The sequence below is a fragment of the Nonomuraea sediminis genome, assembly GCF_018531495.1.
GTDB lineage: Bacteria > Actinomycetota > Actinomycetes > Streptosporangiales > Streptosporangiaceae > Nonomuraea > Nonomuraea sediminis.
In genome coordinates this window covers 392,235-506,367 of record NZ_JAHDTI010000009.1, presented here as the reverse complement: position 1 = coordinate 506,367, position 114,133 = coordinate 392,235, and the positions used below count along the sequence as shown (strand labels likewise).

Genomic DNA, 114,133 nt, shown 5'->3' with positions numbered 1-114,133 from the left:
AGGCCGTGGTGTGCACGCTGACCGAGCGCATCGACGAGGAGTTCCTCGACGCGGCGGGCCCAGGGCTGAAGGTCGTGGCGAACGTGGCGGTCGGCTACGACAACATCGACGTCGAGGCCGCCACCAGGCGCGGGGTGTGGGTGACGAACACGCCGGGCGTGCTCGACGGCGCGACCGCCGACCTGACGATGGCGTTGATCCTGGCGGCCTCGCGGCGCGTGCTCGAGGGCGACCGGTTGCTGCGCGAGCGCACGCCCTGGGTGTGGGGGCCGCGCATGCTGGTGGGCCTGGACCTGAGCGCGGGCGCCACGCTCGGCGTCGTCGGCTACGGCCGGATCGGGCGGGCGGTGGCCAGGCGGGCCCGCGCCTTCGACATGAAGATCCTCGCCACGCCCACCTCGAGGCCGGACGACAGGGACGAGGTGGAGTTCGCCGAGCTGCCCGAGCTGCTCGAGCGCAGCGACGTGGTCACCCTGCACGTCCCGCTGACCCCGGACACCCGCCACCTCATCGACGCCGGCGCGCTGCGCCGCATGAAGTCCACCGCGGTCCTGGTCAACACCGCCCGCGGCGGCATCGTGGACGAGAGCGCCCTCATCGAGGCGCTGCGCACCGGCGAGATCGCCTCGGCGGGCCTCGACGTCTTCGAGGGGGAGCCGCAGGTCAACCCCGAGCTGCTGGAGCTGGACAACCTGGTGCTGACCCCGCACATCGGCAGCGCCGGCACCGCGACCAGGGAGCGCATGTGCGGCCTGGCCGTCGCCAACGCGGCCGCCGTCCTGTCCGGCGCGGCCCCGCTCACCCCCGTGAAGTGAAGCGGGGATCTTGGGGCGTGCTCGCGGCGCTGTTCGCCACGGCCTGAGCGGTGACGCCGCTGGTCAGCCGTCGGTTGCTCGCAGCCGCGACAGCGACTTCGGGGTGAGGCGGCGGGCCAGGCGCTCCAGCTCGGCCACCAGGTCTGCCACCTCGGCCTCGTCGTCGGTGCCGAGCGCGGCGGCCAGCGCGGAGTCGATCGGCGTGGCACGCACCTCGGTCACCCGTTCGGGGAGCGCCGGGGCGTGCCGGATGAGCTGCCGCCTGCGGTCGCGCGGATCGGGCTCGGTCACGACGGCGCCCACCTCGCGCAGCCGCGCCACGGCGGCCGACACCGCGCTCTGCGGCAGCCCGGTGCGGGTGGCGATCTCGCCGACCGAGGTCACCTCGTGCGCGCGCAGGTCGGCCACGACGATCAGCACCGGCCTGACACCGCCGGTCTCGGTGGGCATGGCCTCCTCGCCGATCTTCATCAGCGTCCGGCCCAGCAGGAACAACTCGATCCCGTCCATGCATCAAGTTTGATGCATCAGGGCGGAGGCCATGCCCATCGCGGCTAGTCCATCAGCACGATCTGGCGCAGCACCTCGCCGCTCTTGAGCGCCGACACCGCGTCGTTGAGGTCGGTCAGCTTGATCCTGGAGCTGATCATGGACTCCAGGTCCAGCTTGCCCGCCTTGTAGAGGTCGGCGAAGTACGGGAAGTCGTGCCGCACGTCGGCCTCGCCGTACAGGCTGGACAGCAGGTTCTTGCCCTCGAAGAGCAGGCTGAAGGCGGAGATCGACACCATGTCGTCCATCGCGCCCGCGCCCACCACGATGACGTCGCCGCCCGCCCTGGTGACCTGCCAGGCGCTCTGGATCGTGGCCGACTTGCCGACCACCTCGAAGCCGTAGTCGAAGCCGTTGCCGCCGGTCAGCTCGTTCAGCGCGCCGGGCACCTCGTCGGGCGTGATCGCGTGCGTGGCGCCGACCTTCTTGGCCAGCTCGTGCTTGGACGTCAGCGGGTCGATCGCCAGGATCGTCCTGGCGCCCGAGACGCGCGCGCCCTGGATGACCGACAGGCCGACGCCGCCGCAGCCGATCACCGCGACCGTCGAGCCCGGGCGGACGCGCGCGGTGTTGATCGCCGCGCCCACGCCGGTCGTGATGCCGCAGCCGATGAGCGCCGCCGCCTCCCACGGCACCTCAGGGTCGATCTTGATCGCGCCCTGCCACGGGACGATGATCTCCTCGGCCCAGGTGCCGCAGCCGGCCATCCCGAAGGCCGTGGTGTCGCCGCCGAAGCGGAAGTTGCCCTTGGTGAAGGACTCGATCACGTACTTCATGCACAGGTACGGCTGGCCGCCCAGGCACAGGTTGCACTCCTGGCAGGACGGGCGCCAGCTGATCACCACGTGGTCGCCGGGCGAGACCGACGTGACGTGGTCGCCCACCTCGACCACCTCGCCCGCACCCTCGTGGCCGGGGATCAGCGGCACGGGTTGCGGCAGCACGCCGGTCATGGCCGACAGGTCCGAGTGGCAGACGCCGGTCGCCCTGATCCGGACCCGCACCTCGGCGGGGCCGACGGGGGTCAGGGTGACGTCGTCGCGGATCTCGAGCTTGTCGTCGCCAACGGCATGCAGAACTGCGGCGCGCATGGGGGGTTCCTCCTCGGCTATTCCTCTTCGAGCGAGAGGGCGGCTTTCGGGCAGGAGCGGACGGCGTGCCGTACCTTGTCCAGCAGCTCCGGCGGCACGTCGGGCTGCAGGATGTGCAGGTTGTCGTCGTCGTCCACTTCGAAAACCTCGGGTACGAGTCCCATGCAGACGGCATTGGCCTCGCAGACGAGATAGTCAACTTTGATCTTCATGTGAGCCTCCTGTGGTCCCATGAGACCACCTTGGTGGGCTCGACGACGTAAGCGACCCGCTTCCTTCCGGTCTGCTCCACGTAGGGCCGCAGGAGCTCGTCGTCCACCCCCGGCGTCATCCTGCGCGCGATCCCCAGCCCGATGGCCAGCACGCGGTCACGGTCCTCGACCAGCTCCGCCTTGCCGTACACCAGGACGCCGCGCAGCTCAGCGTAGTCGTCGCCCGCCTCGACCAGGCAGCTCACACGCGGGTCGCGCTCGAGGTTGCGCGTCTTCTGCGCCTTGCCATAGGTCCAGAAGGCGATCCGCCCCTCGTCCAGGCCGTAGAACATGGTCACCAGGTGCGGGGTGCCGTCGGGGTTGATCGTGGCCAGCTGCAGCTTCTTCGCCTCCTCCAGGAAGGCGGTGACGTCGTCGTCGGACATCGCGATGCGAGCGCGCTGATTCACGCTGCCAGTAGAACAGGTTCCAGATTCCGGTTTCAAGAGCTGGACGGAATGTTGTTCGGTTCTACTAGGGTGCTGCCCTATGACGATGCCGCCTGAGCTGCTTTACGCAGCCGAGCACGCCAAGGGTTTCATGCCGACGGAGGAGGGGCTGGCGCTCTTCGAGACTGCGCTGCGGTACGGCGGGCGGGGTCCGATCTGCGAGATCGGCACCTACTGCGGCAAGTCCGCGATCTACCTCGGCGCGGCCGCCCGGCAGGCGGGCACGGTGGTGGTCACCGTCGACCACCACCGCGGCTCGGAGGAGATCCAGCCCGGCTGGGCCCACCACGACCCGACGCTGGTCGACCCGCGCTTCGGCAAGATGGACTCGCTGCCCGCCTTCCGCGCCACGATCGCCGCGGCCGGGCTCGAGGACGAGGTCATCGCGATCGTCGGCCGCTCGGAGCGGGTCGCCGCGCTGTGGAACACGCCGCTGTCGATGCTGTTCATCGACGGCGGGCACTCAGAGGAGCCCGTGACCCGCGACTACGAGGGCTGGTCCCCGCACGTCATGCCCGGCGGCGCGCTGGCCTTCCACGACATCTACCCCGACCCCGCCGACGGCGGCCAGGCCCCCTACCGCGTCTACCTGCGCGCCCTGGAGTCGGGCGTGTTCAAGGAGGTGCTCGTGGAAGGCTCGCTGCGGGTGCTCGAGCGGATCTAGCGGTTGCGCCTGGCCCAGGCCCGCCTGACGCCGGCGTGCCAGGTCTGGTAGTCCTCGTGGGTGTGCGGGTCGTGCCCGAGCGCGATCAGCGCCGCGTCCGCCCACGACGCCGCCTCCTCCGGTACGGCTCCCGCCAGCACGTCGGCCGCCTCAGCGGTGTGCTCCGGCACCGGGCCCGCCTGCGCCCTGGCCGTGACCGCGAACGCGCAGCCCTGCGCCAGGTGGCCGCGGAAACCGTCGGCTCCTGCGTGCGCGGCCAGCCGCTGGAGCTCCTCGAGGTCGGCGCCGCCCGTGTAGGCCGCGGCGAACCCGGCCCCGCTCCACAGATCGCCCCTGCGGCCCACCGGGTAGCCGGCGATCCTGGCCGCCACCTCGTCGGGCTGGGCGCAGTCGTGGTACCACAGCAGGCGCCCCAGGCCCTGGTCGAAGATGGCGCAGTGGCTGCGGGTGAGCAGGTCGGGCATGCTCCGCTCGCCCACCATCCTGTCGGCCCGCGTCAGCCCCTGCTGGAAGCCGAACCCGTCCACGACGAGCCAGCGCAGCAGCGGATGCGCGCGCCGCAGGCCCCGCATCGGGTGCAGCCGCAGCAGCGCGTAACCCCGGCCGGCTCCCAGGTAGACCGAGTGCCGGTGATGTTTGGCGGGGCCGGCTAGTAGCTCGTGAAGGCGCCGGCCCCTGGTCAGTGTGAGCAGATCGAGAACGGTGCACGCGGCTCCAGCGCCCTCGTAGGCGAAGCCTCGCCGTGCCTGCTCGATCAGCTCGATCTTGTCGGTTTCGCGCGCCAGCGTGGCGTTGAAGCCGAAAATGTATGACTCCTCGGCGCTTTCGAGGATCCGGCGGGAGTGTCCCTCCCTGAGCCGGAACCTGCGCCTGCTGAGGTCCGCCTCGCGCGGATCCTTCGTCAGGAACCTCCGCAGGCCACGGGATGGGGCCACTGTCGGCTCGATCCCGACCTGTTCAAGGAATGCTGTTGTGCCCGTGTCGCCCACGCTTCCCCCGAAGACGCCTCGTACGGCCACTCCCGACGCTAGTAACCCCAATGCCCGCCCTCAGGGAGCCGCTCCGGCCTTGATCGGCAAACACTCGGCAAAACCCCTTGCGCCCGACCGCCGGGTTCCGAGTTTCCTGGTGTCGGGGTTCCTTGCGTCGTAGCGGCGCTCAGCCCCGCATCACCGGAGGAGCGTCTCCCTGGACAGGGGCCCGCCGGAGTGCGGCGGGTGGCGGTGGGGCGGCCTGCCGTACGGCCGCCAAAAGGTGGTCAGGCGCGTGCGGGGGTGCAGCCGCACTGGTCGGGGTTGGCGGGGGAGACGGACCCCGCGGAGATGTCCCGAAATATGCCTGCACCGCCTGAGAACCCGTAGAACGCGTCGGCGGCGAGGATGGCGGCGGCGGCCGTGTAGCCCGAGCGTTCGTGGGGGAAGTGCTTGCGGTTGGCGAACTGCCAGCCCGTCCAGTAGGAGCCGTCCTCGTGGCGCAGGTGCTGCACGTCGGTGAACAGCCTCAGCGCGCGGGCGCGGTCGCCGAGCGCGTCGAGCGCGAGGGCCAGTTCGCAGGTCTCCGCGCCCGTGACCCAGGGCTGGTCGGAGACGCAGCGGATGCCCAGGCCCGGCACCACGAACGTGGCCCAGTCGCGGTTCAGCAGCTCGAAGGCGTCGGGGCCGCGCACGGCGCCGCCGAGCACCGGGTAGTACCAGTCCATCGAGTAGCGGCTCTTGTCGGCGAAGGCCTCGGGGTGGGCGGCCAGCGCGTGGGCCAGCCGGTCGGCCGCCAGTTCCCAGTGCGGCTGCGGGTCGCCGAGGTGGTCGGCGAGCAGGACGCCGCTGCGCAGGCCCTGGTGGATGGACGAGCAGCCGGTGAGCAGGGCGTATCCGGCGGCCCGGCCCTGGGCGTCGCGCTCCCAGACGATCTCGCCGCGCTCGGCCTGCAGGCCGACGACGTAGTCGAGGGCGCGCTTGACCATCGCCCAGTCTTCGATGACCCCCGTGACCAGGTAGCGGTGCCAGACGCCCACCGCGATGTAGGCGGCGTGGTTGGACTCGCCGCCGCGCTCGACGGGGGTTCCGTCGACGATCTTCATCGCCCACGAGCCGTCCTCGCGCTGGTTCCTGGCCAGCCACTCGTAGCCCTTGTCCACGGGCAGGCCCGCGACCGTCATGGCCATCAGGCACTCGATGTGGTTCCACGCGTCGACATGGCCCTCGGGCCAGGGGATACCCCCGTCGTCCTGCTGGATGGCCGCGATGCTCATGGCCGTCTGGACGACGTCCTCGCGCGACCTCATGGCTTCCTGACGTACAGCACGACGCTCTTGCCGATCAGCGGGTTCAGCAGCGCCTCGGCGACCCTGGTGGCCGCGGGGCGCTTCATGATGTCCCAGACCAGCAGCTCGTGGTAGGCCTTCGCGATCGGGTGGTCGTCGTTGTTCACGCCGACCGCGCACTTGATCCACCAGTACGGCGCGTGCAGCCCGTGCGCGTGGTGGTGGGGGCCGATCTCGAACCCGGTGGACTTCAGCTTCGCGCTCAGCTCCGCCAGGGTGTAGATCCGGACATGTCCCCCGGGGGCCGTGTGGTAGTCCTCGTCCAGCGCCCAGCAGATCCGCTCCGGCAGGAAGCTCGGCACGGTGATCGCGGCGGTGCCGCCGGGCTTGAGCACCCGGAAGATCTCCCGCATCGCGGCCATGTCGTCGGGGATGTGCTCGAGCACCTCGGCCGCGATGACCCGGTCGAAGCTCGCGTCCTCGAAGGGCATGTCGAGCGCCGTGCCCTGGACCGTCTCGCCGGTGGCGCCGATCGGCACCTCGCCGGCCTTGTCCATGGCCACGAACATGGCGGCCACGTTGTCCAGCTCCGCCTGGTCCATGTCGAACGCGACCACGTCCGAACCCCTGCGCAGCACTTCGAAGGCGTGCCTTCCGCCTCCGCACCCCAGGTCGAGCACCCGTACTCCAGGCCCGACGGGCAGCCGGGCGAAGTCCACGGTCAGCACTTGCCGTACTCCTCAATGGCCTCTCGATAGGCCTCGACGGTCCGCTTTGCAACCACGTGCCAGGTGAAGCGCTCCATGACCCGGTCGTATCCGGCCTTGCCGACCCGCTCCCGCTCCTCGGGCGAGTCGTGCAGCCTGCGCAGCACGGCCGCCAGCTCCTCCGGGTCGCCGGGCGCGACCTGGACGGCGGCGTCCCCGACCACCTCGGGCAGCGCGCCGGTACGGCTGGCCACCAGCGGAGTGCCGCAGGCCATGTGCTCGACGGCGGGCAGCGAGAAGCCCTCGTACAGGGACGGCACCACCGAGATCTCGGACGTGGCGATGAGCTCGCCCAGCTCGTCGTCGGAGATCCCGTGCACGAAGCGCACCTTGTCCTGGAGGCTGAGCTCCTGGACGAGCTGCTCCGTCGGGCCGCCCGGGGTGGGCTTGCTGACCACGGTGAGGTTGACGTCGCGCTCGGTGGCCAGCTTGGCGACCGCTCTGAGGAGCGTGGCGACGCCCTTCATGGGGGAGTCGGCACTCGCGACCGCCACGATGGAGCCCTTTTTCCGCGGTTTCTCGGGGCGGGGGTGGAAGTACCGGGTGTCGACGCCCAGGGGGATCAGGCGCATGTTGGCCTGCGGGACGTTGAAGTCGCGGTGGATGTCGGCCAGCGACGACTCGCTGACGGTCAGGATCGGGCTCAGCTGCGGGGCGACCTTGGCCTGCATCTTCACGAAGCCGTACCAGCGGCGCAGGCTCAGCCGCTTGGCGCCCTCGGCGGCCTCCAGCTCGATGCGGCGGTCGACGCTGATCGGGTGGTGGATGGTGCCGACCACGGGGAACAGCTTCTTGATGCCGAGCAGGCCGTAGCCGAGGGTCTGGTTGTCCTGGACGACGTCGAAGTCGCCCCTGCGCTTCTTCAGCTCGCGGAAGGCCCTGAGCGTGAACGTCAGCGGCTCGGGGAACCCGGCGGTCCACATCGTGCCGACCTCGAGCCAGTCGATCCAGTCGCGGTACTCGTGCAGCTTCGGGGTCCTGAACGGGTCCTCGTCGCGGTAGAGGTCCAGGCTCGGCACCTTGTTGAGGATGACGCCCTCGTCGAGTTCGGGGTAGGGCTGGCCGGAGAACACCTCGACGTGGTGTCCGAGTGCGACCAGTTCCCTGCTCAGGTGCCGGAGGTAGACGCCCTGCCCTCCACAGGTCGGCTTGCTGCGGTAGGACAGCAGCGCGATCCGCAGCGAGTCGCTCACGGACACCCCTTTCTCCGCCGGTAGGCACCCTGAGACGGGCGTGTACCGTGAAAGATGACCTTAGTCGGAAAAGGCTACCATCCGGTAGGTCATCTGGAATTGTTCCTACCTACCGCTACAGGGCATGCGAACTGCGACGTTGGCTTGACCGAGCGGGATTCGGTAGAACACGTTCTACGTATCCTGGTGCTTACCAGGGGACATGGCGGTACATTCCCGTCCCAACGGACGCGGTTGCAATAGTTGGAGGACCCGTTGGCCAGGCGCGCGCTGATCACCGGTATCACCGGCCAGGACGGTTCCTACCTGGCGGAGCACTTGCTCTCAGAGGGGTACGAGGTGTGGGGGCTGGCCCGCGGCCAGGCCAACCCGCGCGTGTCGCGGATGCGGAAGCTGCTGTCCGACGTCCAGGTGGTGCGCGGAGACCTGCTCGACCAGGGGTCGCTGATCTCGGCGGTGGAGCGGGTCCAGCCCGACGAGGTGTACAACCTGGGGGCCATCTCGTTCGTGCCCATGTCGTGGGAGCAGGCCGAGCTCACGGCCGAGGTGACCGGGATGGGCGTGCTGCGGATGCTCGAGGCGATCCGGGTGTGTTCCGGGGTGTCGCGGGGGGTTTCCTCGGCTGTCGGAAACATCCGCTTCTACCAGGCTTCGTCGTCCGAGATGTTCGGCCAGGTCACGGAGACGCCGCAGAACGAGTCCACCGGGTTCCACCCTCGCTCGCCGTACGGCGTGGCCAAGGCGTACGGGCACTTCCTCACGCAGAACTACCGCGAGTCGTACGGGATGTTCGCGGTCTCGGGGATCCTGTTCAACCACGAGTCGCCCCGGCGCGGCGCGGAGTTCGTCACCCGCAAGGTCACGCTCGGGGTGGCCCGCATCAAGCTCGGCCTGGCCACCGAGCTGCGCCTGGGCAACCTGGAGGCGCGCCGCGACTGGGGCTTCGCCGGCGACTACGTCCGCGCCATGCACCTCATGCTGCGGGCCTCGAAACCCGAGGACTACGTGATCGGGACGGGCCGCATGAAATCGGTCCGCGAGCTCGTCCAGGCGGCCTTCACCGCGGCGGGGCTGGACTGGGAGCAGTACGTGATCGTCGACCAGGCGCTGCACCGGCCGGCGGAGGTCGACCTGCTCTGCGCGGACCCGAAGAAGGCCAGGGTGCAGCTGGGCTGGGAGCCGACGGTGTCGTTCGACGATCTCATCGCCATGATGGTCGAGTCGGACCTGCGCCTGCTGACCGACGGCGGCGACCCCGACCAGGACAGCTCCTGGCCCTGATCCGGCCTGTGGATATCGGCCGGGTATCCACAGAATCGGGTTCTGGCGGCCTGCCGTACGGGGGCGCGAGAGATCCTCGGGCGCGTGACCTCCACCCTTCTGGAGCGCGCCCGGCGCGTCACCAGGGCCGTGCCGCCGGCCGTGGCGTGCCGCAGGACCGCCGCCCACGTCTGGGGCCTGCGCGCCCTGCCCTGCGACACCCCCGAGGACGACTGGCCCGTGGAGGTCGTGGCGCCCGCCTGCCTGGCCAGACCCGACTGTGTGACCCACCTCGGCCACCTGCCCGACCGCGACGTCACCCACCACAGAGGCGTCCGCGTCACCACGCCCGGCCGCACGGCCCTCGACTGCGCCCGCTGGCTGCCGAAGCTCGACGCGGTCGCCGCGCTCGACCAGTTCCTGCGCCGCGGCGTCGACCTCGACGAGCTGCTGCGGCAGGCCACCGGCTTGGGTCACCTGCGCGACACCCTCCGCCTGGCCGACCCGGGCGCCGCCTCGCCCAGGGAGAGCTGGCTGCGCGTCATCCTCGTCGACGGCGGCCTCCCGCGCCCGGCGACCCAGATCCGCGTCTCTCTCACCGGCGGCAGGGTTGCCTACCTCGACCTGGGCTGGGAGCGATACAGGCTGGCGGTCGAGTACGACGGCCGCGCCCACCACACCTCGGCCACCGACCGTGGCCGCGACGAGTTCCGCCGCCAGGAGCTGCGCTGCCACGGCTGGCGGGTCATCGCGGTGGGCCGCGACGTCGTCCCCGCCCACGCGTCCCGCCTGCTGGAGACGGTCGCCAACGCGCTCATCGAGTGCGGCTGGCGGCCCACGTCCCAGGAAACCGTCCGCATCCTCCGCCGGATCCGCGCCACCCGCCGCCGTCCGGGCTCGTCATGGCTGCCGAGCTAGGAGGCGCCGGCGCGAAGGACCGGGAGGACCTCCTGCGCGAGGAGGGCCGCCTGCTCCCGGGGGTCGGGTCCGGCGGGCATGAAGTTCATCGAGGTGAAGCCGAGCGCCTGCAGTTCCAGCAGCCGCTCGGCCACCTCGGCGGCCGACCCCGCCACTGTGTGGGGGTCGGCCTGCTCGGCGCCGACCCGGAACGCGACGTTGTACACGCAGGCGACGTCCTCGGCGGACCGCCCGGCCTCGGCGGCCGCCTCGAGGATGCGCGCCCGCATGGCCACCGCCTCGGCGGGCGGTGCGAACCCGAGCGACGGGATCCAGCCGTCCGCGAGCCGGCCCGTGGCGGCGAGGGCGCGCTTGCCGTACGTCCCCAGCCAGATCGGGATCGGCGTGTCCGGCTTGGGCGACATCTCGGCCTCCTCGGTGCCGTACCTCGGCCCCTTGTAGGTGAAGGAGTCCTCCGACCACAGCCCGCGGATGATGTGGATCGCGTCGACCATCCCGTCGACCTTCTCGCGCGCCGTCGGCACCCCCAGCCCGAACCCGCGGAACTCCTCGTCGGAGTAGCCCCCGCCCAGCCCGAGAATGAGCCGCCCGCCCGACAGCCGGTGCAGCGACTCGGCCATCTTGGCCACCATCGCCGGCGACCGGTACGGCACGCCCAGCACCCGCGTCGCCAATCGGATCCGCGAGGTGGCCGCCGCCACCCACGTCAACATCGTCCACACCTCGTACGTCGGCGAGGCGCCGGAGGGGTGGTCGGAGCACGACACGAAGTCGAACCCCAGCTCCTCGGCCTCCCGAGCGTCCCGCACCGGATCGGCCCCCGCCTGCGCGGATGGCGAAATCCCGAGCCCGAACATCGCACTCACCTCTCCCTGGTCCGATTAAGTGGTTTACATGTAACCCAAAACTTGGTTACACGTCAACGACTAGGGTGGAGAGCATGGACGGCGAGGCGAGATGGCTGGACGACGAGCAGCAGCGGGCCTGGATCGGATACCGGCGGATGCGCCTGCTGCTGGAAGCGCAGATCACGCGGGACCTGGCTCATGACTCGGGCCTGTCAGCTCCCGACTACGACGTGCTGTCGGCGCTGTCGTCCACGGAGGGGCGTCGATGGCGGCTGACCAGCCTCGCGCAGCGCATGCTCTGGTCCAAGAGCCGCCTGTCACGGCACATCAGCCGGATGGAGCAGCGTGGCCTGGTCACCCGCGAGGAATGCGAGACCGACGGCCGCGGAGCGGTGGTGGTCCTGACGGAGGCCGGACTGCGCGCCATCGAGGCCGCCGCTCCGGATCACGTCGAGTCGGTGCGCCGCCACTTCATCGACCTGCTCACCCCGGAGCAACTCCAGGTCCTGGCCACGATCTCGGAGACGGTCCTGGACCGCCTGGTGGAACACAGCCCGGAGATCCGGGCGGCCCAGTCCGGTCCCTAGGGGTGCAGGGAGAGGCCTTTGAGGGTCTTGTCGAGGGCGTTCTTGGGGCCGTGGACGGCCAGGCCGGCCAGGCGCAGGTCCGCGGACTCCACGGCCTGGACGGTTTCCCGGTTGGCCATGTCGTGCCCGGTCTTGAACATCTCGTCGATGTAGACCGCCACGTCCAGGCCGCGCGACTTGGCCTTTTCCCTGATCTGGGCGAGCTCGTCGTAGGAGGCGCCGTAGACCAGGACCGGCTGGCGGAACATCGACAGGTACTCGACGCCGGAGCCGTCCAGGTAGGGCGCGCCGATCGTCTCGGGGTGGGAGCCGGCCACGGCACTGGCCAGGAACGCCGTGACGTTGAGCTTCTGCCAGACCGCGAGGTCGGAACGCACCACAATGGCGATCTTCGTATCGAAACGCATGCACAAGACCCTCCCCCGGACACCGGGGAAGGGTCTTGAACGCTGGTGCGGTCAGGCCATGGGGGAGTGGCGCCAGATGGGCTCCCAGTCGGGGATCTCGTGGTAGCGGCGGAATTCCGCGAGCCCCGACAGGTTGCCGCCCCAGGCGGCGTAGGGCGGGCGGCCGTCGAAGCCGCTCTGGATGATCGTGAGGCGGGTCTTGCCGTCCGAATCCGCCAGTTCCCAGGTCGTCAGGCCGGTGGAGCCCCAGTCGATGGTGAGCTTGGCGCCGGGCTCCAGCTCGAGGATCTTGGCGGTGCCCTCGCCGCCCATGGCGACCCTGCCGCCGACGACGGGGTCGATCTCGACCGGATACCCGAACCAGCGGGTGACCGTCTCCGAGTCGACGAGCGAGTCGAACACCGCCTGCGGCGTGGCCGCGATCAGGACCGAGGCCCGCAGGTCGGGCGAGGTGAAGTCGATCTTGGGCGTGAGCGGCCGCCCGTCCATGTACTCGGCCAGGTTGGCCAGCGCCAGGCACCAGTAGGTCATCAGCACGCCCCGGACCGTCGACTCCGCCAGCGCCTCCTCGAAGGAGAAGTGGGTCTGCGACACCGACACGATCGTGGCGTCGGGCCCGTCCTCCTCCAGCGAGAACTCGGTCGTGGTCCGCTCGCCGTCCAGGTCCCAGGCGAAGCGCACCGTGCGCTCGTCCAGGTGCAGCAGGTGCTGGTGCGGTGCGGAGCCTTCGGGCGTGTGGCGGCCCCAGAACTCGTAGCGGTCCGGCGGATCGACCTCGGCGTGTTCGGCCAGCCACACGCGCAGCGCCGCGGGGTCGGTCAGGGCCTCGTGCACCTTCTTGACGGGCGCGGCGACGCGGGCGCGGACAATCATCGGATCACTCATGGTCTTCTTCTCCCTTGGGGTAGCAGGCGACGGCGAGCTTGAAGGGGTCCCCTTCCGCTCCGCCGTACCGGGTGAAAAGGTCCTGCATCGCGCTCTGCACCTCTTCCAGGAACTGTTTGCGCAGCTCCGGCCGGACCCGGATCTCCCCGGACAGGCCGAACGACGGCAGCTCCGGCGCCGACCGGTCCAGCCCGGCGATGTCGCGCTGGACCTCCTCCATGAGGTCCACCAGGTAGCCGAGGCTGAGCTCGTCCTGGGCGCGGTGCAGCCCGATGCGGCCGACCAGGCGCGGCGACAGCCAGTAGGCACGGGCGCCCGCCTGATAGATCCCCTCGTGGATCCCGCGCACCTTGCGCTCGGAGACCTGCTCCACCAGGCCCGCCTCCACCAGGCGCTTGACGTGGTAGTAGACGCGCTGCGGACTCTGCCCGAGCCGCTCGGCGACCTCGCCGCAGGTCCGTGGCTCGGCCAGTTGCCGCAGCACTTCGACGCGCTGCGGTTTGAGCAGGGCCTCGGCCTGCTCGATCTGCTCCAGGTACAGGACATCTCTCATCGCAAAAACAATCCTTTATGTAAAAATCCTCTTTGTCAATGGGGCTGCCAGACCGCAAAGGGGTGCGGCCGGGTCTGCGCGGGTTGGGTGGAGGATGGAGGCATGAGCGGGGCCGGGGACTGGGCTCGGTACTGGCGGGAGCGGGAGCGCCCGCTCGAAGCCATGCACGCCCACTTCGAGCGGCACGTGTACCACCGCCACAGCCACGACGCCTACTCCTTCGGCGTCACGGAGGACGGCGCGCAGACCTTCAGCTGCCGCGGGTCGCGCCACACCAGCGCCGCGGGCATGGTCATGGCCTTCAACCCCGACGACCCGCACGACGGCCACGCCACCGACGCGCTCGGATTCACCTACCGGATCGTCCACATAGGCCCAGAGCTGGTCTCCAGCGTGCTCACCGACATCACCGGCCGCCCCACCGGCCTCCCGCTCTTCGCCGACCCGGTAGTGAACGACCCCCTCCTGGCAGGGGCACTACGCGACCTGCACGCCGCGCTCCTGGGCGGCGCCGGAGAACTCCGCCGCGACGAACTCCTCACCGCCACGATCGCCGCGATCGTAGGCCGCGCCGCCGTCACGCCCCTATGCCCCACCTCCACCCGCGGCCTCATCTCGGCGGGTGCGGGCGGTCGTGGGGCCGAGGTCGCGTGGCGGGTTCGTGAGCTCATCCATGACCGTTTCCTGGACGAGCCGGCACCGGAGGAGCTGGCCACCGTGGCGGGCGCCAGCCGATTCGCCGTCTACAGGGCCTTTCGCGCCCAGTACGGCATGGCCCCCAGCGACTACCAGCGCCAGCTCCGCCTCCGCGAGGCACGCCGCCTGATCGCGGCGGGCATCCCGCTCGGCCAGGTGGCCGCCGAGACCGGCTTCGCCGACCAGAGCCACCTGACCCGCTGGTTCACCCGCTACTTCGGCCTGACCCCCGGCGCCTACCGCGAGGCCTCCTGAGGCGTCAGGAGGCGGCGCCTACCGCGAGGCCTCCTGAAGGGTCAGGAGAGGGAGACGGGGAGTTCTTTGATCCCGTTGATGAAGTTCGAGCGGAGGCGTCGGGCCTCGCCTGTCTGGCGGAGGCGGGGGTAGCGGCGGGCCAGCTGTTCGAAGAGGATGCGGAGTTCGAGTTTGGCCAGGTGGTTGCCGAGGCAGAAGTGGGCACCCCCGCCGCCGAAGCCGATGTGCGGGTTGGGGTCCCGGCCGATGTCGAAGACCTCCGCGTCCGGGAAGACCGAGGTGTCCCGGTTGGCCGAGGAGTAGAAGACGACGACCTTGTCGTCCGCCTTGATCTCCTGGCCGCCGAGCGTGAGGTCCGCCGTGGCCGTACGGCGGAAGAGGTTCACCGGTGAGACCCAGCGCACGATCTCGTCGGCGGCGGTGTGGGCCAGTGAGGGGTCGGCGACCAGGCGCTCCCACTGCTCGGGATGCTCGAAGAGGGCGAGCATCCCGCCGGAGGCGGCGTTGCGGGTGGTCTCGTTGCCGGCGACGACCAGGAGCAGCACGAACAGGTCGAACTCGCTCTCGTCCAGCGTCTCGCCCGATTCCGAGGGCTGCAGGAGCTTGGTGACGATGTCGTCGCGCGGCGCGGCGCGGCGCTGGGCGGCCAGCTGGTTGGCGTAGGCGTAGACCTCGGCGGCCGCGGCGCCGCCCTCCTCGGGTGAGGCCGCGTAGTCGGGGTCCTGGGCGCCGATCATCCGGTTCGACCAGTTGAAGATCTTGTCGCGGTCCTCGACGGGCGCGCCGAGCAGCTCGCAGATCACGTAGAGCGGCAGCGGCGCGGCCACCTCGGTGACGAAGTCGACCTCCCCGGAGGACTTGTCGAGCAGGTCGTCGCAGATGTCGCGGATGTGCTGTTCGAGGGCGCCGATCGTGCGAGGCGTGAACCCGCGGTTGACCAGGGACCGCCGCCGCGAGTGCTCGGGCGGGTCCTGGTTGAGCATCATCAGCCGCTGCAGCTCCACCTGCTCCTGGGGCACCTCGTCGAACAGGGCGAGGCGGCGGTGGGAGGAGAACAGCTCCGAGTGCCGCGAGACGTGCACCACGTCCTCGTACCTGGTGACGGCCCAGAACGCGGGCTCGCCCTCGTGCCGGTAGACGGGTTCGTTCGCCCGCAACCAGCGCAGCTGCTCGTGGGGTGGCCCCGAGGTCGCGTACTGGTCCCGGTCTACGAGGTTGATGTGCACTCCAACCACCCTTGATCAAGCGCTTGGTTAAGACCGTATTGAAACGTGTTCTATTACGCCTTCCGGCCTGAGTCAACCTTGGCTAGAACAGGATCTTGCTTTGAGTGACCATAATCACGCCGAAAACCCAGTCATCGGGTCTTTGGTCTGACCGGATGCCGGTAGCGCCAGGCAGTCCAAAGATCGGAGCTGATGGTCAAAAAACCCTCTTTGCAACCGTTTGCCGTGCGCGTCGGACGAATGCGATCTTCACAGATCGGATGTTTCGCCCCGCGAAGCCTTGACAGCCCCCACCCCCTGAGACCAGCATCGGGAGCTAGAGACATCCGATGTATAGGCGAAGGATGCGGTGTGAAGCTGCTGCGAGTAGGACCTGTCGGCCAGGAGCGTCCGGTGGTGATGGACGACGCCGGCGACCTGCGTGACATCGGGGAGCCCGAGATTGACGGGGCTTTCCTCGCTTCCGGGGGAGTGGCGCGCGTCCGTGACGCGCTTGAGCGTGACGCCCTGCCTGTGGTCGACGCCGGGGGGCTGCGCATCGGCGCTCCGATCGCGCGCCCGGGCAAGATCGTGTGCATCGGCCTGAACTACAGCGACCACGCCGCCGAGTCCGGCGCCGCCGTACCGAGTGAGCCTGTGGTGTTCATGAAGGCGCCCAACACCATGATCGGCCCCGATGACCAAGTGCTCGTGCCCAGGGGGAGCGTGAAGACCGACTGGGAGATCGAGCTGGCCGTGGTGATCGGTGAGACGTGCCGCTATCTGGAGTCCAGGCAGGAGGCGCTGAGCAGGATCGCCGGGTACGCGATCTGCAACGACGTGTCCGAGCGCGAGTTCCAACTGGAGCGCGGCGGGCAATGGGACAAGGGTAAGTCCTGCGAGACGTTCAACCCGTTCGGCCCGTGGCTGGTGACCGCGGACGACGTGCCCGATCCGCAGGACCTGGGCATGCGGCTGTGGGTGAACGGCGAGCAGCGCCAGAACGGCGCCACCAAGAACATGATCTTCGACGTGGCCGAGATCGTCCGGTACCTGAGCCGGTTCATGGTGCTCGAACCCGGCGACGTCATCAACACCGGCACACCCGCCGGCGTGGCCATGGGCACGCCCGGCCAGCCGTACCTGCGTGCGGGGGACGTGGTGGAGCTGGAGATCGACGGCCTGGGGCGCCAGCGTCAGACAGTGGGGCAAGCATGAGTTATCGGATCGTGGGGATGGAGACCCACGACATCCGCTTCCCGACCTCGAGGGAACTCGACGGGTCCGACGCCATGAACCCCGATCCCGACTACTCGGCCGCCTACGTGATCCTGCGCACCGACGACGGGTACTCGGGACACGGGTTCGCCTTCACCATCGGGCGCGGCAACGACGTGCAGACCGCGGCGATCAGCGCGCTGGAGCCGCACGTCATCGGCAAGGACGCCGAGGACCTGGGCGCCCTGTACAAGGAGATGATCAACGACTCGCAGCTGCGCTGGCTGGGGCCCGAGAAGGGCGTCATGCACATGGCGATCTCCGCCGTGGTGAACGCGCTGTGGGACCTGAAGGCCAAGCGCGCGGGCAAGCCGGTGTGGCTGCTGCTGGCGGAGATGACGCCGGAGGAGATCGTCGACCTGGTCGACTTCCGCTACCTCAGCGACGCGCTGACCCCCGAGCAGGCCCTCCAGATCCTGAAAAATGCTGAACCAGGCAAGCAAAAGCGCATAAATCACCTCAAAGCGCATGGGTACCCGGCCTACACCACGTCACCGGGCTGGCTCGGCTACGAGGACGACAAGCTGCGCAGGCTCTGCAAGGAGGCCCTGGACCAGGGGTTCAAGCAGATCAAGCTCAAGGTAGGCGCCGACCTCCAGGACGACCTGCGCCGCTTCGCCACCGCCCGCGAGGTGTGCGGCCCCGACTTCCCCATCGCGATCGACGCCAACCAGCGCTGGGACGTCTCCTCGGCCATCGAGTGGGTGAACGAGCTGCGCCGCTTCAACCCGCACTGGGTCGAGGAGCCCACCAGCCCGGACGACGTGCTCGGCCACGCCGCCATCGCCGAGGGCATCAAGCCCATCCCGGTGGCCACCGGCGAGCACGTGCAGAACCGGATCGTCTTCAAGCAGCTACTGCAGGCAGGAGCCATCTCCTATCTGCAGCTCGACTCCGCCAGGGTCGGCGGCGTCAACGAGAACATCGCGATCCTGCTGCTCGCGGCCCGCTTCGGCATCCCGGTCTGCCCGCACGCGGGCGGCGTCGGGCTGTGCGAGCTGGTGCAGCACCTGTCGATGTTCGACTACGTGGCAATCAGCGGATCCATGGACGACCGGGTGATCGAGTACGTCGACCACCTGCACGAGCACTTCGTCGACCCGGTCGTCATCACCAACGGACGCTACGCCGCCCCGGAACGTCCCGGGTTCAGCGCGGAGATGCGCGAGGAATCGATCGTCGCCTACGGCTTCCCCGGCGGCGAGGTCTGGAGGGACCAATGAGAGCCATCGTGACCGGTGGAGGATCCGGGATCGGCCTGGCCACCGCGACGCTGTTCGTCGAGCGCGGGTGGCAGGTCGCATGCCTGGACGTGAACCCCCCTGGCGACCCCTTCATCGGCATCAAGGTGGACGTGACCGACGACGCCCAGGTCCGCGCCGCGGTCGCGGAGGCGGCCGAGCGGCTCGGCGGCCTCGACGTCGTCGTCAACAACGCGGGCATCGGTGCCCAGGGCACGATCGAGGACAACCCGGACTCCGAATGGCAGCGGGCCTTCGACGTCAACGTGTTCGGCATGGTTCGGGTGGCCAGGGCGGCCCTGCCGTACCTGCGCAGGTCGGAGCACGCCTCGATCGTCAACACCTGCTCGATCGCGGCGACGGCCGGGCTGCCGAACCGGGCGCTGTACAGCGCGACCAAGGGCGCGGTGCTGTCGCTGACGTTGGCGATGGCGGCGGACCACGTCCGCGAAGGAATCCGGGTCAACTGCGTCAACCCGGGCACCGCGGACACGCCGTGGGTCGGCCGGCTGCTCGAGGCGGCCGACGATCCCGAGGCCGAGCGCAAGGCGCTCAACGCCAGGCAGCCGATGGGCCGCCTGGTCAGCGCGGAGGAGGTCGCCATGGCGATCGCCTACCTGGCCGGACCGGACGCGGGCGCCACCACGGGCACCTCGCTGGCGGTGGACGGCGGGATGCAGGGATTGCGGCTCCGGCCGACGAATTAAGGAAGGTACCTCCCATGAAGCTCGCACCAGTCCTCGCGACAGCGGCGGCCGCCGCGCTGCTCGCGGCCTGTTCCAATGGCACCGCCACCACTTCGGGAGGCGGCGGTGGCGGCAAGGTGGGCATCGACCACCCGCGCGCCGACTCGGACTTCTGGAACTCCTACATCAAGTACGTCCCGCAGATGGCCGGCGAGCTCAAGGTCGACCTGATGCCGCCGACCAACTCGCAGAACGACGTCACCAAGCTGGTCAGCAACGTCCAGGCGCTGACCGGCCAGGGCGCCAAGGCGATCATCATGGCCCCGCAGGACACCGGCGCCATCGCCACGACCCTGCAGCAGTTGGAGAACAAGAAGATCCCGGTCGTCTCCGTGGACACCCGCCCGGACAAGGGCAAGGTCTTCATGGTGGTACGCGCCGACAACCGCGCCTACGGCACCAAGGCCTGCGAGTTCCTGGGCCAGAAGCTGGGCGGCAAGGGCAAGGTCGTCCAGTTGCAGGGCGCGCTGTCGTCGGTCAACGGGCGTGACCGCTCCGAGGCGTTCCTGGACTGCATGAAGACCAAGTTCCCCGGCATCACCGTCTTCAGCGAGCCGACGGAGTGGGAGGGCAGCAAGGCCGCGTCCATGCTGCAGACCCGGCTGGAGCAGAACCCGGACATCAAGGGGATCTACATGCACGCCGGCGGCGTCCACCTGGCGCCGACGCTGCAGGTGCTCAAGCAGAAGGGCCTGCTGGTCCCGCCGAGCGACCCCAAGCACGTCTTCGTCGTCTCCAACGACGGCATCCCGCAGGAGTACGACGCGATCCGCAAGGGCGAGATCGACGCGACCGTCTCCCAGCCCGCCGACCTCTACGCCAAGTACGCGCTCTTCTACGCCAAGGCCGCCATCGAGGGTAAGACATTCACACCGGGCCCGACGGACCACGCCAGCACGATCATCCAGCTGCCCAACGGCCTGGAGGACCAGCTCCCTGCCCCGCTGGTCACCAAGGACAACGTGGACGACAAGAGCCTTTGGGGCAACCAGGTCAAGTAATGAAAAATCACGTTGAAGCCCTAAATGTCACGAAGCGCTTTGGTCCGACGACCGCGCTGAACGGCGCGGGCATCGAGATCGCCGAGGGCGAGACCCGCGCGCTCGTCGGCAGGAACGGCGCGGGGAAGTCCACCCTGGTGTCGATCCTCACCGGGCTCCAGCGACCTGACGAGGGCGAGGTGCTGTACTCGGGAGAGGCGGCGCCCGCCCTCGCCGACAGGGACGCATGGCGGCAGCGCGTGGCCTGCGTCTACCAGAAGTCCACGATCATCCCCGCGCTGACCGTCGCGGAGAACCTCTTCCTCAACCGGCAGGGCACCTACGTCAACTGGCGCGACCTGCGCGCCAGGGCCCGCGAGGTGCTGGCCACCTACGAGGTCGACGTCGACGCCGAGGCGCTGGCCGGCTCGCTGAGCGTGGAGCAGCGCCAGCTGCTGGAGATCGCCCGCGCGCTGTCGTTCGGCGCGAAGTTCATCATCCTCGACGAGCCGACGGCCAGACTGGACGGCCCGGCCATCGAGCGCCTGTTCACCCGCATGCGGGCGCTGCGCGAGCAGGGCGTGACGATGATGTACATCTCGCACCACCTGGACGAGGTGTATGAGATCTGCCAGAGCGTCACGGTCTTCCGCGACGCCCGCCACGTGCTCACCAAACCGGTCGCGGACCTGCCGCACGACGAGCTCGTCGCGGCCATGACCGGCGAGGCCACCCAGGCCTACGAGTCCCGCCCCCGTACGGCGGGCACGAACGTGGTCCTGGCGGGGGAGCGCCTGTCGCTGGCAGGCCGCTACACCGATGTTGATATTTCCGTTAAATCGGGAGAGGTCGTAGGCCTGGCCGGTTCCGGCAGCAGCGGCAAGGTCAGCGTCGCGGAAACCCTGGTAGGCCTCCGCAAGCCGGACGCGGGCACGGTGACGATCAACGGCAAGAGTGTGAAGCCAGGCGACGTTCCCGCCGCCCTGCAGGCCGGGCTCGGCTTCGTCCCCGAGGACCGCCACCACGAGGGCTTCGTCCCCCTGCTGTCGGTGGGCGAGAACGCCACGATCCCGATCGCCCGCAAGCTCGGCCGGTTCGGCCTGGTGCTCCCCGCCAGGCGCCGGGCGAAAGCCGTACAGCTGATCAGGGATCTGGACATCAAGACCGAGGGGCCCGACCAGCCGGTCGCCGACCTGTCCGGCGGTAACGCGCAGAAGGTGGTGTTCGCCAGGGCGCTGGTCGACGACCCGTCCGCGCTGGTCGTGATCAACCCGACCGCCGGCGTCGACGTGAAGGCCAAGCAGGCGCTGCTCGGCGCCGTGGAGGACGCGGTCGAGCGCGGGGCGGGGGCCGTGGTGGTCTCCGACGAGCTGGACGACCTGCGGATCTGCGACCGGGTGCTGGTGATGTTCCACGGCAGGGTCGTCAAGGACGTGCCACGTGGCTGGACCGACCACGAGCTCGTGGCCGTGATGGAAGGCATCGAAGAGTGACCACATTGACTGCGCCCACCCCCCGCGTGCGGATCGCCAGGTTCAGGGACCTGACGCTGGTCCCGGTGATCGCGCTGCTGCTCGTGGTGGGCGCGATCCTGGACCCGACGTTCCTGACGCCGGGCAACCTGACCAACGTGCTGCAGCAGCAGGCCTCGATCTCGCTGCTGGTGCTGGCCGAGGCGATGATCCTGATCGCGGGCAAGTTCGATCTGTCACTGGAGTCGACGGTCGGCACCGCCCCCGGACTCGCCGTGATGCTGGTGATCCCCGCCGCGGCCGGCGGATTCGGCCTCAACCTGCCCGGCGCGCTGGTGATCCCGCTGGCCCTGCTGATCGGGGCGGCCGTCGGTGCGTTCAACGGGTTCCTGATCATCAGGTTCCAGCTGTCGGCCTTCATCGTCACGCTGGCCATGCTGATCATCGTGCACGGCCTCCTGCAGGGGCCGACCCAGGGCAAGACGCTCTTCCAACTGCCCGACTCGATCCTGTACCTGGGCAGCGCGGTCTGGTTCGGCCTGCCCGCCTCCATCTGGATCGCGGCCGTGCTGTTCGCGCTCGGCATCTTCGGCATGGGCTACCTGCGGATCGGCCGCGCGCTGTACGCCATCGGCGGCAACATCGACGCCGCCAGGGCCGCCGGTATCCGGGTTGACCGGGTGCTGTGGGGCGTGTTCATCCTCGGCGGTGTGCTGGCCGCGCTCGCCGGCGTGCTGGAGACCGGCCGTCTGGGCGCCATCGGCAACGGGCAGGGCGTCGGCTGGATCTTCATGGTGTTCGCGGCAGCCGTCATCGGCGGCGTCAGCATGGACGGCGGCAAGGGCACGATCCTCGGCGCACTCACCGGCGTGCTGGTGATCGGACTGGTGCAGAACATCCTCACGCTGAAGGGTGTCTCCGGCTTCTGGCAGCCTGTCGTCTACGGCTGCATCATCCTGATCGCGCTGATGATCAGCCGGATCGCGGGCGGAAAGGCGCAGGACTGATGGAACGGCTGGCTCTGCACACCCGGCTCAAGCCCGGCATGGAGGACACCTACGACAGGGAGCACGCCACGATCCCGGCCGAGCTCGAGGCGGCCATGCGCGAGCACGGCGTGCGCTCGTGGCGCATCTTCCGCGACGGCCTGGACCTGTTCCACGTCGTCGAGGTCGACGACTACGCCGCCCTGCAGGAGGCGCTGCGCGACAACCCGGCCGACCAGGCCTGGCAGAAGCAGATGAACCGCCTCCTGGACGGCGACTTCGACAAGGGCTCCGCGGGGCTGAAGCTGGTCTGGGAGATGACGTGATCGAGCTGCCGCCGTACGGGTTCGGTGCCGCGCCGATCGCCGGGCTGTACCGGGCGGTCAGCCCCGAGCAGGCCCGCGCGACCGTGGACGCCGCGTGGGAGGCCGGGGTGCGGCTGTTCGACACGGCGCCGCACTACGGGCTCGGCCTGTCCGAGCGGCGCCTGGGCGAGGCGCTGCGCGACCGCTCGGGATACGTGCTGTCAACCAAGGTCGGACGGCTGCTCGTGCCCGGGGAGGCCGGCCCGGACCCCGACGGGTTCGACATCGTGTCTGACCTGCGGCGCACCTGGGACTTCTCGCGCGACGGGGTCCTGCGGTCGCTGGAGGAGTCTCTCGAACGGCTGGCCGTACCGAGGATCGACATCGCGCTCATCCACGACCCCGACGACCACGTGGAGCAGGCGCTCGACGAGGCCTACCCGGCGCTGGCCGAGCTGCGGGACCAGGGCGTCATCGGCGCGGTCGGCGTGGGGATGAACCAGTGGCGGATCCCGGCGCGCTTCGTCAGGGAGACCGACCTCGACGTGATCATGCTGGCCGGGCGGTACACGCTGCTCGACAGGTCGGGACTGCCGCTGCTCGACCTGTGCGCCGAGCGCGGCGTGCGGGTGCTGGCGGCGGGGGTGTTCAACAGCGGCATGCTGGCCACGTCCACGCCCGGCACGACCTTCGACTACGTGCCCGCGCCTGAGCCCATCGTGGACCTGGCCAGGAAGATCGCGAAGATCTGCGAGTCGTACGGCGTCAGCCTGCCGCAGGCCGCGATGGCCTTCCCGCTGCGGCACCCGGCGGTGGCCTCGATCGTGCTCGGCGCCCGCTCGCCCGAGGAGGTCAGGACCAACGCCGCGCTGTGGGAGCGGGAGATCCCCGAGGAGCTTTGGGCAGAGCTGGAAACAGTCGGTAGTTGACGACATCCAGAAACGGGGAACGCCCCTCGGCATGGCTCTGCACAAAGAGTCCGCGAAGTCCGCCTTGAGCGTCGAGCGGCTGACCAGGGGGACGCCGCCCGACCACCTCAGGAAGGGGTTCCACCACTGACGGGCTCGAGGGCCGCCGAGCCCGATCGGCTGCTGGTGCTCACGGACGGCGTCTACGCCATCGCGGCCACGCTCCTGGCGCTGGACATCTCCGTCGGCGCCGACCTGTCCCCGGCGGAGTTCGCGGCCGCGCTGCACGCCGTACTGCCGAAGATCGGCGCCTACGCGCTGAGCTTCCTGGTCATCGCGGCCCTGTGGCGTGCCAACCGCCGCATCTTCCTCCACACCGTGCGCGTGGACGACGTCACGATCAACGTCTCGCTGCTCGGGCTCGGCCTGGTGGCGCTCCTGCCCTTCCCCACCTCGCTCCTGGCCGAGTACGGTGACCAGCCCCAAGCCGTGGCGATCTACTCGGCCGCCGTCGCCCTCGCCACCGGAGCCCAGCTCGCCCTCCTTCTCGCCGTCTGGAAGCGCCCCGGCCACACCCACCGGCAGATGCCGCCTGCGCTCATCCGCAGCTGGGCCCTGGACCTCGGCGGCACGGTCGCGGTCTTCGCCGTCACGATCCCGCTGGCCTTCGTCCTGTCCGGCTACGCCGAGCTCGTCTGGCTCGTCCTCATCCCGCTGAAGATCTCCCTCGGGCGCCGCTCCCAACGGCTCGAACGCGGGCTCTCCTAGGTGGGGATGTAGAGCCAGGACTTGGAAGCGCCGGGTTCGTAGGGGGAGGACAGACGCTTGGCGAGGATGCCGGGCAGGTGCTGGTCGCGGGCCGTGCGCAGGACGGGCTGCGGATCGCCGGGCCAGGAGGGCGCCGTCTGCCAGCGAGGCCCCGTGAGGCCCAGCGCGTCCAGTGCCTCGCGTCGCGCGGTGTACGGCTCGGCGGTCAGCGAGCGGCCGTCGTCGTAGAGCAGGTCGTAGGCCACGAAGACCTGCGTCCCCGAGAGGGTGACGATCTCGCCGTCCAGGATCGAGGTGCGCGTGCCGAAGGAGGCCGCCAGGGGGCGGAGCCAGGGATGGTCGCGGGCCGCCTCCGTGCGGCCGCCCTCGATGGGGACCAGCAGGCGCTGCCCGCCCCAGGCGAACTCGAAGGCGTAGGCGCCGGCGTCCTTGGGCGGCTTGGCGCGCTCGACCGGCAGCATGGGCTCCAGCGGCGGCAGCGGATCGCGCGTGGCGGCGCCCATCAGGTGGATCATCCAGTCCTTGCCCCTGGTCTGGAACAGCGCGAACCGGCCCGAGACGCGCTCGCCGTGCAGGACCACCTTCACCTCGCGGTCGGACCACTTCTCCGCCTCGTAGACGCCGCGGTCCCAGACGGTCATGGCGCCGCCGCCGTACTCGCCCTCGGGGATCTCGCCGGAGAAGTCCAGGTACTCGATCGGGTGGTCCTCCGTGTGCACGGCCAGGTGGTTGGTGCCGGGGTCCTGCGGCAGGCCCTTGGGGATCGCCCAGCAGGCCAGCACGCCGTCGCGCTCCAGCCGCAGGTCCCAGTGGAGGGCACGCGCGTGGTGCTCGTGGATCACGTAGGCGTTGCCGTCGCCGGGATGCTCGGCCTCGGGGATCGGTTCGGGGGTGCGTGCCGGGTCACGCTTGCTGCGGTACTTCTCCAGTTTGTCGCCCACGAAGGGCCTATACCCGTCAGGCGAGCGCGTGGCGGAGCCAGGATTCGACTCCGGCTATGTGGACGGTGGCCCAGGAGCGGGCGACGTCCGCTTGGCGGGTGGCCATGGCCTCGTAGATCGCGGTGTGCTGCTCCATCGTCTTCTCCAGCGCGCCCTCCTGCGTGAGGCCGCGCCAGATCCTGGCCCGGGTGGTCGGACCCGACAGGCTCTCGATGAACGAGCACAGCACGCTGTTGCCCGAGCCTTGCGCGATGCGCTGGTGGAAGCGCAGGTCGTTGGCCACGAGCTCCTCGATCGTGGGCTCGGCGGGCAGCGACTCCAGGATGACGCGCAGCTCGTCGATCTCCTCGTCCGTCATCAGCTTGGTCGCCATCGCCGTCGCGGCGGGCTCCAGGATCCTGCGCACCTCGAAGAACTGCAGCACCGTGTCGTCGCGGTGCAGGTCGAGCACGAACGACATGGTGTCGAGCAGCAGGTGCGGCTCCAGGCTGGTGACATAGGTGCCGTCGCCCTGCCGTACGTCGAGCACGTTGATGAGCGCGAGCGCGCGCACCGCCTCGCGCAGCGAGTTGCGCGACAGGCCGAGCCGCTCGGCGAGGTCGGCTTCCTTGGGCAGCCGGTCGCCCGGGGCGAGCTCGCCCGAGAGGATCATTTGCTTGATCTTGTCGATCGCCGCGTCGGTGACCGCCACGCTCTTCTCCCTAGACATCGGATGTCTATGAGTCTAGAGCCTGGAAGCGCACGGGATCGACACCGGCCAGGCGCCCGACCGCGCCGCGCACCTCGAGGGCGCGCAGATGGGCGGCGGCCTCCCCGGCCGCCATGCCGCGCAGCATGGGGGACAGCTGGTCCCACGGCCTGTTCCACGTCATCATCGCGGCGGTCTCCCAGATGGTCAGCGGCTCCGCCCGCTCGGCCAGCAGGGCCGCCAGCCGCACGAGCTTGTCCTCGTGATGGTGGCGGATCTCGGCCGCGCGCGCGGCCACATCCGGAAATATCCACTCATGTGCGGGGAGCGCGTCGAGTGGGCCCAGTGCGCGGACCCGCTCAAGAGACTCCAGGAAATCCCCCAAAGGATCGATGTCATCCCGGTCGTAGGGATAGATCCCGATGTGGGGGGTGATGTCGGGGAGGACGTGGTCGCCGGTGAACAGGCGGTCGGCGTCCTCCAGGTGCAGGCACACGTGTCCTGGCGTGTGCCCGGGGGTGTGCACGGCGCGCAGCTTCCTGCCCTGCAGCTCCACCAGGTCGCCGTCGCGCAGCTCCCGGTCGGGCAGCGCGGGCGGGGAGAGCCTGCTTTCGGTGGCCGCCTCGGCGTCCTCGCCGGCGCCCGCCCGCCGCAGCATGTCGGCCTGGAAGCTGCGGTGCTCGCCGTCGGCGAAGGAGTGCATCAGCCTGACCAGTGCCGCGTCGGCCTCGTGCATGGTGATCCAGGCGCCGGAGGCCTCCCTGACCTGCCCGGCGAGGCCCGCGTGGTCGGGATGGAAATGGGTGACGACCACCCCGCTCACGTCCGAGACGTCCAGGCCGAGCGCGGCCAGCCCGTCGCGCAGGGCGGCCCAGGCGTCCGGATGGTTCCACCCTGCGTCGATCAGCACCGGCCCTCTGGGCGACTCGATCGCGTAGACGAGCGTGTAGCCGAGCGGATTGCCGGGAATGGGCACCGGCACGCTCCACACGCCGTCCCCGAGGTCCTGCGGTCTCTGCTGTGAGTACGGCTGCCGCCGCGACGTCTTCATCGTGCTCCGAGTCTGGCTGAGAGGGCGGTGCGGCGGCCAGCGGATTTCACGCCACCCGCTCCAGGATCGCCGCCGTGGCCAGCGCCCCTCCCGCGCACATCGTGACCAGCGCCGTGGATGACTCCGAGCGCTCCAGCTCGTGCAGGGCCGTGGTGATCAGCCTGGCCCCGGTGGCCCCGACGGGATGGCCGAGCGCGATCGCGCCGCCGTTGACGTTGACCCGGTCGAAGTCCGGCTCGTGGACGCTCGCCCACGACAGCACCACCGAGGCGAAGGCCTCGTTCACCTCGAACCTGTCGATGTCCGCCATCGTCATGCCCGCCGCCGTCAGGACCTTGGCCGTGGCGTCCACCGGCCCGTCGAGGTGGTAGTACGGCTCCGCGCCGACGAGGGCCTGGGCCAGGATGCGGGCCCGGGGCCGCAGGCCGTACTCGCGGGCCTTCTGTGAGCTCATCAGCAGGACGGCGGCGGCGCCGTCGGAGATCTGCGAGGAGGTGCCGGCGGTGTGCAGGGCGTCGGGCATGACCGGCTTGAGCGCGGCCAGGCTCTCGGCCGTGGTCTCGCGCAGGCCCTGGTCCCTGCGGACGTCGCCGATCGGGATGATCTCGCGCTCGAAGCGGCCGTCGGCCCACGCCTTGGCGGCCAGTTGCTGCGAGCGCGCGCCGAACCAGTCGAGCCGCTCCCTGGTGAGTCCCCGCCTCGCGGCGATCCGCTCCGCCGCGGTGAACTGGTCGGGCATGTCGATGCTCCAGTCGTCGGGTCGCGGCTTGGCGGGCAGCACGTTGCTGCCGAGCGGCGCCCGGCTCATCACCTCGACCCCGCAGCCGATCGCCACGTCGATCACGCCCGCCTGGATCATCGCCGCGGCCAGGTGGACGGCCTGCTGCGACGAGCCGCACTGGGCGTCGAGCGTCGTCACCCCGGTCTGGTAGGGCAGCCCGGCATACAGCCACGAGTAGCGCCCGACGTGGCCGCCCTGCTCGCCCGCCTGGGTCACGCACCCGGCGAACACCTGGCCGACGACGGCCGGGTCGATGCCGGCCCGCTCGACCACGCCGTTCATCGCCGCGGCGAGCACCTGCTGGGGCTTGAGCCCCGACAGCCAGCCGTTGCGCTTGCCGATCGGAGTACGGACGGCCTCGACGATCACCGGTGTGCCCACAGTCGCCTCCAGAACGATGCTCTGGTGGAGACTGTAACGCGTTCTACTTTGCTTCGATAGAGCTCGGCAGGCCGAACGTCTCGAACAGGCTCAGGTCGAAGAACATCCCGACGTGGCTGACCTTGTCGCCCTCGAAGGTGATGACCGGGATCCCGAACGGCCGGTAGACGTCGCCGTCGCGCAGGTACATCCCGAACGCCGGCTGCCCGTTCGCCCAGGTGGGAACCAGGTGCAGGTCGCCGGGGCCCTTGGCGGGGCACTGTGTGGTGATGAGCCTGCCGATGGTGTCCGGGCCCTGGTACCAGCCGATGAAGGGCGGCATCTCCCAGACCGCGTCCTTGGTGAACAGCTGGACGATGGCCGACACGTCGTAGCTCTCGAACGCGGCCACGTAGCGGTCGAGCTGCTCCTTCTGCTCGGGCGTGAGCGGCTCGTAGGCGTCGTCCTCGCTGGGGGCGACGTCGGCCAGCTGGGCGCGCGCCCGCTGCAGGCCGCTGTTGACCGCGGCCACCGTGGTGTCGAGCGCCTCGGCCACCTCGGTCGCCTTCCAGCGCAGCACGTCGCGCAGGACCAGGATCGCCCGCTGCCGCGGCGGCAGGTGCTGCAGCGCGGCGATGAGCGCGAGCCGGATGCTCTCTCTGGCGCCCACGATCGTGGCGGGGTCGTCGGCGCCCGCGGCGATCATGGAGTCGGGAATCGGCTCCAGCCACGGCACCTCCGGCTGCTGCACCAGCTCGGCGGTCGGCTCGGAGCTCGGCGCCCCGAGCCCGGTCGGCAGCGGCCGCCTGTTACGGCTGTCGAGCGCCGTCAGGCAGGTCGTGGTCGCGATGCGGTAGAGCCAGGTCCGCAGCGACGAGCGGCCCTCGAACCCGTCGTAGGCCTTCCACGCGCGCAGGTACGTCTCCTGGACGAGGTCCTCGGCGTCGTGCACCGAGCCCATCATCCGGTAGCAGTGCGCCAGCAGCTCGCGCCGCAGCGGGTCCGCCTGCCGGAGGAACTCCTCGTTCGATGTCATGACCCCTGTATACAATCCCGCACCGACAAGTCCGAGGAGTTCCCGCCGGCCGGTCAGTCGCAGATCAGAACGATCTTGCCGGCCGTCCTGTTGGTCTCGCCCAGCTCGTGCGCCTTGGCCGCTTCCTCCAGGGGCAGGGCGGCGGCCACCTCGACGCGCAGGCGGCCCGCGTCGACCAGGGCGGCGATCGCCTTCAGCCCCGCCTGGTCCGCCTCGACCAGGATGCTCTCGTCGCGGATGTCCAGGGCGGCGGCCTGCTCGTGGAGGGTCGGGTCCAGGCGCGACAGGGCCAGGGAGACGATCGTCCCGCCCGGGCGCAGCGTCCGGAGCGAGCGGAGGCCGTAGTCGCCGCCGATCAGGTCGATCACCAGGTCGACGTCCCTGACGGTCCCGGAGAAGTCGGTGGTGGTGTAGTCGACCAGTTCGTCGGCTCCCAGGCCGCGCAGGAACTCGTGCTTGGCCGCGCTCGCCGTGCCTATCACGTAGGCGCCGCGGGCCTTGGCCATCTGGACAGCCAGGTGGCCCACCCCGCCGGCGGCGGCGTGGATGAGGACGCGTTCGCCGCCCTTCAGCCCGCCGGTGTCGACCAGCGCCTGCCAGGCGGTCAGCGCGGCCAAAGGGATCGCGGCGGCCTGGACGTGGTCGATGCTCTCCGGCTTCTTACGGAAATGCCGGGAGGGCGCGGTGACGTACTCCGCGTACGCCCCCGCCCCTTCCGGATATTTCAGCATCCCGAACACTTCGTCGCCCGGCTTCCACAGCGCCGCGCCGAAGCCCACCTGCTCGACCACGCCCGACACGTCCCAGCCCAGCCGGAAGGGCGGCGGCCCGAGCAGCCCGCCGGACGCCCTGGTCTTCCAGTCGGTCGGGTTCACCCCCGCGGCCTTCACTCGGACCAGCACCTCGGTCGGGCCGGGCTCCGGCTTGTCGATCTCCGCCAGCTTCAGCACCTCGGGGCCGCCCAGCGCGTCCTGGACGATCGCACGCATCCTCATGCCTTCCAGCATGCTCACGCCCGCGTGCGCGCCCAAGTGGCCCGATGGCCAAGATATGGAAGGATTGGGCCATGCACCGCGTCGCCGTACTCGCCCTGGACGGTGTGATCCCCTTCGAGCTGAGCGTTCCGGCGAAGATCTTCGGCGCCGCGCTGAGCCCCGACGGCGGGTCACTGTACGAGGTCCTCACCTGCACGCTCGACGGGCAGCCCGTCACCACCTCGGACGACTACTCGATCGCGGTCGCGCACGACGCCGGGATCCTGGCCACCGCCGACACCGTCGTCCTGGCGCCCTCGGTCTGGATGCCGGGGGTCACGGGGCCCTCGTCGCTGCCGGCCGGGCTCGCGCAGGCGCTGTCGTCCCTGCGGCCCGGCGCCCGGCTCGTGTCGATCTGCCTCGCCTCGTACGTGCTCGCGGCCGCCGGGCTGCTCGACGACCGGCCCGCGACCACGCACTGGCGGCACGCGCCCGACCACGCCCGGCTCTTCCCCCGCGTGCGGATGGACGCCGACGTGCTGTTCGTCGACGACGGCGACGTCCTCACCTCCGCGGGCGCGTCCGCCGGCATCGACCTGTGCCTGCACCTCGTCCGCGCCGACCACGGCAGCCAGGTCGCCAACCAGGTCGCCAGGAGGTGCATCGTCCCGCCCTGGCGCGACGGCGGCCAGGCCCAGTACGTCGAGCGCCCTGTGCCCGAACCCCTCACCGCGGGCACGGCGCCCACCCGCGCCTGGGCCCTCGAACGCCTCCACGAGCCCCTCCAGCTCGCCGACCTCGCCGGCCACGCGCGCATGAGCCGCCGCACGTTCACCCGCCGCTTCCGGCTCGAGGTCGGACTCAGCCCCGGGCAGTGGCTCACCGGGCAACGCGTCGCCCTCGCCCGGCACCTCCTGGAATCCACCGACCTGACCGTCGACCAGATCGCCGCGCGCGCCGGCTTCGGCACCGCGGCCTCCCTCCGCCAGCACCTCAACGCCGCCCTCGGCATCTCCCCCCACACCTACCGCCGCACCTTCCGCACCGCCTGACGCGCCGCCCCTTCTCGCCTTCCTCTCCTGACGGCCGGGCGGGCTCTGTCGTAAGTGCGGCGGCTCTGCTGTGAGTGCTGCGGCTCTTTCGCCTGGTACGGCCAGCCGCCGCCACCACCACCCACCGCACTCCGGCCGGGCCCTGTCCAGGGAGACGCTCCTCGGGCGACGAGGTCCACCCGCCGCAACGCCCCGTCGTAACCCACGTCCCGCAGCTAGTCCCCTCCACCTTCCCCAGGCTTCCCCCTGCCCGCCGTCCAGGCCTCCAACGTCGCCCGCCGTATGGGGCGCCTGCCTTTCGCGCCGGGGTCGGTGAGGAGGTGTGTGGTGGTTGTCCGGCGCAATGTACGGCGGGGCAGGGGGACCGTGGTGCCTGGCCTGCGAAGTGGCGTGGCGGCGGGTAAGTGTCGCCGACTCGCCGGAAGCGCCGGGCGCGGGCCCTCAGCGCATGACGGCGGGCGGCCGGTGGCGGCGGCCTGCCGTACACAACAGAAGCTGTCGTACACAACAGAAGGCTGAGCTCGGACGCGCAACAGATGGCTGAGCTCGGACGTGCAACAGATGGCTGAGCTCGGACGCACAACAGGCGGCTGAGCTCGGGCACACGACAGGAGGCTGAGCTTGGACGATGCCCGAGGTCAGATGTCGGTGAGGAGGCGGTCGGCGGCTATTTCTATGCGGCGTTGGATCTGGTCGTAGGTGCGGCGGCCGCGGAGCATCTCCAGGAGTTCCTGGACCCAGATGCTGGACAGGGAGCCTGCCAGGGCCAGCTGTTCCTCCGAGGCCTGCTCGCGGGTCAGGCCGTTGGCGGAGACGCGGAGGAGGAGGCCGGTCATGCGGTCGCCGAAGGGCGTCTCGACCTCGGCCATGATGAGCGAGCGGATGAGCGCGTCGGCGAGTTCGGGCTCGCGCATGAGGCCGCGGGTGGCGCGCATGAGGACGTCGACCGCGCGGCCCGCGGGGGTGGCGGCGCCGGGCGGGCGGCGCTCGATGCTGTTCTCCAGCAGGTCGATCTCCTCGCCGACGACCGCGACCACGAGGTCCATCTTGGAGGGGAAGTAGCGGTAGAGCGTTCCTAGGGCGACGCCCGCGCGCTCGGCGACCGTGCGCATCTGCATGGCCTCGACGCCGCCGCGTGAGGCGAGGGCGGCCGCGGCCTGGACGATGCGCTTGCGGCGCTGGTGCTGGCTGCGCGTACGGACGCTGTGCCCGCCGTGCGGCTGCTGGGGCACCGTGGCCCCCTCGGTGTCGCTGGTGGGCGCGGCGATGCTCGCCTGCGTGGTGCGCATAAGAACACGTTATCTGATTTCTCGATTTCCCGGCTTGTTACTCGCGGGTCACAAAGAAACCGCATAGACGCATGTCTGGCGTGCTTCTCTCATATTTCGGGATTTGTCGGCATGCGGGGTGACTGGACAGAGATTAGAATCTGTTCTAGTTTTCGGAACGGCTGAACGAGCGCTTGCTGGGAGGCGCGATGACCGCGGACACCCTCGCCGCCCTGTTGGCGGCGCGCGCCACCGACGACCGTCCCGGGCTGCGCTTCGAGGACCGGACGTGGACCTGGCGGGAGTACGTCGCGCGCTGCCGCGCCGTCGCCGACTGGCTCTCCCGTACGGCGGGCGTCACGGGATCCGGTACGGCGGGCGGGGTGCACGTGGGTGTGCTGTGCGACAACGTGCCGGAGTTCGCCTTCCTGCTGGGAGCCGCGGCGATCAGCCCGCACGTGGTCGTGGCGCTGAACCCGACGCGATCGGTGGTGGAGCTCGAGCGGGACGCCCGGGCCACGGACGTCGACCTGGTCGTGTGGGGTGCCCCGTATCGGGACCAGGCTCAGCACGTGGGCGAGGCCCTGGGCGTTCCCGTGGTCCCGGCCGAGGGCTTGGGCGCCGTGGGCCTGGGTGTTCCCGGGGTTTCAGGCGGTCCCAGGGTTCCGGGTCCGGGGGAAGGCGTTTCCGGGGTTCCGGGCCCGGGGCAAAGCGTTCCCCGGGTGTCGGGTGAGGGGCCGGGCGCCGACCGCGTTGCGCCGGGCTCCGCCGTACCACCGCTCGCCGTACCGGCGCAGAGAGTGCGGCCGGGAGAGCCCGAGGCGCAGGGGGCGCCGCGAGACCCCGAGGCGCCGGGGGCGTCGGGTGACGCCGAGGCGCAGGGGGAGGCGGGGAGCCCGGGGGAGCTGGTGATGCTGATCTTTACGTCGGGGACGGCGGGGCGGGCCAGGGCCGTGAGGGTGACGCAGCGGAAGGTGGCCGTACCGGGGGTCTCGCTGGGGCAGCTGCTGAGCGGTGACGACGTCGTGTACTGCCCGATGCCGCTGTTCCACTCGGGGGCCGTGATGGCGGCGTACGCGCCGGCCGTGGCGTCGGGGGCAGCGCTGGTGCTGCGGCGGAGGTTCTCCGCGTCGGGGCTGCTGCCGGACATCCGGCGATACAGGGTCACCTACCTGCACTACGTCGGGAAGGCGCTGTCGTACGTGCTGGCCACGCCGGAGCGGCCCGACGACGCAAGCAACACGTTGAAGCTCGCCTTCGGCAACGAGGGGAGCGCGAGCGCGACCAGGCGGTTCGGCGAGCGGTTCGGGTGCCACGTGGTCGACGCCTTCGGCTCGACGGAGACCGCGATCTCCATCTCGCCCGACCCCACCGGCCCGAAGGGGTCGCTGGGCAGGCTGCCGGAGGGGATCGAGATCAGGGACCCGTTCACCGGGAAGGCGTGCCCGCCCGCCGAGCTCGTGGACGGGCGCCTGGCGAACCCGGACGAGGCGATCGGGGAGCTGGTCAACGTCACGGGCCTGGGCCTGTTCGAGGGGTACTACAACGACCCGGAGGCCGACGCGGAGCGGATCCGCCAGGGCGCCTTCTGGTCCGGCGACCTGGCCTATGCCGACAAAAGTGGCTACGTCTTCTTCGCCGGGCGGGGCACCGAGCGGCTGCGCGTGGACGGGGAGAACCTGGCGGTGGCGCCCATCGAGGCCGCCCTGCGGGAGTACCCGGGCGTGGTCGAGGCCGCCGTCTACCCGGTGCCCGACGCCGCGGCGGGCGACCAGGTGATGGCCGCGCTCATCCTGGACGGGCCGTTCGACGGCGGAAGCTTCGCCGCGTTCCTGGCGGACCGCGCGGATCTCGGAACCAAGGCGTTACCCCGATATATCCGGGTCTGTCGGGAGTTTCCGTTGACGGCTTCGCAGAAGATCATCAAGCGCCTCCTGGCCAAGGAGGGGTGGCGCACCACCGACCCGGTCTGGTGGCGGCCCGCCGTACGGGAGGAGTTCCGCCTGATGGGCGAGAGGGACCTGGCGGACATCGAGGAAGCGTTCGTGAGGCACGGGCGGCACGACCTGCTGGAGGGCTAGTGGATTTCAACCTGGACGAGACGCAGAAGGACCTGCGGGACCTGGCCGCCGAGGTGCTGGCCAAGGAGGCCACGCAGGAGCGCCTGGAGGCCCACGAGCGTGGCGGCGCGCCGTACGACGAGAAGCTGTGGCAGGTCCTCGACCAGGCGGGACTGCTGTCGCTGTGCCTGCCTGAGCGGGCCGGAGGCGCAGGGCTGGGGCCCGTGGAGCTGGCCGTGGTGCTGCGCGAGGTCGGCGCCCGGGCGGCGCCGGGCCCGATGCTCGCCAGGCTGGTGAGCACGCTGGCCGTCGCCAGGTACGGCACGGCCGAGCAGCAGGACCTGGTCGCGTCGGCCACGGTCAGCACGGTCGCCACGGGCGCGGAGACCATGGCGCAGCGGTGGCAGGGCGTGCCGTACGCCGAACAGGCCGAGGTGATCCTGCTGGCCGCCGACGACGGGCTCTACCTGGCGCGGGGTCCGGTGGCGGCGATCACGGAGTTCACCTCGACCGGCGAGCCCGCCGCGACGATCACCGCGGAGGGCGAGCGCATCGCCGGCGCGCAGGCCGCCGCGGAGACCAGGAGCCTCTACACCGCCGCCATCGCCGCGCAGGCGAGCGGCGTCCTGGCCGGCGCGCTCAAGCTGACCACCGACTACATCAGGACCAGGAAGCAGTTCGACCGGGCGCTGGCCGAGTTCCAGGCCGTGACCATGCAGATCGCCGACGTCTACATCGCCGGGCGGGCGCTGGACGTGGCGATGTGGTCGGGCGCCTGGCGGCTGGCCGAGGGCCTGCCCGCCGAGGAGGACCTGGGGATCGCCGCCTTCCACGTGTCGGAGGCGTTCAAGGCGCTCTACACCTGCCAGCACCTGCACGGCGGGCTCGGCCTCGACGTGACCTACCCGCTGCACCGCTACTTCGCGCACGCCAAGCACCTGACCCACCTGCTCGGCGGCGCGGACGCCCAGCTCGACCGGATTGGAGCCCTCGCCTGATGCTGATCGACCTGACCCCCGACCAGCGCCGGCTCCGCGACGAGCTGCGCGAGTACTTCCGCGGCTGCCTCACCGACGAGGACCGCAAGAAGATCGCCGAGGACCCGTTCGGCGACGCCTACATGGAGCACTGCCGCCGCCTCGGCCGCGACGGCAAGCTCGGCCTCGGCTGGCCGAAGGAGTACGGCGGCGGCGGATACGGGCCGCTGGAGCAGCAGATCTTCGCCAACGAGATCGCCAGGGCGAGCGTCCCCTACCCGATCATCACGCTGCAGACGGTCGGCCCGACGCTGATGCAGTACGGCACGCCCGAGCAGAAGGAGTACTTCCTGCCGCGCATCCTGGCCGGCGAGTGCCACTTCGCGATCGGCTACAGCGAACCCGAGGCGGGCACGGACCTGGCCTCGCTGAAGACGACCGCGGTGCTCGACGGCGACCACTACGTCGTCAACGGCCAGAAGATCTTCACGAGCGGCGCGCACTACGCCCAGTACATCTGGCTGGCCGCCCGCACCAACCCCGCGGCCAAGAAGCACAAGGGCATCACCATGATGATCGCCTCCACCGACGACCCCGGCTTCTCCTGGACGCCGATCGTCACCATGGACGGCCGCCATCACACCAACTCCACGTACTACCAGGACGTGCGCGTGCCCGTCAGCATGGTCGTCGGTGAAGTGGACAAGGGCTGGGACCTGATTGTGAACCAGCTCAACCACGAACGCGTCACCCTCGGACCCGCGGGGAACCTCGGCCAGACCTACGACCGCTTCCTGGCCTGGGCCACCCGGGCAGGCCTGAAGGACAATCCAGACGTAAGGCGCGCCCTGGGAAGGGTCCGCGCCTACTTCCGCACCAACGAGCTGCTCAACTGGCAGGTCGCGGCGAACATGGACCTGGGCTGGCTGGGCGCCCCCGACGCCTCCGCCACCAAGATCTACGGCTCGGAGCGCATGCAGGAGATCGGCCGGATCGTCTGCGACGTCCTGGCCAGGTACGGCGACCCCGCCGATCCCGAGACCAGGGAGCTCATGGAGCGGATGGACCACGGGGTCAAGGGCGCCGTGGTGCTGACGTTCGGCGGCGGCGTCAACGAGGTGCAGCGGGAGCTGATCGCCATGCTGGGCCTGAGCCTGCCGAGGCCGCCGCGATGACGGACCTGCACGAGCTGGCCGCCAGGCAGGTGGCCATGGGGGAGCTGCGGGGCGACCCGGCGGCCGACCCCGTCAACGAGCCCATGATCCGCCACTGGCTGGATGCCATGGGCGACGCCAACCCCGCCTACCTGGAGAAGGGGCTGGCACCGCCCGCCATGTCCCAGGTGTGGACGATGCCGGGGGTGCGCCGCGGTGCCAAGGAACGCTCGCCGGTCGACGACCTGATGGCCGAGCTGGACGCCCAGGGGTACACGGGCGTGGTGGCCACCAACTGCGAGCAGACCTACCACCGCTACGCCCGGGTCGGCGAGCGCCTGACCCCCGGCACCAGCTTCACCGACCTGGCGGGGCCCAAGAAGACCGCGCTCGGCGTCGGGTTCTTCGCGACCTGGACCGTCACCTGGTACGACGAGTTCGACGAGCCCGTGAGCGAGATGATGTTCCGGGTACTGAAATTTCGCCCACCGCCACCGGCCGCCGAACCGCGGAAGCCGTACCCGCTCCAGCCGGCGATCAACCGGGACACGGCGTTCTTCTGGGAGGGCGTGAAGCAGGGTGAGCTGCGCATCCAGAGTTGCGCCGACTGCGGTGAGCTGCGGCATCCGCCGGGTCCCGTCTGTCCCTCCTGCCGCTCCACGAATCGCGCGCACGTCGTGGCGAGCGGCGAGGGCACCGTCTACAGCTACGTCGTGCACCACCACCCGCCCGTCCCGGGACGGGAGACGCCCTTTGTGGTGGCCGTGGTGGAACTGCCGGAAGGGGTGAGGATTGTGGGCAACGTTGTGGACTGCCCCGTCGACGCGGTGGGTATCGGTATGTCGTTGCGCGTCACCTACCGCGCGATGGATGACGAACTGATCCTCCCCATGTGGGCGCCACGGGAGCCGTGATGCGTACGCTGACCGAAGATCAGGTCGAGGTCGGTTCGGTCCTCCCCGAACTGTCCCTCGATCTCACCCCCACGCTGGTCGTCTCCACGGCGCTCGCGACCATGGACTTCACCCCCGTGCACCACGACGTCGAACTGGCCAGGGCCCAGGGGTCCAAGGACATCTTCCTCAACATCCTGACCACGATGGGGCTGGTGGAGCGGTACGTGACCGACTGGGCAGGGCCCGAGGCGGTCATCCGGCGCATCAACGTCAAGCTGGGCGTCCCGGCCTACGCGGGCGACCGCCTCACCTTCAACGGCACGGTGGTCTCGTGCGCGGACGGCGAGGTGACGGTCGAGGTCCGCGGCAAGGTGTCCCTCGGCGACCACGCCACAGGCACGATCGTGCTCGCTCTCCCGCACTGAGATCGCCGCTGTACGGCGTGCGGCCCCACCCGCCGCCCGCCGTACTCCGGCTGAGGACCCGCGACCGGCGCTCGCGGCGAGTCGAGGACGCTGACTCGCCGCCACGGCGAGACGCCGGCGTGGCCCGGTGTTGTCGCACGAAGAACCCCAGGAATCAGGAGTCGCACGTGTTGAAGGGCAAGGCCGCGATCGCCGGCATCGGTGCGACCGAGTTCAGCAAGAACTCGGGACGCTCGGAGTTGCAGCTGGCCGCGGAGGCGGTGTTCGCGGCGCTCGACGACGCCGGGCTGACGCCGCAGGACGTCGACGGCATGGTCACCTACACCCAGGACGCCAACCAGGAGATCGCCGTCGCCCGCGAGATCGGCGCCGGCGACCTGACGTACTTCGCCCGCGTGCACTACGGCGGGGGAGCCGCCTGCGGGACCGTGATGCAGGCCGCGATGGCCGTCGCCACCGGCGCCGCCCGCACCGTGGTGTGCTACCGGGCCTTCAACGAGCGCTCCGGCCGCAGGTTCGGCCAGCCGGACGCCGGGCTCGGCGCGGAGCCGTCGTCGCAGGGGCTGGAGATGAGCTGGCACGTGCCCTACGGCCTGATGACCCCGGCCGCGTGGGTGGCCATGTTCGCCCAGCGCTACCTGCACACCTACGGCGCGACCTCCGAGGACTTCGGGCGGGTGGCGGTGGCCATGCGCAGGCACGCCGCCACGAACCCGGCCGCCTGGTTCTACCAGCGGCCCATCACGCTGGCCGAGCACCAGGCGTCCCGGTGGGTGGTCGAGCCGCTGCACCTGCTCGACTGCTGCCAGGAGAGCGACGGCGCGGTCGCCCTCGTCGTCACCTCCGCCGAGCGCGCTCGCGACCTGCGCAGATCACCTGCCGTGATCACGGCGGCCGCGCAGGGCTCCGGCGCGGGTCAGATGATGATGACGAGCTACTACCGCGACGACATGAGCGGCCTTCCGGAGATGTCGGTGGTCGGCAGGGGCCTGTGGGAGATGTCGGGGCTGTCGCCGGCCGACATCCAGACGGCCATCCTCTACGACCACTTCACCCCGTTCGTCCTGGCCCAACTGGAGGAGCTGGGGTTCTGCGGGCGGGGCGAGGCCAAGGACTACCTCCGCGACGGCGGGATCGAGCTCGACGGCCGCTTGCCGGTCAACCCGCACGGGGGCCAGCTGGGCGAGGCGTACATCCACGGCATGAACGGCATCGCCGAGGCCGTCCGACAGATCAGGGGCACCTCGGTCAACCAGGTGTCCGGTGTCCGCAACGTGCTCGTCACCGCGGGCACGGGCGTCCCCACGAGCGGTCTGATTCTGAGCGGTAACGCAGGGTAACAACCCTGGGTGAAGATCGACTGGGCGCGGATGCCCACGTACAACACGATCATGGCCGTAGCGGCGGGCGTGGCGCTGCTGCTGATCGTGGCGTTCGGCCGCCGGCTGCTGCGCGGCGGCTTCATGGAACGGGTGGACGGCTGGGCGCTCGCCTTCGGCGCGCTCGGCGCGATCCTGGCGGTCACCGGGCTGCACATGACGCTGACGTGGCCGCTGGCCGGGCAGGGGTTCCCGTTCGACAACATCGTCTTCGGCGAGCCGTGCCTGGCCTTCGGCGTGCTGCTGCTGACCGCCGCGTTCTTTCTCTGGAGGCGCGGCGAGTCCCTGGTCGGGACCAACGACCGGCTGCAGGTGGTCGCCCGCGCCGCCGCGCCGATCTCGCTGTTCGTGCTGGCGATGGGGCTGGCCTGCTTCGGCATCGCGGCGGCCGGCTGGACCTACACGCTGTTCGCCGCGCCGCCGCAGGAGCCGATCTCCGGCGCCTTCGCCGGCGTGCCGCTGCTCGAGGCCACCTTCATCTCCGGGCTGTACGTGCTGGTCGGCGTGGGCTCGGTGCTGTTCCCGTTCGCGGTGCGGGCCAAGGGCGGCTGGGCGGCCGCGGTCTGCGGGGTGTGCTGGGGGCTGGCGGGGGTGGCGTTCACGCTGTTCGGGGCGCTGAACTACTTCACCCACATCGGGCTGATCATCAACACGATGTGATCACGGGCTGACGATCGACGGGATCGAGAAGAACACGATCATCGCGATCGCCACGCAGATCAGGAACCCGACCAGCTCCCACAGCCAGTCGTAGTGCCGCTCCCGCCGCACCTTCCGCTTCTTCACGGACCCTTCCGGCCTGCCGGCCGCCGCTGTCGCGGCGTCCTTGACACGCTCCGTCTCCGCGTCGCGTACGGCGGGTGCCTCGTCCACGGCGGACGCGTCTTGTACGGCGAGCGCGTCGTGTGCCTCGTCCACGGCGGGCTGGGTGGGCGCCTCCGGCATCAGGTAGACGGGTTCCCTGCCCCGCGGGGGAGGCGTGAAGAGGCTTGCCTTGGAGCTGGCCACCAGCACGTCGCCCACGGCAGGCAACTCCTGGGTGACGGGATCGTCGTCCAGCACGTCGGCGGGGATCGGCGCCGACAGCATCATCGGCCGCGCGATCGGGTGCCTGAGCCTGGGCATGGGAGCGGTGGTCGCCTCGTGGACCCGCTCGGACTCGTCAGGCGGGGAGTAGTCGTCCACCTCGGGCGCCGTGCGCAGCAGGTGGGTGGGGAAGATGCCGGTGCTGGTCGTGGGATCGGCCTCGCCTAGGGGAAGCGGCCAGCGCGGCGGCACGGGCCACAGCGGCTTGACGAACAGCGGCGCGGCGGGAGCCGTACGGGATCCCGCGAAGTGCACGCGGAGAGAGGCGGGCGGCGCGGGCCACGGCAGGCGGCTGAGGATGTGGCGCAGCGGCGCCACCCCGAGCGCGCCGTACACGTCGGCCACCGGCTTGGGGACGCGGGCGCCCGTGCTCGCCAGCGCGGTGGCCAGCGTCTGCTGGAAGCGGTGCGCGGCGCTGATCGCCAGCTCCTCCGCGGTGTCGGGGGCGACGTCCAGCACCCAGGCCAGCTCGGCCCTGTCCAGGCCGCACACCTCGCACAGCAGCAGCACCTCGCGCTGGTGCGGGCGCAGCTCGCGCAGGGTCCGCTCGACCAGCGCGGAGGCCGGGTCGATGAGCGGGTCGACGACGGGCGGCGAGTACACGATGTCGCGGCGGTGGATCTCGCGGCGGGCGCAGGCGTACAGCGCGGCGCGCGGCGGCGGCACGGCGGGAACGCCGGCCAGCACGGCCACCAGCGCATCGGCCGCCGAGCCCGGGTCGCCGAGCTGGTCGGCGCAGTACGCGAACAGCCCGGTGGCGTGACGGTCGTAGAGCTCGGCGATCAGGCGGGCACGCGAGCGCTGATCGGTGAGCGAAGTGGTCACGGAGCCGATCCTCTGGCAGTTATTCGGGACGCAGGGGGGGTGAGGGGGCGGCGTCAAAGATTGCGAAGCCAATCATGCCAACTCCCCCATCTCCCCCGCACTATTAGATCCAGATTTGATATCAATCCCCACCCCCTCACGCACGCGCACCCTGCGCACGCTCCCGCGCCGGTACGGCGAGTGGTGGTGCGGGAGTTAATTGCGGGCGTGTTAAAAGTCGGTGTCGGGTGAAGCGTTTAAGGGTGGGGTGGAGGGACAGAGCGGGGTGGATCCCCATAGGGTGGTCGTTCAATAGATCATGCGGCGGTCGCGGCGGGGGGGCCGCGGCCCCTGCCAGAACAGCGGAAGGTCGCGCGTGATCACATTCGACGCTGTCACCAAACGCTACCCAGATGGAACGGTCGCCGTTGACAGCCTCTCCCTCGAGGCGCCCACCGGCGAGATCACCGTGTTCGTCGGTCCCTCGGGCTGCGGTAAGACGACGTCCCTACGGATGATCAACAGGATGATCGACGCCAGTGAGGGTCAGATCCTCCTCGACGGGGAGCCGGTGCAGGGGATCGACCCGCCCACCCTGCGCCGCGGCATCGGCTACGTCATCCAGCAGGCGGGCCTCTTCCCGCACAGGAAGATCGTCGACAACATCGCGACCGTCCCCTACCTGCTCGGCTGGGACAAGAAGAAGGCCCGCGACCGGGCCATGGAGCTGCTGGAACGGGTCGGGCTCGACCCGGCGATGGCCAACAGGTACCCCTTCCAGCTCTCGGGTGGGCAGCAGCAGCGCGTGGGCGTGGCCAGGGCGCTGGCCGCGGACCCGCCGGTGCTGCTCATGGACGAGCCGTTCAGCGCCGTCGACCCGATCGTGCGCACCAGCCTCCAGGACGAGCTGCTGCGCCTGCAGTCCGAGCTGAACAAGACGATCGTGTTCGTCACCCACGACATCGACGAGGCCATCAAGCTCGGCGACCGGGTGGCGGTGCTGCGCGTGGGCGGCAAGCTGGCCCAGCTGGCCGATCCGAAGACGCTGCTGTCGGAGCCGGCCGACGACTTCGTCCGCGAGTTCCTCGGCCACGACAGGGGTATCAGGCGCCTGCAGTTCATCAAGGCCGACGGCCTGCGGCTGCGCACGGACCTGAGCGTCCCCGAGGGCTTCGAGGGCAGCTCGGACGAGCCGTGGCTGCTCGTGGTCACCCCCGACGACCGCCCGGTGGGCTGGATCTCCCCTGGCAGGCCAGGCGAGATGGAACCGTACGGGACGTTCACCTACGGCGAGTCGTCGATGCGCACGGCGCTGGACGCCGCCCTGCTGTCGCCCTCCGGCTGCGCGGTGGCCGTGGACGGCGACGGCAAGGTCGTCGGCGTGGCCACCAGGGAGGCGCTGGACGAGGCGCTGTCGGAGGCAGCCGATGGATGACCAGCAACCACTGTTCAAGTGGAGCTGGGTGACGAGCAACTGGGACAACGACACGCCCAACAGCATCGTCAACCTGCTCCAGGCGCACACCGTCATGGCCGGGGTCCCGGTGATCGTGGGCCTGCTCCTGGCGCTGCCGCTCGGCCTGGCCTGCGTGCGCTGGCGCTGGATCTACCAGCCGATCGCGGGACTGATGAACACGGCGTACGCGCTGCCGTCGCTGGCGCTGTTCACGATCCTGCTGTCGATGACCGGGTTCACCTACACCACGGTGATCATCCCGCTGACGCTGTACTCGCTGGCCGTGCTCATCCCCGCGGTGGTCGACGGGCTGGGCTCGGTGCCCGACCACGTGCGCCAGTCGGCCGTCGCGATGGGGTACACGCCGCTGCGGCGGCTGATCGGGGTCGAGCTGCCGATCGCGGTCCCCGTCGTGCTGGCCGGGCTGCGCGTGGTCGCGGTCTCGAGCATCAGCCTGGTCAGCGTCGGCGCGCTGATCGGTCAGGGCGGGCTCGGCAACTACTTCATCGACGCCTTCCAGCGTGACTTCTACACCCCGGCGATCGTGGGCATCGTGCTGATCGTGCTGCTGGCCCTCGTCGCCGACGGCATCATCCTGACGGTGCAGCGACTGCTTACACCGTGGGTTCGGGCGAGGAGGGCGCGGTGAACTACCTCTTCGACTTCTTCGGCAACCCGGACAACTGGTCGGGCCCCGACGGCATCCCCATGCGGCTGCTGGAGCACCTCGGCTTCTCGGTGCTGGCCCTGGTGCTGGCCGCGGTGATCGGGGTGCCGCTCGGGCTGCTCATCGGCCACACCGGCCGCGGCAGCGTGGTCATCGTGGTCGCGGCCAACCTGGCCAGGGCGCTGCCCACGCTGGGTCTGCTGGTGCTGCTCGTGTTGCTGCTCGGCACCGGGTCGATCTGGCCGGTGCTGATCCCGCTGGTCGCGCTGAGCGTGCCGCCGATCCTGGTCAACACGTTCGAGGGCATCCGAGGGGCCGACCCCGAGCTGCGGGACGCGGCCTACGGGATGGGCCTGCGCGGGCCGCAGGTCTTGTTCAGGGTTCTGGTGCCGGTCGCGCTCCCGCTCATCATGCTGGGGCTACGGCTGGCGGCGGTGCAGGTCGTGGCCACGGCGGCGGTCGCGGCCTACGTCGGACTGGGAGGTCTCGGGCGTTACATCATCGACGGTTTGGCGACTCAGGATTACAGCCAGGTGGTCGGGGGTTCAGTACTGATTGTGCTCTTCGCGCTCGCCGCTCAGGCGGTGTTCACGATCGCCCAGAGGATAACCGTGTCCCCTGGGGTGAGCCAGCGTGTCCGAGTCCGCTAATGTCTGCAATACCCCCCGCTAGGAAAGGGAATCTCACTATGAGACGCATTTTCGGCGCCGCCGCGGTCGTCACCGCGGCGATGCTCGCCTTGTCGGCGTGCGGCGGCGGGGGCAACCCGCTCACCAGCGCCAGCGCCGCACCCTCCGGCTCTTCCGCGGCGGCGGGAGGCAAGGTCGTCGTCGGCTCTGCCAACTTCCCCGAGAACGTGCTGCTCGGCTCGATCTACGCCCAGGCGCTCAAGGCCAAGGGCGTCGACGTCGAGGAGAAGCCGAACATCGGCAGCCGCGAGGTGCTCATCGGGCAGATCAAGAGCGGCGGTCTCACGGTGCTCCCCGAGTACAACGGCGCGCTGCTGGCCTACCTGGACCCGAAGTCCACGGCTGCCTCGACCGACCAGGTGAACACCGAGTTGAAGAGCAAGCTGCCGCCCGAGCTGGAGATTCTCGACTCCTCCTCGGCCCAGGACAACGACTCCCTGACGGTGACCAAGGACACCGCGGCCAAGTACAACCTCAAGACCATCGAGGACCTGGCCAAGGTGTCGAAGGACATGTCCGTGGGCGGCCCGCCGGAGTTCAAGAAGCGCCGCGAGCAGCAGTTCAAGGACGTGTACGGCCTGGCGTTCAAGGAGTGGAAGCCCACCGGCGACACCACCGCCGACGCCATCAAGAACGGCACGGTCCAGGCGGGCAACGTCTTCACGACCGACCCCAAGATCCTGATCAACAACATGGTGTCGCTGGAGGACCCGAAGAGCGTCTTCAGCGCCCAGAACATCACGCCGCTGGTCAACAAGGCCGGAGCGAACGACACCGTCACCTCCACGCTCAACGCGATCTCCGCCAAGCTCACGACGGACCAGCTCGTCGAGATGATGAAGAAGCTGTCCATCGACAAGGAAGACGCCGCCACGGTGGCCAAGGAATGGCTGACCTCCAACGGTCTCGGTTGACCCGCGCGAGGAGGGTCTCCGGCGACCGGGGGCCCTCCTGGTGAGCGAGTTCACGGAGGCGATGGCGCAGCTGGCGGCCGGGGTCGCGGTGATCACGGTCAGGGACGACCGCGACGACCTCGGGGTCACCGTGTCGGCGCTGATGTCCGTCTCGGTCGAGCCGCCGCTGATCCTGGCCTCGCTGACCAGCAACGGCTACCTGGCCGAGGTGCTGCTGCGCCAGGACCGCTGGGCGGCCTCCCTGCTGTCGGCGGGGCAGGCCGCGATCGCCAGCCGCTTCGCCACCGCGGGCCGGCCGAGCGCCCGCCACCTGCTCGCCGGGGTCCCGCACCACCGCGGCGGCCACACCGACGCCCTGATCGTCGAGGACGGGGTGGCGGCCCTGGAGGTGGAGACCTCCCAGGTGGTGCCCGCGGGCGATCACACGCTCTTCATCGCCGGGATTCTGGCGGTCACATATGTGACGCCTTCCGTCCTGCCCCTGGTACGGCTGCGTGGCAGATACCGGCCGGTGTAGCGGGCGCCGTGGCGGCGGGAAGCGTCGCCGACTCGCCGGAAGCGCCGGTCGCGGGTCCTCGGCCGGAGTATGGCGGGCGGCCGGTGGCTGTGGCTTGCCGTACAAGAACAAAATGCCGCGGCATGGGATCTAAGGGCACATGAGTGCTGAGCCGCTACGCGCGGGGGATCCTCAAAGGCTCGGTGGCTACTGGCTGGCCGGCCGGCTCGGATCCGGGGGACAGGGCGTCGTCTACGAGGGGTACGACGAGGCCGCCAACCGCGTGGCGGTCAAGGTGCTGCACGCCTACCTGCCCGGCGACCACCAGCTGCGGCGGCGCTTCGTCAGGGAGGTGACCGCGGCGCAGCGGGTCGCCGCCTTCTGCACGGCACGCGTGCTCGACCACGATCTGACCGGCGAGCGCCCCTACATCGTCAGCGAGTTCGTCCCAGGACCGAGCATGCGCCGCGCCGTCACGGAGGCGGTGACGGGCGACGGGCTGCACCGGCTGGTCGTCGGCATGGCGACCGCGCTGGCCGCGATCCACCAGGCCGGCGTGGTGCACCGCGACCTCAAGCCGGAGAACGTGCTGCTCGGCCCCGACGGGCCGCGCGTGATCGACTTCGGCATCGCCAGGACCGTCGGGCTGTCGATGACCTCGACGGGTGAGCTGGTCGGCACGCCCATGTACATGGCTCCCGAGCTGTTCGACGGGGGCCGGGTCGAGCCGGCGGCCGACGTGTTCGCCTGGGGCGCGATGGCCTACTTCGTCGCCACCGGCAGGGACGCCTTCGCCGCGCCCACCACCGTCGCGGTCATCAACCGGCTGCTGACGGCCTCGATCGACCTGTCCCACATCCCCGAGGGCCTGCGCGAGCTGGTGGCCGCCGCGCTGGCCAAGGACCCGGCGGAGCGGCCCACCGCGCAGGAGCTGCTGCTGCACCTGCTCGGCGCGCGCGCCTCGCTGTCGGACGGCGCCAGGACGGCCGCCGCGGTGCGTCCTCCTTCCGAACTGGCCGGGACTCCGGCGCTGGGCGCGGTCGCCGAGAACGTCTACGCCGCGCTGACCGCCGACGCGCGCGAGGTCGCCAGGCAGGTGCTGCTCCGGCTGGTCGACGTGCACGACACGGACGAGTCGCCGCGCCGGGCCGCGCTCGGCGAGCTGCCCGATCCCGCCGCGGCCGAGCCGGTGGTCGCCGCGCTCGAGGAGGCCGCGCTCATCGAACGCGGCCAGGACACGCTCGCGGTCCGCCAGGCCGCCTTGTTACGCGCCTGGCCGCGACTGCACGCCTGGGTCTCCGGTGACCGCGACGCGCTGCGCCGCCACCGCAGGCTGGGCGAGGCGGCCCGCCGCTGGCTCGACGGCGGCCGCCACGCCGAGGACCTGCTGCGCGGTACGGCGCTGCGGGACGCGCTGGCGTGGGCGGCCGACGTGCCGTCCCATCTGACGCTCAACCCGGCCGAGCGGGCCTTCCTGGAGGAGAGCCGCGCCCAGTCGGCCCGGCAGCGCAGGCGGCGCCGCCTGGTCGTGACCGGCCTGGCGGGGCTGCTGGTCGTGGCACTCACGGCCGGGACGCTGGCCTGGCAGCAGTCGCTGCGCGGCGACGCCAGCGAACGGGACCTGGCCGCCGAGCGAGCCCAGGCCGCGGCCAGGAACCTGGCGCTGCGGGCCGACTCGCTGCGCAAGACCGACCCGGAGCGCGCCATGCTGCTCAGCGCCGCCGCCTACCGCCTGGCCCCAGTGCCCGAGGCCAGGGCCGCCGTGTTCAGCTCGCTGGCCCAGCAGGAGTACCGCGTACTGAAGGACCCGGCCCCGGCCAACACCACGCGGACGCTCACCCCTGACGGCCGGCGCCTGGTCAGCGTGGGCGGCGGGGAGGTCGCGGTTTACGACGTGATGTCGGGCAAGCGGGAGACGTCCTTCAGGGTCGGTCAGGTGACGCCCTTCGGCGGCGCCGCGGTCAACGGGAACACGCTCGCGCTCGGCCTGGACGAGAAGGTCGGGCTGTGGGACCTGCGTACCGGGAAGCCGCTCGGGGGCGGGCCGCTGCCGGGGTTTGATCCGCCCACGGAGCTGCGCTTCAGCCCCGGTGGCGGGTACCTGACCGCAAAGGACGGCGGGGAACCGCGCGCGGCACTGTGGAGCGTCGCCACGCACCGGGTTCTGGCCAAGGACGCGACCCGGTACGCCGTGGGGCCGGGGGACCGGTTCGTGATGATCGACAAGAAGACCGTGGCGCTTCCCGGACTGGGCTCCTGGACCGGCCTGCGGCTTCCTGACGTGGCCGACGCCTTCACCGCCGACGGCCGCTCCGCCATGGCGGGCGGCAAGTTGTGGGATATCTCGGCAGGCAAGCCTGCTGAGATAGAGGTCGGCAAGCTCATCGACCTCTACCAGGCGAGCTTCAGCGCCGATGGGGCCTTCCTGGCCACCGTCTCGGGGGTCTACAACACCACGGTGACGCTCTGGCGCGTGCGCGATGGGGCCCAGCTGCTCCGCTTCACGCTCTCCGCCAGGGTGAACGAGCTGCCCAGGTTCAGCCGGGACAACCGGCTCCTCACCCTGCTCGACGAAACCGGCCAGGTGACCGTCTACGACACCGCCGGTCTCACGGGCACCATCCCTGCGACCCCGGCTGGCGCGGGCACGGCCGAGCTCACCCCCGACGGCACACTGGCTGTCACGGCGGTCGGCAACCAGGTGTACACGCTGGCGATCCCCTCCCTGCACGAGTACGGCGCGACGATCGAGGTGCCGGGCGACGATGCGATCAACGGGGCTCTGGGTGTCGCGGTCAGCCCCGATGGCAAGACGGTCGTCACGAGCAGCGACTCCACCGTTGGACCTTTGCGCTTCTGGGACGCCCGGTCGGGGCGGGCACTCGGCACGGTCGAACTGCCGCAGCTCGGCGTCGGCGGCCGGCCCTCCTTCAGCCCCGATGGGCACTTCCTTGTGGTGACCTACGTCCAGGACAACGACTACTTCGGTCACGGCGCCGTGGTCGTCTTCGACGCCCACACCCGCAAGCAGGTGTTCAAACGCGAGAACGTGTCTACTTCCGCGATCCCGGTCTTCAGCGCCGACAGCCGCTACCTGACCACCGGCGACCCCTTGGGGATGACGCTGATCGACCTCACCACGAAGCGGGTGACGTCCCGCACCACGCCCAATCGCTGGCTCGCCCTCTCGCCGTCAGGCGACCTCGCGGCCGCGCCCAGCGGTACCAGGACCGTCGCGCTCTGGGACACGCGCACCTGGCAGCCCACCGGCCGCCTCTTCCGCGTCAATGGCGACGTCACCGCCGCCTCCATCTCCCGCGACGGTTCCCTCCTGGCCGTCATCTACGGCGCCTGGGTCGCCCTCTTCGATCTGCGCACCGGCGCCCAGCTGGGCACGCCTTGGCCCACCGCCATCGCCCACCCCACCGGCTACGCCGCCTACATTGCGGAAACCCGCACCGCGTTCACGCCGGATGGCACGCACCTGCGCGTCATCGGCCCCGACGGCACCTACCACGACATCCCACTGAACCCCTCCGATGCGCTGGTCGGCCTCTGCGCCCGTGCCGCCCGTTCGCTGACGCGGGACGAGTGGCACCAGGACGCCCCTGACCTGCCCTACCAGCCCGCCTGTCCGTAGAGCCACGTCAGGAGGGCGCCGTGGCGGCGGGAGAGCACTCCGCCACGAGCGCAGGCGCCGGACGCGCGTCCTCAGCCCTGTACGGCGGGCGGCCGGTGGCGGCGGCTCGCCGTACGGGTGTCAGCTGATCCGGTACCAGGACGGCAGGGCGAGGGGACCCGCGAGGGGCAGGCCGAGGTCGGCCGACAGGCGAGCCAGCGGACCCCAGGACTCCAGGCGGATCCGGGCGAGCGCGGCCGACTTGTCCTCGCTCGACTCGGGCCCGCGCAGGCGCTCCAGCGGGTGGAGGCGCGGGTAGCTGCGCACGGGCGCGTCCTCTGACAGGGAGGCGCGCCTGCGGGCGATCGCGAGCGCGTCCTCCAGGCCGCCGAGCTCGTCGACCAGGCCGCGTTCGCGGGCGTCGGCGCCGGTCCAGACGCGGCCGCGGGCCAGCTCGTGGGCCCTGTCGCGGGTGAGCCTGCGCCCCTCGGCGACCTTGCCCACGAAGTCATCGTAGATCCGGTCGAGCCAGGCGTTGACCCGCTCCCACTCCTCGGGGGAGAAGGCGCGCGTCGTGGAGAACATCCCCGCGTTGGCCCCCTCCGCCACCATCTCCGAATTTATGCCGATCTTGCCGAGCAGTTCCGACAGAACCGGCTTGCCGCCGAAGACGCCGATCGAACCGGTCAGCGTGCCCGGCTGGGCGACGATCACGTCCGCGCCCATCGACACGAAGTACCCGCCCGAGGCCGCCAGGTCGCCCATCGACACGATGACCGGCTTGGCCTGCCGCGTCAGCACGACCTCGCGCCAGACCGTGTCCGAGGCCACGTACGATCCGCCGGGGCTGTCGACCCGGAGCACCACGGCCTTGACGTGCTCGTCCCGCCGCGCCGACCGCAGCGCGGCGCTGATCGTGTCCGACCCCATCGCGCCGCCCCCGCCGAGCGGGCTGCGCCCGCTGCGGCCCATCCTGATCTGCCCGGTCCCGTGGATGAGCGCGATGCCCGGCGCGGTCGGATGCGGCAGCCTGCGTACGGCGGCGCCGCGCTGGTACCGGGAGACGAACTGCAGGTGTGCCTCGGCTCCCGCGGCCTTCTTGACCTCGTCGTAGACCTCGTCGCGGTAGGCGAGCCCGTCGACGAGCCCGGCCTCGAGCGCCTCGGAGGCGATGAAGGGCCCCCGGTCGATCAGCTCGCGCACCTTCTCGGGGTCGAGCCTGCGCCCGTCGGCGATCCCGGCGGTCATCTGCTCGACCACCGACTCCACGATCCGGGTCATCGACTCCCGGTGCGGCTCGGTCATGTGGTCCTGGGTGAACATGTTGGCCGCGGTCTTGTACTCGTGCCGCTGCCCCAGCTCGTACCCGACGCCCAGCTTGCCCAGCGCCCCCTTGACGAAGCGCTGCTCGAGCGCCACGCCGGTCAGGCCGACGTCGCCGCTGGGCTGCAGGTAGACACGCTCGAAGGCGCTTGCCAGGTAGTACGGCACGGTCCCGTTGCCGAACTCGCCGAACGTCTCGGAGAAGGCCACGGTCAGCTTGCCCGAGGCGCGGAACTGGACGACGGCCTGCCGCAGCTCCTGCACCATGGCCAGCCCCAGGTTGCCGCCGATCTTCACGATCAACGCCTTGACCCGGGAGTCCTGCCGTGCCCGCTTCAGCCCCGCCAGCACGTCGGACAGGCGCGGCCTGCGCATGGACAGCAGGGCGGCGAGTGGGTCGGCGGGCGGGCCTTCCGTCAGTCCCTCGGTGAGGTCCAGCTCCAGCACCAGCGGGCCGGTGCGCCGCTGGCGAAACCTGTCAACGGTCTCGAAGATCGCCTTGCCTGCGTCCATAAATGCCACCCTAAGCGACACATCTCGCCATAGCGGGCCACACGCAAAAGGGCCGCCCCCACAGGAGCGGCCCTTCATGCGGGTGTGCCTACTTGTTCACGTACTTGGCCAGGAAGGCCGCGGCCTTCTTCAGCTGTACGGCGGAGCCACCCGAGACCCGATACTTCTCGGCAACGGTCAGCGCCTGCTTCAGCGTGGTGTTCCCGTGCACCTTGGCCGAGCCGTTGTAGACGCCGTGGGCGTAGTTGAGCCACGCGGCCAGCAGCTGCCTGTCGAGTGCGGCCTTGGCGTCCTTGCCGCCGGAGCCGACCACCTTGTAGGCCTTGGCCAGGGTGCCCGCGTCGGTCACCTCGGGGAAGACCCTGCTGCCGTTCTGCGCGAGCGACAGGTAGCACAGCAGCGTCTTGTCGCTGAGGCTGCCGGGGCCCTTCTTGAGCTCCTTGGCCCAGCCGGCGGCGTTCAGCGGCGACTTGCCGTGGCCGCGGACGCAGGTGTCGGGCACCGGCTCGGGGGTGTCGTCGATGACGATCGTGTCGGTGCTCGGCGGGTTGTTCGTGGTGGGCGCCGGGGTCGGGGCAGGGCTCTGGCTGTGCGTGGGCGTGGCCGTCGCCGTCGGCGTCACCGTCGGGGTGGGCGTCGGAGTCGGCGTCGGGGTTCCCTTGGGCGGGGTCGCCTTGGCCAGGTCGATCCGCTCGGTGGTCACCTGGGCGCCGCCCGAGGAGTAGGTGATGTCCTTGCCGGTGTCCTGCAGCTTGGCCAGGAGCTGCCCGACGCTCAGGTTCGGGTAGGCCTGGCTCATCAGCGCGAAGGCGCCCGCCACGTGCGGGGCGGCCATCGACGTGCCGCTCTTCTGCCCGTAGGTGTTGTTCGGGATCGAGGAGTTGATCGCGACACCGGGCGCGAAGAGGTCGAGCAGCTTGCCGCGGTTGGAGAACGAGGCGATCGCGTCGCTGTCGTCGGTGGCGCCGACGGCGACCGCGCTGGAGATGCACGCAGGGGAGGAGACGCCGTTCTGGAAGCCGGAGTTCCCGGCGGCCACGACGGGGGCGACGCCCAGGCCGACCAGGGTGTCGAAGTGAGCCTTGATCACCAGGTCGTTGGGGTCGGTGTCGCAGTGGCCGGCGTACGGGCCGCCGCCACCCAGACTCATGTTGACCGCGACGACGTTGCGCTGCGCGGCCACCTTCTCCACGTACTCCAGCGCGTACAGCTGGTCGGAGGTGAAGGACAGGTAGCAGGGCGCCGACGGGGCGCCGCTGCCCTGGCAGATGCCGGCGTTGTCGAAGCGGCTGAAGACCTGGACCGGCAGGATGCCCGCCTCCGGCGCGACGCCGTTGGAGGGCGCGCCCGCGGTCTTCTTGCCGGCGGCGATGCCGGCCACGTGGGTGCCGTGGGTGCAGCCGTTGACGCCGTTGTTGAGGCAGCGCGCGGTCTCGGCGTCCGCGGATCCCGCGCCGGTCTGGGTGGCCTCCCCGTTCGGGCACAGCGTGGTCGAGGAGTACTCGGCGGAGGTGGTGGAGAAGCAGGCCTCGTCCACGATCCGGCCGGTGAAGAACGGGTGGTCGCGATCGATGCCCGTGTCCAGGATGGCGATGGTCTGGCCCTTGCCCGTCCAGCCGGCCTCGTTGGCCTTGTCCGAGCCGATCACCTTGGTGCTGACGTCGAGCGACGCGGCGCTGAGCCGGTCCTTGAACACGGAGTCGACCCGGCGGTCCTTGCCCAGCTCGCCCAGGGTCTTGGTGTCCACCTCGGTGACGAAGAACCGGGTCGAACCCGTCTTCTCCAGGACCTTGGTGTCGCCGGAGGCGTTCTCCGCCGAGGTGGCCACGGAGTTGACGCTCTGGCCCGGCTTGACCTCGACGATCGCGCGGACCTTGTCCTCCTTCTTGACCTCCGCGGCCAGCGCGGGGCTGATCGCTGGATCGTTCCCGGCGGCCTGCGCGACCGCGGGGGCCGCGATGAGCGCGGCCGATGTGGCTGCCAGCGCGACCGCGCAGGCCAGCAGAGACCGTAGTCTCACTCTTCCTCCGAGGGGGAGCCCGCCCGGCACGGGCGGGGCTGGTGAGGTGGGGCCACGGCGAAGCTGCAGGCCGCGTGACGACGAAGGAGCCGCGAGGGTGGCTCATCCGTGGATCCGGCCGTCGGCGGCCGGAAACATCCCCGTTGGTGTTACTCGTGAGGCCCGAGTGTAATGAGGGGATAAAGAAGACCCGATGAAAGAGTCTGGTCCGTTATCCGGATATACCGGATTCCTCATTTGAGGGTGGCGGCGGCCTTCTGCAGGGAGGTGGGGGTGGACTTGGGGCTCAGGCGGAGCTTTTCCGCGGCCTTGAGGGAGGTCGTGCCGTTGACGCCGTGGGCCCAGTTGAGCCAGCCCGCCAGGAGGGCGCTGTCCAGGCGGTCCCTGTCCGTCTTGGGGGACTTGAGCACGCGGTAGGCCTTGCCCAGCGACGAGGCCTTGGTCAGCTCGGGGAAGACCGCGCTGGCCTTCTGGACCAGGCCCAGGTAGCAGGTGAGCGTCGAGTCGGGGATCGTGCCGCTGTTGCGGTGCATCTCCACCGCCCACTGCGCGGCCGTCATGCGCGACACGGCGGTGCCGCGCGTGCAGACGGGGGCGGCGGGCGCCACGGTGACGGTGACCGTCACGGTGACCGTCGGCAGCGGGATCGGGGCCGGCTTGTCCGGCTGCGAGGGCTGGGACGGCTGCGAGGTGGGCGCGGGCGTGGGGCCGCTGCCCGAGGGGTCGGGCGAGGGAGGCGCCGTGGGGTTCTGGGTGATCGGCGGCTGGGTTCCCGAGCCGTTGATGGCGGCCATCAGGTCCAGGCGGGGAGTGCGTACCTCCGCCCCGTTGGCCTGGTAGACGTACGGCCGGCCGTACTGCTTGAGCTTGTCGATCAGCTGCGTCATGGGCGTCTGCGGCGAGGCTGCCTTGAGCAGCGCGATCGCGCCCGCGACGTGCGGGGCGGCCATCGAGGTGCCGCTGTGCACGGCCATCTGGTTGTCCGGCACCGAGGAGTCGATGTCGACGCCGGGCGCGAACAGGTCCAGCAGCGCGCCACGGTTGGAGAAGTCGGCGATCGTGTCGTCGCCGGAGGCCGCGCCGACCGTCACGGCAGAGGAGATGCAGCCGGGGAAGGAGGCGCCCTCGAAGGACTCGTTGCCGGCGGCGACCACGGTGGCCACGCCCTTGGTGAGCAGCTCGTCGATCTTGGGCTTGAAGACGTCGTCGTCGCAGGCCGACTCCGACAGTTGGCCGCCCAGGCTCATGTTCACCGCGGCGATCGGCAGCGTGCCCGTGACCGAGGAGACGTGGTCGAGCGCCAGGCGCAGCGACGACTCGAAGGCCAGGATGCACGACGGCTCGCCGCAGATGTCGGGGTCGTTGACGCGGCTGAAGACCTGGACCGCGTAGATGCCCGCGCCGGGGGCGACGCCGCCGCTGCCGGCCGCGATGCCCGCCACGTGGGTGCCGTGCTCGCACAGGTTGACGCCGTCGGCCAGGCACTTGGCCGTCATCGCGTCGGCCGCGCGCGGGCCGAACTCGCTGGTCTGGCCGTTCGGGCACAGCGACTCGGCGCCCTGGTCGGCCGCGGAGAAGCAGGCCTCGCCCACGACCCGGTTCTGCAGGTAGGGATGGTCGGTGTCGATGCCGGTGTCGAGCACGGCCACGACCTGTCCCGCGCCCTGGAAGCCCTTGGCGTGCGCCTGGTCAGCGCCGATCAGCTGCAGGTTGGACACGGCAGCCGGAGGGAAGGCCCGGTCACGGTGGATCGAGGTGACGCGCGGGTCCTTGGCGAGCGCGGCCAGCTCCTCCGCGCTGCCCTCCACGACCACGAACGGCTGGGTGTCCGGCTTGAGCACCACGTCCAGGCTCTCGGAGGTGGCCTGGGCGGCGACGGGCGCCTTCTCGCCCGCGTCCGCCAGCTCGACGATCGCCCGGACCTTGCCGGTGTCGACGGCTAAGCCCTCCTCGAGTTTGTCCCCTGACGGGATCGGCACCGGGCCGTCGGCTAACGCCGGTACGGCCGGCGTCAGGACGACACATAACACTGCGGACGCGATCAGGGAACGGAGTCGCACGTCTCGGAGTCTAGGAAGATTTTTACAACCCGGACAGAGGGGAACTCCTGTGAATTACCCTTCGCGATACAGCCAGACCGCCCCGAGAGGGGGCACTCGCATGGTCGTGGAGTACGGCAGGCCGTGCCGGGGCACCTCGACGGCCTGCACCGAGCCCAGGTTGCCGACCCCACTTCCCCAGTATCCGTAGGCGTCGGTGTTGATCGCCTCCTCCCACCGCCCGCCGTACGGCAGGCCGAGCCGGTAACCCTCGTGCGGCGCGCCGCTGAAGTTGACCACGCATGCCAGCGCGGACCCGTCGGTGGCGTAGCGGACGAAGGAGAAGGTGTTGCCCGGCGCGTCGTCGGCGTCGATCCAGCGGAAGCCCTCGGGCGAGATGTCCTGCTCCCACAGCGCGGGCGTGGCGCGGTAGAGGTGGTTCAGGTCGCGCACCAGCTTCTGCACGCCCTGGTGCCCGTCGAACTCCAGCACCCACCAGTCGAGCCCGCGCTCCTCCGACCACTCCGAGCCCTGGCCGAACTCGCCGCCCATGAACAGCAGCTGCTTGCCCGGATGCGCCCACATGAACGCCAGCAGCGCCCGCAGCTGGGCGAAGCGCTGCCACTCGTCGCCCGGCATCTTGCCGAGCAGCGAGCCCTTGCCGTGCACGACCTCGTCGTGCGACAGCGGCAGCACGAAGTTCTCGCTGTAGGCGTACATCAGGGAGAAGGTCAGCTGGTGGTGGTGATACTGGCGGAAGATCGGCTCGTGCCGCAGGTAGGCCAGGGTGTCGTGCATCCAGCCCATGTTCCACTTGAAGCCGAACCCGAGCCCGCCCAGGTGCACCGGGCGCGAGACCCCCGGCCAGGCCGTGGACTCCTCGGCGACGGTCGAGATCCCGGGCGCCTCGCGGTAGGCGACTGAGTTCATCTCCTTGAGGAAGTCGACGGCCTCCAGGTATTCGCGCCCGCCGTACACGTTGGGGGTCCACTCGCCGTCGCGCCGTGAGTAGTCGAGGTAGAGCATCGAGGCGACCGCGTCCACCCGCAGCCCGTCGACGTGGAACTCCTTGAGCCAGTACAGCGCGTTGGCCACCAGGAAGTTGCGCACCTCCCTGCGGCCGAAATCGAAGACGTAGGTGCCCCAGTCGGGGTGTTCGCCCCTGGCGGGGTCGGCGTGCTCGTACAGCGGGGTGCCGTCGAAGCGGGCCAGCGCCCAGTCGTCCATCGGGAAGTGCGCGGGCACCCAGTCGAGCAGCACGCCGATGCCGCGCTGGTGCAGCCGGTCCACGAACGCGCGGAAGTCGTCGGGCGAGCCGAAGCGGGCGGTCGGGGCGTAGTAGGAGGTCACCTGGTAGCCCCAGGAGCCGCCGAAGGGGTGCTCGGCCACCGGCATCAGCTCGATGTGGGTGAAGCCCAGGTCGCTGACGTACTCGCCGAGCTGGTCGGCCAGCTCCAGGTAGCTGAGCCCGGGGCGCCAGGAGCCGAGGTGCACCTCGTAGACGCTCATCGGGGACTTCTGCGGCAGCCGTTCGGTCCGCTGCGCCACCCACGCGCCGTCGTCCCAGACGTACTCCGACTTCTCCACGACCGACGCCGTCTGAGGCGGTATCTCGGTCCTTCTCGCCATCGGGTCGGCTTTGTCGCGCCACACCCCGTCGGCGCCGAGGATCTGGAACTTGTACCTTTCCCCCTGCGCGATGCCGGGGATGAACAGCTCCCACACGCCCGACCGGCCCAGCGACCGCATCGGGTGGCCCTGGCCGTCCCAGTGGTTGAAGTCGCCCACGACCCGGATGCCGCGCGCGTTCGGCGCCCACACGGCGAACGCCACGCCGTCCACGTCCTCGTGCCGCATCACCCGCGCGCCGAGCGCCTCCCACAGCCGCTCGTGCCTGCCCTCGCCGATCAGGTGCAGGTCCACCTCACCGAGCGTCGGCCAGTGCCGGTAGGGGTCGAGCATCTCGTACGGCGCGCCGTCCGGATACTTGATCCGCAGCCGGTAGCCGGGAACCTTGTCCAGCCCGGGTACGGTCACCTCGAACACGCCGTGGCCCGCGTGGCGCAGGTCGTACGCGGTGTCGTCGTCGAACACCACCTCGACCCGCTCGGCCAGCGGCCGCAGGCACCTGAACGTCACCCCGCCGGGCGCCGGGTGCGCCCCCAGGATCGAATGCGGATCGTGGTGCGCCCCACCCGCGAGGCGGTCCAGCTCAGTCGCCATCGGCATCCCCTAACCCTGCCCTACTCCGCCCGGCCATCCCAGGCCCTGCCCGCTTTCACCGCATTAATCACGGATTACCGGAGAAAACCGCGGACTCTCGGACGTTGGTCACGATCCTGCCTTATCGAGGCTCACTTACTTCGCAGGAGCCCGCGTGTCTACCCAATCTCCGCGGACCACCTCAACGGCACGACGGTCACGGTGGCTAGGCTGTCGGCCGTGATTCTTGCTGGATACGCCCCCTCCACGGCCGAGGAGTCGGCCGACGTGTCGAGGATCCGCGACACGCTCGTCGACGGCGATCCGTGGTCGCGGGCGACCGCGATGCACTTCACCGCCTCCGCCCTGATCGTGCACCCGCCCACCAGGCGCGTGCTGCTGCGCTGGCACGCCCGCCAGCAGGCGTGGATCCAGGTCGGCGGCCACGCCGACCCGGGGGAGACCGACCCGCTGGAGGTGGCGCTCAGGGAGGGCCGCGAGGAGACCGGTCTCGAGGATCTCAAGCCGCTGCCCGGTTCGGACCTGGTGCATGTGGTCGTCGTCTCGGTGCCGGCCGCGCCGCACGAGCCCGCCCACGAGCACGCCGACCTGCGCTACGTCCTGTCCACGGAGTCGCCGGAGGAGATCCGGCCGGAGAAGCCGGGGGCGGAGCTGCGCTGGCTGACCTTCCCTGAGGCGCACGCGCTGACCGGCGAGCCTAACGTCCGCGAGACCCTCAGCCGCGTCGAGGCCCTACTTTCCTGAAGATCCCTCCGCGCGCTCCGATCGCGCGCCATACTGGCCCGCCATGCATCCCTTACGCCCGGTTCGGGCGATGGCCGCGTTCGCGCTGGCCGCCCTGGGCCTCGATTCCTTGGTGGGCATCGGAGCCGCGTGGATCGACCTCCAGCGCGGCGCTCTGATCGACCGCTACGTGACCGACCCGGACAGCGTCCGGGTTACGGAGCTCGAGGCGAGCGACCTCACCAACTACGGGGTCGGCATCACGCAGATCGCCGTCTACCTCGTGGCCGCCCTGCTCTTCCTGCGTTGGCTCTACCGCGTGCGTGCCAACGCCGAGATCTTGAGTCTTGAGCCGCATCGCCACAATCGCGCCTGGATGACGTTCGGGTGGTTCGTGCCGGTCATCTGCTTCTGGTTCCCCAAGCAGATCGTCGACGACATCTGGAACGCCTCCGATGACCGCCCGCCGCAGTACCGATCCGGCCTGGTGTGGGCGTGGTGGGTGGCCTGGGTGATCGTCGTCGTCGGCAATACCGTGGTCGGCCGCGTGCTCGCCCGGAGCGACGACGCGGCGACCCTAGCCATGGCGGCGCGCCTGGACGTCGCCCTCGTGGCGGTGACGGTGGCGGCGGCCGGGTTGGCCGCCGCCGTCGTGTGGAAGATCACCGGGTTCCAGGAGGCACGCCGTACTAGCCTCGCCAGGGTCCCGTGATGGCGAAGACGTAACCCGGCGTCTGGATGTTGGCGAACAGGATCCGCCCGGTCACGTCGAAGTTGGGCCCGGTGAACTCGCTGTCGTTGAAGTCGTTGCGCGCCAGCGGGTAGGCCGTCCCCCGCGGCGTGACGCCGACCAGGTGGTTGATGCCCTCCCCGTCCTCGGCCAGGATGACGCCCCCGTACGGCGAGACCGTGATGTTGTCGGGGCCGTCGAAGTTGGTGTCCTGGGTGGGGTCGGGGTTGACGCCGAAGATGGTCTTGAGCGTGACCGTCTCGCTCTCCGGGTCGTAGAACCACACCTGCCCGTCGTGCTCGTTCACGCTGCCGTCACTCTGCCGGGCGTAGCTTGCCACGAAGTAGGCGCCGCCGTGCGACCACCAGGCGCCCTCCAGCTTGCGGCTGCGCGTCACCTGGTCGTCGGTGAACTGCTTGCGGACCGAGGTGGTCTTGGCGTCGCGCTCGGGCACGTCCACCCAGCGCACCTTGTAGCGCGTGCCGGGCTTGGTGGCCTCCGACAGGTCGGCGATGTGCTGCGAGCCGTGGTAGCAGCTCATGGCCTGCAGTTGACCGGCCGTGTCGCCGCCGGTGGCCATCGCCAGCTCGCGCAGCGCGCCCTTGCCGCCGTGGAAGCCGCGCGGCGGCGTCCAGCGGAAGTACAGGCCGTGCGGGCCGTTGGCGTCCTCGGTCAGGTAGATCGTCGAGTCGCGGGGCGAGACGGCGACGGCCTCGTGGGAGTAGCGGCCGAGGAACTTCAGCGGCACCGGGTTCTGGTTGGCGTCCTGGTCGAAGGGGTCGACCTCGAAGACGTAGCCGTGGTCCTTCTGGTAGGCGCCGCCGGCCTTCTGCTCGGTCTCCTCGCAGGTGAGCCAGGTGTTCCACGGCGTCTTGCCGCCCGCGCAGTTGTTGTGGGTGCCGGCCAGGCTGACGTACTCGCGCACGCGCGTGCCGTGCCTGTCCACGTCGATGTTGGTGGTGCCGCCGCCCGCGCCCGGGTCGTAGGTCAGGCCCTGCAGGGCCGGCACCCGGTACGGCTCGCCGCCGCCGATCTCGTGGTTGTTGACCAGCGTGGATCCGCCCCTGCTCGGGAAGCTGGCGGTGCCGTCGGCGTCGCTCGGCGTCGGCTCGCCGCTCTCCAGCAGCGTCTTGCCCGCCTCGGCGACGATCTTGTACGAGAAGCCCTGCGGCAGCGCGAGCAGCCCGTTCGGGTCCGGGACCAGCGGGCCGTACCCGACGGTGGAGGCGGCGGCGGGATTGGCGATCGCCTCGACGCTTCCGGCGATCATGATGCTCGCCGCGGCGCCGCGCAGGAGGTTACGACGTGAAACGGACATGGACACCGCCAAATCGTGAGGAACTGGCCTACAACACGCGACCCAAGTGTGCCCAGGGAACCGTTCTCTGACTCGCCAGTGTCATCACGATGAACATTCCCTGCGAACTCCACCCGGGGGTGGAGAGGAGTCCCACCCTGGCTCCGATCCGCGGGGAGGCGCCGGAACCTAGCGTCGGGAGGCGTTCGGTTCCCCCACGTTCAGGAGTCACCATGTCCGCGGCACTGATCTTCTCCGGCGCCTTCCTGCTGCTGGTCCTGTTCACCCAGCTCGGCCGCCACCGCATCATGTGGTGGCGGCTGCTGCTGTCGTTCGGCGCGCTGGCCTACTTCGGGCCGACCTACCTCGGCGACGTCCGCTTCGAGGGCGGCACCCTGTGGCTGTCGGTCTGGGGCACGCTCATCGGCGTCGCGCTCGGGGTCGCCCTGGTGGCCAACATGCGGGTCGAGCGGGCGGACGGCAGGTGGTACACCATCGCCGGCTGGCCGTACCTGGGGGTCTGGGTGGTGTCGCTGCTGGCCAGGATCGCCTTCGTCTACGGCGCGGAGAACTCGCCGTCGTTCCGGCAGAGCCTGGGCGAGTTCATGGCCGACCACCACATCGCCGACCCCGGCGCGTGGGCGGCCTTCTTCGTCCTCATGGCCTTCGCCATGCTGATCGTCCGCACGGCCGGGGTCGGCGTCAGGCTCCTGATCAGTAAGGGTTCCGCGGAGACACGTCTCGCGGCGTGATGCGGAAGCCCTGCCAGTGGACCGGCATCGGGTCGGCGTCCTCGTCGCGCGCCACGTGGTGGAAGCCCACGTCCACCCAGACCACCGGGTCGGTCACGCGTTCGCCGCCCGCGTACCTGTCGACCGACGCGCGGCAGTGCGGGGCGGTGTTCATCGTGGCCAGCCGCTCGCACGCGTGGTACTGCGTGACGTACAGGTCGGCGTGGGTGAACGCCTCGTCGGCCGGGCCCCGGTAGTCGGCGCTGTCGGAGTTGTCGATCTGCCAGGAGATCGGGTGGTGGTCGGAGTTGAGCATCCTCGGGTCGACCACCCGCCACCAGCGCATCGGCCGGTTCACGGCCCTGGCCTCGCGGGTGAACCGGGTGCGGATCATGGCGCGCTTCTTGGTGCCGTCGCCCGCGAAGTCGTACTGCTCCACCACGTCGTGGGCGGGACCCTGGATGTCGAAGTCCATCCGCCAGAAGATGTTGTGGCTGTGCGACTCCTCGAAGTGCTTGCTGCCCACCCCGATCGGCCATCCGTGACGGGGCGAGGTCACGGCCCCGGCCAGCGAGCCCGTCGCCCCGACCCGCGGCGTGATGGACCCGTCGTCGCCGAAGATCCACTCGGCGACGTAGGTGTACCAGCCGACCTGGTAGGCCGACAGCACCACCAGCTCGCGCGCCTGCCGCGACCTGCGCTCGGCCGGGTCGCCGTAGCCGTCCTTGAGGTAGCCGAGTCCGCGCTCCCTGGTCGTCACGCACACCAGCTGCGTGCGCCGTTCCCCGCCGGGGCAGTCGGCGGCGGTCAGCGGGATCGCCATCTCCCCGAGCGCCCCGATGTCGTGGTAGCGCGGCTCGCCGCTGTCGTAGGGCACGTGGATCTGCGCCAGCGCCGCGCTGCGCAGCACGCTCACCTCGGCACCGCCCTTCGGGGTGTAGCTGACCCGGTTGAGCGTCAGCCCTTCGACGTTGCGCATCTCGAAGCACATCCGCCAGCGCGCCCCGTCGGGCAGGGTCTCGTCGATCCGGTACGGCGAGCCGCACACCTTGCTGTTCGCGGTGGTGGCCGCGGGCGGGACGACGTGTCCCGCGGCGGCGACGAAGGCCGCTAAGGCCAGTCGGAGGAACAAGTCACCACTCCAGAGTCCGGACCTGCCCAGCCGACAGGTCGATGACGATGCGGCTGGTGTCGAGGAACTTGCCGCCGGGCAGCCGGACGAACAGCCGCACGCACCGGTGGGTCGCGCACGGCCCGCTCCGCTCGGTGTAGATCAGCCCGTGGATCCCGAGGTCGGCCACGGACCGCAGAGCCTTGCCCGCCGCGGCGGCGTAGGCCTGCCGTACGGCCCTGCCCAGCTTGGGGTCGGCCAGCAGCAGCTCGCCCGCGCGCAGCGCCTCGCGCGGCGAGGGCGGCGGCTGGACCCCCTTGCCCGCCGACTCCTCGACGACCTTGCCCTCGCCCAGGTCGACCGTGCGGACGATGAGCGAGTCGGCCGAGTAGTCGTAGATGTAGGCCTGGGCCCGCCGGGAGTCCTGCGTGGCCTTGTCGTCGTCGCGCTCGACGTAGAGCAACTCGGATCGGCCCGCCGCGAGGTGCTCGCGCGAGCCGCCCGTGGCGATCTCGGTGGCGCGCCTGACCTCGTCCGGCGTGAGCGGATCGCCCGGCGCGGGGGCCGCCTGCGCCGACCTGGCCGCCTGCGGCGCCTCGTCGCCGGACAGCGACAGCGCCACCCCCGCGAGCACCAGCACCGCCAGGGAGGAGGCGGCTAGCACCACCACTCGCCGCATGCCAGCTCCTTTACTCTTAGTTGGCAATCGCCCACGAAGAGTAGCCAAAGCCTGCCGTGCGAGCAGGCGAACCGGAGTAATCCCTCGTCAGAGCGTGCGGATGCGGGCGGCGATCCGGTCGACGTCGCCGCGCTCGCCCGGCGGCAGCGGCGCGCCCACCGACCGCCGCAACTCGCCCGCCTCGGCGAGCAGCCGCTCCGCCTCGGCCGCGTCCCCGCGCAGGCTCTGCGCCCCGGCCAGCCCCTCCAGCGCCAGCGCGACCGCCCGCGGATCCCCGGTACGGCGGGCCGTCTCCAGCCCCTCGTGGTGGAGCCCGAGCGCGGCCTCGGCGTCGCCCCGCTGCTCGGCCACAAAACCCAGCTCGGCCAGGATGAACGCGGCGCCGGGATCGCCCGCCACCTCGCGCACCCAGCCCAGCCAGGTCCGCAGGTAGCGCTCGGCCTCCTCGAGCCGTCCCTGCCTGCGGGCGACGATGGCCAGCCCGAGCTCGGCGAACTCCTGCGCGGGCCGGTTCGACTGCGCCAGCGCCAGCCGCCTGGCACGCTCGTGCAGGTCCTCCGCGCGCTCCAGGTCGCCGGTCAGCAGCGCGATCCTGCCCAGCTTGGACAGCGCGTCCGTCGCCGTGGCCGCCAGTCCCAGTTCCTCGGCGGCCCGCAGCACCTCGCCGCGCAGTTCCTCGGCCCTGGCGTAGTCGCCGGTGATCTCGGCCAGCGTGGCCAGGTTCTCCGCCGCCCGAGCCTCGCCCCACCGGTCGCCCGTCTCGCGGAACAACGCGAGGCCCCGCTCGCCGTCGCGTTCGAGCGCGGCCAGATCACCGCGGAACAGGGCCAGCCGGGCCCGCACGCTCAGCGTGGCCGCGACGCCCCAGCGGTCGTCGTGCGCCTCGAACTCCTTCAGCGCCGCGCCGATCAGGTCCTCCACGGTCGCGGCGTCGTCGTAGCCGAACAGCGAGAAGGCCAGGAACCAGCCTGCCCGCGCCCGCTCAAGCGGGTCCGCGATCTCCTCGTGCCGCCGCCTGCCCGGCGCCGGGCCCTGCCCCGCCAGCATCCGCAGCCCGGCCAGCCACACCTCCGTGCGGGCGTCGGGGGAGACGGTCAGCGCCGACTCCAGGGCGCGCTGCGCCTCGCCGAGCCGCCCGCGCAGGATCCAGTACCACGCCAGCGATCCGACCAGCAGCGAGGCGGTCTGCGCCGCGGCCTGCCGTACGGCGGGCTCCAGATCGGGCGCCTTGGCCTGCCGTACGGCGGTTTCCAGGGCGGTGCGGAGGTTGGCCGCCTCGGCGTCGAGGACGGCGAGCCAGCGGCGCTGGTCCTGGCCGCGCAGGCGGGGGGCGGCGAGGGCGGCGAGTGCCGCGTGGTGGCGGGCGTGGCGCAGCTCGACCGCGGCCTGCTCGCCCGCCTCGGCCAGGCGCTCGCGGCAGTAGGCGGCGACGGACTCCAGCAGGCGGTAGCGGCCGGTGGGCGTGCGCGTCACCAGGGAGCGGTCGACGAGGTTGGCCAGCAGGGGCAGCACGTCCAGGTCGGGCTCGGCGCAGACGGCCTCGGCGGCCTCCAGCGTGCAGCCGTCGGCGTGGACGGCCAGGCGGCGCAGGACCAGGCGCTCGTGATCGGGCAGCAGCTCCCAGCTCCAGTCGATCATCGCGCGCAGCGTCCGCTGCCTGGCGGGCGCGTCGCGCTTGCCCGCGGCCAGCAGCCCGAACCGGTCGTCGAGCCGGTCGGCCAGCTGGCGTGGGGTCAGGACCCGCGCCCGGGTGGCGGCCAGCTCCAGCGCCAGCGGGATCCCGTCGAGCCGCGCGCAGATCTCCGCCACGGCCGCGTCGTCCTCCTCGTGGCCCGCCCAGGAGCCGTCCAGGCCTGCGCGGGCGTTGAACAGGCGGACCGCCGCCTCCAAGGTCAGTGGGGGCACGCTCCAGGCCGCCTCGCCCGCGATACGCAGCGGCTCCTGGCTGGTCACCAGCACCCGCAGCCCGGGCGCGGCCCGCAGCAGGCGGCCGGACAGCGCGGCCACCTCGTCGACCACGTGCTCGCAGTTGTCCAGCACGAGCAGCGTCTCGGCGCCGCGCAGCACGCCCGCGAGCCGCTGCTCGACCGGCTCGGTCCCGTCGTCGCGCAGCCCGAGCGCCCCGGCCACAGCCTCGGTCACCTCCACGGCGGTACCCGGGTTCAGCGACGACAGCTCCACCAGCCACACCCCGCCGCCGAACGCGAGCCCGGGCTCGGCCGCCGCCTCCAGCGCCAGGCGAGTCTTGCCGACGCCGCCCGGCCCCGTCAGCGTGACCAGCCGGTTGCGCCCGAGCATGGCCCTGACCTCCGTCACGGCCTCCTTCCGCCCGATCAGGTCGCTGACGGGGGCCGGCAGGTTCGTGCGCGGCCGCTCGGCGAGGGACAGGCCGGGGTCCTGCCGCAGGATGGCCTGGTGCAGGCCGGCCAGCTCGGGGGAGGGGTCCACGCCGAGCCCGTCCGCCAGCCGTACCCGCAGGTCCTCATAGGAGGCCAGCGCCTCGCCCTGCCGCCCGGCCCGGTACAGGGCGCGCAGATGGACGGCGCGCAGCCGCTCGCGCAGCGGGTGCGCGGCCACCAGGTCGCCCAGGTCCGCGGTGAGCGCGGCGTGCTCGCCGCGCTCCAGGCGGAGCTCGGCCAGCTCCTCCAGCGCCGCCAGGCGCATCTCCTCCAGCCTGGCGGCGGGCGCCCTGGCGAACTCCGCGTCCTCGAACCCGGCGAACGCGGGCCCGCGCCACAGCGCCAGTGCCTCGGCGAATGCCTTCCCCGCGACCAGGTCGTGGAAGCGGTCGGCGTCCACGGACCCGGCGTGCAGCGTGTACCCGGCCGGGCCGAACGTGATCGCGTCCTTGCCCAGGACCCTGCGCAGCTGGGAGATCTTCACCCGGAGCGCGGCCAGCGCGTCGCCCGGCGGCCGGTCACCCCACAGGTCCTCGACCAGGCGGTCGGTAGAGACGGGACGGCCCCGGCCGGCCAGCAGGACGGCCAGGAGCAGGCGGACCTTCGCCTCGGGAACGGCGACGGGCTCGCCGTCGTCCGTCCACACCGCGAGCGGACCAAGCACCCCGAACCGCATCCAACCCCCCCATAACCCCATCGGAATCCGACCATAACCCGCCCTCGCCAGGGTGAAGACCATCTGAAAGGAGCAAGCGAATGTCGGAATCTGTGGTCGTGCTCGGGCTGGGACTGATGGGGCGGGCGCTGGCCCGCACGTTGGCGGAGGCGGGACACCCCGTCACCGTGTGGAACCGGACGCCCGGCCGGGCCCCGGAGCTGGACGTGGCCCGCGCCGAGACGCCGGCGCAGGCCGTGGCGGCGGCGCGGCTGGTGATCGCCTGCCTGCTCGACTACCCGTCCGTGTACGAGACCCTCGACGGGGTCGACCTGGAGGGCAAGGTCCTGGTGAACCTGACCACCGGGCGCCCGTCCGAGGCGCGGGAGGCGGCCGGGTGGGCAGCCGAGCGCGGGGCGGAGTACCTGGACGGCGGGATCATGGCGGTGCCCCAGATGATCGGCGGGCCGGGGGCCTCCATCCTCTACAGCGGGTCGCGGGAGGCCTTCGACCGGTACCGGGCGGTGCTCGAGCCGCTGGCCGTACCGAGCCATCTGGGGGAGGACCCCGGGATGGCCTCGCTGCAGGACCTGGCGATGCTGACCGGCATGTACGGGCAGATCGCCGGATTCCTGCAGGCGGCGGCGCTGGTGGAGTCCCAGGGCGTGGGGGTGGTGGAGTTCACGCAGACCCGGCTGGTGCCGTGGATGCGGTCGATGCTGGAGCTGCTGCCGGCCTGGGCGCGCGACATCGAGGCCAAGTCCTACGCCACGGAGGTGTCCAACCTGGAGATCAACGCCTCCGGCCTGGTCAACCTCGCGCGCGCCTTCGAGGAGCAGGGCGTCACCACCGAGCTGCTGGCGCCGCTGCGCGACCTGATGGCCCGCCGCGTCGCCCGCGGCCACGGTGACCAGTCGCTGTCCAGCCTCTTCGAGGAGCTCCACCCGGATCTCCACCATTAGGAGGTACGGCTCCACCCGGGTCGCTTCCTAGGTTCGCGGCATGGACAAGGTGCTCTACGTGCTCCAGCGAATCCTGGACGCCAACGGAGGGAAGATGAACGGAAAAGTCATCATCGCGCTCATCGTGGCCGCGGCGGTGGTCGTCGTCGGCTTCATCGCCTTCCGCCTGCTGATGGTGGAGATGATTCTCAACATGAGGGGATCGCACTAGCGACATGGCGGAGGTGTGGGAGCGGGTCAAGCGCCTGCTGTCGGCGGACGACCCGGAGACGGGGCAGCTGGTCAGATACGTGATCACGCTGCTGCTCGGGCTGACCCTGGCCTCCGCCGCCCCGGCCGCGGCGCCCGCGCTGGTGTGGACCGCGCTGAGCGCGAGCCTGGCCTGCTGGCTGTGCTTCGTGCTGCTGGACAGGCGGGCGCACCGGGTGGCGCTGGTGGCGCTCGCGCTCGGCTCCGCCCTGGCCGCGCTCGCGGTAGGCCCCGACGGCACGGACGCGATCATCTTCCTGTTCGCCACGCTGCTGCTGTTCGCCGCGCATCTGACGCCGCCGGTGTGGGCGATCCTGGCCGTGGCCGCCGCGGACCTGGCGCTCATGCTGGGCGGCATGGTGTGGTTCGGCAGGGAGCCGACGTCGATGGCCACGCATGCGGCGGTCCTGGTGATGACGCTGCTGTTCGCGCTGCACCGGCGGCAGTTCCGGCAGGGGCAGCTCGACAGGGCGCGGGCGGTGGCACTGGACGAGCGGGCCAGGATCGCCAGGGAACTGCACGACGTGCTGGCCCACTCGCTGGGCGCGCTGCGCGTGCAGCTCGAGGTGGCCGACGCGATGCTCACCGAGAAGGGCGACGTCGAGGGCGCCGCCCGGCGGATCAAGCGCTCGCTGCGGCTGGCCACCGACGGGATGATCGAGGCCAGGGCCGCGGTGGCGGCGCTGCGCGAGGACGTGCCGCCGCTGCCCGAGGCTCTGTCGGCGCTCGTCGCCGCGCACCGGCGCGACCACGACGCGCAGGTCGAGGCCCGCACGGTCGGCAAGCCCCGCCCGGTCGCGCCCGCCGTCGAGGTCGGCCTGCTCCGCACGGCCCGCGAGGCCCTCACCAACGCCGCCAAGCACGCTCCGGGCCTGCCCGTGTCGATGACCCTGACCTTCACCGACCACGCCGTCACCCTCCGCGTCCACAACACCCTCCCCGGTACGGCACAACCACGCGAACCCGGGCACGGGCTGGCAGGGATGCGGGAGAGGCTGGCGTTGATCGGAGGGACACTGGAGGCGGGACCCCGCGAGGGGGAGTGGCGGGTCACGGCGGAGGTACCGGGATGAGGGTGCTGGTGGTCGACGACCAGCAGATCATGCGCGAGGGCCTGGTGGCGCTCATCGAGCTGATGGACGGCATCGAGGTGGCGGGCGACGCCGCCGACGGCGAGCAGGCCCTGCGCCTGGTCGCCACCGAGCGGCCCGACGTGGTGCTGATGGACCTGCGCATGCCGGTCATGGACGGCGCCGAGGCCACCAGGCGCATCACCCGCGACCATCCCGAGGTCGCCGTCCTGGTCCTGACCACCTATGACGACGACGAGTCGATCACCGCCGCGCTGCTGGCCGGGGCACGCGGCTACCTCACCAAGGACGCGGGCAGGGCCGAGATCGCGGCCGCGCTCCGCTCGGCGGCCGCGGGACAGTCCACCTTCGCCGAGCCGGTCTCCAGGCGCCTGGTCGAGGCCCTGTCACGCCGCGAGCCGGGCCCGGTGACGGACCCGCCCGACGGGCTCACGGTCAGGGAGGTGGAGGTGCTGCGCCTGATCGGGCGCGGGCTCAACAACGCCGAGATCGCCGCCACCCTGGTCATCGCGGAGACCACGGTCAAGACGCACATCAACAACGCCTTCGCCAAGATCGGCGTCCGCAACCGCACCGAGGCCGCGGGCTACGCGCACCGCCACCTGTGATCAGCGTTCCACGGCCAGCTTTATCCCGAGCCCGATGAAGATGCCGCCGGTGGCGACGTCGATGCCGCGCTTGGCGGCCTGGCGGCGGCGCAGCCAGGCGGCGATCCGTCCGGCGAGGACCCCGACCGTGCCGTCGACGATGAACTCGAGCACGATCAGGATCACGCCGAGGATGGCGAACTGCAGCCAGACGTGACCCAGCCCAGGGCTGATGAACTGCGGCAGGAACGCGATCGTGAACGTGACCATCTTCGGGTTGAGCAGGTTGGTCAGCAGCCCGTTGAGGTAGGCGCGCCGGTCGGAGATCCGCGGCCCCGAGGCCGGGTCGAGGCCCCGGGTGTCCTTGCGGCGACGGATCGTCTGCACGCCCAGGTAGATCAGGTACGCGGCGCCGACCACCCGGACCACGGTGAAGGCCACGGGGACGGCGGCGAACAGGGCCGCCAGGCCCGCCGCGGCCACCGCGACGTGGACGGCCTCGCTCGTGGCCACCCCGGCCGTGGCGAGCAGCCCGGCACGCGGACCGCCGCGCATCCCGCAGCCCAGGATGAACAGCATGTCCGGCCCAGGCGTGATCATCGCGATGACCGTGGTCACCGTGAACAGCGCGAGCAGGTGCGGGTCGAGGGGCATGACTCCATCATCTCATTCGGGCTCCTGGAAGGCGGCCAGCGGGATGGGCAGCCAGCTCGGCCGGTTGCGGGCCTCGTAGCCGACCTCGTAGACGGCCTTGGACAGCTCGAAGGCGCGCAGCAGGGTGGCGTCGGCGGCGTCCAGGTGACCGCCGCCTGCGGCGTACCCCTCGAGGAAGGCGGCCTTGTTGTGGTCCGCCCACTCGGCCGCCCGCGGCTCCAGCGGCTTGGGATCGGGGTGGTCGGCCAGCAGGTGGCGCGAGGCGTACTCGAAGGAGCGCAGCATGCCCGCCACGTCCCGCAGCGGCGAGTACAGCGCCCTGCGCTCGGCCAGCGGCTGGCCGGGCTCGCCCTCGAAGTCCAGCACGATCCACTCGGTGGGCGTCCGCATGACCTGGCCCAGGTGGTAGTCGCCGTGGACGCGCTGCACGGGCACCGGCCCGGACAGGTCCTCCACCGCCAGGAACGCCCTATCGGCCACCTCGGCGTTCTCGCGCAGCGCGGGGACCTCCGCGGTGGCCAGGGCCAGCCTGCGGCGGAAGCCCTCGGCCATCCGCCTGATCTCGGAGGGGTCCATCACGTCCGTCGGGAAGGCCGCGGCCAGTTCTGTGTGGATGCGGGCGGTGGCCACGCCCAGCCGCCGCGACTCGGCGGCGAAGTCTCCGCCTGCCTGCTCGGCGGTGACCTCGGGCAGCGAGCCGTACAGGTCGCGCACGCTGGCGAGCGCCAGCCCCCACCCGTCGTTGGCGGTGGACAGGAACTCCTGCATGAACGCCAGCGTCGTGCCCGTGGCGTCCAGGTCGGTCTCGATCCACCCGTACGGCCGGGCGATATGGGGAGCGCCGCGGCCGGCCAGCGCGGTGACCACCTCGACCTCGGGGTTCACGCCGGGGATGAGGCGGCGGAAGAGCTTGCAGATGTAGGCGTCGCCGTACACCAGCGAGGTGTTGGACTGCTCGGCGCCCAGGACCAGGCTGCGCAGCGAGGTGTCGATGTCGACGCCGGGCATGTGGCCGAACCGGACGCCGTCCCAGGCGCGGTCGGTGGCCATTCCCTCCAGCAGCGAGCGGGTGAGGGCGGGGTCGTGTGCGGCGTCGTAGTGGTGCGTGCCGTCGTGCGTCCCGATGAGGGCGTGGGACAGGCGTTCGGGGAGCTCGGCCCGCGAGCCGAGCAGGAGCTGGTAGCGGTCACGGGAGCCCGCCTGCCAGACAGAGATGATCAGATGCCGGAGCCCCGGGTCTTCGGCGTGGAGCGTGAGATCGGACTCGATACCGAGCGAGTCGATCGGGCGCCCCTTGCCCGCGAACCAGCGCTGATTGGTGATCCAACGGGCAAGGAGCTCCTCAAGCACGTCTTACTCCTCCTGGACGGTGGTCGGTGGGAGGGTGAACCAGTAGAAACCATGCCCAGGAAGCGTCAAAAGATACGGAAGTTCGCCAATCGCCGGAAATGGGACCCCTCCCATCGTCTCGACGGGCGAGACGCCGACGAACCTCCGCAGGTCGAGCTCCACAGGCTGGGGGAACCGCGAGAGGTTGTTGACGCACAACATGCGATCATCACCGAATTCGCGGACGAATGCCAGCACGGACGGGTTCGACGAGTTGAGCTCGATGAACTCACCCGTGCCGAACACCGGGTGCCGCTTACGGATCTCGATCATCCGCTTTGTCCAGTGCAGCAGCGAGGCGGCGTTCTTCTGCTGGGCCTCGACGTTGATCGCCTGGAAGCCGTAGATCGGGTCCATGATCACAGGCAGGTAGATGCGGCCCGGGTCGCAGTCGGAGAACCCGGCGTTGCGGTCGGGGTCCCACTGCATCGGGGTCCTGACGCCGTCGCGGTCGCCGAGCCAGATGTTGTCGCCCATGCCGATCTCGTCGCCGTAGTACAGCACCGGGGAACCCGGCAGGCTCAGCAGCAGGGCGGTGAACAGCTCGATCTGGTTGCGGTCGTTCTCCAGGAGAGGGGCGAGTCTCCGACGAATCCCGACATTTGCCCGCATGCGCGGATCTTTGGCGTATTCGGTGTACATGTAGTCGCGCTCTTCGTCCGTCACCATCTCGAGCGTCAGCTCGTCGTGGTTGCGGAGGAAGATGCCCCACTGGCAGTTCTCCGGGATCTTCGGCGTCTGGGCCAGGATCTCGGAGATCGGGTAGCGGGACTCGCGGCGCACCGCCATGAAGATGCGCGGCATGAGCGGGAAGTGGAAGGCCATGTGGCACTCGTCGCCGCCGCCCACCGGGTCGCCGAAGTACTCCACCACGTCCGACGGCCACTGGTTGGCCTCGGCCAGCAGCACCCTGTCGGGGTAGAGCCGGTCCACCTCGGCCCTGACCCGCTTGAGGTACTCGTGGGTCCTGGGCAGGTTCTCGCAGTTGGTGCCCTCTTCCTCGAAGAGGTACGGCACGGCGTCCAGCCGGAACCCGTCGATGCCCAGGTCGAGCCAGAAGCGCAGCACCTCGAGCATCGCGTCCCGCACCGCCGGGTTCTCGTAGTTGAGGTCCGGCTGGTGATGGAAGAAGCGATGCCAGTAGTACTGCCCGCGCACCGGGTCGTAGGTCCAGTTGGACGCTTCCGTGTCGATGAAGATGATCCTGGCATCCTGATACTGCGTGTCCGAGTCGGACCACACGTAGAAATCGCCGAATGGCCCCTCGGGGTCGTGCCGGGACGCCTGGAACCACGGGTGGGCGTCGCTGGTGTGGTTCATCACCAGGTCGGCGATCACCCGCATGCCGCGCTTGTGCGCCTCGTCCACCAGCTTCACGAAGTCGCCCAGGTCGCCGAACTCCGGGAGGATCTTCATGAAGTCGGCGATGTCGTAGCCGCCGTCGCGCAGGGGGGACTCGTACAAGGGCAGCAGCCACAGGCAGTCGACGCCCAGCCATTGCAGGTAGTCGAGCTTGCTGATCAGGCCCTTGATGTCGCCGGTGCCGTCGCCGTTGGAGTCGGCGAAGCCCCGGATCAGCACCTCGTAGAAGACCGCGCGCTTGTACCAGTGAGGATCGCGCGGCTTCTCCTCGTCGAATGGGTTCGGGATGGGGGCAGCGCTCATGAAACTTCGCCCGTGAAGGAGGTGTTTTCAAGCATGTCGAAGACTCCCCGCTGAATTCTGATCTACCGTGGCGCGGCTCGTACGGTGAGGATGTGGGCAGGTTGGATGTGGGGATCGAGGCGGACGTAATTCCTCTGCCGCCAACGATACGACTCGCCCGACAACTCGTCGTCCACGACGAACTCGGCGTTCCAGTCGAGACCGAGAGCGGGCAGGTCGAGATCGACCGTCGCCTCGTGGGTGTTGTGTGGGTCCAGGTTGATGACCGCCAGGACGACGTCGCCCAGCCCGTGCCTTCGTGTGGCCGGGTCGTAGGCGCCGGGCAGCCGCTTGGAGAAGCAGATCACGTCCGGTTGGTCGACCTGGTGGAACCGTAGATTACGCAATTCCTGGAGTGCCGGATGGGCTCTTCGGAACAAATTCAGCTGGGTGATGAAGGGGGCAAGGCTGCGGCCCTCTCGTTCCGCGGCGACCCAATCGCGAGGTCTGTACTGATATTTCTCGCTATCTAGGTATTCCTCGCTCCCCGGGCGAACCGGGATGTTTTCACCGAGTTCGTACCCCGAGTACACGCCCCACGTGGGCGAGGCCAGCGCCGCGAGCACCGCCCGCAGCTTGAACGCGGGAACCCCGCCCTGCTGCAGGAAGTCATGCAGGATGTCCGGCGTGTTCACGAACAGGTTGGGCCGCAGGAAGTACGAGGTCTCCTGGGCCAGCTCGGTCAGGTAGGTCTCGACGTCGTACTTGGAGTTCTTCCAGGTGAAGTACGTGTACGACTGGTGGTAGCCCACCTTGGCCAGCGCCTGCAGCATCGCGGGCCTGGTGAACGCCTCGGCCAGGAAGATCACGTCCGGATCGGTCCTGTGGATGTCGGCCAGCATCCGCTCCCAGAAGGCGACCGGCTTGGTGTGCGGGTTGTCCACCCGGAAGATCCGCACGCCGTGGTCCATCCAGTGCAGCAGCACCCGTTTGACCTCGGCGTAGATCCCCTCGGGGTCCTTGTCGAAGTTGATCGGGTAGATGTCCTGGTACTTCTTGGGCGGGTTCTCGGCGTAGGCGATCGACCCGTCGGCCCTGATCGTGAACCACTCCGGGTGCTCCTTGACCCACGGGTGGTCGGGGGAGCACTGCAGCGCGAAGTCCAGCGCCACCTCCATGCCCAGCTCCCGCGTGCGGTCGACGAACTCGTCGAAGTCGTCGATCGTGCCCAGGTCGGGGTGGATCGCGTCGTGCCCGCCGTCCTCCGAGCCGATGGCCCACGGGGAGCCCGGGTCGTCAGGTTCTGGGCTGAGCGTGTTGTTGCGTCCCTTGCGGAACGTGCTGCCGATCGGGTGGATCGGCGGCAGGTAGACCACGTCGAAGCCCATCCGGGCTACTGCGGGCAGCCGCTTGGCCGCCGTCTGGAAATTTCCTGACTTGGAGATGCCCGACTCGTTGACGATCGCCCCCTCTGACCTGGGGAAGAACTCGTACCACGAGCCGTACAGCGCCCTGCGCCTGTCGACCCTGATCCGCTGCTGCTTCGAGCGCGTCACCAGGTCCCGCAGCGGGTGCGCCTCGAGCAGCGCGGCCGTCTCCGGCAACTGCGCGACCGACAGCCGCGCCCGCGGGTCGAGGTTGTCGTCGCGCAGCGTCGCCGAGACCGCCAGCAGCGCCGCCCGGTGCCCGCACGTGCCTTCGCCGCCCTTCCTGCCGCGGCCGTTGCCCTCGTGCGGGGCGGGGCAGTCGGCCTGCCGTACGGCTTTCGCGGCGCGCTCGAAGAGGCGGGCGCCCTCCTCGCACATGAGATCCACGTCCATGCCGCGCGGGATCTTGATCTCCGCGTCGTGCAGCCAGGTCGCGATCGGGTCGCTCCAGGCCTCGACGCGGAACTGCCAGTCGCCCTCCGACGGCAGGCTCACGGGCACGCCCCACCGGTCGGTGCCCTGGTCCAGCTCACGCATCGGTTTCAGGCGTTCACGCTGTCCATCGGGCGTCGTGAGCACGACCCCCGCGGCCACGGCGTCGTGGCCCTCGCGGAAGACGGTCGCGGCGATCTCGAAGGTCTCACCGGCGACCGCCTTGGCGGCCCACTGCCCGCAGTCGACTACGGGGTGGATGTCCGTGATGGGAATTCGGCCGATCATCGCATCTCTCGGTTGCGGCGGCGCCACCCTGGCACCACCGGAGGCTTCCGTGGCAAGAACGATCCTTGCATCTCGAAGGTTGGGAGCGGCGGATGAGCCTCCCGAGTCGCCTCGGAAAGCCATAAGCGGGAGATGCCCCAATGCTTCCTTTTCATGCTTGTTCTTGGAAGGGGTTTCAACGCTCATGTCCCCGGTGAAGGACCCAGAGGTCCCGACTACCCCCTAGGGTTCAGAAACGTGAGAGCAATCCGCCGGTTCACCGTCCGCACCGTCCTGCCCGCGGAGCTGGCCGCCCTCGGCGAGCTCGTGCAAAACCTGCGCTGGTCCTGGCACCCAGAGACGCTTGACCTGTTCGCCGAGGTCGACCCCGAGCTCTGGGAGCAGGTCGGCCACGACCCGGTCGCGCTGCTCGGCGCCGTCGGCCCCGACAGGCTCGCCGAGCTGGCCGGCGACAGGCGCTTCCTGCGCAGGCTCGCCGACGCCGCCGACGACCTACGCGAATACATGACCGCGCCGCGCTGGTACCAGACACTGCCCGACGCCGCCCGCGCCATCGCCTACTTCTCTCCCGAGTACGGCATAGCCGCGGCGCTGCCCCAGTACTCCGGCGGCCTGGGCATCCTGGCCGGCGACCACCTGAAAACGGCCAGCGACCTGGGCGTGCCGATCCTGGCGGTCGGCCTGCTCTACCGGCACGGCTACTTCACCCAGTCGCTCTCGCCCGACGGCTGGCAGCTCGAGCACTACCCGTCGCTGGATCCCGGCGGCCTGCCGTTGAGCCTGCTCAAGGAGGAGGACGGCACACCGGTCAAGATCCGCATCGGCCTGCCGGACAACCGCGCCATGTACGCCCAGCTCTGGGTCGCCAGGGTGGGCCGGGTGCCGCTGCTGCTGCTCGACTCCGACGTGGCCGACAACGACACCGCGGCCCGTGACATCACCGACCGGCTCTACGGCGGCGGCACCGACCACCGGCTGATGCAGGAGCTCCTGCTCGGCGTGGGTGGCGTGCGGGCGATCCGCGCCTACTGCCGCATCACCGGCCACCCCGAGCCGGAGGTCTTCCACACCAACGAGGGCCACGCCGGGTTCCTCGGCCTGGAGCGGATCAGGGAGCTGACCGAGGCCAGGCTCAGCTTCGACGAGGCGCTCGAGGCGGTCAGGGCGGGCACCGTGTTCACCACACACACGCCCGTGCCCGCCGGCATCGACCGGTTCCCCGTGGAGATGATCGAGCGGCAGTTCGGCGGCGACAACGCCTGGCCGACAGTGCCCGTGGAACGCATCCTGGCGCTCGGCGCCGAGAGCGAGCCGGGCCGCTTCAACATGGCCGTCATGGGCATGCGCCTGGCCCAGCGCGTCAACGGCGTGTCCGAGCTGCACGGCCACGTCAGCAGGGAGATGTTCAAGGACCTGTGGCCCGGCTTCGACGTGGACGACGTGCCGATCGGCTCGATCACCAACGGCGTCCACGCGCCCACCTGGGTCGGCCGCGAGCTCATGGAGCTGGCGGGCCGCGAGCTGCCCTCGGTGCTGGAGAGGTCGCGCGGCTGGGAGGGCGTGGAGAAGATCTCCGACGCCGACATCTGGGACATCCGCGGCAAGCTGCGCCGACGCCTGGTCGAGGGCGCCCGGGTACGGCTGCGCAAGTCCTGGCGTGACCGCGGGGCCTCCGACGCCGAGCTGGGCTGGATCGACGACGCGCTCGACCCCGACGTGCTGACCATCGGCTTCGCCCGGCGGGTGCCGTCGTACAAGCGGCTCACGCTCATGCTGCGCGATCAGGAGCGGCTGACCTCGCTGCTGCTCGACCCGCACAAGCCGGTGCAGATCGTGATCGCGGGCAAGGCCCATCCGGCCGACGAGGGCGGCAAGAAGCTCATCCAGCAGATCGTGAAATTTGCCGACTCGCCCGAAGTGCGGCATCGGATTGTGTTCCTGCCCGACTACGACATGGCGCTCGGGCAGTTGCTGGTCCAGGGCTGCGACGTCTGGCTCAACAACCCGCTGCGCCCGCTGGAGGCCTCCGGCACCTCGGGCATGAAGTCGGCGCTGAACGGCGGGCTCAACCTGTCGATCCGCGACGGCTGGTGGGACGAGTGGTACGACGGCACCAACGGCTGGGCCATCCCCACCGCCGACGGCGTCACCGACACCGACCGCCGCGACGAGCTCGAGGCCGCCGCCCTCTACGACCTCATCGAGCACGAGGTGTCCGACCGCTTCTACGACCGTGGCGCCTCAGGGCCGCCACGCCGCTGGATGGAGATGGTCAAGCACACGCTCACCTCGCTCGGTCCCAAGGTGCTCGCGGGGCGCATGCTGCGCGACTACGTGGTCGGCCTCTACTCGCCGGCCGCCGCCTCCGCCCGCGCCCTCTCGGCTGACTCCTACGGCCAGGCCAAGGCGTTCGCCGCCTGGCGCCTGCGCGTCACCCGGGCCTGGCCAGGAGTCCGCGTCGAACACGTGGAGGCTTCCGGCGTGGGCGACACGCCCGAGGTGGGCGCCACCCTGGAGCTCCACGCCACGATCGCCCTGGGAGACCTCGACCCCACGGACGTCCGCGTCCAGGCCGCCTACGGCCAGGTAGGCGAACACGACGAACTCCTCCACCCGCACTACGCGGACCTCACCCCCACCACGGTCGACGACGACGGCCGAGCCCACTACACGGGCACGGTCCCCCTCGACCGCACAGGCGCCTTCGGCTACACGGTCCGAGTCGTCCCCCACCACCCGCTGGCCGCCTCGTCCGCCGAACTAGGCCTCACAACCGTCCCAGAAGAACCAGCCGGCATGACCAACGGCACCCTCCGCTAGCCCACGCACCCACGCGGGGACGCGAGGCACGGCAGGCGCGGTGGTTTCCCCGCGCCGGGTCGGCAGGAAGATGCGAGGCCCGGCGCCCTCCCTGCGCCGGGTCTGGTGAGGAGATGTGAGGCATGTTGGCAGGCGCGGCGTCTGCCTGCGCGGGGTCGGTGAGGAGAGGTGCGGTGGGGCTTGGCGCAAGGTGGGAAATGGGGGGAGGGGGTGGGATCGGCGCATCCAGGGGTTATGGGCGGCATAATCGGCACGTGGACGACAGCGGGAACGGCCTGCGGGCCGACACACTGGTGGCCACGGTCCGGGGTGTCCTGCCGTCCTTGACGCCCGCCGCGCAGACCGTGGCCCGCCTGATACTGGAAGACCCGGCGACGGTGGCGCGCAGCACCATCACCGAGCTGTCCGCCGCGTCGGGCACCAGCGAGGCGACGATCGTCAGGACCGCGCGGCTGCTCGGCTTCGCCGGGTACCCGCAGCTCAGGCTGGCCCTGGCTGCCGCTGCGGCGCAGCCGGACCGCCTGGTCCCGGGTGACCTGGCTCCCGACGACCCGCTGTCCGAGGTGATCCAGAAGGTCGCCAGGGCCGAGTCGGAGGCCATCAACGACACGGTGGCCCAGCTGACCTCCGAACGCCTTGGCCTGGTGGTCGAGGCGATCGCCAACGCCCGCCGGGTCGACGCCTACGGCGTGGGCGCCTCCGGGCTGGTGGCCGAGGACATGGCGCAGAAGCTGCTGCGCATCGGCCTGTCCAGTCACGGCTTCCAGGACGCCCATCTGGCGCTGACCAGCGCCGTCCTGCTGAAGCCCGGCGACGTGGCGATCGGCATCTCCACCAGTGGCGAGACGCCCGACGTGCTGGAGCCGATCAGACGGGCGGGGGAGGCCGGCGCCACCACGGTGGCGATCACCAACAACCCCCGCTCCAGCATCGCGGAGCTGGCCGAGCACGTGCTGATCTCGGCGGGCCGCGAGACGGAGTTCCGCCCCGGGGCGCTGGCCAGCCGTATCAGCCAGCTCCTCGTCGTGGACTGCGTGTTCGTCGGCGTCGCCCAGCGCACGTTCGACTCCTCGCAGGAGGCGTTGCAGAGCACCAGGCGCGCCGTCGAGGAGTTCACCCGGAGAACGACACCTGCACGTCGTCAGCCTTGACGAACATCACGCGGTGACCGAACTGGACCTCCAGGTACTTGGTCTTGCCGCGCACGACCTGGTGCCCTGAGCCGTCGAAGGTGACCGCGTAGAAGTACTCGGCCGCCGCCGTGCCCGCCAGGGTGTACTTCTCCCCGGCGGAGAACTTGTACTGCAGCGGCACGACCGACTGGACGGGGACCCCTGCCGGGTAGGCCTCGGCCTCCGGATAGGCCCTGCCGTACACGGGGACCGAGGCGAGGCCCGGCTTGGGCGTGACGACCAGGCCCATGGACGGGACGGCGGTCGGCGCGGAGGCCGGGTTGTAGAACCAGGCCTTCTGGTCGAGGTACCAGATGGCGGTCCAGTCGCCCTGGCGGTCGGCGACGGCGAAGCGCTGGCCGGTGGTGGCGCGGGCGCTGTGGTCGTAGACGCTGTAGAGCGAGTCGTGGTTGCCGGTCGGGTGCTTGCCGATGTCCTTGACCAGCGGCGCGTCGGCACGCGGCTCGGTGCGGAGCCAGACGGCCGCCGACGGCGTGGGCGGGCAGGGGGCGCTGGGGTTCTTGCGGTCGCAGCCGTAGTAGTACGGCTTGTTGGTGGCGAAGTCCGGCTTGATCATGATCGATCCGGAGCGGGGGCCGCCGAAGGGGTGCAGCGGGGCGCCGAGCAGCTCGAAGTAGTGCGCCCAGTCCCAGAACGGGCCCGGGTCCTCGTGCATGTTCTTGACCGTGGCAGGCGTGGTGCCTGGCACGTTGTCGTGGCCGAGGATGTGCGCCCGGTCGAGCGGGACGCCGTTGCGCATCGCCAGGTAGCGCACGAGCTTGGCCGAGGCCCGGTACATCGCCTCGGTGTACCAGGTGCCGCCTTCGGCCAGGAAGCCCTCGTGCTCGATGCCGATGGACTTGGCGTTGATGTACCAGTTGCCCGCCTGCCAGGCCACGTCCTTGGCCTTGATGTGCTGGGCGATGTGGCCGTCGGTGGAGCGGATCGAGTACTGCCAGCTCGCGCCGTAGGCGGGGTCCTGGTTCAGCTTGATCGACGGGAGGAAGTAGCCCTCCATGTCGTGGATGACGATGTAGTCGATCTTCTGGGCGAACGGCCGGTTGCCCAGGTCGTAGTGCCCGTAGTCGTCGCCGGGCAGCTGCGCGTAGCCCGACGGGATCCACTCGCACGACACCGACATCGGACATTCGACGCCATCCTTGCGAGGCACCGGAAGTCCCAATTTTTCGAGCCACTTCAGGATCTCGCCGACGTCAGGGATCGGCGGAAGCGTGACCCGCTGCCCGTCGTCGGTGACCCGCTCGGTGCCCTGCTTGATCGTGGTGTACACCTCGTCGGCGAACGCCTTGGCCGCGTCCTGGTTGTCGGCCCCCGAGTAGCGGGCGACCGCCCCGTACCACTCGGCCGGGTCGTCGCTCAGCGGCGCGCCCAGGTCCTTCTGGTAGGAGGCCAGCAGCGCCGCGCCGCCGCGGATGTTGGCCGCGGCGTCGGTGCGCAGTTGCTCGTGGCTGGCGCCGGTGAGCTCGGCCGCCTTGTCCATGGTCTTGAGCGCGGCCGGGATCTCGGTGACGGGCGCGGCCTGGGCGGCGGGCGCCAGCGGCCTGCTGTCGTCGCCGCGCGCGTCCTCCTCGCCGTCGCCGTGGTGGTTGGTGCCCGCGAACGCCTCGGCGTCCGTCAGGTGCATCGGCCCGAATCCGGCCTCGTTGCTCGGCTGGCCCGCGTGCGCGTCCCAGCGCGACTCCAGGTAGGACACGCCGAGCAGGACGCTCTCGGGAACCTGGAACTCCTTGGCCGCCGCGGTGAACGCCTGTTGCCGATCGCCGGGCTCCTCCGCCCGCGCGGCGGTCACGTTCGCTAACGGCAGGAAGGCGATCGCCGCGATCGCCAACGCTCTGCGCATGTACCGCTCCTTGACTGAGGGGGTGCTTGGCGCAGTCAGCGTCTCAACATTTTCTTTCTTAGGCGAGAGCTTTGCGAAGGATTTTTTCGGCCGTTAACGGCATATGGTGTGGCCCGTGACGGCGATCGTGACCGGGTCCGCGGGATTCATCGGCCAGGCCCTCGTCGACGCCCTGCTCGCGGCGGGTGAGCAGGTGATCGGCATCGACCGCCGCCCCCAGTCTCCCAGACCCGGCCTCACCACGGTGTGCGGCGACATCCTCGATCTGCACGCGCCGCTGCGCGCCGACGCCGTCTACCACCTCGCGGGCTGCCCCGGAGTCCGCCAGGAAGGCCCCGCGGTCGCGGCGCGCCGCCACCGCGACAACGTGCTCGCCGCCGCCCGGATGCTCGCCCTCACGCCCCCTGACGTCCCGCTCGTCGTCACGTCCTCCAGCTCGGTGTACGGCGGGGCCAGGCACGGCCGCCCATCGCGGGAATCCGACCTTCCCCGCCCGATCGGCGGCTACGCGGAGAGCAAGCTGGCCATGGAGCGGCTGTGCGCCGGCCGCCCGGTCACCATCGCCCGCCCGTTCACGGTCGCGGGCGAGGGCCAGCGCCCCGACATGGCGCTGGCCACGTGGCTGTCCGCCGCCGAGTCGGGCCGCCCGCTGCGCGTCCTGGGCTCGCTCGACCGCACCCGCGACGTGACCGACGTCCGCCAGGTCGCCCGCGCCCTGATCGACCTCACCGGCATCCCGGGGATCGTGAACATCGGCACGGGCAGGGGCGTCAGCCTGGGCGCCATGATCGAGGCGGTCGCCGAGGTCACCCGGACGGAGATCGCCTGCGAGGTCGTTCCCGCCTCGCCGGTCGAGCCGGGGGATTCGCTGGCCGACACACGGAGGCTGCGTTCCCTGATCGGCTGGGCGCCGGAGACCGACCTGGTGGAGCTGGTGCGCCGCCAGCACCTCGGCTCGCCGTACCTCACCAAGGCGATGCTGTGACGCCCTGAGGGACGCTTGTAGGGTCGGACCATGGGTGAATTCGTACGCGTCGAGGTGGCCGACCACATCGCGACCATCGAGCTTGACCGGCCGAAGATGAACGCGCTCAACGCGCAGATGCAGCGCGAGCTGCGCGCGAGCGCTCTGGCCGTGGACTCCGACGTCGAGGTGCACGCCGTGGTCGTCTACGGAGGCGCGCGGGTGTTCGCCGCCGGGGTGGACATCAAGGAGATGGCCGACATGTCCTACGCGGAGATGTCCGCCCGCTCCGGCGAGCTGCAGGACTGCTTCAACGCGGTCGCCCAGATCGGCAAGCCCGTCATCGCCGCGATCACCGGCTACGCGCTCGGCGGCGGGTGCGAGCTGGCCCTGTGCGCGGACTTCCGGGTCGCGGGCGAGTCCGCCAAGCTCGGCCAGCCCGAGATCCTGCTCGGCCTCATCCCCGGCGCGGGCGGCTCCCAGCGCCTGCCCCGCCTCATCGGCCCCGCCAGGGCCAAGGACCTGATCTACAGTGGCCGGCACGTGCCCGCCGCCGAGGCCCTCGAGCTGGGGCTGGTGGACCGGGTGGTGGACGACGCCGAGGTGTACACCGCGGCGCTCGAGTGGGCCGCGACCTTCGTCGACGGGCCGACGGTCGCGCTGCGGGCCGCCAAGCAGGCCGTCGACCGCGGCCTGGAGACCGACCTGGAGACCGGGCTTGAGCTCGAGCGGCTGCACTTCTCCGGGATGTTCGCCACCGACGACGCCAAGATCGGCATGCGCGCCTTCATGGACAAGAACAGGCCGAAGTTCACGGGCCGCTGATCGGGAATTTCCCAGTATCGTGACTTTCATGTTGCGCGTCCTGGTCCCCGCACGGCTGCGCAAGGCCGTGCGCTCGTGGTTCGACTCCCGCTACATCTCGATCGCCGACCACAGACAGGACATCCGCGACGCCCTCTGGGAGGTGCAGACGCTCCGCCGCGAGGTCACCACCCTGCAGGCGGAGGTCCAGCGGTTACGCAAGGCCGCCACCGCGCCCGTGCCCGCGCCCAAGGCTGACCAGGACACCCGGCGCCTGGCCGAGGAGACGGCCAAGGCGATGGAGGGGGTCCTGCAGAACGAGGTGCTCATCTGGCAGGCCATCGACGAGCTGCGCGGGGAGCGCCAGCCGTGCGCGTGACCTGGTCGGGCGGCGAGCTGGCCTTCCGCCTCGACCCCGAGGACGAGATCACCGGCAGGGCCGCCGACGACCATCCCGTCAAGCTGGCCACCAACTCCTGCCACTTCCAGGACGTGCCCGCCGACGCCCACCCGGACCTGTTCGCGGTGGCCGCCTGGACGGTCGTCGCGCCCTGGACCCGCCGCCGGATCACCTTCGACCGGGGCGTCTCGCCCGAGGTGGCCGCGGCGCTGCACGACGGCTGGGGGATCGAGGCGGGCCCCGTCTCCGGCACGGCCCGCCGTACCGGATCGGTGCTGGCGATCTCCTACAGCGGCGGCGCGGACTCCGTCGCGGCCGCGGCGATCCTGCCCGAGGCGCCGTTCGTGCACTTCAAGCGGGTCTCGCATCCGCGGGTGCCGAACCGGTGGACGCACTACCGCTCGGACGTGCTGGCCAGGCTGGCCGCGCAGACCGGGCGGGAGCTCACGACGGTCTCGTCGGACCTGGAGTTCACGCTGGCCGAGCCGCGGCCCGGGTACCCGGAGCACCACGCGGTCGCGGCCGGGGCGCTGCTGCTGGCCGACGAGCTGGACCTGGGCGGGCTGGCCTTCGGCTACGAGCTGGGCTCGCGCTGGCTGGGCGGCGACCGCTACCTGCTGCGCTTCACGCCGGACAACCCGATGTGGGCGCCGCACGGCGCGTGGGGCCGGCTGTTCGCCGCGGCCGGGGTACACATCGTGCTGCCGGTGGGCGGGGTGAGCGAGGCCGTGACGATGCGGCTGGCGCTGAACTCGCCGCTGAAGGACCAGTTGCGGTGGTGCCTGCGCGGGGTCGACGGGCCGTGCCGTACCTGCGGCAAGTGCCTGTACAAGGAGCTCATCCAGGCCGCCGTCGAGGGCCGGCCGATCGACACGCCGCTGAGCGCCGACCGGCCGGTGGCGCGCAAGTGGCTGCAGCCCCCGCCCTACGGCGGGCAGGAGATGATCGAGTACGGCCTGGCCAGGGTGCCGGGGATCGAGTCGAGCCTGTTCGGCGGGGCGAGGCGGTACTTCGAGGCGTCGCTGGAGTCGACCTCGTGGCTCGACCACTGCTACCCGCCGGCGCTGGAGGAGATCCCCGACCCCTGGCGGGCGCAGGTCAGGGACTTCATGACCGCCGAGGTGGGGCTGATGACGCCCGAGGAGGTCCGCAAGGTGGAGGAGTGGGGCGCGTGAGGGTCTACCTGTCGGTGGACATGGAGGGCGTGACCGGGCTGACCGATCCGGAGGAGATGCACGCCGGCAAGCGCGGCTACGAGCGCGGATGCGAGCTCATGACCGCCGACGCCAACGCGGCCGTCAACGGCGCCCACGACGCCGGGGCGAGCGCCGTGCTGGTCAACGACGCGCACGGCTCCACCAAGAACCTCCGCATCGACCTGCTCGACCCGCGCGCCACGCTCATCCGCGGACCGGGCAAGGCCCAGCGCATGGCCCACGGGCTCGACGGGTCCTTCGACGCGGCCTGCTTCGTCGGCTACCACGCCATGGCCGGGGTCCCCGACGGGGTGCTCAACCACACGTGGATGGGCAAGGAGATCCAGAACGTCTACCTGAACGGCACGGCCTGCGGCGAGACCCGCGTCGTGGCGGCCTGCGCCGGCTACCACGGGGTGCCGGTGGTCCTGGTCACGGGCGACGAGGCGGTCGGCGAGGAGGCCAGGGCGCTGCTCGGCGACGTCGAGACCGTCGCGGTCAAGAAGGGCATCGACAAGTTCTCCGCCGAGCTCCTGCCGCCCTCGGTCGCCCAGGCCCGCATCCGCGAGGCCGCCGCGCGGGCGCTCGACCGCCTGCCGGACTTCGCGCCCTACGTGGAGCCCGCCCCCTACACGCTCGGCGTCGAGTGGAACTCCACCGCCATCGCCAGCGCCGCCGCCCTCATCCCCGGCGTCAAGCTCGCAGGTCCCCGCCACACGGAGTTCACCACGGACGAGTTCCCCCAGATCATGGCCCTGTTCGGCCTCTTCGCCACGATCGCGGGCCAGGTCGCCTGCAACGCCGGCCCCTACGGTTAGCCTTCACGCACCATGCTTTCCACCCCCTCCACCCCAGCCCCGCCGTCCCGAGCGCCGGTACGGCGAGCAGCGGTACGGCGGCGCCCGGCGCGAAGCGCGCGGCGGCCGACCGGCCGACGCTACGTCGTAGCGGCGGGAGAGCACCTCCACCTGAGGAGCGTCTCCCTGGACAGGGCTCGGCCACGTGCGGCGGGTGGCGGAAGGGCGGCTTGCCGTACGACAGCACGAAGGAGAGCGGCGTGGAGGCGCTGACACGACGCGGCCTGCTGGTCGGGATAGGCGCGGTCGGTGGGGCGGGGGCGATGTACGCGGCGATGGGCGCGCTGGGCCTGGCGCCGAGCGAGCAGGACAAGGCGTACACACCCCCGCAGAAGAGCGACTTCCACCTGACCGGGAAGGGCGCCGCCAAGGTGGTCATCCTGGGCGCGGGCGTGGCCGGCCTGACCGCCGCCTACGAGCTCGGCAAGGCGGGCTACGACTGCACGCTGCTCGAGGCGAGCGACCGCGCCGGTGGCAGGAACAGGACGCTGCGCGGCGGCGACCGCCTGACCGAGCTGAACGGCCCCGCGCAGGAGGTCAGGTTCGGCGACGGCGTCTACTTCAACGCGGGACCCGGACGGATCGCCCAGTGGATGGTGACCCTGGACTACTGCCGCGAACTGGGCGTCCCCATCGAGCCGTTCATCAACAACAACGCCCAGGCCTACGTGCACACCCACGGCCAGACCGTCAGGGCCCGCGCCGCCCGCGCCGACATGTACGGATACATCGCCGAACTGCTGGCCAAGGCCACCAACCTCGGCCAGCTCGACAGGCGGCTCACCAGGGACGACAGGGAACGGCTGCTGGAGTTCCTGCGCAGGTTCGGAGACCTGGGGCCCAAGCTCGACTACGAAGGCTCCACCCGCCGCGGTTTCATGAAATATCCGGCGACGGACGGCGGCACCCCGGTCGCGCCCCCCGGCACTCTCCAGCAGGTCCTGGCCGCGGGCGTCGGCAGGGCGATCACCAACGACTTCGGCTACGACCAGGCCACCCCCATGTTCCAGCCCGTCGGCGGCATGGACACGATCGTCACCAGGCTCAAGCAGGCCGTCGGCGAGGACCGCATCCGCACCGGCGTCAAGGTCAACAAGATCACGGACCTGCCCGACGGCGTCCAGGTGACCTGGGACGGCGGCGAGCTCAAGGCCGACTACTGCATCGCCACGCTCCCGCCGCACGTGCTGGCCAGGATCCCGCACAACCTGGGCGCCGCCGTCACCTCCGCGCTCAGGACGCCCGTCCCCGTCGCCGCCGGCAAGATCGGCCTGGAGTACGGCAGGCGGTGGTGGGAGCTGGAGGACCGCATCTACGGCGGCATCACCGAGACCGACCTGGACATCACGCACATCTGGTACCCCTCCTACGGCTTCCACTCCGAGCGCGGCGTGCTCGTCGGCTACTACACCTCCGAAAAGGAGGCCGAGCTGTACGGCGCGCTCACCCCCGAGGACCGCAGGCGCCGGGCGATCACCCAGGGCAGGAAGATCCACGGCGACAAGTACGGCAAGGACCTGCTGTCCAGCGTCTCGATCGCCTGGGACCGCCAGGAGCACATCCAGGGAGGCTGGGTGCGCTGGCCCGCCTTTGATTCGTCCTTCACTCTTCTGCAACGCCCCAGCGGGAGGGTTTACCTCGCGGGCGACTGGCTGACATACCTGATCGCCTGGCAGGCGGGCGCCATGGAGTCCGCCCGCAGCGCGGTCACCCAGCTGCACCAGCGGGTGTTGCAGTCGGCGTGACGTAGGGTCCTTGGTGATGAACGAGAAACTGGTGTGGGTGCGAGCGAGCGACAGGCCCGACCTCCTGGCCGATCCCGTACGGCAGGCCGTACAGGAGGCCGAGGTGGCGGAGATCGACCCGGAGCTGGCCGACACCGCGGCGTTCTGCGAACGCTACGGCGTGGCGCTGGAGGCCTCGGCCAACTGCGTGATCGTCGCGGCCAAGCGGGGCGGCGAGACGCGGTACGCGGCGTGCATGGTGCTCGCGACGATGCGGGTGGACGTGAACGGCATCGTGCGCAAGCACCTGGACGCGCGCAAGGCGAGCTTCGCGCCGATGGATCAGGCGGTGGAGCTCACCGGGATGGAGTACGGCGGCATCACCCCGATCGGCCTGCCGGACGACTGGCCGATCCTGGTGGACGTCAACGTCGCCGCGCTCGACTGGGCGGTCATCGGCAGCGGGGTGCGCAGATCCAAGCTCGCCGTGTCGGGGGCGACGCTCGCCGGGCTCAAGGGGGCAGAGGTGCTCGCCCTGGCGAACTGAACGAAGGAGTCCGCTCCACCCGGAGCGGGCGTGACGATATCGAGACCGTGTGATGGGAAACCGATGAGGCGTTCCTGGACGTTGTGCGAGTGGGAATGTGGCCTCATGGTTCATCTCGTGGGCGGTGATTAAGCCGGTATGGTGCTTCATGCCATGAACGATGACCGACTTGGCCCTTACCGGCTGCTCAGGCGGCTAGGTGAAGGCGGAATGGGTGTTGTCCACCTCGCCGTGGATCCGCAGGGCAGGCAGGTGGCGGTCAAGGTCCTGCGCGCCGAGGTGGCCGGGGACGAGGTGGCCAGGCGGCGCCTGTCGCGCGAGGTCGAGACCATGCGCCGGGTCCGCAGCAAGTACATCGCCGAGGTCCTCGACGCCGATGTGACCGGTCATCGTCCCTACATCGTCACCCGTTACGTCGCGGGCCGCCCGCTCGACGAGATCGTCAGGGAGGACGGGCCGCTCGACCTGGCGGCGCTGACCAGGATCGCCCACGGCGTGGCCACGGCGCTGGCCGCCGTCCACTCGGTCGGCGTGATCCACCGCGACCTCAAGCCGGGCAACGTGCTCATCCTGGACGGCGAGCCCGTCCTGATCGACTTCGGCATCGCGCAGGCCGTGGACGCCACCCGGCTGACGCAGACGGGCATGTTCATCGGCACCCCCGGCTACCTCGCCCCGGAGATCATCGAGGGCCAGGAGGCCGGGCCCGAGGTGGACATCCACGCCTGGGCGGGCACGCTGCTGTACGCGGGCACCGGCCAGCCGCCCTTCGGCAAGGGCACGCTGGAGATGATCTTCTACAACATCACCGCGGGCAAGGCCGACGTCAGCGCCGCCCCGGCCGCGCTGCAGCCGCTGCTCAAGGCCGCCTTCCAGCGCAACCCGAGCAAGCGGCCCAAGGCCGCGGAACTGGCCGAGCAGACGGCCAGGATGCTGCCCAGGTCGCAGAGCAACGTGCCGGACGAGATCTCGACCATGCCGCGCTCCGAGCGCACCGAGCCGCCGGCCGAGATGGCCACGCCTCCCGTCACGCCGCGCGAGCAGGTGCACCAGCCCACGCCTCCGCCGACGCCGACACCGACGGACCAGCCCTTCGTCTCCCTGCTGCCGGGCCAGGGCGGCGACCCGTGGCCCACCCGCCGGGTGACCCCGGAGGAGCTGCGGCAGATGCAGCGCGAAGGCGCCCCGGCCAGCCAGCCCTGGCCGCAGCCCAACAACCACGGCCACGCGATGCCGCCGCCCGAGAGCGACGTGCCCACGCGGCGGGTCAGGTCCGACACACCTCACCCGCAGCAGCCCTACATCCCGGTGCAGCCGCAGCGCCCGCAGCCGCAGCCCCACCATCAGGCCCACTCGCAGCAGCAGCCGCCGATGCCCGACCCGCGCACCAGGCGCGAGCCGTTCATCCCCGGCGCGCTGCCGGGCCAGGCCCTGCAGCGTTCCAAGGCCTACGGTGTGGCGGGCGCGATGCTGCTCGTCATCATGATCGTGCTGGCGGTCCTGGCGCCGACCCTCGTGGCGATCGTGGCGATCCCCGTGGCGATCCTGCTGCGCGCCGCCGACCTGGCCCAGCCGGCGCTCACCGCCCGCAGGTCGGCCGGTTCGGCCGCCGTCGACGTGCTGCGCGTCCTCGGCCAGCCGCAGGCGCTGGCCAAGTCGGTGGGCATCACGCTCGCCCTGGTGCTGTACGCCGTCATCCTCGGCCTGCCCGTGACACTGCTGCTCACGGTGGTGCTGAAGATGGAGCCGCACAACGCTCTGGCCTGGGGCGCGGCGATCGCCTTGTGGACACTTTGCGCGGGTCCCGGAGTAGAGGGACCTGGCAGACAGATGCGCAGAACGCTCTCATCCCTCGTACCCTCGAGAACAGCGGCGATGGTGATGGCGGGAGTATTCGCGGCGGGGGCCGCGCTCTCCCTGATCCTCGCTTACAGCACGTTCGGGGCCAGTCCACCGAGGGAGGCCATATGGGCGCCAGTGAGCGTGGAGACGCTGGTCAAGCAGCTCAAGGGGCTGAATGGCAATTCGGGGGGATGATGCGGGGACGGCAGCGATGAGCGACACCCAGGCACAGTCGAGGCTGGGGCCCTACCGGCTGGTCAGGAAGATCGGCGAGGGCGGCATGGGCGTCGTCCATCTGGGCATCGACGTGGAGGGCCGCGAGGTCGCCATCAAGGTGCTGCACCCGCACGTGGCCGCAGACCTCAAGGCCCGCGACCGGCTGACCCGCGAGGTCGAGACCATGCGCCGGGTCCGCAGCCCGTACGTGGCCGAGGTGGTCGACGCCGAGCTCGTGGGCGGCCAGCCGTACGTCGTGACCCGCTTCGCGCCGGGCCGGACGCTGGAGGACATCGTCCTGGGCTCGGGCCCGCTCGAGCCGCGGCAGCTGATCAAGCTGGTCAACGGGCTCTGCCAGGCGCTGGTCGCCATCCACGCGGCCGAGGTGGTCCACCGCGACTTCAAGCCGTCCAACGTCATGCTGGTCGCCGACGAGCCGCTGGTCATCGACTTCGGTATCGCGCACCTGGTCAACGCCACCCGGCTGACCCAGACAGGGATGTTCGTCGGCACGCCCGGCTACCTGGCGCCGGAGATCATCCGCGACTCCGAGATCACCCAGGCGGCCGACGTGCACGCGCTGGCCTCGACGGTGTTCTTCGCCGCCGTCGGGGCCCCGCCGTTCGGCACGGGGACCTTCGAGGCGGTCTGCTTCAACATCATGGAAGGCCGCGCCCAGCTCGACAAGGCTCCGGCGTGGCTGCGCGGCTGGCTGTCGCGTGCCCTGCAGGTCGATCCCGCCCGCCGGCCGAGCGCGCACGAACTGCTGCGGACGGCCAGGCAGCTCGATCCGACGGTGACCACCTTCCACGAGTCGACCTTCCAGTCGACGACGCCCAACGGGACCAAGCGGCTGCCGGTCAGCGAGACGTACTCGGACCTGCTGCCGCCCGTGTCGTACGCCAAGGCGGCGCCGCCGCCTCCGGTCGTGGACAAGCCGCCGCCCTACGTGCCCGCGCCCGTCCAGGCCCGCCCCTCGGTGCCGCCGCCGCGCGCCGACCAGCGGGTGGCCGGATACCCGGCGCCGCACCAGCCGCAGGCACGGCCCTACACCCCGCCCGCGCCTCCGGCCGAGCGTAGGCGCTACCTGGTCGGCAGCCAGGTCATAGGCATGCTGCTGCTGGTCACGCTGGTCGCGCTGACGGTGATGATGCCGGTCGTGGTGGGCGCCATCGCGGTGGCCGTCGCGCTGGTGCTGCGGGTGGGCGAATACCTGTTCGGCGACCTGGTCAGCCGCCGCCAGATCCGCGGCAGCAGCGCCGCCGACCCGCTGCTCGCGGTGGTCGGCACGCCGTGGGCGCTGGTCAAGGCCACCGCGGTCACCGCGCTGCACGTGCCGCTGTCGATCCTTTTCGGCGTCTGCGTGTGGGGCGTGCTGCGCTGGGGCGGCGGGATGAGCATCAACGAGGCGGCCGCCTACGCCGCGGGCGCCTTCACGCTCGGCCTGTTCGTGCTGCCGGGCGGCGGCGCGCCGCGCAAGGCGGTCACCCGCACGCTGACCGGCGTCCTGCGCTCTCCGGGCGCGGCGCTGATCGGCATCGTCATCGTCGGTACGGCCGCGCTCTTCGCGGTCCTGTTCGCGATGAGCCAGGACCCGACCTGGGCGCCGTGGAAGGCGCCCGAGACCGTGATCAGGCAGCTGACCAGGAGCGCGCAGGACAGCGTCTTCGGGGTGCTCACCGGCCTGGTCAACGACCTGCTGCACAGCACCGGGCTCGGGTTCCTCTCGCCTTGGTCCTGAGTTCGCCGGAGGCGTTCCCGGGGGAGGAGGAAGGGTATGAGCGAGCACCTCGGCCCCTACCAGTTGCTCTCCCGGCTCGGCTCGGGCGGTTTCGGCGAGGTGCATCTGGCGCTCGACCCCGAGGGCCGCACCGTCGCGGTCAAGCTGCTGCACCCGCACGTGGCCGCCGACGGCGCCGCGCTGGCCAGGTTGCACCGCGAGGTCGAGACCATGCGCCGGGTACGCGGGCCGCACGTGGCCGAGGTGCTCGACGCCTCGCTGGATGCGGCCAAGCCGTACCTGGTGACCCGCTACGTCCAGGGCAAGCCGCTCAGCGCGGTGCCGCTGCCCGTGGCCGACCTGCACCTGCTGGCGACCGGGCTGGCGGCGGCGCTGCTCGACATGCACGAGGCGGGCGTGGTGCACCGCGATCTCAAGCCGGCCAACGTGATGATGAGCGAGGGTGAGCCGGTCGTCATCGACTTCGGCATCGCCTCGGCGCTCGACTCGCTGTCGGTGACGGCCTCCGGCGCCGTCGTGGGGACTCCCGGATACCTGGCTCCGGAGGTGCTCGAGGGGCGGGTGTCGGGTTCCGAGGCCGACGTCTTCGCCTTCGGGGCGACGCTGGCCTACGCCGCGACCGGGCGCCAGCCGTACGGGCAGGGGCCCGCCTCCGCGGTCGCCTACCGGGTCGTCCATCACGAGCCCGACCTGGACGGCGTGCCCGAGTGGCTGGCGCCGCTGCTGCGCGAGTGCCTGGCCACGGATCCGGCCGCGCGGCCGACGGCGGCGCGGATCTGCGCCAGGCTGGGCGTCAGCGCGACGTCCCGCGGCCGTCACCTCGCCGCTCCCGTCGGCCCGGGTACGGCGGTGCAGCCCAGGATCGAGGATCTGGCCACCCGCGAGTGGCGCCCGGGACAGCAGCCGCGGCGCAGGTCCGTGGAGGAGTCCAGGGCGATACACCGGGAGAAGGTGCGCAGGCGCTGGGTGATCGGCTCAGGGCTGTTCGTGTCGCTGCTGGCCGCGGCCGCGCGGGTGCCGCTGCCCGAGGTGGCGCTGTTCATGCTGGCCACCTACGCGCTGGCGATCATGGCGGACGCCGGGGTGGCGCTGTTCTCCCACAGCCCGTACAAGAACTCGCGCATGCTGGTCGATCTGCTCAGCATCGCGGGCACCACCGCGCTCTGCTTCGGGCTGAGCACCTTCTTCAGCACGTTCACGCTGGCCCTTTTCGCAGGCACGGCGGTCGTGGTGGCCATCGTGTTCCTGGTCTCGTCCTGATCGCGTTTTCCGATGGGGGCCATAGGCAGGCTCCGGAACAAAGTTCGGTATCGTGGGGCCTAGCTGCTGGTTCGCCCTGAAGCTACTCGCGGGTAACATGGCCGTGGGGAGCCCCCCAGGTGGTGACGTGGGTAGGGCACCTGGCAGTCTGGACAGCGAATTTCCGAGCATGCGATTACGGGAGGTCGGCCACCGGCCATGAACATCGTCGTCTGCGTGAAGCAGGTCCCCGACACGGCGACCGAGCGCAAGCTCCGGTCCGATGACAAGACGCTCGACCGCGACGCCGTCGACGGCGTGGTGAACGAGCTTGACGAGTACGCGGTCGAGGAGGCCTTGAAGCTCAAGGAGGCCCACGGCGGTGAGGTCACCGTCCTGACCATGGGTCCCGCCAAGGCCACCGAGACCATCCGCAAGGCCCTGGCCATGGGCGCCGACAAGGCCGTTCACCTCACCGACGACGCGCTGCACGGCTCCGACGCGCTGTCGACCTCCTACGCGATGGCCCAGGCCCTGCAGCGGATCGGCTTCGACCTGGTGATCCTGGGTTCCGAGTCGACCGACGCGCGCACCGGCGTGCTGCCGGCCATGCTGGCCGAGCGGCTCGGCGTGGCGCAGCTCACGCTGGCCAACAAGGTCGACGTCGACGGCTCCTCGATCTCGATCCAGCGGATCACCGACTACGGCTACGACAAGGTCGAGGCTTCGCTGCCCGCCGTCGTGTCCGTGGTCGAGAAGATCAACGAGCCGCGCTACCCCTCCTTCAAGGGGATCATGGCGGCCAAGAAGAAGCCGGTGGAGACCCTCGGCGTCGCCGACGTCGCGGCCGACGGCGCTCTTGTCGGGCTTGGCGCCGCATGGTCGCAGGTGGTGGACTTCGCCGCCGCGCCGCCGCGCGCCGCGGGCACGATCGTCAAGGACGAGGGCGACGGTGGCGCGAAGGCCGCCGACTTCCTCGCGTCCAAGAAGTTCATCTGAGAAGCGGGAGTTTGCTGATATGTCGGAGATTCTCGTTCTCGTCGAGCAGGTCGACGGCGAGGTCAAGAAGGTCACGCTCGAGCTGCTGACCCTGGCCCGCTCGCTCGGCTCCCCGTCCGCCGTCTGGGCGGGTCCCGGCCTGACCGACGCCGCCACGGCCAAGCTGGCCGAGTACGGCGCCGAGAAGGTCTACAACGCCCCGTCGTCCGACGTGGTCGACTACGTGGTGGCGCCTCGCGCCGAGCTGCTCGCCCAGCTCGTGGGCGACAAGTCGCCCGCCGCAGTGCTGGTCGCCTCGACCGCCGAGGGCAAGGAGATCGCCGGTCGCCTGGCCGTCAAGACCGACTCGGGCGTCATCACCGACGCCGTCGGCCTGGCCGAGGGCTTCGTCGCCGACCAGTCCATCTTCGGCGGCGGCGTCAACGTCCACTCGCGCGTGGCCAAGGGCACCCCGATCGTGGCGGTACGCCCCAACTCCACGGCCCCCGCGCCCGCCGCCGGCGCCGGCGCGGTCGAGGAGGTCGCGGTGTCCCTCTCCGAGGGCGCCAAGGCCGCCAGGATCGTCGACCGGGTCAAGCAGGAGAAGGGCGCCCGCCCCGAGCTCACCGAGGCCGCGATCGTGGTCTCCGGTGGCCGCGGCGTCGGCTCGGCCGAGAACTTCTCGGTCATCGAGGGCCTCGCGGACGCCCTGGGCGCCGCGGTCGGCGCCTCCCGCGCCGCCACGGACGCCGGCTGGTACCCGCACCAGTTCCAGGTCGGCCAGACGGGCAAGACCGTCTCGCCGCAGCTGTACATCGCGGCCGGCATCTCGGGCGCGATCCAGCACCGGGCGGGCATGCAGACGGCCAAGACGATCATCGCGATCAACAAGGACCCGGAGGCGCCCATCTTCGAGCTCGCCGACTACGGCGTGGTCGGAGACCTCCACCAGGTGGTCCCGCAGCTGACCGAAGAGTCCACGACGCGCACGTCGCGACCCCCCGCCGCGGCGCCGCGGTTCCCCCGCGGCGCCGCTTCTGTTGTGCGCGCTCAGGCCACCTGCGCCCTCGTACGGCGGGCCGTGACGAGCCACCCGGCGAGCATGCCCGCCAGCACCGGCAGGCCGTGGAGGTTGGCGAAGCCCGCCAGGACCAGCCCCGCGACGGCCGCCAGGGCGGGGAAGGCCCAGGCGGGGACGCGGGCGCGCTGGGTCACCAGCTGGAAGGCCACCGCGGCCACGACGGCCAGGGCGATCGGCGCGTCAGGGAAGAGCTGGGAGACGGCCATCACGATGGCGTAGAAGGCCGCCACGGAGGCCGCCAGGCGGTCGGCGCCGACGGCCAGGCCTCCCGCCAGGGCGCAGACGGTGATCGAGTTGCCCGCGCCCGCCACGCCCAGCACGTATCCGGTGATCTCGCCGACGACGGCGCCCGTGGCGTACAGCAGGAGCATCCGCGCCGGCCCCAGCGTGCGCTCGGCGAGGAAGGCCAGCGCGGCCAGCGTCAGCAGGTTGAAGACCGTGCCGAACAGGCCGCCGTCCTGGACGACGAGCGCCGTCACCAGCCGCCACCACTGGCCGCCCGCGATGGCGGCGGGGTCGCGCATGAGCGCCGGCTCCAGCCCGGGGACGGCGAACTGGAGCAGGCTGGGCACGGCCGTGACGGCGACGACCGCGATGGAGGCGAGGGGAACCCTGGACATGGCCCCAAGCGTGCCAGCCCCCACCGCGCACAGGTCAGTGAGGGCTGTCCCGACTTGACCAGGACAAAAGTCCCGCCGGGCTCTCGCAGCCTTGTACGGCGGGCCGATGCGTGCCACGTGGGCGGCTCGGCCGGCCGTACGGCTGAGGGCGTGTCGTCAGGCGGCGATGGGCTCGCGAGCGGGCTCGGTCTCGGTCTCCGCGGGGAAGGTGATGACCATGGTGCGGTCGCGGCGGGGCAGGAAGCGGGCCGCGACCGTGATCAGCACGCCGAGCACGATGGCCAGGCCGAGCGCGGTGCGCAGCGACGTGACGTCCGTGAGGAAGCCGATCACCACCGGGCCGAGCAGCAGACCCGCGTAGCCCATCGCGCCCGCCTGGGCGATCGCCGGGCCGGGGTTGTCGGTGGCGGTGCCCGCCAGCGACAGCGTCATCGGCGAGATCGTCGCCACGCCCAGCCCCACGAAGAACATCGCGAAGACCGCCACCAGCGGCGTCGGCGCGAGCAGCACCACCGCGAAGAACCCGGCCGTGGCCAGCCCCGACACGGTCATCATGCCGCGCACGCCGAACCGCGACCTGATCCGGTCACCCGACAGCCTGGCCACCAGCATGCCCAGCTCGAACACCGGGTAGCCGAGCGCCGCCAGCGCCTCGGGCGCGCCCAGGCTGTCGCGCATGAACAGGCCGTTCCAGTCAGCGACCGTCCCCTCGACCATGAACGCGAAGAACATGATCGCGCCCAGCAGGTACACGATGGGAGGCATCCGGCGCCCGGCCTTCTCGGCCGTCCGCTCGACGGGCCGCTCAGGCAGGTAGGTGCGGCCGATCGCGACCATCAACGGGACGGACACGAGGCCGATCAACGCCAGGTGCAGGGTGAACGGCACGCCCAGCGCGATCGACAGCGCCCCGAGGCCACCCGCGGAGATGGCGCCCACGCACCAGCCGGCGTGCAAGCCGTTCATCAGCGGCCTGCCGTAGGCCTGCTCCACGGTGGAGCCCTGGGCGTTCATCGCGATGTCGACCGTGCCGAAGGCCATCCCGAACAGCGCCGCGGCGGCGATCAACGTCGGTACGGTCGGTGCCACGGCCACCCCGACCAGGCTCAACGCGGTCAGCGGGCCACCGATCCGCAGCACCGCCCTGCTGCCCGCTCTCGCCATGACGCCGCGCATGGACTGCATGGTGACCAGCGCGCCCAGACCCCACGCGAGCAGGATCAGACCGACGGAGGACTCGGACAGGCCGAGTTTGTCGGTCATGGCGGGGATGCGCACGGTCATCGTGCCGACCATCAGTCCGGCCAGGACGAAGGTGAGGATCGCGCCGTAGCGGGCGGTCCTCAGGTTGCGGGTCATGGGGTGCACCTCTCACAGGGGTTGTTGCTTTTCAGTGGGCTGGTTGGGGGTTCGTCTGCGATGAGCCAGTACGGCAAGCCGCCGCCACCGGCCGCCCGCCGTACTCCGGCTGAGGGCCCGCGACCGGCGCTACTGGCGAGTCGGTGACACTCGGCCGCCGCCACGGCGTCGCAGAGCGCGGGCACCACGGTTTCGCCGTGGTTCCCAAGGGGCGCTGAACGCGGCTGGGCTTGCGGGAATTCCCGGAGGTCCGGGTGGGTGAGGGAAGGGGGCCGGGGGTGGGCTACAGCATGGCGAGGAGGCGGGTCTCCAGGGCCTGGAGGTCGGCTTCCGAGTGGGTGTCAGGGTCGTGGCTGGCCACGTCCCAGAGCCCCTCGCACGCCAGGCGCACAATCGACGAGGCCACCGGGTCGGGCTCGGACGTCAGGCCCTCCCGGTGCCAGCGGGCCATCGCCTCCCGGAGCGGCGTCAGCAGGAACACGTTCCCCGACGCCCCGGTGACGACGGCCCATCGTCGCAGCTTGCCCGCTCTGACGGCCGTGAGCGTGGCCGCCAGGTATCGTTTGGTGTAGGTGTCGCCCGGTGAGGACGCCAGCAGCTCGTCGAATTCGGCGATCAGCCGTTCGACCATGCCTTTGATCAGGGCTTCCTTGCTGGCGAAGTGGTAGAGGAGCCCGCCCTTGCTCACCCCGGCGCGCTCCGCGACCGCCGCCAGGGTGAGGGACTCCGAACCCTGGTCACACAGCAGGCCCTCCGCCGCGTCCAGTAGCTCGTCTCTCCTCATGCCTCTACTGTACCGTCCGGACGGTACAGTACGCAAACGAGATACCCTGAGCACGTGACGTCGGCCTATCTGGATCATGCTGCGACCACGCCGATGCTGCCCGAGGCGATCGAGGCGATGACGGAGCAGCTCGGCAGGGTCGGTAACGCCTCGTCGCTGCACGCGGCCGGCCGCCAGGTGCGCAGGGTGGTCGAGGAGTCGCGCGAGGCCATCGCCGACTCGCTCGGCGCCCGCCCCAGCGAGGTCGTGTTCACCTCAGGCGGCACCGAGGCCGACAACCTGGCCATCAAGGGCCTGTACTGGTCGCGCCAGCCCAGGAAGCGCCTGCTGATCAGCTCGATCGAGCACCACGCCGCGCTCGACCCCGCCCACTGGCTGTCCACCAGCCAGGGCGCCGAGGTCGAGCTGCTTGAGGTCGACGAGTACGGCAGGCTGCACCCCGACACGCTCAGGAAGGCGATCGAGCGGGCGCCCGACGAGGTGGCCATGGTCAGCGTGATGTGGGCCAACAACGAGGTCGGCACCGTCCAGCCCGTGCACGTGCTGGCGGCCGTGGCGCACGACCACGGCATCCCCTTCCACACCGACGCCGTGCAGGCCGTCGGCCAGCTGCCGGTGTCGTTCGCCGCGTCGGGCACCGACGCGCTCACGCTGACCGGCCACAAGCTCGGCGGCCCGATGGGCGTCGGCGTGCTGCTGCTGGCCAGGGGGCTGACGCCGGTCTCCGTGCTGCACGGCGGCGGCCAGGAGCGCGACGTGCGCTCCGGCACGCTCGACGCGCCCGCGATCGCCGGGCTGGCGGCAGCCGTACAGACCGCCACCAGGGATCAGGAGGCGCTCAACAAGCGGCTGACCGCCCTGCGCGACGACCTCGTCGAGCGGGTACGGCAGGCCGTCCCCGACGTCATGCTCAACGGCGACCCGGTCGACCGGCTGCCGGGCAACGCGCACTTCTCCTTCCCCGGCTGCGAAGGCGACGCGCTGCTCATGCTGCTCGACGCCAAGGGCGTGGAGTGCTCCACCGGGTCGGCCTGTTCGGCGGGCGTGGCCCAGCCCTCGCACGTGCTGCTGGCGATGGGCGCCGACGCGGCCTCGGCCAGGGGCTCGTTGCGCTTCACGCTCGGGCACACCTCGACCAAGCAGGACGTCGACCGCCTGGTGGAGGTCCTGCCCGGCGTCGTGGAGCGCGCCCGCCGCGCGGGACTCAGCTGAGGAACGGGGCGTCCGCGCTCCAGGAGGGGTCGGAGGCGACGTCCACCCGGGGCTCGCCCTCCTCCCAGCTCACGATCAGCTCCTTGGCGTGGATGGCCGCGTCGCCGGTCGGGTCGGCGTAGACGTGGACGACCCGGGTGCCCTCGGCGCTCAGGTGGGCTGCGAGCACCGCCTCGGCGTGCGGCTTGGTGAGCCGGGCCGCCAGCCGTTCCTCGAAGTCGCGCAGCGCGGTGAGCGAGTCGCCGACGGGCAGCCCGTTCTCATCGCGGTGCGCGTACGGCAGGGTGATCGTGATGAGCTGGTCGTAGAGCGGGTAGTCGACGGGCCGCAGCGGATAGCGGGCCGTGGCGATCAGCGGCGCCCCGTTGGCCGTCTGACCCTCGAGCAGCGCCCACTGCTCGTCCTCGTAGCCGGAGGCCACATCGGCCACCACGGCGGGCAGATGGACGGCGGGCACGGAGTCGATCGGCTGGAAGGTGGCCGGGGTGATCTCGCCCACCCAGCGCGCCACGTCGTCCTCGCCCAGCAGCCAGTCGAGCGCCAGCAGCGTGGCCTCGAGCCGGGACTCCTCGTCGAGCTCGCCGAAGATGGGGTGGTAGGCGGCCACGTCGACCCGGATCGTGCCCGGCGGCACCCGCAGCCCGAACATCAGCTTGTCCAGCGCGAACTCGAAACCGCCGACGCTCAGGGTGAGCTCGAGCGCCTGCGGGTTGGCCTGACGCGAAGGATGGAACTCCCACAGCATGTCGGGCTCGGGCGCCGCCTTGGCCCACCGGTGCGCGAGCGAACGCAGCTCGGCGTCGCCCGCGGCGGTCACGACCAGGGCGTGGATGGCGTTCCTGCCCGGAGCCACCTCGTAGACCAGCCCGGGGTGCACGGCCGCCACGGCGGGCGCCAGCGTCTCCGACAGCCGCTCGGCATCCTCGGCCGCCACCATGGCGTCGAGCTCCGGCCTGGTCGTCTCCCACCACTGCCAGAACCCGGCAATGCGGTCGGCAGGGCCGACCGGCTCTTCCTCTTCGCCCTTGCGCCCGAACAGTCGCATGGTGTCAATCCTTCCACGGACCGCGAGGACCGGCGTCCGCTCATGTCCGGGACAGTACTCTGGTGAGGTGCGTGTTCTAGCAGCCATGTCGGGCGGGGTCGATTCCGCCGTGGCCGCCGCCCGGATCGCCGAGGCGGGCCACGACGTCACCGGTGTGCACCTGGCGTTGTCGGCCAACCCCCAATCCCACCGCACCGGCGCCCGGGGCTGCTGCACGATCGAGGACTCCCGCGACGCCCGCCGCGCCGCCGACGTGATCGGCATCCCCTTCTACATCTGGGACATGGCCGAGCGGTTCCAGCGCGACGTGATCGAGGACTTCGTCGCCGAGTACGCGGCCGGCCGCACCCCCAACCCGTGCCTGCGCTGCAACGAGAAGATCAAGTTCGCGGCGGTGCTCGACCGGGCGCTGGCGCTCGGCTTCGACGCGGTGGCCACGGGTCACCACGCCAAGCTGGTCGACGGCGTGCTGTCCAGGAGCGTGGACGAGGGCAAGGACCAGTCGTACGTGCTCGGCGTGCTCACCCGCGAGCAGCTGAGCCACGCGATCTTCCCGCTGGGCGACTCCACCAAGGCCGAGGTGCGGGCAGAGGCGGCGCGACGCGGGCTCACCGTGGCCGACAAGCCCGACAGCCACGACATCTGCTTCATCGCCGACGGCGACACCCGCGGCTTCCTGACCAAGCGCCTGGGCCAGGCCGAGGGCCCGATCGTGGACCAGGCCGGCGAGGTGGTCGGCAGCCACCAGGGCGCCCACGGCTTCACCATCGGCCAGCGCAAGGGCCTGCACATCGACAGGCCCGCGCCCGACGGCCGCCCGCGCTACGTGCTGTCGATCGAGCCGGTCTCCAACACGGTCACGGTCGGCCCGCGCTCGGCCCTGGAGGTCACCGAGATCGTCACCGGCGCCCCGATCTGGAACGGCCCTGACACGAGGGACGACCTGACCGTCCAGCTCAGGGCCCACGGCGAGGTGTACGGCTGCCGCGTCGAGGAGACCCCGGGCGGGCTGCGCATCCACCTCGACCGGCCCGCCACCGGCGTGGCGGCGGGGCAGGCCGCGGTCCTCTACTCCGGCCGGACCGTCATCGGCTCGGCCACGATGGTCACGACAGCGTGACCGAGTCCCCGACGGGGACGCGGCGGACGTCGGCCTTCAGATGCTCGGCCTCGCCCTGGAGCCAGGAGTCGACCAGCGCGTAGCCGATGTCGTTGTACAGCCCGTCGTGGGTGGAGTACGCCCGCGCCGGGCGGACCTCGCGCAGGTAGCCGACCATGTCGCCCAGCTTGAGCCAGGGCGCGCCGGTGGGCACCAGCAGGGTCCCCACACGCGCCTCCGGGACGGTCAGCGCGTCGCCGGGGTAGAACAGCTCGTCGTCGACGAGGAAGCCGACGTTCTGCACGACCGGGATGTCCGGGTGGTTGCGCGCGTGCCACTCGCCGAACGCCCTGACCGAGAAGCCCGCCGCCGTGAACGCGTCGCCGTGCCGTACCGTCTGGACCTTGCCCGCCGAGTCGGCGAGCTGGTCCGCGACCGCCTCGCAGGTCCAGACCTCCAGGTCGGGGGCGTTCCTGACCAGGTCGGCGTCGAGGTGGTCCCAGTGCTCGTGGGTGATGAGCACGGCGTCGGCGCCGTCCAGGAGCCCCTGCCCGCTGAACGCGCCCGGATCGATGACCAGGACCTTGCCGTCCTTCTCCAGACGCCAGCAGGCATGGCCGTACTTCGTGAGCTTCATGCGGAAGACCCTACGCTTGTCCCATGGTGACGTGGGGAGCGACGGGGGTTGGGTCGCATCCGGGTGAGGATCATCTGGAGGCGCTGCGGGTGGTGTTCGGCGAGCTGCCTGGGTTGCCGTACCTGCCGGAGCTGCCCGCCAGAGGTGTCGGGGCGGACATGGTCGGCAGGACGGCTTCGCTGCTGATCGATCTGCCGGTGGAGGTGCAGCCGTCGGGCTGGCGGCTGACCGACCGGCCGGGGCGGGACGCGCAGCGGGCGGTCGAGCATCTGCGGCGTGACCTGGACGGGCTCGAGGAGGTCGGCCAGGATTACCAGGGGCCGCTCAAGCTGCAGGTGTGCGGGCCGTGGACGCTGGCGGGCACGATCGAGCTGCGCCACGGCGACAAGATGCTGTCCGACGCGGGAGCCGTGCGCGACCTGATCGCCTCGTTGCAGCAGGGTGTGGCCGACCACGTGGCCGAGGTGCGCAGGCGCCTGCCCGGCGTCACCGAGGTGGTGCTGCAGCTGGACGAGCCCGGCCTGCCGGGCGTGCTGGCCGGCACGGTGCCGACCGCCTCGGGATTCGGGCGGCTGGCCGCCGTCGAGGCCTGGCGGGTGGAGGAGTCGCTGCGCGGCTTCGCCGACCCGATCGTGCACTGCTGCGCGCCCGGGGTGCCGTTCGGCGTGCTCAAGGAGGTCCGCGGGATCTCGCTGGACGCCTCGCTGCTGCGCAGGCGCGACGAGGACGCCCTCGGCGAGGCGATCGAGAGGGGGACCACGCTGCTGCTCGGCGTGGTGCCCGGCACCGACACGCGGCTGCCCGACGTGGGCGTGATCGCCAAGCCCGCGCTCGAGGTGTGGCGGCGGCTCGGCTTCGCCCCCGAGCGGCTGGCCGAGCAGGTGGTGCTCACCCCGGCCTGCGGGCTGGCGGGCGCCTCGCCCCGCTATGCCAGGGCGGCGCTGGCCGCGTGCGTCAAGGCGGCGCAGGTGCTGCGGGACGATCCTGCAAGTGGCCTGCAACCCCGCTGACCTAGCCTCTTTCCATGATTCTCCGCTCCCTCGCGGTCGGCGCCACCGTTCTGATCGCTTCCGCTTCGATCGTCGCTCCTGCCATGGCGACCGTCTCCGCCAACCCGGAGACGTGGCACTGGGGCTCGATCTACTCCGCCGACAAGGCGGGCAAGGCCAAGGGCCTGGTCGTCCTCGACCGTCCCGGCTTCCAGGTCAGCGGCAAGCTCTACGACTTCCCCGGCCGTTCGGGATGCTCGTGGCTGAAGTTCCGCTGGACCAAGGAGCAGGGCGGCAAGGGCTACAAGACCTTCCACACCTGCGACGAGACCAAGCCGCTGAAGTTCTCCTTCCCGACCGGCTACATGCTGCAGATCGAGGGCAAGGTCTGCCGCGGCACCAGCAAGACGATCACCGGCAGGTGCTCGATCTGGGAGGGCGTCTGGGCGCAGGGCGGCTGAGTACGCCCTACCCATCCGCGTAGGCCGGGTTCTGTGTTGCACTCGAAGGCGTGGACTTCGCGGGCGCGAGTGCGCTGCTGATCGGCACGGGCACGCACCTGCCCGGCTCCGACCTGCCGGACATCCCCGCCGTGGCCAGGACGCTCGACGACCTGCGGGCCGCGCTGCTCGAACGGTGCGGCCTGGGCCAGGTCAGGGTCGAGCGGGACCTGGGCACGCCGCTCGAGCTGGGCTCGGCGGTCTCCGAGGCGGCCGCTTCGGCCGCGGGTCCGTTGATCGTGTACTACGTGGGCCACGGGCTGGTCAGTCGCCGGGGAGCCCTCTACCTGGCCGCCGGGGTGACCCGGTCGGGGCCGCTGCATCTGGAGCACACCGGCCTGCCGTACGACACCGTGCGCCGTTACCTGCTCGACAACGTGGACGCGCCGGTCGCGGTCGTGCTCGACTGCTGCTTCTCCGGGCGTGCCATCGAGGGCATGGCGCCGCCGTGGGACGAGGTCGCCGGGCTGGCGGAGATCACCGGCGCCTACGTGCTGACCTCGGCGGGGCGCTCCGAGCCGTCGTTCGCGCCCGCCGGGCTTCCGCACACCGCCTTCTCGGGGGCGCTGCTGCGGCTGCTGGCCGAGGGGATTCCTGGTGGCCCGCCGTACCTGAGCCTGCAGGACGTGCACAGGCAGTTGAGCCGGGTGCTGCCCGCGGGCGGGTTCCCGCGGCCGCGCGCCCGCTCCACGGGACGCGTCGGCGAGCTGCGGCTCGTCGAGAACGCCGCGTACCTCGGCGGCTCCGAGGGTGTACGGCTGTCGCCGCCCGGGCGGCGGGGCGGCTCGCCGTACAAGGGGCTGGTGGCGTTCGGCGAGGCAGACGCCGAGCTGTTCTTCGGGCGGGAGCGGCTGGTGGCGGCGCTGGTCAGGGAGCTGGCCGAGCGGCACGCCGACCCGGCGCCGCTGATCGTGACGGGGGCGTCGGGTTCGGGCAAGTCGTCGCTGCTGCGGGCCGGGCTGGTGCCCGCGCTGGCCCAGGGCGGGCTCGGATTCCCCGCGACGGCGGCCGTGATCACGCCCGGCGAGCCGGTGCCGGACGTGGACGTGCTGATCGTGGACCAGGTCGAGGAGGCGGAGCTGCCCGAGGCGGTGTTCGCCAGGGACGGGCTGCTGGTGCTGGGGGTGCGCGCCGACTTCCTGGGGCGGTGCGCCGAGGATCCGCGGCTGCGGACCGCGCTGGAGCGCGGCCAGGTGGTCGTCGGGCCGATGTCCGAGCAGGAGCTGCGCGAGGCCATCGAGCGGCCCGCGCTCGCGCACGGGCTCACGCTCGAGCCCGGCCTGGTCGAGCTGCTGCTGCGCGACCTCGGGACCGAGCCAGGACGGCTGCCGCTGCTCTCGCACGCGCTGCTGGCCACCTGGCAGCAGCGGCGCGGCGCCGCGCTGACCGTCGCCGGATACCGGCAGACGGGGGGCATCGCCGGGGCGCTGGCGGCCACCGCCGACGACGTGCTGGCCGGGCTCGACTCCCCGGACACGGCGCGGGCGCTCTTCCGGCGGCTGGTGCGGGTGGGCGAGGGGACCGACGACACCCGGCGGCGGGTGCCGCTGGACGAGCTGACCTTCGGCCGCGAGGTGGTCGACGCGTTCGCCGCCGACGACGCCCGGCTGCTCACGCTGGACAGCGACACCGTGGTGATCACCCACGAGGCGCTGCTGGCGGCCTGGCCCGCGCTGCGCTCCTGGCTCGACGCCGACCGCGCGGGGATGCTGATCGAGCAGCACCTCGTCGAGGCGGCCGCCTCGTGGGACGGGGATCCCGGCGGGCTGTATCGCGGGTCACGGCTCGCGCTGGCCCGCGAGTACGCCACAGGCAGGACGCTGGGACCGGCCGCGGAACGCTTCCTGGCGGCCTCGGTCGCGGCGGCCGAGCGGCAGGCCAGGCGGCGGATGCTGGTCACCGGGGTGCTGTCGGGGCTGCTCGTGGTCGCGCTGATCGCCTCGGTGGTCGCGGTACTGAAATATCAGGACGCCGAGCACGCGCGGAAGATCGCCGCGGGCCGCGCCCTGATCTTCCAGGCCGACGCGGTACGGCAGGCCGATCCGGCGGCGGCGTTACGCGCGAGCGTCGCGGCCGTCCGGGCGAACCCCGGCGTGGAGACCGAGGCTGCCCTGGCCGCCGACGCGGCCGGGATGGCCTTTCGCCGCCGGCTGACCGGAATGTCCGCCTCGGTGAACGCCGTGGCGCTGTCGCCCGACGGGACCCGGGCGCTGACCGGTGACTGGGCCGGGCGGCTGCTGTACTGGGATCTGGCCCGTTCCCTCCGGCTGGCGGAGATCCCCTCGGCCGGCAAGGGGTCCGTGTACGGCGTGCGGTTCCTCTCGTCGACGTCGGCCGTGGTGGTGTGGCGGGACGTGGGTCCCGAGATCTGGGATCTGTCGGGCCCCACCCTGGTCGGCAGGCTGGGCGGACCCGCCTACGCGGCGGACGTCTCGGGGTCCCGCGTGGCCGTGGCCGGGCTGGACGGCGTCTCGCTGTGGGACCTCTCGGGCCGGCGGCTCTCGCACTTCGCCGGCGCGGCCGCCAAGGTCGCGCTGGCCGGTGACCGGCTGCTCGCCGGCGACTCCCAGGGCTCCGCGCGGCTGTGGAACCTGCGCGACGGGTCGTCGGTGCGGCTGCCCGCGCCGGTCACCGAGGCGCAGCCCAACCTGGGCGTGGCGCTGTCCCGCGACGGGCGCACGGCCGTCGCGGGTGACCGGGTGTGGGACGTCTCCTCAGGCAGGCCACGCCTGGCGGCCTTCCTCGTCGGGCACGACAGCTGGATCGCCGACCTGGCCTTCGCCCCCGGCGACCAGGAGCTGGTGTCGGCCGGTGACGACCAGACGGCCATCGTGTGGGACCTGGCGGTGCCGTCGAGCCCGCGGCTGGTCAGGCGGCTGACCGGGCACCAGGGCGCGGTCCTGTCGGTGGCCACGGGGCCGGGCGGGCTCGTGCTGACCGGCAGCGGGGACCAGAGCGCCATCACCTGGCGGGTGGCCACGCCGCCGCACGTCCGGGTGCTGCCGGGGACTCCCCAGGCCATCGCGTACGGCGGGGCCAGGATGCTGACCAGGGACGCGGACGACGCGGGGACGCTGTGGGAGGGCGGCAAGGCTGTGGCCCGCTTCCCCGACGCCGCCGGAGGGGTGGCGCTGTCGCGCGACGGCACGGTGGCCCTCGTCGGGGGGAAGCGGGGCGCCGATCTGTCAGACGCGTCGGGTACGCGGGATCTGGCGGTCGGGCGGCGCGTGTGGTCGGTGGCGTTGAGCGCTTCCGGGCGGCGGGCGCTGGTGGGCGGGCCCGACGGGGTGGTGCTGTGGGTCTCGGGGCAGGAGGTCGTGCTGCCCGGCGCGGCGACCGCGGTGGGGCTCAGCGAGAACGGGCTGTTCGGGGTGACCGGGTCAGGAGGACGGCTGGTGCCGTGGGATCTGCGCGATCCCCTCGCGCCGCGGCGGGGCGAACCCGTGGAGGGGCATCGGGGGGACGTGCTCGGGCTCGCCGTACGGGATGGGCGGGTGCTGAGCGGGGGCGCCGACAGGAAGGCCGTGCTGTGGGAGATCATCGGGCCCGCGTCGCTGCGCGCGGCGGGGACGCTGCTCGGGCACCTGGACTCCGTCGGGGAGGTCGCGTTGAACGGTGACCTGGCCGCGACCGCGGGGACCGACGAGACCGTGCGGGTGTGGCTGATCCGCGATCCGGCCGGGCCGCGGCAGGTTCAGGTGCTTTCACGGGCCGGGATCGGGGTCGCTTTTGGGCCTGGCACCTACTCGATATTCGCAAGTAACGTCCAAGGCGGGGTTATCAGGTGGGATTTCCGCTCTTTAGCAGATGCCATGGCACGGCCGCTGGCGACCGCGTGCGCACTGATCGAATGTTCGGAGGGGCAGACGAATGGTGGAGAGTGAGAAGCAGGTAGCCGGAGTGACGACGCCGCTTCCGTCGGCTTCCCACAAGTCGGACGCATCCGTCACGGTGCGGCCGGGGCGGAAGGGGGCCAAGAAATACACGATCACCTGGCGGTTGGAGGACGGCGGGCCCGGGCACGTCGCCGTTCTGACGGTCTTCTACAGGGCGGGCGGGGCCGTCAACAGCCACGCGGTCAGAAACAGCGGGACCGGCGTCCAACGGGGATCATTCACCATCAGAACTCAGAGCCCGGTCACGGCCATGTGGGCGAAGGTGGCAAGGGAGAATTCGCACGAGTCGATCGGGCGTGGCTCGGATCCCAACATCCTTTCCTGACCTGTGCTCTTGTCAGGGCTCTTAGATAGCGTTCTCCTCAGAACGACGACGAGGGGAGTCGCAGGATGAGCGCCGAGGTCGAGGGCGTGCCGGTGACCGCGCTGAAGCGGCACGCGGAGCTGAGCGAGCTGGTGGAGGACGCCCGCTGGCGCTACTACGTGCTCGACGATCCCACGGTCAGCGACGCCCAGTTCGACACGTGGTTCCGCGAGCTGCTCGAGCTGGAGGAGTCCTACCCGTCGCTGCAGACGCCCGACTCGCCGACGCAGAAGGTGGGCGCGCCCGTCTCCGGCGACTTCGTCAAGGTCGACCACCTGGCCAGGATGGAGAGCCTCGACAACGCCTTCAACGAGGCCGACATGGCCGCCTGGATGGCCCGCGCCGAACGCCTGGCCGAGGGCGACCCCGGGCCCTACCTGTGCGAGCTGAAGATCGACGGGCTGGCCATCGCGCTGGTCTACCGCGACGGCAGGCTCGAGCGCGGCGCCACCCGCGGCGACGGCCGCACCGGCGACGACGTGACCGCCAACGTGCGCACGATCAAGGGCGTGCCCCACCGGCTCAAGGGCGACGACATCCCGTCCCTCGTCGAGGTCCGCGGCGAGGTCTACATCCCGGTCGAAGACTTCAAGAAGCTCAACGAGCAGCTCGTGGACGACGGCAAGGCGCCCTTCGCCAACCCGCGCAACTCCGCCGCCGGCACGCTGCGGCAGAAGGACCCGCGCATCACCGCCCAGCGGCCGCTGCGCATGATCGTGCACGGCATCGGCGTCTGGGAAGGCGCCGCAGAGCCGCAGGCCCAGTCGGCGGTCTACGACCGGCTGCACGAGTTCGGCCTGCCGGTCTCCGACCTGTACAAGGTCGTCGCCAACCTCACCGAGATCAACGAGTTCATCGAGCACTACCGGGTCCACCGGCACGACCCCGCCTACGAGATCGACGGCGTGGTCGTCAAGATCGACGACTTCCGCACGCAGCGGGAGCTGGGCTCCACCTCGCGGGCGCCACGCTGGGCCATCGCCTACAAGTACCCGCCGGAGGAGGTCAACACCAAGCTCACCGACATCCAGGTGGGCGTCGGCCGCACCGGCCGGGTCACCCCGTACGCCGTGATGGAGCCCGTCGTCGTGGCCGGATCCACGGTCGAGCGGGCCACGCTGCACAACGCGGCCATCGTGGTCAAGAAGGGCGTGCTCATCGGCGACACCGTCGTCCTGCGCAAGGCCGGCGACGTCATCCCGGAGATCGTCGGGCCGGTCACCGCGCTGCGCGACGGGTCCGAGCGCGAGTTCGTCATGCCCACCCACTGCCCCGAGTGCGGCACCGAGCTGGCCTACGAGAAGGAGGGCGACGCCGACCTGCGCTGCCCCAACGCCCGCGGCTGCCCCGCGCAGATCCGCGAGCGCCTCTACTTCGCCGCCGGACGCTACGCGCTCGACGTCGAGGGCCTCGGCTACGTCGCGGCCACCGCGCTGTCCCAGCCGCTGCCGCCGCAGGAGCCCGTCGTCCACACCGAGGCCGACCTGTTCGACCTCACGCTCGAGCAGCTGATCCCGATCAAGTCCGTGGTCCGCGACATGGAGAGCGGGCTGCCCAAGATCGACCTGAAGACCGGCGAGCAGAAGGTCGTCAACCTCTTCTCCAACAAGGACGGCAACCCCAGCCAGCTCGCGCTGCTCCTGATCGACGAGCTCGACAAGGCCAAGCAGGTGCCGCTCTGGCGGATCCTCGTCGCCCTGTCCATCCGCCACATCGGCCCGCCCACCGCCCGCGCCCTGGCCGACGCCATGCGCTCCATCGACGCCATCGCCGACGCCTCGGTCGAGGAGCTGTCAGCCGTCGAGGGCATCGGCCCCCAGGTGGCCACCACGATCCACGAGTGGTTCCAGGTCGACTGGCACCGCGAGATCATCGCGCGCTGGCGTTCTGCCGGGGTGCGCATGGAGGACGAGCCCGCCCCCGAGAAGGGGCCGCAGATCCTCGAGGGCCACACCTTCGTCGTCACGGGCACCCTCGACGGCTTCACCCGCGACTCGGCCGCCGAGGCCATCACCACGCGCGGCGGCAAGGTGGCCAGCTCGGTCTCCAAGAAGACGTCCTTCGTCATCGCGGGGGAGAACGCGGGCTCCAAGTACGACAAGGCCATCACCCTCGGCGTCCCGATCCTCGACGTGACCGGCTTCCACACCCTCCTCAACGAGGGCCCCGAAGCCGCCACCGCCGCCGCCACCACCCCCGAGCAGTAACCCTCTTCTTCCGGAGGCAAAAGGCGAGGACTTCGCTTCGCTCAGGCATGTCTCCAGCGGGCCCTACGGCCCGCACCGCATCGGTCCTCGCTTCGCTCGGGCGTTTTCCTGGTCCCCAACCCCTTGCCCACCGAGGTGGCGGTCCACCTAACCCCCACCCGCCCCGCCTGGGTGGTTGGCCGCCTAGGTCCCCAACCCCTTGCCCACCTAGGCCGTGTTTCAGAACCCTGTCGCGCGCGCCGGATTGTCTGTACACGGACCTATGCTCTTCCCCATGCCGATATCCGCCATCCCCGCGTCCCTGTCCTATGCCGACGCCGATGCCCGCGTGAGTGGCGCGTTGTCCGCGGTGTTCGAGGGTGCGGGAGCGTCGCCTGGCTACGCCGAGGTGCTGTTCTTCGACGGCGACCTCACCCTCGATGGGGATTTCCTGGACGCCATCAACGAACTGCGCGGCGGCGACGTCGAATTGATCGTGGTCACCGGCGATCTGACGGTCAACGGCCCGATCGCGCTCTATGAGGACCGGCCCGGCCTGTACGTCGGCGGTCACACCGAGGCCGAGACCCTGGAGGGCGGCGAAGCGGAGATCTACATCCACGACGGCGCCTTCACCCACCTGGTCTACGGCTGGTACAACCACGGCTCTTTGCGGACCGGGATCGTCGATACCCCTTGGGTGATCGACTACGACCACGCCATGGACGTGTACGCCCCCGGCGGGCGCTGGGTGAACAATTACGACGAAGACGACGACGCCGACTTCGCCGTCGGGGACAGCATCGTCGAGGCGTTCGTGCCCGAGGTCGTCGACGCGGAGGACCGCCGCCTGAACGTCGACGAGTTCCTGGACCGGTTGCGGGCCGGGCTGCCGGTCCTGCGGCCCGGAGCCCTGGACGGTGGCCGAGTCGGCGAGTGATCACGTGTCCCGGGCTCTGGCCGACCGGGCAGAGCACTTCGACCTGACCGGGCGCAAACTCCAGGCGTTCCCGCAGGTGCTCCGGATGCCGTGGCTGCGCACCCTGATCCTGGACGGCAACCTGATCGACGAGCTGGAACTGCGAGACACGCGCTACCGCGAGCACGAGCTGACCGTCCAGCACGACCTCGGCCGCATCGCCTAGGAAGTCACAATCTGGCTGGCTGCCTGCTACGGCGCCAGCCCTCGCGCGACTTCTGAAACACGCTCTAGGTGGCCATCCACCTAACACCCACCCGCCCCGCCTGGGTGGTTGGCCGCCTAGGTCCCCAACCCATGTTGCATGGGAATTTCGCTCGGCCGGTGCTGGTGTACTTGAAGCATTGATCACGAAGACTATCCCGGAGGTAGACCGGCAAGGTCCGGTCAGGTAGGGCGGACGGCTCGATACTGGGCTTATGGCTTCATCGCAGAAGGCATTCCTCGTTGGTGGTCCAGCTGACCTTCCCGGGCGGATCGTTCCGATCACCCCGCCAGGGGTCGAATTGAAGATCCCTCACCGTGGTGGGTACGAGCATTTCAGGCTGACCTCTCGGCATGAGGAGACCGAAGAAGGACGGCTGCCGATCTACGAGTGGTTCGAGCGCACCGCGATCGCCGAGTGACCTCACGCCCGCTGTGGCGGGAATCCCCTCTCCGGCGAGATCCTCGACGCCGCCGTCCAGAGGGGTAGCCATCCTGATGTAGGAGTGCACTCCTGTGTCTATCCGTTCACGGAATGTCACGCATGGTGGGCTCGCGGCCTTGTGGAGCAGGGGTTCCTGGCGCCGTGGTGCGGGTGAAAGGGGCTCTTCGCGGTCGAGGGTGTAGACGTCGCGGACCGCATCGGCCCAGGTGCGAGTACGGATCACTCCGCCGTCGGGAGTTGGGATGCGCGGGCGGTGGTCCGGCGACTGGTTCGGTAGCGGCCAGGGGTCGTTCCGATGATGCTGGTGAACGCTGCGATGAAGCTGCTGGGGTTGGCCCATCCGCAGGCGTAGGCGGTTTGGGTGGTGTCGTGGCCGTCGGCGAGGAGCACGAGCGCGTGGTAGATGCGTAGCTGCGTGCGCCATTCATAGAAGGTCATGCCTAGTTCGTTGCGGAACAGTCGGCTGAGGGTGCGGGTGCTGGCTCCGATCGTCTTCCCGAGTTCGGCCAGCGAGGCGTTGTCTGCCGGCTTCTCGTACAGCATCCGGGCAATGGCCTGCAGCCGGTCGTCCCGTGGCTCCGGCAGGTGCAGTGGCTGTTCGTGTGCTTCGCGTAGTTCATCGACGAGGACTCGAAGGAGGCGAGAGCGCGCGGAGCGGCTGTAGCCAGGCACGGCGTCGTCGTAGTTGCGGGGGCCGGTCAGGGCGAGCAGGACCTCGCGGGCGAGGTCGGAGGCCAGGAACACGGCGGGACGGTCTGGTAGGAGCCGGGCGAGGGATGGCGCGAGAAAGACGATCCGCATATCGGTGTCGCCGTGGGCGCGGTGGTGGTGCGTGAACCCGGCGGGGGTCCAGGCGACCCGGTTGGCGGGAACGATCGACGTGCCGCGCTCTGTGTGAACTGCCAAGACGCCGCTGGCCGCGTACACCAGGTGTCCCCGTGCGTGCGACTGCACCGCGCTTGTTTCGCCGGATGGCCAGAGGTGGCGCCCGCCGGACGGCCACATATGCGACGTCACACCGGCGATCTGGCGAGGTTGGCGGCGAACAGGCATCAGTTGGCATTCTATCGGTGGCCCGCCACACCTTGATCTGGCGACACTGCTTCCATGCGGAGTGGTCCTCAGTCGCGCGGAGCGCCCGACCGAACCACATGTCATCGAGGCAGCGTGCCTCGAGGCCGCGGCTCTTGAGAGAAGGAGAATGCCGCGGCTTTTCAGAGAAGGAGAAACGCATGGCGACGTTCGTCCTCGTACCCGGCGGTTGGAAGGGCTCCTGGGCGTATGAGGCGGTGATTCCGCTGCTGGAGCGTGCCGGTCATACCGTTCACGCCCTGACCCTGACCGGTCTGCGGCCGGACGACGACAACGCGACGGTCGCGACCGCCAACCTCGACACGCACGCCGACGACGTGTTGCGGCTCCTCGATCGTGCCCACATCACCAGCGCGACGCTGGTCGGCCACAGCTACGCCGGGATGGTGATCGCGGCCGCCGCCGATCGCGCCGACGGGCGGATCTCACGGCTGGTGCATCTCGACGCCTTCGTCCCGCGCGATGGCGAGTCGTGGTGGTCGTCGGCGAACGAGTACTTCCGGGAAGTGATCGCGGCCGGCGCCGCGAGCACCGGCTACGCCGTCCGACCGCCGGACGGCGGCGATCCCCGCCGCCGTCCCCATCCCCTCGCCTCGTTCTTGCAGACGATCCGGCTCACGGGCAGGCTCGCCCAGGTCCCTCGTCGGGAGTTCGTCTACTGCTCGGGATGGGAAGACCGGACGCCGTTCGCTGAACTCCGCACCCGACTCCAAGCCGATCCCGAGTGGCAGGTCCACGACCTCCCAACCGGCCACGACGCGATGCATGAGGCCCCGGAGGCAGTCGCTGCGCTACTTCTCGGCGAATGCATCGACGCACAGACGACAGGCTCGCCCTTGAGGGCGTAAGGGCGACAAGTACGTCACTGTGATCATCGACCTACGTCCGTGCGTGCGCGAAGTGCGGTGCGTGAGCGAAGTGCGGTGTGTCCGCGCGAGAAGCTCTGCGCGTTGAGCTCTGTCGGGGTGAGCTCAACGCGGAAGGGACACTGCGGGTAGAGGTGGGTGGCGGCTTGCCGCGGAAAGGGTCAGCGGCGGGGTTCGTAGGTGAGGATTGCTACTCCGTCGTCGCCTACGGGGTGGGCTGCGGTGACGGGGTCCACGCGCCAGCCGCCCCGCGCGAGGTTCTCCGCGCCGCCCGGGTCCTCCATGTATCCGTCGACGGTCATGAATTCGGAAACCACCCGTCGTGCCATGAAGTACCTCCTTATCCTCGCCAAGTGTGACGGAACGTGCGCGGTTGGTTTCGCGAAGTGGGGTTGAGGTCGTACCCTCCCATAGTGACCTAATGGGGGTTCTGTTACCGATGACTGACCCAACCGACACCCGCGACACAGGCCCGCGCGTCGGCACGCCGCTGTGGGCGTTCCTCGCCGGCAGCACCGTGATCGGCTTCACCGCGCTGGTGGTGGCCATGCTCAGGCTGCACCTGGGCGACGTGGTCGACCTCGCCCGCACGCCGCTGTTCTGGGTGCTGGCGGTGCTGGTCATCCTGGGGGAACTGCGGCCCGTCATGGTCTCGTCGGCCACCGCGGTGGGCGGAACGTACCCGTCGACGATGTTCACCTTCGCCGTGCTGCTCCACATCGGCCTGCCCGTGGCCGTGCTCATGCAGGTCGTCGCCGTGGCGATCAACGGTGTCGTCACCCGCAAGGCGTGGTTCCGGGTGATGTTCAACGTGGCCCAGTCGACGGTGGCGCTGACCGCGGCGGCCGTCGTGCTCGGGCTGTTCGGCATCGTGCCGAGCCCGGCCGTGCCGTGGGTGCCCACGGGTGGCGACCTGCCCGCGATCGCGCTGGCCGGGGTGGCCTACTTCGCGACCCGCGCCCTGCTGGTGTGCGGCGCGGTGGCCCTGCACGAGCGCAGGTCGCTGCTGCGCGTGCTGAAGTCCACGGCAGGCCCGCAGAGCATGGTCTACGCCGGCCTGCTCGGCCTCGCGCCGCTGGTCGTGATCGTGATGGACGAGTCGCCGGGGCTGGTGCCGCTGTTCGTGGCGCCGCTGGCCGCCGTCTACTTCACCGCCACGCTGTCCATGCGCCACGACCACCAGGCCATGCACGACGAGCTGACCGGCCTGCCCAACCGCAAGCTGCTCAACGTCAGCACCGAGGAGGCGCTGGCCGAGGCCCGCGAGGGGGAGAAGGTCGGCTTCTTCCTGCTCGACCTGCACGGCCTCAAGCAGGTCAACGACACCCTCGGCCACCCCGTCGGCGACCGGCTGCTGCAGCTGATGGCGCACAGGCTCACCCATTCGGTACGGCCGGGCGACGTCGTCGCGCGGCTGGGTGGGGATGAGTTCGCCGTGCTGCTGCCCAGGATCCGCGACGTTCAGGCGGCCAGGGAGGTGGCGGCCCGGCTGCGGGTGGCGCTGACGGAGTCCGTGCGCCTGGAGGGGATGTCGTTCGACCTGGACGGCTCGGTCGGCATCGCGCTCTACCCCGACCACGCGCCCGACTTCGAGCTGCTGCTGCAGCGCGCCGACGTGGCCATGTACCTGGCCAAGGAGAGCCGCAACGGGGTCGAGCTCTACCAGGCCGACAAGGACCGCAACTCGCCGGAACGGCTCGGCCTGTTCGGCGATCTACGGCGGGCGGTCGACAACCGGGAGCTGCGCCTGCACTACCAGCCCAAGGTCGACCTGGCCGACGGCAGCGTGCAGGGCATGGAGGCGCTGCTGCGCTGGCGGCACCCGGTGCGCGGGACGATCGCGCCGTCGGAGTTCATCCCGCTGGCCGAGCAGTCCTACCTGATGCGCCAGATCACCGAGTACGTCATCGAGGGCGCGCTCGAGCAGGCCGCCCGCTGGTGGCACGCGGGGCTGCGGGTGCAGGTCGCGGTCAACGTCTCGGCCCGCGACCTGCTCGACTCGGCGCTGCCCGACCAGCTCGAGGTGGGCCTGGCCCGCTACAGCCTGCCGCCGGAGGCGATCCAGCTCGAGGTCACCGAGCGGGTCCTGACGGGGGAGCAGTCGCACGACACGATCAAGGCGCTGGCCGCGCTGGGGG

101 protein-coding genes and 1 pseudogene (2 of these 102 only partly in view) are annotated in these 114,133 nt (G+C 70.8%); 61 read left to right on the top strand and 41 right to left on the bottom strand.

Features of this window, described 5'->3' with window-relative positions; genetic code table 11:
* A protein-coding gene (locus KIK09_RS34020; protein WP_214323487.1) for a 2-hydroxyacid dehydrogenase crosses the window boundary here: on the top strand, positions 1-815 show its 3' portion. 121 nt of this gene lie to the left of the window's left edge; 815 of the gene's 936 nt are visible here — the last part of the coding sequence; the start codon falls outside the window, past its left edge; its stop codon occupies positions 813-815.
* A 63-nt stretch (positions 816-878) separates the two neighbouring features.
* Here the strand turns inward: KIK09_RS34020 and KIK09_RS34015 are convergent, their stop codons facing one another.
* The 4 genes from KIK09_RS34015 to KIK09_RS34000 are packed head-to-tail and all read right to left on the bottom strand — an operon-like array spanning position 879 to position 3,116.
* Positions 879-1,325 carry a MarR family winged helix-turn-helix transcriptional regulator gene (locus tag KIK09_RS34015; protein ID WP_214323486.1) on the bottom strand — a complete coding sequence of 149 codons (447 nt, stop codon included), beginning with the start codon at positions 1,323-1,325 and terminating at the stop codon, positions 879-881.
* Positions 1,326-1,369: 44 nt separating this feature from the next.
* Positions 1,370-2,455 carry a Zn-dependent alcohol dehydrogenase gene (locus KIK09_RS34010; protein ID WP_214323485.1) on the bottom strand — a complete coding sequence of 362 codons (1,086 nt, stop codon included), beginning with the start codon at positions 2,453-2,455 and terminating at the stop codon, positions 1,370-1,372.
* Positions 2,456-2,472: 17 nt separating this feature from the next.
* Entirely contained in the window at positions 2,473-2,667 is a 195-nt protein-coding gene (locus KIK09_RS34005; RefSeq protein ID WP_214323484.1) for a ferredoxin, read from the bottom strand.
* On the bottom strand, positions 2,664-3,116 hold the full coding sequence (locus KIK09_RS34000; protein WP_214323483.1) for a pyridoxamine 5'-phosphate oxidase family protein: 453 nt from the start codon (positions 3,114-3,116) through the stop codon (positions 2,664-2,666). Before KIK09_RS34000 ends, KIK09_RS34005 begins: the two co-directional genes overlap by 4 nt.
* An 85-nt stretch (positions 3,117-3,201) precedes the next feature.
* Between KIK09_RS34000 and KIK09_RS33995 the strand changes: the two genes are divergently transcribed.
* Entirely contained in the window at positions 3,202-3,819 is a 618-nt protein-coding gene (locus KIK09_RS33995; protein ID WP_214323635.1) for a class I SAM-dependent methyltransferase, read from the top strand.
* Here the strand turns inward: KIK09_RS33995 and KIK09_RS33990 are convergent.
* From KIK09_RS33990 to KIK09_RS33975, 4 genes are all read right to left on the bottom strand, one after another.
* Positions 3,816-4,754 (bottom strand): DUF1702 family protein, encoded by a 939-nt coding sequence (locus KIK09_RS33990; protein ID WP_214323482.1) that lies wholly within the window; start codon positions 4,752-4,754, stop codon positions 3,816-3,818. The two genes, KIK09_RS33995 and KIK09_RS33990, sit on opposite strands and share 4 nt — an antisense overlap.
* Before the next feature lie 323 nt (positions 4,755-5,077).
* Positions 5,078-6,100 carry a prenyltransferase gene (locus KIK09_RS33985; RefSeq protein WP_214323481.1) on the bottom strand — a complete coding sequence of 341 codons (1,023 nt, stop codon included), beginning with the start codon at positions 6,098-6,100 and terminating at the stop codon, positions 5,078-5,080.
* Positions 6,097-6,807 carry a class I SAM-dependent methyltransferase gene (locus KIK09_RS33980; protein ID WP_214323480.1) on the bottom strand — a complete coding sequence of 237 codons (711 nt, stop codon included), beginning with the start codon at positions 6,805-6,807 and terminating at the stop codon, positions 6,097-6,099. The genes KIK09_RS33985 and KIK09_RS33980 overlap by 4 nt, the downstream gene beginning before the upstream one ends.
* Positions 6,801-8,045 (bottom strand): glycosyltransferase family 4 protein, encoded by a 1,245-nt coding sequence (locus tag KIK09_RS33975; protein WP_214323479.1) that lies wholly within the window; start codon positions 8,043-8,045, stop codon positions 6,801-6,803. The genes KIK09_RS33980 and KIK09_RS33975 overlap by 7 nt, the downstream gene beginning before the upstream one ends.
* A 249-nt stretch (positions 8,046-8,294) precedes the next feature.
* Between KIK09_RS33975 and KIK09_RS33970 the strand changes: the two genes are divergently transcribed.
* On the top strand, positions 8,295-9,320 hold the full coding sequence (locus tag KIK09_RS33970) for a GDP-mannose 4,6-dehydratase (RefSeq protein WP_214323634.1): 1,026 nt from the start codon (positions 8,295-8,297) through the stop codon (positions 9,318-9,320).
* An 84-nt stretch (positions 9,321-9,404) separates the two neighbouring features.
* Positions 9,405-10,217, top strand: coding sequence for a type IV toxin-antitoxin system AbiEi family antitoxin (locus tag KIK09_RS33965; protein WP_214323478.1), 813 nt, complete (start codon positions 9,405-9,407; stop codon positions 10,215-10,217).
* Here the strand turns inward: KIK09_RS33965 and KIK09_RS33960 are convergent.
* Positions 10,214-11,074 (bottom strand): LLM class flavin-dependent oxidoreductase, encoded by an 861-nt coding sequence (locus KIK09_RS33960; protein ID WP_250574247.1) that lies wholly within the window; start codon positions 11,072-11,074, stop codon positions 10,214-10,216. The genes KIK09_RS33965 and KIK09_RS33960 overlap by 4 nt on opposite strands.
* Before the next feature lie 83 nt (positions 11,075-11,157).
* On the opposite strand from KIK09_RS33960, the gene KIK09_RS33955 reads away from it, so the two are divergent.
* On the top strand, positions 11,158-11,652 hold the full coding sequence (locus tag KIK09_RS33955; protein ID WP_214323476.1) for a MarR family winged helix-turn-helix transcriptional regulator: 495 nt from the start codon (positions 11,158-11,160) through the stop codon (positions 11,650-11,652).
* Here KIK09_RS33955 and KIK09_RS33950 read toward each other — a convergent pair.
* The 3 genes from KIK09_RS33950 to KIK09_RS33940 are packed head-to-tail and all read right to left on the bottom strand — an operon-like array spanning position 11,649 to position 13,497.
* Complete coding sequence (locus KIK09_RS33950) at positions 11,649-12,059, bottom strand: DUF2000 domain-containing protein (protein ID WP_214323475.1); 411 nt, start codon at positions 12,057-12,059, stop codon at positions 11,649-11,651. The genes KIK09_RS33955 and KIK09_RS33950 overlap by 4 nt on opposite strands.
* Before the next feature lie 51 nt (positions 12,060-12,110).
* Complete coding sequence (locus KIK09_RS33945) at positions 12,111-12,944, bottom strand: SRPBCC family protein (RefSeq protein ID WP_250574143.1); 834 nt, start codon at positions 12,942-12,944, stop codon at positions 12,111-12,113.
* The gene (locus KIK09_RS33940; RefSeq protein WP_214323474.1) at positions 12,937-13,497 is read right to left on the bottom strand and encodes an ArsR/SmtB family transcription factor; all 561 of its coding nucleotides are present in this window, start codon (positions 13,495-13,497) and stop codon (positions 12,937-12,939) included. Before KIK09_RS33940 ends, KIK09_RS33945 begins: the two co-directional genes overlap by 8 nt.
* A 102-nt stretch (positions 13,498-13,599) precedes the next feature.
* On the opposite strand from KIK09_RS33940, the gene KIK09_RS33935 reads away from it, so the two are divergent.
* A complete protein-coding gene (locus KIK09_RS33935; RefSeq protein WP_250574142.1) occupies positions 13,600-14,448 on the top strand; it encodes an AraC family transcriptional regulator in 849 nt (282 codons plus the stop codon).
* A gap of 41 nt (positions 14,449-14,489) precedes the next feature.
* On the opposite strand, the gene KIK09_RS33930 is transcribed toward KIK09_RS33935, so the two are convergent.
* A complete protein-coding gene (locus tag KIK09_RS33930) occupies positions 14,490-15,674 on the bottom strand; it encodes a cytochrome P450 (RefSeq protein ID WP_214323473.1) in 1,185 nt (394 codons plus the stop codon).
* Between the two features lie 351 nt (positions 15,675-16,025).
* Between KIK09_RS33930 and KIK09_RS33925 the strand changes: the two genes are divergently transcribed.
* The 9 genes from KIK09_RS33925 (at position 16,026) to KIK09_RS33885 (ending at position 24,337) form a co-directional block, all read left to right on the top strand.
* Positions 16,026-16,871, top strand: coding sequence for a fumarylacetoacetate hydrolase family protein (locus KIK09_RS33925; protein ID WP_214323472.1), 846 nt, complete (start codon positions 16,026-16,028; stop codon positions 16,869-16,871).
* A complete protein-coding gene (locus tag KIK09_RS33920; protein ID WP_214323471.1) occupies positions 16,868-18,154 on the top strand; it encodes an L-fuconate dehydratase in 1,287 nt (428 codons plus the stop codon). The genes KIK09_RS33925 and KIK09_RS33920 overlap by 4 nt, the downstream gene beginning before the upstream one ends.
* Entirely contained in the window at positions 18,151-18,879 is a 729-nt protein-coding gene (locus KIK09_RS33915) for an SDR family NAD(P)-dependent oxidoreductase (protein ID WP_214323470.1), read from the top strand. The genes KIK09_RS33920 and KIK09_RS33915 overlap by 4 nt, the downstream gene beginning before the upstream one ends.
* A 14-nt stretch (positions 18,880-18,893) precedes the next feature.
* On the top strand, positions 18,894-19,919 hold the full coding sequence (locus tag KIK09_RS33910; RefSeq protein ID WP_214323469.1) for a sugar ABC transporter substrate-binding protein: 1,026 nt from the start codon (positions 18,894-18,896) through the stop codon (positions 19,917-19,919).
* The gene (locus KIK09_RS33905; protein WP_214323468.1) at positions 19,919-21,391 is read left to right on the top strand and encodes a sugar ABC transporter ATP-binding protein; all 1,473 of its coding nucleotides are present in this window, start codon (positions 19,919-19,921) and stop codon (positions 21,389-21,391) included. Before KIK09_RS33910 ends, KIK09_RS33905 begins: the two co-directional genes overlap by 1 nt.
* The gene (locus KIK09_RS33900; protein ID WP_308164445.1) at positions 21,388-22,377 is read left to right on the top strand and encodes an ABC transporter permease; all 990 of its coding nucleotides are present in this window, start codon (positions 21,388-21,390) and stop codon (positions 22,375-22,377) included. The genes KIK09_RS33905 and KIK09_RS33900 overlap by 4 nt, the downstream gene beginning before the upstream one ends.
* Positions 22,377-22,682 (top strand): L-rhamnose mutarotase, encoded by a 306-nt coding sequence (locus KIK09_RS33895; RefSeq protein WP_214323467.1) that lies wholly within the window; start codon positions 22,377-22,379, stop codon positions 22,680-22,682. The genes KIK09_RS33900 and KIK09_RS33895 overlap by 1 nt, the downstream gene beginning before the upstream one ends.
* Complete coding sequence (locus KIK09_RS33890) at positions 22,679-23,590, top strand: aldo/keto reductase (RefSeq protein WP_214323466.1); 912 nt, start codon at positions 22,679-22,681, stop codon at positions 23,588-23,590. The genes KIK09_RS33895 and KIK09_RS33890 overlap by 4 nt, the downstream gene beginning before the upstream one ends.
* A gap of 165 nt (positions 23,591-23,755) precedes the next feature.
* Positions 23,756-24,337 carry a TMEM175 family protein gene (locus tag KIK09_RS33885; protein ID WP_214323465.1) on the top strand — a complete coding sequence of 194 codons (582 nt, stop codon included), beginning with the start codon at positions 23,756-23,758 and terminating at the stop codon, positions 24,335-24,337.
* Here the strand turns inward: KIK09_RS33885 and KIK09_RS33880 are convergent.
* From KIK09_RS33880 to KIK09_RS33855, 6 genes are read right to left on the bottom strand one after another with little or no spacing between them, the layout of a single operon-like run.
* The gene (locus KIK09_RS33880) at positions 24,334-25,278 is read right to left on the bottom strand and encodes a DNA polymerase ligase N-terminal domain-containing protein (RefSeq protein ID WP_214323464.1); all 945 of its coding nucleotides are present in this window, start codon (positions 25,276-25,278) and stop codon (positions 24,334-24,336) included. The two genes, KIK09_RS33885 and KIK09_RS33880, sit on opposite strands and share 4 nt — an antisense overlap.
* Before the next feature lie 16 nt (positions 25,279-25,294).
* Positions 25,295-25,987: a FadR/GntR family transcriptional regulator gene (locus KIK09_RS33875; RefSeq protein WP_250574141.1), complete on the bottom strand. Its 693-nt coding sequence runs from the start codon at positions 25,985-25,987 to the stop codon at positions 25,295-25,297.
* A gap of 7 nt (positions 25,988-25,994) precedes the next feature.
* Positions 25,995-27,017: an MBL fold metallo-hydrolase gene (locus tag KIK09_RS33870; RefSeq protein WP_214323463.1), complete on the bottom strand. Its 1,023-nt coding sequence runs from the start codon at positions 27,015-27,017 to the stop codon at positions 25,995-25,997.
* A 46-nt stretch (positions 27,018-27,063) separates the two neighbouring features.
* Positions 27,064-28,179 (bottom strand): steroid 3-ketoacyl-CoA thiolase, encoded by a 1,116-nt coding sequence (locus tag KIK09_RS33865; protein WP_214323462.1) that lies wholly within the window; start codon positions 28,177-28,179, stop codon positions 27,064-27,066.
* Positions 28,180-28,222: 43 nt separating this feature from the next.
* On the bottom strand, positions 28,223-29,194 hold the full coding sequence (locus KIK09_RS33860; protein WP_214323461.1) for a sigma-70 family RNA polymerase sigma factor: 972 nt from the start codon (positions 29,192-29,194) through the stop codon (positions 28,223-28,225).
* A gap of 53 nt (positions 29,195-29,247) precedes the next feature.
* Entirely contained in the window at positions 29,248-30,183 is a 936-nt protein-coding gene (locus KIK09_RS33855; RefSeq protein ID WP_214323629.1) for an NADP-dependent oxidoreductase, read from the bottom strand.
* Between the two features lie 77 nt (positions 30,184-30,260).
* Here KIK09_RS33855 and KIK09_RS33850 point away from each other — a divergent pair, with 77 nt between their 5' ends.
* Positions 30,261-31,220 (top strand): GlxA family transcriptional regulator, encoded by a 960-nt coding sequence (locus tag KIK09_RS33850; protein ID WP_214323460.1) that lies wholly within the window; start codon positions 30,261-30,263, stop codon positions 31,218-31,220.
* A gap of 638 nt (positions 31,221-31,858) precedes the next feature.
* Here KIK09_RS33850 and KIK09_RS33845 read toward each other — a convergent pair.
* The gene (locus KIK09_RS33845) at positions 31,859-32,509 is read right to left on the bottom strand and encodes a TetR family transcriptional regulator (RefSeq protein WP_214323459.1); all 651 of its coding nucleotides are present in this window, start codon (positions 32,507-32,509) and stop codon (positions 31,859-31,861) included.
* Between the two features lie 188 nt (positions 32,510-32,697).
* On the opposite strand from KIK09_RS33845, the gene KIK09_RS58190 reads away from it, so the two are divergent.
* The 7 genes from KIK09_RS58190 to KIK09_RS33805 all read left to right on the top strand — a co-directional run bounded on the left by KIK09_RS58190 (position 32,698) and on the right by KIK09_RS33805 (position 40,039).
* Positions 32,698-34,569, top strand: coding sequence for an AMP-binding protein (locus KIK09_RS58190; RefSeq protein ID WP_250574140.1), 1,872 nt, complete (start codon positions 32,698-32,700; stop codon positions 34,567-34,569).
* Positions 34,569-35,546 (top strand): acyl-CoA dehydrogenase family protein, encoded by a 978-nt coding sequence (locus KIK09_RS33830; protein WP_214323458.1) that lies wholly within the window; start codon positions 34,569-34,571, stop codon positions 35,544-35,546. The genes KIK09_RS58190 and KIK09_RS33830 overlap by 1 nt, the downstream gene beginning before the upstream one ends.
* Complete coding sequence (locus KIK09_RS33825) at positions 35,546-36,700, top strand: acyl-CoA dehydrogenase family protein (protein ID WP_214323457.1); 1,155 nt, start codon at positions 35,546-35,548, stop codon at positions 36,698-36,700. The genes KIK09_RS33830 and KIK09_RS33825 overlap by 1 nt, the downstream gene beginning before the upstream one ends.
* Positions 36,697-37,593: a bifunctional MaoC family dehydratase N-terminal/OB-fold nucleic acid binding domain-containing protein gene (locus KIK09_RS33820; protein ID WP_214323456.1), complete on the top strand. Its 897-nt coding sequence runs from the start codon at positions 36,697-36,699 to the stop codon at positions 37,591-37,593. The genes KIK09_RS33825 and KIK09_RS33820 overlap by 4 nt, the downstream gene beginning before the upstream one ends.
* Positions 37,593-38,000: a MaoC family dehydratase gene (locus tag KIK09_RS33815; protein WP_214323455.1), complete on the top strand. Its 408-nt coding sequence runs from the start codon at positions 37,593-37,595 to the stop codon at positions 37,998-38,000. The genes KIK09_RS33820 and KIK09_RS33815 overlap by 1 nt, the downstream gene beginning before the upstream one ends.
* Positions 38,001-38,170: 170 nt before the next feature.
* A complete protein-coding gene (locus KIK09_RS33810) occupies positions 38,171-39,340 on the top strand; it encodes a lipid-transfer protein (RefSeq protein WP_214323628.1) in 1,170 nt (389 codons plus the stop codon).
* Between the two features lie 9 nt (positions 39,341-39,349).
* Positions 39,350-40,039, top strand: a complete 690-nt coding sequence (locus KIK09_RS33805; protein ID WP_308164443.1) for a DUF981 family protein — start codon at positions 39,350-39,352, stop codon at positions 40,037-40,039.
* Here KIK09_RS33805 and KIK09_RS33800 read toward each other — a convergent pair whose 3' ends face one another.
* Positions 40,040-41,290: a hypothetical protein gene (locus KIK09_RS33800; RefSeq protein WP_214323454.1), complete on the bottom strand. Its 1,251-nt coding sequence runs from the start codon at positions 41,288-41,290 to the stop codon at positions 40,040-40,042.
* 355 nt (positions 41,291-41,645) lie between these two features.
* Between KIK09_RS33800 and KIK09_RS33795 the strand changes: the two genes are divergently transcribed.
* The 6 genes from KIK09_RS33795 (at position 41,646) to KIK09_RS33770 (ending at position 49,131) form a co-directional block, all read left to right on the top strand.
* Positions 41,646-42,704: an ABC transporter ATP-binding protein gene (locus KIK09_RS33795; RefSeq protein ID WP_214323453.1), complete on the top strand. Its 1,059-nt coding sequence runs from the start codon at positions 41,646-41,648 to the stop codon at positions 42,702-42,704.
* Complete coding sequence (locus KIK09_RS33790) at positions 42,697-43,374, top strand: ABC transporter permease (RefSeq protein ID WP_214323452.1); 678 nt, start codon at positions 42,697-42,699, stop codon at positions 43,372-43,374. Before KIK09_RS33795 ends, KIK09_RS33790 begins: the two co-directional genes overlap by 8 nt.
* Complete coding sequence (locus tag KIK09_RS33785) at positions 43,371-44,042, top strand: ABC transporter permease (protein WP_308164442.1); 672 nt, start codon at positions 43,371-43,373, stop codon at positions 44,040-44,042. Before KIK09_RS33790 ends, KIK09_RS33785 begins: the two co-directional genes overlap by 4 nt.
* A gap of 38 nt (positions 44,043-44,080) precedes the next feature.
* Positions 44,081-44,995: an ABC transporter substrate-binding protein gene (locus KIK09_RS33780; protein ID WP_214323451.1), complete on the top strand. Its 915-nt coding sequence runs from the start codon at positions 44,081-44,083 to the stop codon at positions 44,993-44,995.
* Between the two features lie 40 nt (positions 44,996-45,035).
* On the top strand, positions 45,036-45,512 hold the full coding sequence (locus KIK09_RS33775) for a flavin reductase family protein (RefSeq protein ID WP_308164441.1): 477 nt from the start codon (positions 45,036-45,038) through the stop codon (positions 45,510-45,512).
* Positions 45,513-45,651: 139 nt separating this feature from the next.
* Positions 45,652-49,131, top strand: coding sequence for a WD40 repeat domain-containing serine/threonine-protein kinase (locus KIK09_RS33770; RefSeq protein ID WP_214323450.1), 3,480 nt, complete (start codon positions 45,652-45,654; stop codon positions 49,129-49,131).
* 120 nt (positions 49,132-49,251) lie between these two features.
* Here the strand turns inward: KIK09_RS33770 and sppA are convergent, their stop codons facing one another.
* The 4 genes from sppA to glgB all read right to left on the bottom strand — a co-directional run bounded on the left by sppA (position 49,252) and on the right by glgB (position 57,228).
* Positions 49,252-50,946, bottom strand: coding sequence for a signal peptide peptidase SppA (gene sppA / locus KIK09_RS33765; RefSeq protein ID WP_214323449.1), 1,695 nt, complete (start codon positions 50,944-50,946; stop codon positions 49,252-49,254).
* 88 nt (positions 50,947-51,034) lie between these two features.
* Entirely contained in the window at positions 51,035-52,966 is a 1,932-nt protein-coding gene (locus tag KIK09_RS33760; protein WP_214323448.1) for a S8 family peptidase, read from the bottom strand.
* A 233-nt stretch (positions 52,967-53,199) separates the two neighbouring features.
* Entirely contained in the window at positions 53,200-54,996 is a 1,797-nt protein-coding gene (locus KIK09_RS33755; RefSeq protein WP_214323447.1) for a S8 family peptidase, read from the bottom strand.
* 84 nt (positions 54,997-55,080) lie between these two features.
* The gene (glgB, locus tag KIK09_RS33750) at positions 55,081-57,228 is read right to left on the bottom strand and encodes a 1,4-alpha-glucan branching protein GlgB (RefSeq protein WP_214323446.1); all 2,148 of its coding nucleotides are present in this window, start codon (positions 57,226-57,228) and stop codon (positions 55,081-55,083) included.
* A 219-nt stretch (positions 57,229-57,447) separates the two neighbouring features.
* Between glgB and KIK09_RS33745 the strand changes: the two genes are divergently transcribed.
* Positions 57,448-57,972 carry an NUDIX hydrolase gene (locus KIK09_RS33745; RefSeq protein ID WP_214323445.1) on the top strand — a complete coding sequence of 175 codons (525 nt, stop codon included), beginning with the start codon at positions 57,448-57,450 and terminating at the stop codon, positions 57,970-57,972.
* 43 nt (positions 57,973-58,015) lie between these two features.
* A complete protein-coding gene (locus tag KIK09_RS33740) occupies positions 58,016-58,663 on the top strand; it encodes a DUF4328 domain-containing protein (RefSeq protein ID WP_214323444.1) in 648 nt (215 codons plus the stop codon).
* On the opposite strand, the gene KIK09_RS33735 is transcribed toward KIK09_RS33740, so the two are convergent.
* Positions 58,641-59,999: an alkaline phosphatase PhoX gene (locus KIK09_RS33735; RefSeq protein WP_214323443.1), complete on the bottom strand. Its 1,359-nt coding sequence runs from the start codon at positions 59,997-59,999 to the stop codon at positions 58,641-58,643. The two genes, KIK09_RS33740 and KIK09_RS33735, sit on opposite strands and share 23 nt — an antisense overlap.
* A 212-nt stretch (positions 60,000-60,211) precedes the next feature.
* Between KIK09_RS33735 and KIK09_RS33730 the strand changes: the two genes are divergently transcribed.
* The gene (locus tag KIK09_RS33730; RefSeq protein WP_214323442.1) at positions 60,212-60,730 is read left to right on the top strand and encodes a hypothetical protein; all 519 of its coding nucleotides are present in this window, start codon (positions 60,212-60,214) and stop codon (positions 60,728-60,730) included.
* Here KIK09_RS33730 and KIK09_RS33725 read toward each other — a convergent pair.
* From KIK09_RS33725 to KIK09_RS33715, 3 genes are all read right to left on the bottom strand, one after another.
* Positions 60,693-61,841, bottom strand: a complete 1,149-nt coding sequence (locus KIK09_RS33725; protein WP_250574138.1) for a copper amine oxidase — start codon at positions 61,839-61,841, stop codon at positions 60,693-60,695. The two genes, KIK09_RS33730 and KIK09_RS33725, sit on opposite strands and share 38 nt — an antisense overlap.
* 1 nt (position 61,842) lies before the next feature.
* Positions 61,843-62,499: a hypothetical protein gene (locus KIK09_RS33720; RefSeq protein WP_214323441.1), complete on the bottom strand. Its 657-nt coding sequence runs from the start codon at positions 62,497-62,499 to the stop codon at positions 61,843-61,845.
* A gap of 87 nt (positions 62,500-62,586) precedes the next feature.
* Complete coding sequence (locus KIK09_RS33715) at positions 62,587-65,574, bottom strand: AfsR/SARP family transcriptional regulator (protein WP_214323440.1); 2,988 nt, start codon at positions 65,572-65,574, stop codon at positions 62,587-62,589.
* 80 nt (positions 65,575-65,654) lie between these two features.
* Between KIK09_RS33715 and KIK09_RS33710 the strand changes: the two genes are divergently transcribed.
* From KIK09_RS33710 to KIK09_RS33695, 4 genes are read left to right on the top strand one after another with little or no spacing between them, the layout of a single operon-like run.
* The gene (locus tag KIK09_RS33710) at positions 65,655-66,515 is read left to right on the top strand and encodes an NAD(P)-dependent oxidoreductase (protein WP_214323439.1); all 861 of its coding nucleotides are present in this window, start codon (positions 65,655-65,657) and stop codon (positions 66,513-66,515) included.
* 40 nt (positions 66,516-66,555) lie between these two features.
* A complete protein-coding gene (locus KIK09_RS33705) occupies positions 66,556-66,726 on the top strand; it encodes a hypothetical protein (protein ID WP_214323438.1) in 171 nt (56 codons plus the stop codon).
* A gap of 4 nt (positions 66,727-66,730) precedes the next feature.
* Complete coding sequence (locus tag KIK09_RS33700; protein WP_214323437.1) at positions 66,731-67,837, top strand: sensor histidine kinase; 1,107 nt, start codon at positions 66,731-66,733, stop codon at positions 67,835-67,837.
* Entirely contained in the window at positions 67,834-68,463 is a 630-nt protein-coding gene (locus KIK09_RS33695) for a response regulator transcription factor (RefSeq protein WP_214323436.1), read from the top strand. The genes KIK09_RS33700 and KIK09_RS33695 overlap by 4 nt, the downstream gene beginning before the upstream one ends.
* Here KIK09_RS33695 and KIK09_RS33690 read toward each other — a convergent pair whose 3' ends face one another.
* The 4 genes from KIK09_RS33690 to KIK09_RS33675 all read right to left on the bottom strand — a co-directional run bounded on the left by KIK09_RS33690 (position 68,464) and on the right by KIK09_RS33675 (position 74,276).
* Positions 68,464-69,096: a LysE family translocator gene (locus tag KIK09_RS33690; protein ID WP_214323435.1), complete on the bottom strand. Its 633-nt coding sequence runs from the start codon at positions 69,094-69,096 to the stop codon at positions 68,464-68,466.
* Positions 69,097-69,108: 12 nt separating this feature from the next.
* Positions 69,109-70,446, bottom strand: coding sequence for a maltokinase N-terminal cap-like domain-containing protein (locus tag KIK09_RS33685; RefSeq protein ID WP_214323434.1), 1,338 nt, complete (start codon positions 70,444-70,446; stop codon positions 69,109-69,111).
* 3 nt (positions 70,447-70,449) lie between these two features.
* Positions 70,450-72,150 (bottom strand): maltose alpha-D-glucosyltransferase, encoded by a 1,701-nt coding sequence (treS, locus tag KIK09_RS33680; RefSeq protein WP_214323433.1) that lies wholly within the window; start codon positions 72,148-72,150, stop codon positions 70,450-70,452.
* Between the two features lie 62 nt (positions 72,151-72,212).
* Entirely contained in the window at positions 72,213-74,276 is a 2,064-nt protein-coding gene (locus tag KIK09_RS33675; RefSeq protein ID WP_214323432.1) for an alpha-1,4-glucan--maltose-1-phosphate maltosyltransferase, read from the bottom strand.
* A gap of 237 nt (positions 74,277-74,513) precedes the next feature.
* On the opposite strand from KIK09_RS33675, the gene glgP reads away from it, so the two are divergent.
* Positions 74,514-77,096 carry an alpha-glucan family phosphorylase gene (glgP, locus tag KIK09_RS33670; RefSeq protein WP_214323431.1) on the top strand — a complete coding sequence of 861 codons (2,583 nt, stop codon included), beginning with the start codon at positions 74,514-74,516 and terminating at the stop codon, positions 77,094-77,096.
* A 254-nt stretch (positions 77,097-77,350) separates the two neighbouring features.
* Entirely contained in the window at positions 77,351-78,247 is an 897-nt protein-coding gene (locus tag KIK09_RS33665; RefSeq protein WP_214323430.1) for a MurR/RpiR family transcriptional regulator, read from the top strand.
* Here the strand turns inward: KIK09_RS33665 and KIK09_RS33660 are convergent.
* Positions 78,210-80,129 (bottom strand): N-acetylmuramoyl-L-alanine amidase, encoded by a 1,920-nt coding sequence (locus tag KIK09_RS33660; RefSeq protein ID WP_214323429.1) that lies wholly within the window; start codon positions 80,127-80,129, stop codon positions 78,210-78,212. The genes KIK09_RS33665 and KIK09_RS33660 overlap by 38 nt on opposite strands.
* Positions 80,130-80,244: 115 nt before the next feature.
* On the opposite strand from KIK09_RS33660, the gene KIK09_RS33655 reads away from it, so the two are divergent.
* The 12 genes and pseudogenes from KIK09_RS33655 to KIK09_RS33600 all read left to right on the top strand — a co-directional run.
* Positions 80,245-81,114: an NAD-dependent epimerase/dehydratase family protein gene (locus KIK09_RS33655; protein WP_214323428.1), complete on the top strand. Its 870-nt coding sequence runs from the start codon at positions 80,245-80,247 to the stop codon at positions 81,112-81,114.
* Between the two features lie 30 nt (positions 81,115-81,144).
* The gene (locus KIK09_RS33650) at positions 81,145-81,918 is read left to right on the top strand and encodes an enoyl-CoA hydratase/isomerase family protein (protein ID WP_214323427.1); all 774 of its coding nucleotides are present in this window, start codon (positions 81,145-81,147) and stop codon (positions 81,916-81,918) included.
* 28 nt (positions 81,919-81,946) lie between these two features.
* Positions 81,947-82,276, top strand: a complete 330-nt coding sequence (locus KIK09_RS33645; protein WP_214323426.1) for a hypothetical protein — start codon at positions 81,947-81,949, stop codon at positions 82,274-82,276.
* Positions 82,267-83,472 (top strand): DUF6395 domain-containing protein, encoded by a 1,206-nt coding sequence (locus KIK09_RS33640; RefSeq protein ID WP_214323425.1) that lies wholly within the window; start codon positions 82,267-82,269, stop codon positions 83,470-83,472. Before KIK09_RS33645 ends, KIK09_RS33640 begins: the two co-directional genes overlap by 10 nt.
* Positions 83,469-84,311, top strand: coding sequence for a M55 family metallopeptidase (locus KIK09_RS33635; RefSeq protein ID WP_214323424.1), 843 nt, complete (start codon positions 83,469-83,471; stop codon positions 84,309-84,311). The genes KIK09_RS33640 and KIK09_RS33635 overlap by 4 nt, the downstream gene beginning before the upstream one ends.
* A gap of 239 nt (positions 84,312-84,550) precedes the next feature.
* Positions 84,551-86,095: a flavin monoamine oxidase family protein gene (locus KIK09_RS33630; RefSeq protein WP_308164439.1), complete on the top strand. Its 1,545-nt coding sequence runs from the start codon at positions 84,551-84,553 to the stop codon at positions 86,093-86,095.
* 16 nt (positions 86,096-86,111) lie between these two features.
* Entirely contained in the window at positions 86,112-86,621 is a 510-nt protein-coding gene (locus tag KIK09_RS33625) for a YbaK/EbsC family protein (RefSeq protein ID WP_214323423.1), read from the top strand.
* A gap of 138 nt (positions 86,622-86,759) precedes the next feature.
* Complete coding sequence (locus KIK09_RS33620) at positions 86,760-88,658, top strand: serine/threonine-protein kinase (protein WP_308164438.1); 1,899 nt, start codon at positions 86,760-86,762, stop codon at positions 88,656-88,658.
* A gap of 16 nt (positions 88,659-88,674) precedes the next feature.
* A complete protein-coding gene (locus tag KIK09_RS33615; RefSeq protein WP_214323421.1) occupies positions 88,675-90,420 on the top strand; it encodes a serine/threonine-protein kinase in 1,746 nt (581 codons plus the stop codon).
* 36 nt (positions 90,421-90,456) lie between these two features.
* Positions 90,457-91,680 carry a serine/threonine-protein kinase gene (locus KIK09_RS33610; RefSeq protein ID WP_214323420.1) on the top strand — a complete coding sequence of 408 codons (1,224 nt, stop codon included), beginning with the start codon at positions 90,457-90,459 and terminating at the stop codon, positions 91,678-91,680.
* A 198-nt stretch (positions 91,681-91,878) separates the two neighbouring features.
* Positions 91,879-92,658: an electron transfer flavoprotein subunit beta/FixA family protein gene (locus KIK09_RS33605; protein WP_214323419.1), complete on the top strand. Its 780-nt coding sequence runs from the start codon at positions 91,879-91,881 to the stop codon at positions 92,656-92,658.
* A 19-nt stretch (positions 92,659-92,677) separates the two neighbouring features.
* Positions 92,678-93,625 (top strand): annotated as a pseudogene (locus KIK09_RS33600) (electron transfer flavoprotein subunit alpha/FixB family protein); the annotation flags it as partial.
* Positions 93,626-93,687: 62 nt separating this feature from the next.
* On the opposite strand, the gene KIK09_RS33595 reads toward KIK09_RS33600, so the two are convergent.
* The 3 genes from KIK09_RS33595 to KIK09_RS33585 form a co-directional block, all read right to left on the bottom strand.
* Positions 93,688-94,338, bottom strand: a complete 651-nt coding sequence (locus tag KIK09_RS33595) for a rhomboid family intramembrane serine protease (protein WP_214323418.1) — start codon at positions 94,336-94,338, stop codon at positions 93,688-93,690.
* Positions 94,339-94,494: 156 nt separating this feature from the next.
* Complete coding sequence (locus tag KIK09_RS33590) at positions 94,495-95,697, bottom strand: MFS transporter (RefSeq protein WP_214323417.1); 1,203 nt, start codon at positions 95,695-95,697, stop codon at positions 94,495-94,497.
* Between the two features lie 283 nt (positions 95,698-95,980).
* On the bottom strand, positions 95,981-96,481 hold the full coding sequence (locus tag KIK09_RS33585) for a TetR/AcrR family transcriptional regulator (RefSeq protein WP_214323416.1): 501 nt from the start codon (positions 96,479-96,481) through the stop codon (positions 95,981-95,983).
* A gap of 54 nt (positions 96,482-96,535) precedes the next feature.
* On the opposite strand from KIK09_RS33585, the gene KIK09_RS33580 reads away from it, so the two are divergent.
* Entirely contained in the window at positions 96,536-97,693 is a 1,158-nt protein-coding gene (locus KIK09_RS33580) for a cysteine desulfurase family protein (protein ID WP_214323415.1), read from the top strand.
* Here KIK09_RS33580 and KIK09_RS33575 read toward each other — a convergent pair.
* The gene (locus KIK09_RS33575; protein WP_214323414.1) at positions 97,686-98,738 is read right to left on the bottom strand and encodes a DUF695 domain-containing protein; all 1,053 of its coding nucleotides are present in this window, start codon (positions 98,736-98,738) and stop codon (positions 97,686-97,688) included. The two genes, KIK09_RS33580 and KIK09_RS33575, sit on opposite strands and share 8 nt — an antisense overlap.
* 67 nt (positions 98,739-98,805) lie before the next feature.
* On the opposite strand from KIK09_RS33575, the gene mnmA reads away from it, so the two are divergent.
* The gene (mnmA, locus tag KIK09_RS33570; protein WP_308164437.1) at positions 98,806-99,858 is read left to right on the top strand and encodes a tRNA 2-thiouridine(34) synthase MnmA; all 1,053 of its coding nucleotides are present in this window, start codon (positions 98,806-98,808) and stop codon (positions 99,856-99,858) included.
* On the opposite strand, the gene KIK09_RS33565 is transcribed toward mnmA, so the two are convergent.
* Positions 99,845-100,474, bottom strand: a complete 630-nt coding sequence (locus KIK09_RS33565) for an MBL fold metallo-hydrolase (protein ID WP_214323413.1) — start codon at positions 100,472-100,474, stop codon at positions 99,845-99,847. The genes mnmA and KIK09_RS33565 overlap by 14 nt on opposite strands.
* Positions 100,475-100,497: 23 nt before the next feature.
* Between KIK09_RS33565 and KIK09_RS33560 the strand changes: the two genes are divergently transcribed.
* From KIK09_RS33560 to KIK09_RS33530, 7 genes are all read left to right on the top strand, one after another.
* Positions 100,498-101,484, top strand: coding sequence for a methionine synthase (locus tag KIK09_RS33560; RefSeq protein ID WP_214323412.1), 987 nt, complete (start codon positions 100,498-100,500; stop codon positions 101,482-101,484).
* Positions 101,485-101,498: 14 nt separating this feature from the next.
* The gene (locus KIK09_RS33555) at positions 101,499-101,924 is read left to right on the top strand and encodes a hypothetical protein (protein WP_214323411.1); all 426 of its coding nucleotides are present in this window, start codon (positions 101,499-101,501) and stop codon (positions 101,922-101,924) included.
* A 50-nt stretch (positions 101,925-101,974) separates the two neighbouring features.
* The gene (locus KIK09_RS60210; protein ID WP_214323410.1) at positions 101,975-105,847 is read left to right on the top strand and encodes a caspase, EACC1-associated type; all 3,873 of its coding nucleotides are present in this window, start codon (positions 101,975-101,977) and stop codon (positions 105,845-105,847) included.
* A 402-nt stretch (positions 105,848-106,249) separates the two neighbouring features.
* The gene (gene ligA / locus KIK09_RS33545) at positions 106,250-108,430 is read left to right on the top strand and encodes an NAD-dependent DNA ligase LigA (protein WP_214323409.1); all 2,181 of its coding nucleotides are present in this window, start codon (positions 106,250-106,252) and stop codon (positions 108,428-108,430) included.
* Positions 108,431-108,704: 274 nt separating this feature from the next.
* Positions 108,705-109,349, top strand: coding sequence for a hypothetical protein (locus KIK09_RS33540; RefSeq protein ID WP_214323408.1), 645 nt, complete (start codon positions 108,705-108,707; stop codon positions 109,347-109,349).
* 4 nt (positions 109,350-109,353) lie between these two features.
* Positions 109,354-109,554, top strand: a complete 201-nt coding sequence (locus KIK09_RS33535; RefSeq protein WP_214323407.1) for a hypothetical protein — start codon at positions 109,354-109,356, stop codon at positions 109,552-109,554.
* A 253-nt stretch (positions 109,555-109,807) separates the two neighbouring features.
* Complete coding sequence (locus KIK09_RS33530; RefSeq protein WP_214323406.1) at positions 109,808-110,014, top strand: DUF5988 family protein; 207 nt, start codon at positions 109,808-109,810, stop codon at positions 110,012-110,014.
* Positions 110,015-110,256: 242 nt separating this feature from the next.
* Here the strand turns inward: KIK09_RS33530 and KIK09_RS33525 are convergent, their stop codons facing one another.
* Positions 110,257-111,090 (bottom strand): AraC family transcriptional regulator, encoded by an 834-nt coding sequence (locus KIK09_RS33525; RefSeq protein WP_214323405.1) that lies wholly within the window; start codon positions 111,088-111,090, stop codon positions 110,257-110,259.
* A 179-nt stretch (positions 111,091-111,269) separates the two neighbouring features.
* Here KIK09_RS33525 and KIK09_RS33520 point away from each other — a divergent pair, with 179 nt between their 5' ends.
* Positions 111,270-111,977 carry an alpha/beta fold hydrolase gene (locus tag KIK09_RS33520; RefSeq protein WP_214323404.1) on the top strand — a complete coding sequence of 236 codons (708 nt, stop codon included), beginning with the start codon at positions 111,270-111,272 and terminating at the stop codon, positions 111,975-111,977.
* 179 nt (positions 111,978-112,156) lie between these two features.
* On the opposite strand, the gene KIK09_RS33515 is transcribed toward KIK09_RS33520, so the two are convergent.
* Entirely contained in the window at positions 112,157-112,324 is a 168-nt protein-coding gene (locus KIK09_RS33515) for a hypothetical protein (protein ID WP_214323403.1), read from the bottom strand.
* Positions 112,325-112,434: 110 nt separating this feature from the next.
* On the opposite strand from KIK09_RS33515, the gene KIK09_RS33510 reads away from it, so the two are divergent.
* Positions 112,435-114,133 carry the 5' portion of a putative bifunctional diguanylate cyclase/phosphodiesterase gene (locus KIK09_RS33510; protein WP_214323402.1) on the top strand. It continues 353 nt past the right edge of the window, so 1,699 of the gene's 2,052 nt are visible here — the first part of the coding sequence; its start codon is at positions 112,435-112,437; its stop codon lies off the right edge, out of view.

Coding starts and splice junctions, on each gene's coding strand:
- KIK09_RS33605 (WP_214323419.1), top strand. CDS start 91,879: ATGAACATCGTCGTCTGCGTGAAGCAGGTCCCCGACACGGCGACCGAG.
- KIK09_RS33560 (WP_214323412.1), top strand. CDS start 100,498: ATGGTGACGTGGGGAGCGACGGGGGTTGGGTCGCATCCGGGTGAGGAT.
- KIK09_RS33590 (WP_214323417.1), bottom strand. CDS start 95,697: ATGACCCGCAACCTGAGGACCGCCCGCTACGGCGCGATCCTCACCTTC.
- KIK09_RS33825 (WP_214323457.1), top strand. CDS start 35,546: ATGCTGATCGACCTGACCCCCGACCAGCGCCGGCTCCGCGACGAGCTG.
- KIK09_RS33515 (WP_214323403.1), bottom strand. CDS start 112,324: ATGGCACGACGGGTGGTTTCCGAATTCATGACCGTCGACGGATACATG.
- KIK09_RS33650 (WP_214323427.1), top strand. CDS start 81,145: ATGGGTGAATTCGTACGCGTCGAGGTGGCCGACCACATCGCGACCATC.
- KIK09_RS34005 (WP_214323484.1), bottom strand. CDS start 2,667: ATGAAGATCAAAGTTGACTATCTCGTCTGCGAGGCCAATGCCGTCTGC.
- KIK09_RS33700 (WP_214323437.1), top strand. CDS start 66,731: ATGGCGGAGGTGTGGGAGCGGGTCAAGCGCCTGCTGTCGGCGGACGAC.
- treS (WP_214323433.1), bottom strand. CDS start 72,150: ATGAGCGCTGCCCCCATCCCGAACCCATTCGACGAGGAGAAGCCGCGC.
- KIK09_RS33705 (WP_214323438.1), top strand. CDS start 66,556: ATGGACAAGGTGCTCTACGTGCTCCAGCGAATCCTGGACGCCAACGGA.
- KIK09_RS33850 (WP_214323460.1), top strand. CDS start 30,261: ATGCACCGCGTCGCCGTACTCGCCCTGGACGGTGTGATCCCCTTCGAG.
- glgB (WP_214323446.1), bottom strand. CDS start 57,228: ATGGCGACTGAGCTGGACCGCCTCGCGGGTGGGGCGCACCACGATCCG.
- KIK09_RS33985 (WP_214323481.1), bottom strand. CDS start 6,100: ATGAGGTCGCGCGAGGACGTCGTCCAGACGGCCATGAGCATCGCGGCC.
- KIK09_RS33945 (WP_250574143.1), bottom strand. CDS start 12,944: ATGAGTGATCCGATGATTGTCCGCGCCCGCGTCGCCGCGCCCGTCAAG.
- KIK09_RS33740 (WP_214323444.1), top strand. CDS start 58,016: ATGCATCCCTTACGCCCGGTTCGGGCGATGGCCGCGTTCGCGCTGGCC.
- KIK09_RS33695 (WP_214323436.1), top strand. CDS start 67,834: ATGAGGGTGCTGGTGGTCGACGACCAGCAGATCATGCGCGAGGGCCTG.
- KIK09_RS33875 (WP_250574141.1), bottom strand. CDS start 25,987: ATGTCTAGGGAGAAGAGCGTGGCGGTCACCGACGCGGCGATCGACAAG.
- KIK09_RS33720 (WP_214323441.1), bottom strand. CDS start 62,499: ATGCGGCGAGTGGTGGTGCTAGCCGCCTCCTCCCTGGCGGTGCTGGTG.
- KIK09_RS33645 (WP_214323426.1), top strand. CDS start 81,947: ATGTTGCGCGTCCTGGTCCCCGCACGGCTGCGCAAGGCCGTGCGCTCG.
- KIK09_RS33540 (WP_214323408.1), top strand. CDS start 108,705: ATGCCGATATCCGCCATCCCCGCGTCCCTGTCCTATGCCGACGCCGAT.
- KIK09_RS33855 (WP_214323629.1), bottom strand. CDS start 30,183: ATGCGTGCGATCGTCCAGGACGCGCTGGGCGGCCCCGAGGTGCTGAAG.
- ligA (WP_214323409.1), top strand. CDS start 106,250: ATGAGCGCCGAGGTCGAGGGCGTGCCGGTGACCGCGCTGAAGCGGCAC.
- KIK09_RS33955 (WP_214323476.1), top strand. CDS start 11,158: ATGGACGGCGAGGCGAGATGGCTGGACGACGAGCAGCAGCGGGCCTGG.
- KIK09_RS33960 (WP_250574247.1), bottom strand. CDS start 11,074: ATGTTCGGGCTCGGGATTTCGCCATCCGCGCAGGCGGGGGCCGATCCG.
- KIK09_RS33575 (WP_214323414.1), bottom strand. CDS start 98,738: ATGCGACTGTTCGGGCGCAAGGGCGAAGAGGAAGAGCCGGTCGGCCCT.
- KIK09_RS33940 (WP_214323474.1), bottom strand. CDS start 13,497: ATGAGAGATGTCCTGTACCTGGAGCAGATCGAGCAGGCCGAGGCCCTG.
- KIK09_RS33520 (WP_214323404.1), top strand. CDS start 111,270: ATGGCGACGTTCGTCCTCGTACCCGGCGGTTGGAAGGGCTCCTGGGCG.
- KIK09_RS33920 (WP_214323471.1), top strand. CDS start 16,868: ATGAGTTATCGGATCGTGGGGATGGAGACCCACGACATCCGCTTCCCG.
- KIK09_RS33530 (WP_214323406.1), top strand. CDS start 109,808: ATGGCTTCATCGCAGAAGGCATTCCTCGTTGGTGGTCCAGCTGACCTT.
- KIK09_RS33845 (WP_214323459.1), bottom strand. CDS start 32,509: ATGCGCACCACGCAGGCGAGCATCGCCGCGCCCACCAGCGACACCGAG.
- KIK09_RS33860 (WP_214323461.1), bottom strand. CDS start 29,194: ATGACATCGAACGAGGAGTTCCTCCGGCAGGCGGACCCGCTGCGGCGC.
- KIK09_RS33870 (WP_214323463.1), bottom strand. CDS start 27,017: ATGAAGACGTCGCGGCGGCAGCCGTACTCACAGCAGAGACCGCAGGAC.
- KIK09_RS33620 (WP_308164438.1), top strand. CDS start 86,760: ATGGTGCTTCATGCCATGAACGATGACCGACTTGGCCCTTACCGGCTG.
- KIK09_RS33555 (WP_214323411.1), top strand. CDS start 101,499: ATGATTCTCCGCTCCCTCGCGGTCGGCGCCACCGTTCTGATCGCTTCC.
- KIK09_RS34015 (WP_214323486.1), bottom strand. CDS start 1,325: ATGGACGGGATCGAGTTGTTCCTGCTGGGCCGGACGCTGATGAAGATC.
- KIK09_RS34010 (WP_214323485.1), bottom strand. CDS start 2,455: ATGCGCGCCGCAGTTCTGCATGCCGTTGGCGACGACAAGCTCGAGATC.
- KIK09_RS33565 (WP_214323413.1), bottom strand. CDS start 100,474: ATGAAGCTCACGAAGTACGGCCATGCCTGCTGGCGTCTGGAGAAGGAC.
- KIK09_RS33625 (WP_214323423.1), top strand. CDS start 86,112: ATGAACGAGAAACTGGTGTGGGTGCGAGCGAGCGACAGGCCCGACCTC.
- KIK09_RS33935 (WP_250574142.1), top strand. CDS start 13,600: ATGAGCGGGGCCGGGGACTGGGCTCGGTACTGGCGGGAGCGGGAGCGC.
- KIK09_RS33780 (WP_214323451.1), top strand. CDS start 44,081: ATGAGACGCATTTTCGGCGCCGCCGCGGTCGTCACCGCGGCGATGCTC.
- KIK09_RS58190 (WP_250574140.1), top strand. CDS start 32,698: ATGACCGCGGACACCCTCGCCGCCCTGTTGGCGGCGCGCGCCACCGAC.
- KIK09_RS33905 (WP_214323468.1), top strand. CDS start 19,919: ATGAAAAATCACGTTGAAGCCCTAAATGTCACGAAGCGCTTTGGTCCG.
- KIK09_RS33660 (WP_214323429.1), bottom strand. CDS start 80,129: ATGCGCAGAGCGTTGGCGATCGCGGCGATCGCCTTCCTGCCGTTAGCG.
- KIK09_RS33525 (WP_214323405.1), bottom strand. CDS start 111,090: ATGCCTGTTCGCCGCCAACCTCGCCAGATCGCCGGTGTGACGTCGCAT.
- KIK09_RS33815 (WP_214323455.1), top strand. CDS start 37,593: ATGCGTACGCTGACCGAAGATCAGGTCGAGGTCGGTTCGGTCCTCCCC.
- KIK09_RS33770 (WP_214323450.1), top strand. CDS start 45,652: ATGAGTGCTGAGCCGCTACGCGCGGGGGATCCTCAAAGGCTCGGTGGC.
- KIK09_RS33675 (WP_214323432.1), bottom strand. CDS start 74,276: ATGATCGGCCGAATTCCCATCACGGACATCCACCCCGTAGTCGACTGC.
- KIK09_RS33995 (WP_214323635.1), top strand. CDS start 3,202: ATGCCGCCTGAGCTGCTTTACGCAGCCGAGCACGCCAAGGGTTTCATG.
- KIK09_RS33610 (WP_214323420.1), top strand. CDS start 90,457: ATGAGCGAGCACCTCGGCCCCTACCAGTTGCTCTCCCGGCTCGGCTCG.
- KIK09_RS33690 (WP_214323435.1), bottom strand. CDS start 69,096: ATGCCCCTCGACCCGCACCTGCTCGCGCTGTTCACGGTGACCACGGTC.
- KIK09_RS33820 (WP_214323456.1), top strand. CDS start 36,697: ATGACGGACCTGCACGAGCTGGCCGCCAGGCAGGTGGCCATGGGGGAG.
- KIK09_RS33730 (WP_214323442.1), top strand. CDS start 60,212: ATGTCCGCGGCACTGATCTTCTCCGGCGCCTTCCTGCTGCTGGTCCTG.
- KIK09_RS33615 (WP_214323421.1), top strand. CDS start 88,675: ATGAGCGACACCCAGGCACAGTCGAGGCTGGGGCCCTACCGGCTGGTC.
- KIK09_RS33895 (WP_214323467.1), top strand. CDS start 22,377: ATGGAACGGCTGGCTCTGCACACCCGGCTCAAGCCCGGCATGGAGGAC.
- KIK09_RS33715 (WP_214323440.1), bottom strand. CDS start 65,574: ATGCGGTTCGGGGTGCTTGGTCCGCTCGCGGTGTGGACGGACGACGGC.
- KIK09_RS33790 (WP_214323452.1), top strand. CDS start 42,697: ATGGATGACCAGCAACCACTGTTCAAGTGGAGCTGGGTGACGAGCAAC.
- KIK09_RS33585 (WP_214323416.1), bottom strand. CDS start 96,481: ATGAGGAGAGACGAGCTACTGGACGCGGCGGAGGGCCTGCTGTGTGAC.
- KIK09_RS33710 (WP_214323439.1), top strand. CDS start 65,655: ATGTCGGAATCTGTGGTCGTGCTCGGGCTGGGACTGATGGGGCGGGCG.
- KIK09_RS33950 (WP_214323475.1), bottom strand. CDS start 12,059: ATGCGTTTCGATACGAAGATCGCCATTGTGGTGCGTTCCGACCTCGCG.
- KIK09_RS33910 (WP_214323469.1), top strand. CDS start 18,894: ATGAAGCTCGCACCAGTCCTCGCGACAGCGGCGGCCGCCGCGCTGCTC.
- sppA (WP_214323449.1), bottom strand. CDS start 50,946: ATGGACGCAGGCAAGGCGATCTTCGAGACCGTTGACAGGTTTCGCCAG.
- KIK09_RS33595 (WP_214323418.1), bottom strand. CDS start 94,338: ATGTCCAGGGTTCCCCTCGCCTCCATCGCGGTCGTCGCCGTCACGGCC.
- KIK09_RS33915 (WP_214323470.1), top strand. CDS start 18,151: ATGAGAGCCATCGTGACCGGTGGAGGATCCGGGATCGGCCTGGCCACC.
- KIK09_RS33735 (WP_214323443.1), bottom strand. CDS start 59,999: ATGTCCGTTTCACGTCGTAACCTCCTGCGCGGCGCCGCGGCGAGCATC.